This is a genomic window from Streptomyces sp. STAM6, from assembly GCF_054963715.1.
The window spans coordinates 1-114,682 of sequence record NZ_JBUEFZ010000015.1; the positions used below are offsets into that span (position 1 = coordinate 1).

96 protein-coding genes, 2 tRNA genes, 1 pseudogene and 1 riboswitch are annotated in these 114,682 nt (G+C 72.2%); of the genes and pseudogenes, 42 read left to right on the forward strand and 57 right to left on the reverse strand.

Features of this window, described 5'->3' with window-relative positions; all coding sequences use genetic code 11:
- The 7 genes from ACY34K_RS19140 to hutU all read right to left on the reverse strand — a co-directional run.
- The coding region (locus tag ACY34K_RS19140) for a GNAT family N-acetyltransferase (protein WP_462748593.1) at positions 1 to 1,063 on the reverse strand (1,063 nt) is incomplete at its 3' end.
- A gap of 193 nt (positions 1,064 to 1,256) precedes the next feature.
- Positions 1,257 to 2,399 carry a CapA family protein gene (locus ACY34K_RS19145; RefSeq protein WP_462748595.1) on the reverse strand — a complete coding sequence of 381 codons (1,143 nt, stop codon included), beginning with the start codon at positions 2,397 to 2,399 and terminating at the stop codon, positions 1,257 to 1,259.
- 179 nt (positions 2,400 to 2,578) lie between these two features.
- Entirely contained in the window at positions 2,579 to 2,917 is a 339-nt protein-coding gene (locus ACY34K_RS19150; RefSeq protein ID WP_462748597.1) for a hypothetical protein, read from the reverse strand.
- A gap of 79 nt (positions 2,918 to 2,996) precedes the next feature.
- Positions 2,997 to 4,166: an imidazolonepropionase gene (gene hutI, locus ACY34K_RS19155; RefSeq protein ID WP_462748600.1), complete on the reverse strand. Its 1,170-nt coding sequence runs from the start codon at positions 4,164 to 4,166 to the stop codon at positions 2,997 to 2,999.
- Positions 4,167 to 4,169: 3 nt separating this feature from the next.
- Entirely contained in the window at positions 4,170 to 5,507 is a 1,338-nt protein-coding gene (locus ACY34K_RS19160; RefSeq protein ID WP_462748602.1) for a formimidoylglutamate deiminase, read from the reverse strand.
- Positions 5,498 to 6,709 carry an allantoate amidohydrolase gene (locus ACY34K_RS19165; protein WP_462748604.1) on the reverse strand — a complete coding sequence of 404 codons (1,212 nt, stop codon included), beginning with the start codon at positions 6,707 to 6,709 and terminating at the stop codon, positions 5,498 to 5,500. Before ACY34K_RS19165 ends, ACY34K_RS19160 begins: the two co-directional genes overlap by 10 nt.
- Positions 6,706 to 8,370, reverse strand: a complete 1,665-nt coding sequence (gene hutU / locus ACY34K_RS19170) for a urocanate hydratase (RefSeq protein WP_462748606.1) — start codon at positions 8,368 to 8,370, stop codon at positions 6,706 to 6,708. The genes ACY34K_RS19165 and hutU overlap by 4 nt, the downstream gene beginning before the upstream one ends.
- Before the next feature lie 123 nt (positions 8,371 to 8,493).
- On the opposite strand from hutU, the gene ACY34K_RS19175 reads away from it, so the two are divergent.
- The 6 genes from ACY34K_RS19175 to ACY34K_RS19200 all read left to right on the forward strand — a co-directional run bounded on the left by ACY34K_RS19175 (position 8,494) and on the right by ACY34K_RS19200 (position 13,499).
- Positions 8,494 to 9,813, forward strand: a complete 1,320-nt coding sequence (locus tag ACY34K_RS19175) for a type III PLP-dependent enzyme domain-containing protein (protein WP_462748608.1) — start codon at positions 8,494 to 8,496, stop codon at positions 9,811 to 9,813.
- A gap of 67 nt (positions 9,814 to 9,880) precedes the next feature.
- Positions 9,881 to 11,239, forward strand: a complete 1,359-nt coding sequence (locus ACY34K_RS19180) for an APC family permease (protein ID WP_462748610.1) — start codon at positions 9,881 to 9,883, stop codon at positions 11,237 to 11,239.
- Positions 11,240 to 11,451: 212 nt separating this feature from the next.
- Positions 11,452 to 11,850: a roadblock/LC7 domain-containing protein gene (locus ACY34K_RS19185; RefSeq protein WP_462748611.1), complete on the forward strand. Its 399-nt coding sequence runs from the start codon at positions 11,452 to 11,454 to the stop codon at positions 11,848 to 11,850.
- Positions 11,847 to 12,566, forward strand: coding sequence for a transcriptional regulator (locus tag ACY34K_RS19190; protein WP_462748612.1), 720 nt, complete (start codon positions 11,847 to 11,849; stop codon positions 12,564 to 12,566). The genes ACY34K_RS19185 and ACY34K_RS19190 overlap by 4 nt, the downstream gene beginning before the upstream one ends.
- Before the next feature lie 79 nt (positions 12,567 to 12,645).
- On the forward strand, positions 12,646 to 13,119 hold the full coding sequence (locus tag ACY34K_RS19195) for a roadblock/LC7 domain-containing protein (RefSeq protein WP_462748614.1): 474 nt from the start codon (positions 12,646 to 12,648) through the stop codon (positions 13,117 to 13,119).
- A gap of 5 nt (positions 13,120 to 13,124) precedes the next feature.
- On the forward strand, positions 13,125 to 13,499 hold the full coding sequence (locus tag ACY34K_RS19200; protein ID WP_462748616.1) for a hypothetical protein: 375 nt from the start codon (positions 13,125 to 13,127) through the stop codon (positions 13,497 to 13,499).
- Between the two features lie 38 nt (positions 13,500 to 13,537).
- On the opposite strand, the gene ACY34K_RS19205 is transcribed toward ACY34K_RS19200, so the two are convergent.
- Positions 13,538 to 14,374: a MurR/RpiR family transcriptional regulator gene (locus tag ACY34K_RS19205; protein WP_462748619.1), complete on the reverse strand. Its 837-nt coding sequence runs from the start codon at positions 14,372 to 14,374 to the stop codon at positions 13,538 to 13,540.
- A gap of 88 nt (positions 14,375 to 14,462) precedes the next feature.
- On the opposite strand from ACY34K_RS19205, the gene ACY34K_RS19210 reads away from it, so the two are divergent.
- Together ACY34K_RS19210 and ACY34K_RS19215 are read left to right on the forward strand one after the other, a co-directional pair.
- Positions 14,463 to 14,990 carry an N-acetyltransferase family protein gene (locus ACY34K_RS19210; protein ID WP_462748620.1) on the forward strand — a complete coding sequence of 176 codons (528 nt, stop codon included), beginning with the start codon at positions 14,463 to 14,465 and terminating at the stop codon, positions 14,988 to 14,990.
- A gap of 41 nt (positions 14,991 to 15,031) precedes the next feature.
- Positions 15,032 to 15,442, forward strand: a complete 411-nt coding sequence (locus ACY34K_RS19215) for a hypothetical protein (RefSeq protein ID WP_462748622.1) — start codon at positions 15,032 to 15,034, stop codon at positions 15,440 to 15,442.
- A 517-nt stretch (positions 15,443 to 15,959) separates the two neighbouring features.
- On the opposite strand, the gene ACY34K_RS19220 is transcribed toward ACY34K_RS19215, so the two are convergent.
- Positions 15,960 to 17,345, reverse strand: a complete 1,386-nt coding sequence (locus ACY34K_RS19220) for a cystathionine beta-synthase (protein WP_462748624.1) — start codon at positions 17,343 to 17,345, stop codon at positions 15,960 to 15,962.
- A 116-nt stretch (positions 17,346 to 17,461) separates the two neighbouring features.
- Here ACY34K_RS19220 and ACY34K_RS19225 point away from each other — a divergent pair, with 116 nt between their 5' ends.
- The 3 genes from ACY34K_RS19225 (at position 17,462) to ACY34K_RS19235 (ending at position 21,130) form a co-directional block, all read left to right on the forward strand.
- Entirely contained in the window at positions 17,462 to 18,463 is a 1,002-nt protein-coding gene (locus ACY34K_RS19225) for an SGNH/GDSL hydrolase family protein (RefSeq protein ID WP_462748626.1), read from the forward strand.
- A gap of 227 nt (positions 18,464 to 18,690) precedes the next feature.
- On the forward strand, positions 18,691 to 19,911 hold the full coding sequence (locus tag ACY34K_RS19230) for an acetyl-CoA C-acetyltransferase (RefSeq protein WP_462748627.1): 1,221 nt from the start codon (positions 18,691 to 18,693) through the stop codon (positions 19,909 to 19,911).
- A gap of 346 nt (positions 19,912 to 20,257) precedes the next feature.
- The gene (locus tag ACY34K_RS19235) at positions 20,258 to 21,130 is read left to right on the forward strand and encodes a hypothetical protein (RefSeq protein WP_462748810.1); all 873 of its coding nucleotides are present in this window, start codon (positions 20,258 to 20,260) and stop codon (positions 21,128 to 21,130) included.
- Between the two features lie 71 nt (positions 21,131 to 21,201).
- On the opposite strand, the gene ACY34K_RS19240 is transcribed toward ACY34K_RS19235, so the two are convergent.
- The gene (locus tag ACY34K_RS19240; protein ID WP_462748629.1) at positions 21,202 to 21,537 is read right to left on the reverse strand and encodes a hypothetical protein; all 336 of its coding nucleotides are present in this window, start codon (positions 21,535 to 21,537) and stop codon (positions 21,202 to 21,204) included.
- A 99-nt stretch (positions 21,538 to 21,636) separates the two neighbouring features.
- On the opposite strand from ACY34K_RS19240, the gene ACY34K_RS19245 reads away from it, so the two are divergent.
- Entirely contained in the window at positions 21,637 to 21,867 is a 231-nt protein-coding gene (locus tag ACY34K_RS19245; protein WP_462748631.1) for a DUF4287 domain-containing protein, read from the forward strand.
- A gap of 94 nt (positions 21,868 to 21,961) precedes the next feature.
- Here the strand turns inward: ACY34K_RS19245 and ACY34K_RS19250 are convergent, their stop codons facing one another.
- Both ACY34K_RS19250 and ACY34K_RS19255 read right to left on the reverse strand, forming a co-directional pair.
- Complete coding sequence (locus ACY34K_RS19250) at positions 21,962 to 22,858, reverse strand: Bax inhibitor-1/YccA family protein (RefSeq protein ID WP_462748632.1); 897 nt, start codon at positions 22,856 to 22,858, stop codon at positions 21,962 to 21,964.
- 143 nt (positions 22,859 to 23,001) lie between these two features.
- A tRNA-Leu gene (locus ACY34K_RS19255) sits at positions 23,002 to 23,083 on the reverse strand.
- Positions 23,084 to 23,503: 420 nt separating this feature from the next.
- On the opposite strand from ACY34K_RS19255, the gene ACY34K_RS19260 reads away from it, so the two are divergent.
- Both ACY34K_RS19260 and ACY34K_RS19265 read left to right on the forward strand, forming a co-directional pair.
- Positions 23,504 to 24,274, forward strand: a complete 771-nt coding sequence (locus ACY34K_RS19260; RefSeq protein ID WP_462748633.1) for an ABC transporter ATP-binding protein — start codon at positions 23,504 to 23,506, stop codon at positions 24,272 to 24,274.
- A gap of 59 nt (positions 24,275 to 24,333) precedes the next feature.
- Positions 24,334 to 26,868, forward strand: a complete 2,535-nt coding sequence (locus ACY34K_RS19265; RefSeq protein ID WP_462748634.1) for an ABC transporter permease — start codon at positions 24,334 to 24,336, stop codon at positions 26,866 to 26,868.
- Positions 26,869 to 26,950: 82 nt separating this feature from the next.
- Here ACY34K_RS19265 and ACY34K_RS19270 read toward each other — a convergent pair whose 3' ends face one another.
- The 13 genes from ACY34K_RS19270 to ACY34K_RS19330 all read right to left on the reverse strand — a co-directional run bounded on the left by ACY34K_RS19270 (position 26,951) and on the right by ACY34K_RS19330 (position 40,536).
- Positions 26,951 to 28,255, reverse strand: a complete 1,305-nt coding sequence (locus tag ACY34K_RS19270) for a class I SAM-dependent methyltransferase (protein ID WP_462748636.1) — start codon at positions 28,253 to 28,255, stop codon at positions 26,951 to 26,953.
- Positions 28,256 to 28,497: 242 nt separating this feature from the next.
- Positions 28,498 to 29,877, reverse strand: coding sequence for an NAD(P)/FAD-dependent oxidoreductase (locus tag ACY34K_RS19275; RefSeq protein ID WP_462748638.1), 1,380 nt, complete (start codon positions 29,875 to 29,877; stop codon positions 28,498 to 28,500).
- Positions 29,878 to 30,211: 334 nt separating this feature from the next.
- Positions 30,212 to 31,177, reverse strand: a complete 966-nt coding sequence (locus ACY34K_RS19280) for a Ppx/GppA phosphatase family protein (RefSeq protein ID WP_462748641.1) — start codon at positions 31,175 to 31,177, stop codon at positions 30,212 to 30,214.
- Positions 31,174 to 31,713, reverse strand: a complete 540-nt coding sequence (locus ACY34K_RS19285; RefSeq protein WP_462748642.1) for a DUF501 domain-containing protein — start codon at positions 31,711 to 31,713, stop codon at positions 31,174 to 31,176. The genes ACY34K_RS19280 and ACY34K_RS19285 overlap by 4 nt, the downstream gene beginning before the upstream one ends.
- A gap of 13 nt (positions 31,714 to 31,726) precedes the next feature.
- Complete coding sequence (locus ACY34K_RS19290) at positions 31,727 to 32,194, reverse strand: FtsB family cell division protein (RefSeq protein WP_462748645.1); 468 nt, start codon at positions 32,192 to 32,194, stop codon at positions 31,727 to 31,729.
- Between the two features lie 181 nt (positions 32,195 to 32,375).
- Positions 32,376 to 33,665 carry a phosphopyruvate hydratase gene (gene eno / locus ACY34K_RS19295; protein WP_462748648.1) on the reverse strand — a complete coding sequence of 430 codons (1,290 nt, stop codon included), beginning with the start codon at positions 33,663 to 33,665 and terminating at the stop codon, positions 32,376 to 32,378.
- A 244-nt stretch (positions 33,666 to 33,909) separates the two neighbouring features.
- Positions 33,910 to 34,587, reverse strand: a complete 678-nt coding sequence (locus ACY34K_RS19300) for a transglycosylase family protein (RefSeq protein WP_462748650.1) — start codon at positions 34,585 to 34,587, stop codon at positions 33,910 to 33,912.
- Between the two features lie 3 nt (positions 34,588 to 34,590).
- Positions 34,591 to 34,759: riboswitch (cyclic di-AMP (ydaO/yuaA leader) on the reverse strand.
- Positions 34,760 to 35,019: 260 nt separating this feature from the next.
- Positions 35,020 to 35,994 (reverse strand): transglycosylase family protein, encoded by a 975-nt coding sequence (locus tag ACY34K_RS19305; RefSeq protein ID WP_462748652.1) that lies wholly within the window; start codon positions 35,992 to 35,994, stop codon positions 35,020 to 35,022.
- A gap of 123 nt (positions 35,995 to 36,117) precedes the next feature.
- A complete protein-coding gene (locus tag ACY34K_RS19310; protein WP_462748654.1) occupies positions 36,118 to 37,371 on the reverse strand; it encodes a cytochrome P450 family protein in 1,254 nt (417 codons plus the stop codon).
- A complete protein-coding gene (locus tag ACY34K_RS19315; RefSeq protein WP_462748656.1) occupies positions 37,368 to 38,360 on the reverse strand; it encodes a nucleoside triphosphate pyrophosphohydrolase in 993 nt (330 codons plus the stop codon). Before ACY34K_RS19315 ends, ACY34K_RS19310 begins: the two co-directional genes overlap by 4 nt.
- 61 nt (positions 38,361 to 38,421) lie before the next feature.
- Entirely contained in the window at positions 38,422 to 39,072 is a 651-nt protein-coding gene (locus tag ACY34K_RS19320) for a SurA N-terminal domain-containing protein (protein WP_462748658.1), read from the reverse strand.
- Positions 39,073 to 39,154: 82 nt separating this feature from the next.
- Positions 39,155 to 39,583: a GtrA family protein gene (locus ACY34K_RS19325; RefSeq protein ID WP_462748660.1), complete on the reverse strand. Its 429-nt coding sequence runs from the start codon at positions 39,581 to 39,583 to the stop codon at positions 39,155 to 39,157.
- A complete protein-coding gene (locus tag ACY34K_RS19330; RefSeq protein WP_462748663.1) occupies positions 39,580 to 40,536 on the reverse strand; it encodes a glycosyltransferase family 2 protein in 957 nt (318 codons plus the stop codon). Before ACY34K_RS19330 ends, ACY34K_RS19325 begins: the two co-directional genes overlap by 4 nt.
- Positions 40,537 to 40,662: 126 nt before the next feature.
- On the opposite strand from ACY34K_RS19330, the pseudogene ACY34K_RS19335 reads away from it, so the two are divergent.
- Together ACY34K_RS19335 and ACY34K_RS19340 are read left to right on the forward strand one after the other, a co-directional pair.
- Positions 40,663 to 43,231, forward strand: a pseudogene (locus ACY34K_RS19335) (YfhO family protein).
- 146 nt (positions 43,232 to 43,377) lie between these two features.
- Entirely contained in the window at positions 43,378 to 44,181 is an 804-nt protein-coding gene (locus ACY34K_RS19340; RefSeq protein WP_462748665.1) for a class I SAM-dependent methyltransferase, read from the forward strand.
- 33 nt (positions 44,182 to 44,214) lie between these two features.
- Here ACY34K_RS19340 and ACY34K_RS19345 read toward each other — a convergent pair whose 3' ends face one another.
- The 3 genes from ACY34K_RS19345 to ACY34K_RS19355 all read right to left on the reverse strand — a co-directional run bounded on the left by ACY34K_RS19345 (position 44,215) and on the right by ACY34K_RS19355 (position 48,569).
- Positions 44,215 to 45,741, reverse strand: coding sequence for a serine/threonine-protein kinase (locus tag ACY34K_RS19345; protein WP_462748666.1), 1,527 nt, complete (start codon positions 45,739 to 45,741; stop codon positions 44,215 to 44,217).
- On the reverse strand, positions 45,738 to 46,409 hold the full coding sequence (locus ACY34K_RS19350) for a hypothetical protein (RefSeq protein WP_462748668.1): 672 nt from the start codon (positions 46,407 to 46,409) through the stop codon (positions 45,738 to 45,740). The genes ACY34K_RS19345 and ACY34K_RS19350 overlap by 4 nt, the downstream gene beginning before the upstream one ends.
- A gap of 147 nt (positions 46,410 to 46,556) precedes the next feature.
- Entirely contained in the window at positions 46,557 to 48,569 is a 2,013-nt protein-coding gene (locus tag ACY34K_RS19355; protein WP_462748812.1) for an N-6 DNA methylase, read from the reverse strand.
- Positions 48,570 to 48,789: 220 nt separating this feature from the next.
- Here ACY34K_RS19355 and ACY34K_RS19360 point away from each other — a divergent pair, with 220 nt between their 5' ends.
- Together ACY34K_RS19360 and ACY34K_RS19365 are read left to right on the forward strand one after the other, a co-directional pair.
- Positions 48,790 to 49,635 (forward strand): DUF4352 domain-containing protein, encoded by an 846-nt coding sequence (locus ACY34K_RS19360; RefSeq protein WP_462748669.1) that lies wholly within the window; start codon positions 48,790 to 48,792, stop codon positions 49,633 to 49,635.
- A gap of 220 nt (positions 49,636 to 49,855) precedes the next feature.
- Complete coding sequence (locus ACY34K_RS19365; protein ID WP_462748670.1) at positions 49,856 to 50,626, forward strand: hypothetical protein; 771 nt, start codon at positions 49,856 to 49,858, stop codon at positions 50,624 to 50,626.
- 92 nt (positions 50,627 to 50,718) lie between these two features.
- Here ACY34K_RS19365 and ACY34K_RS19370 read toward each other — a convergent pair whose 3' ends face one another.
- From ACY34K_RS19370 to ACY34K_RS19385, 4 genes are all read right to left on the reverse strand, one after another.
- Positions 50,719 to 51,465 (reverse strand): N-acetyltransferase, encoded by a 747-nt coding sequence (locus ACY34K_RS19370; RefSeq protein ID WP_462748672.1) that lies wholly within the window; start codon positions 51,463 to 51,465, stop codon positions 50,719 to 50,721.
- 43 nt (positions 51,466 to 51,508) lie between these two features.
- Complete coding sequence (locus tag ACY34K_RS19375; protein ID WP_462748674.1) at positions 51,509 to 52,207, reverse strand: HNH endonuclease family protein; 699 nt, start codon at positions 52,205 to 52,207, stop codon at positions 51,509 to 51,511.
- 176 nt (positions 52,208 to 52,383) lie between these two features.
- Positions 52,384 to 52,875, reverse strand: a complete 492-nt coding sequence (locus ACY34K_RS19380) for a DUF2267 domain-containing protein (protein ID WP_462748676.1) — start codon at positions 52,873 to 52,875, stop codon at positions 52,384 to 52,386.
- 187 nt (positions 52,876 to 53,062) lie between these two features.
- Positions 53,063 to 53,494, reverse strand: coding sequence for an Hsp20/alpha crystallin family protein (locus ACY34K_RS19385; protein WP_462748814.1), 432 nt, complete (start codon positions 53,492 to 53,494; stop codon positions 53,063 to 53,065).
- 159 nt (positions 53,495 to 53,653) lie between these two features.
- Between ACY34K_RS19385 and ACY34K_RS19390 the strand changes: the two genes are divergently transcribed.
- Positions 53,654 to 54,343 (forward strand): type III effector protein, encoded by a 690-nt coding sequence (locus ACY34K_RS19390; RefSeq protein ID WP_462748678.1) that lies wholly within the window; start codon positions 53,654 to 53,656, stop codon positions 54,341 to 54,343.
- 775 nt (positions 54,344 to 55,118) lie between these two features.
- Here the strand turns inward: ACY34K_RS19390 and mfd are convergent.
- Positions 55,119 to 58,673, reverse strand: coding sequence for a transcription-repair coupling factor (mfd, locus tag ACY34K_RS19395; protein WP_462748680.1), 3,555 nt, complete (start codon positions 58,671 to 58,673; stop codon positions 55,119 to 55,121).
- 254 nt (positions 58,674 to 58,927) lie between these two features.
- Between mfd and ACY34K_RS19400 the strand changes: the two genes are divergently transcribed.
- From ACY34K_RS19400 to ACY34K_RS19410, 3 genes are all read left to right on the forward strand, one after another.
- Positions 58,928 to 59,440 (forward strand): SigE family RNA polymerase sigma factor, encoded by a 513-nt coding sequence (locus tag ACY34K_RS19400; protein WP_462748682.1) that lies wholly within the window; start codon positions 58,928 to 58,930, stop codon positions 59,438 to 59,440.
- A complete protein-coding gene (locus ACY34K_RS19405; protein ID WP_462748684.1) occupies positions 59,433 to 59,930 on the forward strand; it encodes a hypothetical protein in 498 nt (165 codons plus the stop codon). The genes ACY34K_RS19400 and ACY34K_RS19405 overlap by 8 nt, the downstream gene beginning before the upstream one ends.
- A 141-nt stretch (positions 59,931 to 60,071) precedes the next feature.
- Positions 60,072 to 61,490 (forward strand): DUF2079 domain-containing protein, encoded by a 1,419-nt coding sequence (locus ACY34K_RS19410; protein WP_462748685.1) that lies wholly within the window; start codon positions 60,072 to 60,074, stop codon positions 61,488 to 61,490.
- Positions 61,491 to 61,557: 67 nt separating this feature from the next.
- Here the strand turns inward: ACY34K_RS19410 and ACY34K_RS19415 are convergent, their stop codons facing one another.
- Together ACY34K_RS19415 and ACY34K_RS19420 are read right to left on the reverse strand one after the other, a co-directional pair.
- The gene (locus ACY34K_RS19415) at positions 61,558 to 64,131 is read right to left on the reverse strand and encodes an ABC transporter permease (protein ID WP_462748686.1); all 2,574 of its coding nucleotides are present in this window, start codon (positions 64,129 to 64,131) and stop codon (positions 61,558 to 61,560) included.
- Entirely contained in the window at positions 64,128 to 64,937 is an 810-nt protein-coding gene (locus ACY34K_RS19420; protein WP_462748688.1) for an ABC transporter ATP-binding protein, read from the reverse strand. Before ACY34K_RS19420 ends, ACY34K_RS19415 begins: the two co-directional genes overlap by 4 nt.
- Positions 64,938 to 65,296: 359 nt before the next feature.
- On the opposite strand from ACY34K_RS19420, the gene ACY34K_RS19425 reads away from it, so the two are divergent.
- Positions 65,297 to 66,886, forward strand: coding sequence for an MFS transporter (locus ACY34K_RS19425; RefSeq protein WP_462748690.1), 1,590 nt, complete (start codon positions 65,297 to 65,299; stop codon positions 66,884 to 66,886).
- Positions 66,887 to 66,889: 3 nt separating this feature from the next.
- Here the strand turns inward: ACY34K_RS19425 and ACY34K_RS19430 are convergent, their stop codons facing one another.
- From ACY34K_RS19430 to ACY34K_RS19440, 3 genes are all read right to left on the reverse strand, one after another.
- Positions 66,890 to 67,969 (reverse strand): cellulose-binding protein, encoded by a 1,080-nt coding sequence (locus ACY34K_RS19430; protein ID WP_462748692.1) that lies wholly within the window; start codon positions 67,967 to 67,969, stop codon positions 66,890 to 66,892.
- Between the two features lie 128 nt (positions 67,970 to 68,097).
- A complete protein-coding gene (locus ACY34K_RS19435; RefSeq protein WP_462748694.1) occupies positions 68,098 to 70,791 on the reverse strand; it encodes an SUKH-4 family immunity protein in 2,694 nt (897 codons plus the stop codon).
- 7 nt (positions 70,792 to 70,798) lie between these two features.
- Positions 70,799 to 71,791 (reverse strand): SMI1/KNR4 family protein, encoded by a 993-nt coding sequence (locus tag ACY34K_RS19440; RefSeq protein WP_462748697.1) that lies wholly within the window; start codon positions 71,789 to 71,791, stop codon positions 70,799 to 70,801.
- Between the two features lie 229 nt (positions 71,792 to 72,020).
- Between ACY34K_RS19440 and ACY34K_RS19445 the strand changes: the two genes are divergently transcribed.
- Together ACY34K_RS19445 and ACY34K_RS19450 are read left to right on the forward strand one after the other, a co-directional pair.
- On the forward strand, positions 72,021 to 72,533 hold the full coding sequence (locus ACY34K_RS19445; protein ID WP_462748698.1) for a YwqJ-related putative deaminase: 513 nt from the start codon (positions 72,021 to 72,023) through the stop codon (positions 72,531 to 72,533).
- Between the two features lie 10 nt (positions 72,534 to 72,543).
- Entirely contained in the window at positions 72,544 to 73,032 is a 489-nt protein-coding gene (locus ACY34K_RS19450) for an SUKH-3 domain-containing protein (protein WP_462748700.1), read from the forward strand.
- Positions 73,033 to 73,208: 176 nt separating this feature from the next.
- Here ACY34K_RS19450 and ACY34K_RS19455 read toward each other — a convergent pair whose 3' ends face one another.
- Entirely contained in the window at positions 73,209 to 74,615 is a 1,407-nt protein-coding gene (locus tag ACY34K_RS19455; protein WP_462748702.1) for a sensor histidine kinase, read from the reverse strand.
- 190 nt (positions 74,616 to 74,805) lie between these two features.
- Here ACY34K_RS19455 and ACY34K_RS19460 point away from each other — a divergent pair.
- The 7 genes from ACY34K_RS19460 to ACY34K_RS19490 all read left to right on the forward strand — a co-directional run bounded on the left by ACY34K_RS19460 (position 74,806) and on the right by ACY34K_RS19490 (position 80,479).
- Positions 74,806 to 74,876: transfer RNA gene (locus ACY34K_RS19460), tRNA-Gln, on the forward strand.
- A 107-nt stretch (positions 74,877 to 74,983) separates the two neighbouring features.
- Positions 74,984 to 76,435, forward strand: a complete 1,452-nt coding sequence (glmU, locus tag ACY34K_RS19465; protein WP_462748704.1) for a bifunctional UDP-N-acetylglucosamine diphosphorylase/glucosamine-1-phosphate N-acetyltransferase GlmU — start codon at positions 74,984 to 74,986, stop codon at positions 76,433 to 76,435.
- A 109-nt stretch (positions 76,436 to 76,544) separates the two neighbouring features.
- A complete protein-coding gene (locus tag ACY34K_RS19470) occupies positions 76,545 to 77,522 on the forward strand; it encodes a ribose-phosphate diphosphokinase (RefSeq protein WP_462748706.1) in 978 nt (325 codons plus the stop codon).
- A 211-nt stretch (positions 77,523 to 77,733) separates the two neighbouring features.
- Positions 77,734 to 78,327, forward strand: coding sequence for a 50S ribosomal protein L25/general stress protein Ctc (locus tag ACY34K_RS19475; protein ID WP_462748707.1), 594 nt, complete (start codon positions 77,734 to 77,736; stop codon positions 78,325 to 78,327).
- 96 nt (positions 78,328 to 78,423) lie between these two features.
- On the forward strand, positions 78,424 to 79,020 hold the full coding sequence (gene pth, locus ACY34K_RS19480; RefSeq protein WP_462748709.1) for an aminoacyl-tRNA hydrolase: 597 nt from the start codon (positions 78,424 to 78,426) through the stop codon (positions 79,018 to 79,020).
- A gap of 55 nt (positions 79,021 to 79,075) precedes the next feature.
- Positions 79,076 to 79,546, forward strand: a complete 471-nt coding sequence (locus ACY34K_RS19485; protein ID WP_462748711.1) for a hypothetical protein — start codon at positions 79,076 to 79,078, stop codon at positions 79,544 to 79,546.
- Between the two features lie 249 nt (positions 79,547 to 79,795).
- Positions 79,796 to 80,479, forward strand: a complete 684-nt coding sequence (locus ACY34K_RS19490; protein WP_462748713.1) for an LAETG motif-containing sortase-dependent surface protein — start codon at positions 79,796 to 79,798, stop codon at positions 80,477 to 80,479.
- A gap of 62 nt (positions 80,480 to 80,541) precedes the next feature.
- On the opposite strand, the gene ppc is transcribed toward ACY34K_RS19490, so the two are convergent.
- Entirely contained in the window at positions 80,542 to 83,283 is a 2,742-nt protein-coding gene (gene ppc, locus ACY34K_RS19495; RefSeq protein ID WP_462748715.1) for a phosphoenolpyruvate carboxylase, read from the reverse strand.
- 216 nt (positions 83,284 to 83,499) lie between these two features.
- On the opposite strand from ppc, the gene ACY34K_RS19500 reads away from it, so the two are divergent.
- Complete coding sequence (locus tag ACY34K_RS19500) at positions 83,500 to 84,465, forward strand: acyl-CoA desaturase (RefSeq protein ID WP_462748716.1); 966 nt, start codon at positions 83,500 to 83,502, stop codon at positions 84,463 to 84,465.
- Entirely contained in the window at positions 84,462 to 85,136 is a 675-nt protein-coding gene (locus ACY34K_RS19505) for a TetR/AcrR family transcriptional regulator (protein WP_462748717.1), read from the forward strand. Before ACY34K_RS19500 ends, ACY34K_RS19505 begins: the two co-directional genes overlap by 4 nt.
- Positions 85,137 to 85,328: 192 nt before the next feature.
- On the opposite strand, the gene ACY34K_RS19510 is transcribed toward ACY34K_RS19505, so the two are convergent.
- Entirely contained in the window at positions 85,329 to 86,156 is an 828-nt protein-coding gene (locus tag ACY34K_RS19510) for a trans-aconitate 2-methyltransferase (protein ID WP_462748720.1), read from the reverse strand.
- Positions 86,157 to 86,288: 132 nt separating this feature from the next.
- Between ACY34K_RS19510 and tamR the strand changes: the two genes are divergently transcribed.
- Positions 86,289 to 86,786, forward strand: a complete 498-nt coding sequence (tamR, locus tag ACY34K_RS19515) for a MarR family transcriptional regulator TamR (RefSeq protein ID WP_290109911.1) — start codon at positions 86,289 to 86,291, stop codon at positions 86,784 to 86,786.
- Here tamR and ACY34K_RS19520 read toward each other — a convergent pair.
- The 8 genes from ACY34K_RS19520 to ACY34K_RS19555 form a co-directional block, all read right to left on the reverse strand.
- The gene (locus tag ACY34K_RS19520) at positions 86,745 to 87,509 is read right to left on the reverse strand and encodes a LuxR C-terminal-related transcriptional regulator (RefSeq protein ID WP_462748815.1); all 765 of its coding nucleotides are present in this window, start codon (positions 87,507 to 87,509) and stop codon (positions 86,745 to 86,747) included. The genes tamR and ACY34K_RS19520 overlap by 42 nt on opposite strands.
- A 318-nt stretch (positions 87,510 to 87,827) precedes the next feature.
- Positions 87,828 to 88,970 carry a galactokinase gene (galK, locus tag ACY34K_RS19525; protein ID WP_462748722.1) on the reverse strand — a complete coding sequence of 381 codons (1,143 nt, stop codon included), beginning with the start codon at positions 88,968 to 88,970 and terminating at the stop codon, positions 87,828 to 87,830.
- The gene (gene galE / locus ACY34K_RS19530) at positions 88,967 to 89,944 is read right to left on the reverse strand and encodes a UDP-glucose 4-epimerase GalE (RefSeq protein ID WP_462748723.1); all 978 of its coding nucleotides are present in this window, start codon (positions 89,942 to 89,944) and stop codon (positions 88,967 to 88,969) included. Before galE ends, galK begins: the two co-directional genes overlap by 4 nt.
- Entirely contained in the window at positions 89,929 to 90,984 is a 1,056-nt protein-coding gene (galT, locus tag ACY34K_RS19535) for a galactose-1-phosphate uridylyltransferase (protein WP_462748725.1), read from the reverse strand. Before galT ends, galE begins: the two co-directional genes overlap by 16 nt.
- Before the next feature lie 154 nt (positions 90,985 to 91,138).
- Positions 91,139 to 91,828, reverse strand: a complete 690-nt coding sequence (locus ACY34K_RS19540; protein WP_462748726.1) for a helix-turn-helix transcriptional regulator — start codon at positions 91,826 to 91,828, stop codon at positions 91,139 to 91,141.
- Between the two features lie 230 nt (positions 91,829 to 92,058).
- On the reverse strand, positions 92,059 to 93,858 hold the full coding sequence (locus ACY34K_RS19545; protein WP_462748727.1) for an outer membrane protein assembly factor BamB family protein: 1,800 nt from the start codon (positions 93,856 to 93,858) through the stop codon (positions 92,059 to 92,061).
- An 85-nt stretch (positions 93,859 to 93,943) separates the two neighbouring features.
- On the reverse strand, positions 93,944 to 95,830 hold the full coding sequence (locus ACY34K_RS19550) for an outer membrane protein assembly factor BamB family protein (protein ID WP_462748730.1): 1,887 nt from the start codon (positions 95,828 to 95,830) through the stop codon (positions 93,944 to 93,946).
- Positions 95,831 to 96,074: 244 nt separating this feature from the next.
- Positions 96,075 to 97,877 carry an ABC-F family ATP-binding cassette domain-containing protein gene (locus ACY34K_RS19555; RefSeq protein WP_462748732.1) on the reverse strand — a complete coding sequence of 601 codons (1,803 nt, stop codon included), beginning with the start codon at positions 97,875 to 97,877 and terminating at the stop codon, positions 96,075 to 96,077.
- A 139-nt stretch (positions 97,878 to 98,016) separates the two neighbouring features.
- Here ACY34K_RS19555 and ACY34K_RS19560 point away from each other — a divergent pair, with 139 nt between their 5' ends.
- On the forward strand, positions 98,017 to 98,658 hold the full coding sequence (locus ACY34K_RS19560; RefSeq protein ID WP_462748734.1) for a lipoprotein: 642 nt from the start codon (positions 98,017 to 98,019) through the stop codon (positions 98,656 to 98,658).
- A 33-nt stretch (positions 98,659 to 98,691) separates the two neighbouring features.
- On the opposite strand, the gene ACY34K_RS19565 is transcribed toward ACY34K_RS19560, so the two are convergent.
- The 8 genes from ACY34K_RS19565 to rsmI form a co-directional block, all read right to left on the reverse strand.
- Entirely contained in the window at positions 98,692 to 100,098 is a 1,407-nt protein-coding gene (locus ACY34K_RS19565) for a hypothetical protein (RefSeq protein WP_462748736.1), read from the reverse strand.
- 142 nt (positions 100,099 to 100,240) lie between these two features.
- Positions 100,241 to 101,578, reverse strand: coding sequence for an acyltransferase family protein (locus tag ACY34K_RS19570; RefSeq protein ID WP_462748738.1), 1,338 nt, complete (start codon positions 101,576 to 101,578; stop codon positions 100,241 to 100,243).
- Between the two features lie 48 nt (positions 101,579 to 101,626).
- Positions 101,627 to 102,532: a 4-(cytidine 5'-diphospho)-2-C-methyl-D-erythritol kinase gene (locus ACY34K_RS19575; RefSeq protein WP_462748740.1), complete on the reverse strand. Its 906-nt coding sequence runs from the start codon at positions 102,530 to 102,532 to the stop codon at positions 101,627 to 101,629.
- On the reverse strand, positions 102,529 to 103,389 hold the full coding sequence (gene rsmA, locus ACY34K_RS19580) for a 16S rRNA (adenine(1518)-N(6)/adenine(1519)-N(6))-dimethyltransferase RsmA (RefSeq protein WP_462748742.1): 861 nt from the start codon (positions 103,387 to 103,389) through the stop codon (positions 102,529 to 102,531). The genes ACY34K_RS19575 and rsmA overlap by 4 nt, the downstream gene beginning before the upstream one ends.
- Positions 103,386 to 104,933, reverse strand: a complete 1,548-nt coding sequence (locus tag ACY34K_RS19585; protein ID WP_462748817.1) for a ubiquitin-like domain-containing protein — start codon at positions 104,931 to 104,933, stop codon at positions 103,386 to 103,388. Before ACY34K_RS19585 ends, rsmA begins: the two co-directional genes overlap by 4 nt.
- A gap of 279 nt (positions 104,934 to 105,212) precedes the next feature.
- Positions 105,213 to 106,082 carry a TatD family hydrolase gene (locus tag ACY34K_RS19590; RefSeq protein WP_462748745.1) on the reverse strand — a complete coding sequence of 290 codons (870 nt, stop codon included), beginning with the start codon at positions 106,080 to 106,082 and terminating at the stop codon, positions 105,213 to 105,215.
- 30 nt (positions 106,083 to 106,112) lie between these two features.
- Positions 106,113 to 106,583, reverse strand: coding sequence for a hypothetical protein (locus ACY34K_RS19595; RefSeq protein ID WP_462748747.1), 471 nt, complete (start codon positions 106,581 to 106,583; stop codon positions 106,113 to 106,115).
- A 163-nt stretch (positions 106,584 to 106,746) separates the two neighbouring features.
- On the reverse strand, positions 106,747 to 107,598 hold the full coding sequence (rsmI, locus tag ACY34K_RS19600) for a 16S rRNA (cytidine(1402)-2'-O)-methyltransferase (protein WP_462748819.1): 852 nt from the start codon (positions 107,596 to 107,598) through the stop codon (positions 106,747 to 106,749).
- A gap of 73 nt (positions 107,599 to 107,671) precedes the next feature.
- Here rsmI and ACY34K_RS19605 point away from each other — a divergent pair, with 73 nt between their 5' ends.
- The 6 genes from ACY34K_RS19605 (at position 107,672) to ACY34K_RS19630 (ending at position 114,454) form a co-directional block, all read left to right on the forward strand.
- On the forward strand, positions 107,672 to 109,405 hold the full coding sequence (locus ACY34K_RS19605; protein WP_462748749.1) for a dolichyl-phosphate-mannose--protein mannosyltransferase: 1,734 nt from the start codon (positions 107,672 to 107,674) through the stop codon (positions 109,403 to 109,405).
- Positions 109,406 to 109,717: 312 nt separating this feature from the next.
- A complete protein-coding gene (locus tag ACY34K_RS19610; RefSeq protein WP_462748752.1) occupies positions 109,718 to 111,148 on the forward strand; it encodes a S8 family serine peptidase in 1,431 nt (476 codons plus the stop codon).
- A gap of 38 nt (positions 111,149 to 111,186) precedes the next feature.
- Complete coding sequence (locus tag ACY34K_RS19615) at positions 111,187 to 111,408, forward strand: hypothetical protein (protein ID WP_462748753.1); 222 nt, start codon at positions 111,187 to 111,189, stop codon at positions 111,406 to 111,408.
- A 254-nt stretch (positions 111,409 to 111,662) separates the two neighbouring features.
- Positions 111,663 to 113,291 (forward strand): penicillin-binding transpeptidase domain-containing protein, encoded by a 1,629-nt coding sequence (locus ACY34K_RS19620; RefSeq protein WP_462748755.1) that lies wholly within the window; start codon positions 111,663 to 111,665, stop codon positions 113,289 to 113,291.
- A 42-nt stretch (positions 113,292 to 113,333) separates the two neighbouring features.
- Positions 113,334 to 113,591 (forward strand): hypothetical protein, encoded by a 258-nt coding sequence (locus tag ACY34K_RS19625; protein ID WP_462748757.1) that lies wholly within the window; start codon positions 113,334 to 113,336, stop codon positions 113,589 to 113,591.
- Positions 113,588 to 114,454: an EamA family transporter gene (locus tag ACY34K_RS19630; RefSeq protein WP_462748759.1), complete on the forward strand. Its 867-nt coding sequence runs from the start codon at positions 113,588 to 113,590 to the stop codon at positions 114,452 to 114,454. The genes ACY34K_RS19625 and ACY34K_RS19630 overlap by 4 nt, the downstream gene beginning before the upstream one ends.
- Positions 114,455 to 114,682 lie beyond the last annotated feature (228 nt).

Consider the following 114,682-nt stretch of genomic DNA (forward strand, 5'->3'; position numbering starts at 1 on the left):
GCAGGCGGCCGATCCCGCCCAGCGTGCGCTGGGCGTACCCCGCCAGGCGGGGGCGGTTGCGGACGTACGAGTGGGCGCGGCGGGCCGGCTCGCGACCGAGCCAGTACAGACCGGCGCGCACACCGGGCCGGACCGAGGAGCCTTCGTGCACGCGCAGTTCGCCGGTCTTGAGGGAGTCCTTGTACTCCGCCGCTCCACGCCCCAGGTCGAGCATGCCGATCCCCGCCCCCGCGGCCGCCTCGGCCATGCGCAGATGGAGGATCAGACCGGGCGAGTACTTGGCGTACCCGGGGTCGTAGGCCGGGAACCAGCAGGACAGGACGGTGCGGGAGCGCAGCCCGAAGTGGGCGGCCACCGGTTGCCCGCCGGTGTACAGCACGGACAGGAGGCCGGAGCAGCCCGGTTCGCGCAGTTCGTGCAGCCCGCGCACCAGGCCGCTGATCCAGTCCTGGGCGAACCGGTCCCGGCGGCCCGTCCTGCGGTACTGGGCGGACTTCCAGGCCATGAGCGTGCGCAGCGCGGCCGGGTCGCGCTCGTCGAAGACGAACCGCAGGGCGCCGCCGCAAGCGCGGTCGAGACGGCGTTCCTTGGCGAGGGTGGTCCGCAGGAACTTGGGCGACTGCGCGCGCAGCACCGCTTCGTACGCGGCGTATCCCTCGCCGACGTCGATGACGGGCACGGCGAACTCCTCCGCAGCGCCGGGGACGAATACGGCTTGTCCCGCTTCGAGGTTGTCGAACTCCCAGGCGGTGAGGCGGCAGGCCCGCAGCAGCTCTCCGGCACGGGTGGTCAGCCCGGGCCGGAGCACGATCCCCTGGCAGTCGGAGACGCCGAGCCCGATGGCCCGGCCGTGCCCCAACAGGCCCCTCTCGTAGGGGAAGAAGCCGACCGGGTCGCCGTCCTCCCGCAGCACGGCGACCCGCGCCCGGGGCCGTACACGGCCGACGGCGACGGTGAACTCCGGTTCCATGAACGGGTTGGCCGGGGCGCCGGACTTGGCGCGCCACTCCCGCCAGGCCTCGATCTCCCGCTGGTTGAGCTCGTCCGGCCTGACGACATGCATGCGTACAGCGCTCAACTCCGACCCCCCGGTCTCCCCCTGAGTCTTGCCGCTACAGGACGGTACCGGCCCAAATCCCGCCGGGACAGGGATACTCACCCATCTTGTGACCGATCCGTGAAGGAGTGTGAATGGTGATGATCATGTGATCAATGGGACAAGGCGGCCGTGATGGCGGCCTCGGCGTGCAGCCGCTTCATCGGCCCGGACTGTCACGGTCCCCGGCGCCCTCGTCCGACGCCACGAGCATGCCGTCGGGTGCCGGTACGATCCGTACGCCGAAGCCCCGGCTGACCCGGTCGAGCGTCGACCTCAGCCATTCCCGGTCCTCGCTCGGGGCGGGCCCGAGCCGCAGGCGCCGGGACCGCAGGGGCGCCATGCGCACCGCGGCGGGCCTGCGGGCCTCGGGGTCGACGGAGACGAGGAACAGCAGGCGCAGGTCGTCGCGGAAGTGCTCGTAGCCGGTGATGCCCTCGTAGTCGTCGATGAAGTCGCCGCAGCCGTAGAGGATCAGCCGGCCGCGATACCTCTCCAGGGGGCGGGGGTGGTGCGAGGAGTGCCCGTGGACCAGGTCGACGCCGGCGTCGACCAGCGCGTGCGCGAAGCGGATCTGGCCCCGGGGAACGCGGTAGCCCCAGTTGGAGCCCCAGTGGACGGACACGACCGCCACGTCGCCCGGCCGTTTCGCCTCGCGCACGCGGTCGGCGAGGGCCCTTGCCGCCTCGTACGTCGGCTCGGGGACGAAGGCGACGCCGGACAGGGCCTCGCGCGCGGCCCAGTCCGGCGGGATGCCGCTGGACTCCATGCCGAGGGCGAAGACGAGGACGCGTCCACCCCCGGACACGGGGACGGCGGCGGGCCGCCATGCCTCCTCGGCGTCGCGGCCGGCGCCCGCCGTCCGCAGCCCGGCGGCCGCCAGCGAGTCGAGGGTCTCGGTGAGGCCGCGGCGGCCGAAGTCCAGGACGTGGTTGTTGGCCAGGACACAGACGTCGGGGCGGGCGGCGGCCAGACAGGGCAGGTTGGCGGGGTGCATCCGGTAGTGCACCTCCTTGCCGGCCGCGAAGGAGTCGCAGCGGGTGACGCTGGTCTCCAGGTTGACCACCCGGGCGTCGGGGGCGGCCTCGTCGAGCAGCCGGAGTGCGTCGCCCCAGGGCCAGGTGAAGGGCACCGGGCGGGGGACGGGGCCGTTCACCGCCTCGGCCAGCTCCACATACGCGTGGGCGTCCCCGAGGTACTGCTCCCACAGGGCGGAATCACCGGGGTGGGGCAGGATCTGGTCCACCCCGCGGCCGAGCATCACATCGCCGCAGAGGGCCAGCGTCACCGCGTCCCGTGGCATGTCTCCACCCTAGGGCGTGTTTCGAACGGAGCGCCGCGAGCGTGCGTACGGGCACCCCCGGCCGGACGGGACCTTCGAAACACGCCCTGGGCCCGACGCGTGAGAACGCGGAACCGCCCCGGCCCTCCGCTGAGGGGGCCGGGGCGGCGCTGTGGGGGGAGTCGGTGGGTCTTGGGGGCTCAGTGGCCGAGCGGAACGCCCGCCGGCACGCCACCGAGCAGGCCGCCGAGCGGGCCGCCGGCGCCGAACACGCCGGCGACGGGGCCACCGCCGACCGGCAGCGGGGACGCCTGGCCGACGCGCTGGGGGGCCTTGCTGCCGCCGAGCGGGCTGCCCTGGGTGTTGAGGTCGGTCACCACGGGCGCGCCGACCGACGCGGGCCCGTCGGCGCCGCCCCCGACGGGCCCGAGGGGCGTGTCGATGGCGGCGGCCGGGACGGCCGCCGCCATGCTCGCGCCCGCGATGCCGGCGCAGACCGTGATCAGTCGGGTGGTGCGGGTGGTGGGTCGCATGCCCATGTGTCGCTCCTGGTGTGGGGGGATGTGCCCTGTGCAACGACGCCCGGCGCCCGACGACACGCCCCCCGACGACCGGGTTCTACAGCGCGCGCGCTCCCCCGCGCCAGACCGCCGCGACGAGCGGGACGCCCGGTCGGTAGGCCAGGTGGACGTGCGAGGGCGCGTTCAGGAGGGCGATGTCGGCGCGGGCGCCCGGGGAGAGCCGGCCGACGTCCGTGCGGCGCAGAGCCCGCGCGCCGCCTGCGGTGGCGGACCAGAGCGCCTCGTCCGGGGTCATACCCATGTCCCGGACCGCGAGGGCGATGCAGAAGGGCATGGACGAGGTGAAGGACGAGCCGGGGTTGCAGTCGGTGGACAGCGCGACCGTGACGCCCGCGTCGAGCAGGCGGCGGGCGTCGGGCCACTCGGCGCGGGTGGAGAACTCGGCGCCGGGGAGCAGGGTGGCGACCGTGTTGCCGCCGGCGAGCGCGTCGACGTCGGCCTGGGTGAGGTGGGTGCAGTGGTCGGCCGACGCGGCGTCGAGCTCGACGGCGAGCTGGACACCGGGCCCGTAGGACAGCTGATTGGCGTGGATGCGGGGGTGCAGGCCCCGCGCTTTGCCTGCGGTGAGGATCGCGCGGGCCTGGTCGCCGTCGAAGGCGCCCTTCTCGCAGAAGACGTCGATCCAGCGGGCGTGCGGGGCGCAGGCCTCCAGCATGGGGCCGGTGACGAGGTCGACGTATCCGGCGGGGTCGTCGGCGTAGTCCGGCGAGACGACGTGGGCGCCGAGGTAGGTCACCTCGTCGGTGTGACGGGCCGCGATGCGCAGGGCGCGGGCCTCGTCCTCGACGGTGAGGCCGTAGCCGGATTTGGTCTCGAAGGTGGTGGTGCCCTGGCCCAGGGCCTCGCGCAGGTAGTGCGTGAGGTTGGTCTCCAGCGTGGCGTCGTCGGCGGCGCGGGTCGCCGAGACGGTGGTGCGGATCCCACCGGCGGAGTAGGCGAGGCCGGACATGCGGGCGTTGAACTCGGCGGTGCGGTCGCCCGCGAAGACCAGATGGGAGTGCGAGTCCACGAACCCGGGGATCACGGCCCGGCCGCCGGCGTCGTACACCTCGTCGGCGGCGGGCGCGTCGGTCGCCGGACCGGCCCACGCCACGTGCTCGCCGTCGATGACGAGGGCGGCGTCGCGGATCAGGCCGAGGGGGCCGTCACCGAGCGCCGGGTCGTTGGTGACCAGGTTCGCGATGTTGGTGAGGACGGTGGTGGTCATGGGTCAGCTCCGGAGGGCGGCGATGGAGGCGGACAGGGCGGCCGGCACGTCCGGTATCGACACGTGGGCGCCGTCCCGGACCACCTCGCGTCCCCCGACCACGGTGTGGCGCACATCGGCCGCGGTGGCCGCGAAGACGGCCGTCTCGGCGGCGAGCCGCGGCAGCGGCCCCGCGGTGCGGACGGTGTCCAGGGCGATCGTCGCGAAGTCGGCGAGCGCCCCCTCCTCCAGGCGTCCCGCGTCGGGCCGGCCGAGGGCGGCGTGGCCGTCGGCGGTGGCGGCGCGCAGCAGCGCGGCAGCCGTCCAGTGGCCGCGGGTGCGGGAGCGGAGCCGCTCGTCGAGCTCCATGGCCCGGGCCTCTTCGAGCAGGTCGATGACGGCGTGGCTGTCGCTGCCGAGGGACAGCGGGGAGCCGGCGCGCTGGAGGGCGACGGCCGGGCCGATGCCGTCCGCGAGGTCGCGCTCGGTGGTGGGGCACATGCAGGTGCCGGTGGCCGAGGTGCCGAGGAGCGCGATGTCGTCGTCGGTGAGGTGGGTGTTGTGGACGCCCGTGGTGCGCGGGCCGAGGACGCCGTGGTCGGCGAGCAGCCGGGTCGGGGTGCGGCCGTGGGCGGCCAGGCAGGCGTCGTTCTCCGCGGTCTGCTCGGAGAGGTGGACGTGCAGGGGCGCCTCGCGGTCGGCGGCCCACTGGGCGACCGTGGCGAGCTGGTCGGCGGGGACGGCCCGGACGGAGTGGATGGCGGCGCCGATGCGGACGCCGTCGCTCTCCTTGAGCAGGGAGGCGCGCTCCGCCCAGGCTTCGGCCGTGCCGTCGGAGAAGCGCAGCTGGTGCCGGTCGGGCGCGGCGCCGAACCCGGAGGAGAGGTACGCCGTGTCGAGCAGGGTGATCCGGATGCCCGCCTCGCCGGCCGCGGCGATCAGCGCTTCGCCCATGGCGTTGGGGTCGGCGTAGGGGGCGCCGCCGGGCGCGTGGTGGAGGTAGTGGAACTCGCCGACCGCCGTGATGCCGGCCAGGGCCATCTCCGCGTACACGGCGCGGGCCAGCGCGAAGTAGCTGTCGGGGGTGAGCCGGGAGGCGACCTGGTACATCACCTCGCGCCAGGTCCAGAAGGTGCCGGAGCCGACCTGGACGGTGCCCCGCAGGGCCCGGTGGAAGGCGTGGCTGTGGGCGTTGGCGAGGCCGGGGACCGTCAGTCCGCGCAGGACGACGGCGCCCGGCGGAGGGGCGTCGGCCCCCTTGCGCACGGCGGTGATGCGGCCGTCGGTCACGTCGAGGGCGACGCCCGGTTCGACGACCGGGTCGAGCCAGGCGTGCTCCAGCCAGTACGTCGTCACCTGCACGCGAGGCCCTCCAGTACGTCGGCGAGTGCGCGGACCCCGGCCACGCAGTCGTCCTCGGCCGCGGACTCGGCCGGGGAGTGCGAGACGCCCGTGGGGTTGCGTACGAACAGCATGGCGGTCGGGACGGAGCCGGACAGGATGCCGGCGTCGTGTCCCGCGCCCGTGCCGAGGACCGGTACCTGGCCGCCGAGGATCTTGCCGAGCTCGTCGCGCAGGGCGTGCTCGAACTCCACGACCGGCGTGAAGGACTCGCGTACGACGGCGAGGTCGACGCCGTGCCGGGCGGCGGCCTCACGTGCGGCGGCCTCGACGGCGGCGATCACGGTGTCCAGGGTGCTCTGGTCGGCGGCGCGGGAGTCCAGCCAGCCGCGCACCAGCGACGGGATGGCGTTGACGCCGTTGGGCTCGACGGAGATCTTGCCGAAGGTGGCCACGGCGCCGGCCAGTTCGGCCTCGCGGCGGGCGGCCAGGACCGTCTCGGCGTAGCTGAGCATCGGGTCGCGCCGGTCGGCGAGCCGGGTGGTGCCGGCGTGGTTGGCCTCGCCGTGGAAGTCGTACCGCCAGCGGCCGTGCGGCCAGATGGCGGAGGCGATGCCGACCGCGTCGCCGGACAGGTCGAGGGCGCGGCCCTGCTCGACGTGGAGTTCGACGAACGCGCCGATGCGGGCGAGCCGCTCGGGGTCGGGGCCGATGGCGTCGGGGTCGTACCCGGCGGCCTCCATCGCCTGCGGCAGGCTGACGCCGTCGGCGTCGCGCAGCTCGAAGGCCTTCTCCTTCGTCAGCTGCCCGGCGGTGAGGCGGGAGCCGACGCAGGCGAGACCGAAGCGGGCTCCTTCCTCGTCGCCGAAGTTGACGATGGCGAGGGGCCGCCGGAACCGGACGCCGCGGGAACGGAGTTCGTCGAGGGCGGCGAACGCGGAGACGACGCCGAGGGGACCGTCGAAGGCCCCGCCGTCCGGGACGGAGTCCAGGTGCGAGCCGGTGACGACCGCGTCGCCGGCGGTGGGGTCGCCGAGCCAGGCCCACTGGTTGCCGTTCCGGTCGACCTCGTGGTTCAGCCGGCGGGCCTCGGCCTGCATCCGGAACCAGAGCCGGCAGTCGGCGTCCGCGCCGGTCCAGGCGTAGCGGCGGTAGCCGCCCGAGGCGTCGCTGTGGCCGATCGGCCGCAGCGACCGCCACATGGCGTGGAACGTCTCGCTCACGCGTCGTCACCCTCGCGCATCGGCACGCGGACGCCCTTGTCGTCGGCGACGTTCTCGGCGATGTCGTAGCCGGCGTCGACGTGGCGGATGACGCCCATGCCCGGGTCGTTGGTGAGCACGCGGCGGATCTTCTCGCCCGCCAGCGGGGTGCCGTCGGCGACCGTCACCTGTCCGGCGTGGAGGGAGCGGCCCATGCCGACGCCGCCGCCGTGGTGGAGGGAGACCCAGGAGGCACCGGAGGCGACGTTGACCATGGCGTTGAGGAGCGGCCAGTCGGCGATGGCGTCGGAGCCGTCGAGCATGGCCTCGGTCTCGCGGTACGGCGAGGCGACGGAGCCGCAGTCGAGGTGGTCGCGGCCGATGGCGAGCGGGGCGGCGAGCTCGCCGGAGGCGACCATGTCGTTGAAGCGCTCACCGGCGCGGTCGCGCTCGCCGTAGCCGAGCCAGCAGATGCGGGCGGGCAGGCCCTGGAAGTGGACGCGCTCGCCGGCCAGCTTGATCCAGCGGGCCAGGGACTCGTTCTCCGGGAAGAGGTCGAGGATCGCCCTGTCGGTCTTGGCGATGTCCTGCGGGTCGCCGGACAGGGCGGCCCAGCGGAAGGGGCCCTTGCCCTCGCAGAACAGCGGGCGGATGTAGGCGGGCACGAAGCCGGGGAAGGCGAAGGCCCGGTCGTACCCGGCCAGCTGCGCCTCGCCGCGGATGGAGTTGCCGTAGTCGAAGACCTCGGCGCCGGCGTCCATGAAGCCGACCATGGCCTCGACGTGACGGGCCATCGACTCGCGGGCGCGGGTGGTGAAACCGGCCGGGTCCTTGGCGGCGTAGGACGCCATGTCGTCGAAGTCGACGCCGACCGGCAGGTACGACAGCGGGTCGTGGGCGGAGGTCTGGTCGGTGACGATGTCGATCGGGGCGCCCTCGGCGAGCATCCGCGGGAGCAGCTCGGCGGCGTTGCCGAGGAGGCCGATGGACAGCGGCTTGCGGGCGTCGCGGGCCTCGGTGGCGAGCTGGAGGGCGTGGGCGAGGGAGTCGGCCTTCACGTCCAGGTACCGGTGCTCGATGCGGCGCTCGATGGCGCGCGGGTCGCAGTCGATGCAGATCGCGACGCCGTCGTTCATGGTCACGGCGAGCGGCTGGGCGCCGCCCATGCCGCCGAGTCCGGCGGTCAGGGTGATCGTCCCGGCGAGCGTGCCGTTGAACTTCTTGGCGGCGACGGCGGCGAAGGTCTCGTAGGTGCCCTGGAGGATGCCCTGGGTGCCGATGTAGATCCAGGAGCCGGCGGTCATTTGGCCGTACATGGTCAGGCCGAGCTGCTCCAGGCGCCGGAACTCCTCCCAGTTGGCCCAGTCGCCGACCAGGTTGGAGTTGGCGATCAGGACGCGCGGCGCCCACTCGTGGGTCTGCATGACGCCGACCGGGCGGCCGGACTGGACCAGCATGGTCTCGTCCTGCTTCAGGGTCCGCAGGGTACGGACCATCGCGTCGAAGGAGCGCCAGTCGCGGGCCGCCTTGCCGGTGCCGCCGTAGACGACGAGCTTGTCGGGGTGCTCGGCGACCTCGGGGTCGAGGTTGTTCTGCAGCATCCGCAGGGCGGCCTCCTGCTGCCATCCCAGGGCGCTCAGCTCGCTGCCGCGCGGGGCCCGTACGGGGCGGGGTCCTGACATGGGGGATGCCTCCTCGGATGCGATTGCAGATTCAGTTATTCACATCTTGGCGGGATGAATAGATGTAGTCAACGGCTGCGTCGCCGGACACCTGATGATTGGCTGACACACATGGCTTCCGTCATGACTTCGGACCGTCGCGATCACGCCGTACGAGCAGCAGTCGACCAAGCCCTCCTCACCGAGGCCCGGCCCGTGGCCGCCCTCCTGGACGTCGCGGGCATCCGCGCCTCGGCCGCCGCCCTGCGCGCCGCCTTCGCGGCCGTCACCGACGCCCCCGTCCTGCACGCCTTCGCCGTCAAGGCCTCCCCCCTGGTCCCCGTGCTGCGGCTGCTGCACGCGGAGGGGCTGGGCGCCGAGGTCGCGAGCCCCGGCGAGCTGGCCCTGGCCCGCGCCGCCGGCGTCGACCCCGGCGGCATCGTCCTCGACTCCCCCGCCAAGACCCCCGCCGAGCTGCGCGAGGCCCTCGCCCTCGGGATCGCCGTCAACGCCGACAACCCGCAGGAGCTCGACCGGATCGACGCACTCGTCCGGTCCGGGCCCCCCTCCTCGCCCCTCGGCCTGCGGGTGAACCCGCAGATCGGCGGCGGCACCATCGACGCCCTGTCCACCGCCACGCCCACGTCCAAGTTCGGCGTCGCCCTGCGCGACGAGGGCGCCCGCGCCCGGGTGATCCGCACCTTCCTCGACCGGCCCTGGCTGACCCGGCTGCACACCCACTCCGGATCACAGGGCGTCCCGCTCGCGCTGATGACCGCCGGGGTCCGGGCGGTGTACGAGCTCGCCGAGGAGATCAACGCCGCGGTCGGCCGACGGCAGATCGACACCATCGACATCGGCGGCGGCCTGGCGGTGAACTTCGCCTCCGACGAGGACACCCCGTCCTACGCCGCCTACGCCGAGGCGCTCGCCGCGGAGGTGCCCGGACTCTTCGACGGGCGGTACGGCCTGGTCACCGAGTTCGGCCGCTCGCTGCTGGCCCGGCACGGCACCGTCCTGGCCCGGGTGGAGTACACCAAGACCTCCGGCTCCCGGCCCATCGCGGTCACCCACGCGGGCGTCCAGGTCGCCACCCGCACCGTCTACGACCCCGCCTCCTGGCCGCTGCGGATCGCCGCGTACGACGCGAAGGGCCTGCCCAAACGAGGGCCGGCCGTCGACCAGGACGTGGCGGGACCGGCCTGCTTCGCCGGTGACCTGCTGGCCGTCAAACGCCCCCTGCCACTGCTCGAACCCGGCGACATCGTCGCCGCCCTCGACACCGGCGCCTACTACTTCGCCCACCACTACGCGTACAACTCTCTGGTCAGGCCGGGTGTGTACGGCTTCACCGGGCGGCCCGACGGCACGGTCCGGTTCGCCACCGTCCGGCCGCCGCAGACCGTCGCCGAGATCGTCAGCGAGGCAGGTGGCGGACACCCGGACGCGCTACTGGACGGCTGACGACGCATCACACCTGCCGCACCGGGCAGAACCTCCCCGTTACGTCCACGGACGGGGGAGGTTCCGCATGACCACCACCACCGAAGAACCCGCCCACGAACCGGCCGGGGAGCCCGCCCTCAAACGGGCCATCGGGCCGAAACTGCTGATCCTCTTCGTGATCGGCGACATCCTCGGCACCGGCATCTACGCCACCACCGGCAAGGTGGCCGGGAAGGTCGGCGGTGCCCTGTGGCTGCCGTTCGTGATCGGGTTCGTCGTCGCGATCCTGACGGCGGCGTCGTACGTCGAGCTCGTCGGTAAGTACCCCAAGGCGGCCGGCGCCGCCCTCTACACACAGAAGGCGTTCAAGGTCCCGTTCCTGACCTTCATCATCGCGTTCATGGTGATCTGCTCGGGCCTGTCGTCCGCCAGCGCCGCCGCGCGCGCCTTCAGCGGCGACTACTTCCAGGAGTTCACCGACGCCGTCCCGGCGACCCTCATCGCCATCCTCTTCGTCCTCGCCCTCGCCGCACTGGCGCTGCGCGGCGTGTCCGAGTCCGTGAAGACCAATGTCGTCCTCACCCTCGTGGAGCTCACCGGTCTGCTGGTCATCCTCTCGATCGGCGCCTGGGCGGTGATCACCGGCGAGGGGGAGCCGAGCCGGCTGGGCGAGTTCGAGGCGACCGGCGCCGGCTACGCCCTGATCACCAGCGTGCTGGGGGCCACGGCCCTCGGTTTCTTCGCGTTCGTCGGCTTCGAGGACTCGGTCAACATGGCCGAGGAGACCAAGGACCCGGTCCGCACCTTCCCGAAGGCGATCTTCACCGGTGTCGCCGTCACCGGCACGGTCTACGTCCTGGTCGCGCTCGTCTCCTCGCTGCTCGTCGAGTACACCGTGCTGGAGAAGTCCAGCGGTCCGCTGCTGGAGGTCGTCAAGGCCGGCGGGGTCGACTTCCCGCCGAAACTGTTCGCCGCGATCGCGCTCTTCGCGGTCACCAATTCGGCGCTGATCAACATCATGATGGCGTCCCGGCTCTGCTACGGCCTCGCCAACGAGAAGGTCCTGCCGCGCGCCATGGGCCGGGTCCTGCGCCGCCGCCGCACCCCCGTCAACGGGATCGTCTTCGCCACGCTGATCACCATCGGGCTGGTGTCCACCGGCGAGATCGAGGGGCTCGGCGACACCACCGCGTTCCTGCTGCTGTGCGTCTTCGCCGTGGTCAACATCGCCGTTCTGGTCCTGCGCCGCGACCGTGTCGCACACGAGCACTTCCGTACGCCGACGGTACTGCCGGTCCTCGGCGCCATCACGGCGATCATCCTGGCGAGCCCGCTCGCCGACCGTGCGGCGGACGTCTACATCCGCGCCGGGGTCCTGCTGGCCATCGGCATCGGACTGTGGGTGGTGAACAAACTCGTCCTGCGGGCCCGTCACGAGCAATGACCACCGCGGCGAACAGCCGCTCGCGGGCAGCCCACGAGCCCGGTCGTGCCTCTGCGCGGCCGGGCTTGTGCGTGGGGACCTTATCCGTGCGGAGGCATGTTCCACCGGAAAATGCCAGAACTCCCATCAGCGGAAGGAACGTTGAGTAACCTCCTCGTCACTGACGCGACTTGCGTAACGGGGAACGGGGAATTTTGGGGAGGGGAGCCCGCGTGCCCGGAATCGACGAGTGCCTGCTCGAAGTCATGGCCCTGCCGGGCGCGCGAGGGGCGGCCCTGGTCGACTGGACGAGCGGACTCGCACTCGGCACCGCCGGCCAGTCCCCGGTGGGCGATCATGAGACGACCGCCGCGGAGACGTCCGAACTGGCCCGCGCCGCCGCCGAGTACGAGTCGTTCGCCCATGACGAGGAGCCGGGCGACTTACCCAAGGGCCCTCCCGTCGAGGACGTCATCGTCACCACGCGTACGGGATATCACGTCCTGCGGTTCGTGGAGACCACGTTTGACAGCAGCGTCTTCCTCCACCTCTGGCTCGACCGCTCCACCGGCAATCTCGCCCTCGCCCGGCTCCGGCTGCGGGAGCTCGCCGAACGGCTGGTCCTGACATGAGCGCACCGACCGCAATCCGGGCGACCGGGTCCGTCGTCTCCCCCATGCTGCTGCGGCTCGCCGAGGAACGCGCCACCGGCGCCCTGCTGCGCGACCACGGCACGCTGTACCTGGTCGACGGCCGGATCGTGCACGCCGAGAGCCCCGTCGCCCCCGGCCTCGACGTACTGCTGACCGGCGGCGGCCGCCGGCCCCGCCGCCAGGTCGGCGACGGCGAGCTGGAGATCTGCCACCTGGGCGCGCTGTTCGACGCCGCGTTCTTCGCCCTCACCCCGGGCAGCCGCCCGGCCCGCTTCCGGTACGGCGTGATGCCGTGGAACGGCCCGGTCCGCCCGGTGACCGCGGTGGACGTCGAACGGGAGACCCTGCGCCGGCGCGAGCTGCTCGACAGCGTGTGGCCCTACCCGGCCGTCGACACCGCGCCCGTGGTCCCCCGCTCCGCCGCCCCCGGCCAGACCGTCACGGTCCGCCAGCGCGGGCTGCTCGCCCACGCCGACGGCCTGCGCACCCCGGCCGAACTGGCCTGGTCGCTGGGCCGCCCGGCCTTCCACACGCTCCTGGACATCCGGCGGCTGGCCGCGGCCGGGCTCGTCGAGACGCCGTACGAGCCGGTCCCGGTCGCGCCGCCACCGGTCCCGTCCTGGGTCGCCGACATCGCCGACCCCGACATCGCCCTTCTCCGCCGGCTCCGTGACGCTCTGGAGGCCCACCTGTGACCACCCGCCGTACGCCGTCGTTCCATACGACGCCGTCATGAGGCGCGCCCTGCGACAGCGCGCCGAAAGGAGACAGCTGATGACGGCCGAAGCCGAGGTGCTCGGCGAGCTGAGGCGGCTACGGGCCCGCGTCCCGCAGCTCACCGGGGCACTCGCGGCCAGTTCCGACGGCCTCGTCCTCGCCAGGGACACGGTCGACGACGGCGCGGAGGGCATCGCCGCGCTCACGGCGGCCGCCCTCGGAGTCGCTGTCCGGCTCACCGACGCCACCGGCCAGGGCGGCTTCCGCGAGCTGCTGGTCCGGGGCGAGCAGGGCTATGTCGCGACCTACGCGGCAGGCGGCTCGGCCGTCCTCACCCTGCTCGCGGAGTCCCGGATCAACGTCGGCCGGCTCCATCTGGAGGCCCGGCGGTCCAGCGCGCGGATCGGCGAGCTGGTCGACGGCGCCCTCGAACGGGCCCGGCGGGCCGACCCGGCGCCCTCGTCCGCGCCCCCTCTTCCGTCCCACCCCCCACTGCAACAGAGACAGCCCATCCACCAGAAGGAAGCGTGACTCTCATGGCGAACACCGAGATGGCCCTCAAGGAAGCGACGACCGTGGTCGACGGCGCCATCGGCGCCGCGCTGGTCGACTACACCAGCGGTATGGCCCTCGGCACCATCGGCGGCGGCAAGGACCTCGACCTGACGGTCGCCGCCGCGGGCAACACCGACGTCGTCCGCGCCAAGGTGCGCACGATGGAAATGCTCGGCATCAAGGAGGAGATCGAGGACATCCTGATCACCCTGGGCACGCAGTACCACCTGATCCGCCTGCTCAAAGGCCGGGGCACGAACGGCCTGTTCCTGTACCTGGCGCTCGACAAGGAGCGGGCGAACCTGGCGATGGCCCGTCACCAGCTGCGGAAGATCGAGGCCGAGCTGGAAGTCTGACAGACGCCCGGCGGGCGGCGGGCGCCGCCCGCCGGGCGTCACTCCACGAACAGCCCGCGCGCCGCCGCGGCCGCGTCGAACTCCTCCAGGCGGGCCTGGGCGTCGGGAAGGTCGTCGCACATGGCCTCCAGCAGCACCCGGCCCAGCAGCATCGGGGCGCAGGCCGTGTCGAAGGCGAGCCCCGTCCCCACGGCGGCCGGGATGAGCAGGTCGCTGTGTTTGGCGACGGGCGCGAACGCCGAGTCGGCGACCGTCACCACGGTCAGCCCCGCGTCCCCGGCGTACGCGAGCGCCTCGACGACCTCCCTGGGGTGCCGGGGCAGCGCGAAGCACAGCAGCACGGTGGCACCGGCCCGAACGGCGGCGTCGATCCGGTCGGTGAGCATGGTGCCGCCCTCGTCGAGCAGCCGCACGTCCGGGTGCACCTTGGCGGCGAAGTACGCGAAGCCGCGCGCCTGCGACGAGGCGGCCCGCAGTCCGAGGACGGGCAGCGGCCGGGACGAGGCGAGCAGTCGCCCCGCCTGTTCCACGGGCGCCGGGTCGGCGAGCAGTTCGGCGAGATGGCGCAGGTTCTCGATCTCGGCGTGGACGGCCTGCTGGTACTCGTTGAACTCCGAGGCACCCTCGGCCGGTTCGGCCGGTGCCACCTCGCGCAGATGCCGGCGCAGCGCCGGATAGCCGTCGAAGCCGAGCGCCACGGCGAACCGCGTCACGGACGGCTGGCTGACCCCGGCCAGCTCGGCGAGCTCCACACTGGACAGGAACGGCACGTCGGCGGCGCGGCGCACCATCGAATGGGCGATACGGCGCTGGGTCGGTGTCAGCCGGTGCCCCTCGAAGAGCGCCTGCAGGCGTGCGGCGGGGCTGTCGCTCATACCGTCCCCCTCCTCCTATTCAGTCATCCAGAACTCTGCATGACGATATGCAGGCCGGGCAAGCGGAACGGGCGACTAGGGTGCGGTGATGACCAGACTTCGTGAGATGCGCGAGTCCGACATCGACGCCGTGGCCGCCCTGCGGGTGAGGGGCTGGCGCGCGGCGTACGCCGGCGTCGTTCCGCAGGCGTACCTGGACGGGATGTCCCCCGAGCGGGACGCCGAGCGACGCAGGGAGGGCTTCACCGCGTCCCGCGGGGAGGTCACGGACCTGGTGGCCGTCGGCGAGGACGACGTCCCGGTCGGCTGGGGCTGCTTCGGCCCCTACCGCGGCGTGATCAACGCCCCCGCGCCGGGCGAGCTCTACGCCCTCTACGTCGAGCCCGCCCTGAGGGGCGGAGGAGTCGGCCGGGCTCTGCTCGACGCGGTCCACGGCCACCCCGCGGCGAGACGGTTCGCCACCCTCTACCTGTGGGTCCTGCGCGACAACGCCCGCGCCCGGCGGTTCTACGCGGCGGCCGGCTACACGGCGGACGGCGCGGTGGAGAGCGAGCTGTACGACGGGACGGCCGTCCCCGAGCTGCGCTACCGGCGCCCCACGGGGATGGGGGGTTAGCCCCACTGACACGCGCCCGCGCCCTTCGTACCGTGACGGTCATGGAAGACACGGAGCTGAAGAAGGACCTCGATGCCACCCTCCGGGCGCGGCAGGAGCTGGGCACGGAGTACGAGTCGGCCCTCATCGAGTCGTTCCTGGAGAAGCTCGACCAGCGTCTGGACGGCGCGGTCGACCGCCGCGTCCGCCGCCAGGTGGCCGAGCACCAACTGGTCGTCGCCCGGGGCGGCCGCCCGCCGGCCCGTCCGGGCGAGGAGCACTTCTTCGAGCGCTTCGGTTTCGCCCTGCTCACCCTGCTCCTCGCGATCCCCCTCTCCGCGATCGGCGTGGCCAACGCGGGCCTGGAGGGCCTGATCGTGACATGGCTCGGCATTGTCGGCGTGAACGCGGTCCACGCCCTGCACGCGACCCGCCGCGCCCGGCGGACGAAGCCCTCCGGCTGGGATTCCTGACCGCGCCGAGGGGTGCGCTCGGCCTCCCGGCCCAGGGCGATGCGCTGGGGTTCCCGGCCCAGGTCGGTGCGCTGGGGTTCCCCCAGGGGCGGTCCGTGAGAGAGCCGAAGGGGCGCGGGCGTGTCGAAAGGGAGAACGCGCACAGGTTCCGAGGAACGAGGAACCGAGCGGGGGCACCTCCCACGCCCGCAGGGCGTAGGGGGAGGTCGACCGTCGACACGGCCAACAGGCGCCCCGGTGGGGGTCCCCCGGCGGAGCCAGGGGGAGAACGAACGCAAAAAGAAGAGGCGGGGACCGCCGCACCCCCGTTGCCGGGGGGCGGGACGACGGCGGTCCCCGCGGGGGACACGGGCCCGGGTCAGGGCCGGTCTCCGCGTCCGTGGTGTCGGTGGAGGTCCGGGAGCCGCTCCGGATTCCTTGGCGCCGACACCTCATACGGTGCCTGATGCGTGTTAAGCGGGTGCTGCCGGTACATGACGTGCTCGTACCGATTGGGCGAAGCCCCGTTTCGCGACGGCTACTTGCCCTCCGCCGCGAGGAAGGCGAGCAGGTCCTGGCGGCTGACGACGCCGGTCGGCTTGCCTTCGACGAGGACGATGGCCGCGTCGGCGGAGCCGAGTACGGACATCAGGTCGGCGACGGGCTCGCCGGAGCCGACCTGCGGCAGCGGCGGGGACATGTGCTTCTCGAGCGGGTCGCCGAGCGAGGCGCGCTGGGTGAACAGCGCGTCGAGGAGCTCGCGTTCGACGACGGAGCCGACGACCTCCGCGGCCATGACGTCGGGGTGGCCGGCGCCGGGCTTGACGATGGGCATCTGCGAGACGCCGTACTCGCGCAGGACCTCGATGGCCTGGCCGACGGTCTCCTCGGGGTGCATGTGCACCAGGTTCGGGATGCCGCCCTCCTTGCGGTTGAGGACGTCTCCGACGCTGGCGGAGGGGCCCGCGTCCTCCAGGAAGCCGTAGTCGGCCATCCACTCGTCGTTGAAGATCTTGGAGAGGTAGCCGCGGCCGCTGTCGGGCAGCAGGACGACGACCACGTCGTCGGGGCCGAGGCCCTCGGCGACCTTCAGGGCGGCGACGACCGCCATGCCGCAGGAGCCGCCGACGAGGAGGCCTTCCTCCTTGGCGAGGCGCCGGGTCATCTGGAAGGAGTCCTTGTCGGACACCGCGACGATCTCGTCGGTGACATTCTGGTCGTAGGCGGTGGGCCAGAAGTCCTCGCCGACGCCCTCGACGAGGTAGGGCCGCCCGGAGCCGCCGGAGTAGACCGAGCCCTCGGGGTCGGCGCCGACGATGCGGACCTTCCCGTCGCTGATCTCCTTCAGGTACCGGCCGGTGCCGGAGATGGTGCCACCGGTGCCGACGCCGGCGACGAAGTGGGTGATCTTCCCCTCCGTCTGTTCCCACAGCTCGGGACCGGTCGTCTCGTAGTGCGAGCGCGGGTTGTTCGGGTTGGAGTACTGGTCGGGCTTCCAGGCACCCGGGGTCTCACGGACCAGCCGGTCGGAGACGTTGTAGTACGAGTCCGGGTGCTCGGGGTCCACCGCGGTGGGGCAGACGACGACCTCGGCCCCGTACGCCCGCAGGACGTTGATCTTGTCGGTCGACACCTTGTCGGGGCAGACGAAGATGCACTTGTAGCCCTTCTGCTGGGCGACGATCGCGAGGCCGACTCCGGTGTTGCCGGAAGTGGGCTCGACGATCGTGCCGCCGGGCTTGAGCGCACCGCTCTGCTCGGCCGCCTCGATCATGCGCAGGGCGATGCGGTCCTTGACCGAACCGCCGGGGTTGAAGTACTCGACCTTGGCCAGGACGGTGGCCTGAATGCCCGCGGTCACACTGTTGAGCTTCACCAGCGGGGTGTTGCCGACGAGGCTGATCATCGAGTCGTGGTATTGCACCGTATTCTCCGGGGTCTCCGTAATGGTGCCGCCAGCGTATGCGTAGTCGGAGGCGGTTATGGGGCAGTTAGCTCTTAGTACGGCTTCGGGACGGCTACGAGGAGGTGACTGCCCCCATGTCGAGGGCGAGGGTGGCACGGCGGATCGCCGCGGGTGCGGCGTACGGGGGCGGGAGCATCGGCCTGCTGGGAGCGGCGGCGGCCGGGGTGCTGCTCGCGGAGGTGCAGTTGGCGAAGCGGTCGGTGGGCGGCGGTGTCGCGCCCCTGCCACCGGCCGCGGACGGACTGTACGGCCGGGCCTTCGAGGGGGCGGAGCCGTTGCGACTCGTCCTGCTGGGTGATTCTACGGCGGCCGGACAGGGGGTGCGGCGCGCGGGCCAGACACCGGGGGCGCTCCTCGCGTCCGGCCTGGCGGCGGTCGCGGAGCGCCCCGTGGAACTGCGGAACGTGGCCCTTCCGGGGGCCCGCTCGGACGATCTGGAGCGGCAGGTCTCGCTGCTCCTGGCGCATCCGGGGCCGGTCCCGGACGTCTGCGTGATCATGATCGGGGCCAACGACGTGACGCACCGGATGTCGGCGACGCAGTCGGTGCGGTATCTGGCGACGGCGGTGCGCCGGCTCCGTACGGCAGGTTCAGAGATCGTGGTGGGCACGTGTCCGGACCTGGGCACGATCGAGCCGGTCTACCAGCCGTTGCGGTGGCTGGCGCGGCGGGCGTCGCGGCAGCTGGCGGCGGCGCAGACGATCGTGGTGGTGGAGCAGGGCGGCCGGACGGTGTCGCTGGGTGATCTGCTGGGCCCCGAGTTCGAGGCGAATCCGCGCGAGATGTTCGGCGCGGACAATTACCACCCGTCGGCCGAGGGGTACGCGACGGCGGCGATGGCGGTGCTGCCGACGGTGTGCGCGGTGCTGGGCGTGTGGCCGGAGGAGGAGCGCCTGGAGGCGGACCGCAGGGAGGGCATGCTGCCGGTGGCGAAGGCGGCCGCGGAGGCGGCGAACGAGGCGGGCACGGAGGTCACGGGCGCCCGTGCCCCGTGGGCGCTGCTGAAGCACCGCAGGCGCCGCCGTCTGCCGTCCCCCGCCCCCAGCCCGGCCCCGCTGCCGGACGCCCACTCCTAGGCCGCCCTGTGCGGTTCCGCGCCGCCCTGGCGGGTCTGTGCACGGCCTGGCCGGGGGGTAGCGGGCCCGATTCCGGGAAGGGGGCCGGTGGGAGAGGGCACCGTCAGGGCTGAGCGAGCGCTTAGAAATGCGGTCCGCATCACATGCCCCGGCCGGTGACCTCGGCGATACGTACGGGTAACTTCCCTCTCAGTTCTGCCTTTCACCCGCCTTCCCCTGGAGCCGTGATGCCCGAAGCCGTGATCGTCTCTGCCGCCCGATCCCCCATCGGCCGGGCCTTCAAGGGCTCGCTGAAGGACCTGCGCCCGGACGACCTGACCGCGACGATCGTCCAGGCCGCGCTCGCCAAGGTCCCCGAGCTCGACCCGCGCGACATCGACGACCTCATGCTGGGCTGTGGTCTGCCCGGCGGCGAGCAGGGGCACAACCTCGGCCGGATCGTCGCCGTGCAGATGGGCATGGACCACCTGCCCGGCTGCACCGTCACCCGGTACTGCTCCTCCTCGCTGCAGACCTCCCGCATGGCCCTGCACGCGATCAAGGCCGGCGAGGGCGACGTCTTCGTCTCCGCGGGCGTCGAGATGGTCTCCCGCAGCGTCAAGGGGACGAGCGACGGGCTGCCGGACACGCACAACCCGCTGTTCGCCGAGGCCGAGGCCCGTACCGCGGCCCGCGCGGAGCAGACCGGCACGGACTGGCACGACCCGCGCGAGGACGGCCTGGTCCCGGACGCGTACATCGCGATGGGCCAGACCGCCGAGAACCTGGCCCGCCTCAAGGGCGTCACCCGCCAGGACATGGACGAGTTCGGCGTGCGGTCCCAGAACCTCGCCGAGGAGGCCATCAAGAACGGCTTCTGGGAGCGCGAGATCACCCCGGTGACGCTGCCCGACGGCACGGTCGTCAGCAAGGACGACGGCCCCCGCGCGGGCGTCTCGCTGGAGGGCGTGCAGGGCCTCAAGCCGGTCTTCCGCCCCGACGGCCTGGTCACCGCGGGCAACTGCTGCCCGCTCAACGACGGTGCCGCCGCGCTCGTGATCATGTCCGACACCAAGGCGCGTGAGCTCGGCCTGACCCCGCTGGCGCGGATCGTCTCGACCGGGGTCTCCGGCCTGTCCCCCGAGATCATGGGCCTCGGCCCGGTCGAGGCCTCCAAGCAGGCGCTGCGCCGCGCCGGGCTGACCATCGACGACATCGACCTCGTGGAGATCAACGAGGCGTTCGCCGCGCAGGTCATCCCGTCCTACCGGGACCTGAACATCCCGCTGGAGAAGCTGAACGTCAACGGCGGCGCCATCGCCGTCGGCCACCCCTTCGGCATGACCGGCGCCCGCATCACCGGCACCCTGATCAACAGCCTCCAGTTCCACGACAAGCAGTTCGGCCTGGAGACCATGTGCGTCGGCGGCGGCCAGGGCATGGCCATGGTCATCGAGCGGCTGAGCTGAGCTGTAGCGGAGGGTAGGGGCCGCCCGAGGCACGAGGGCGGCACCTGCCCGCAGCGGTAGCGAGGCCAAACGCGACCAGAAGAGGCGAGCGGCTGAGCTGAGCCGCAGCGGAGGTGCGGTCTTCAACCCCGCCGCATCCCAGCCGTGACCGAATCTCCCCCAGGATGTGACCTATCTCCCGGGGGAGATTCGTTTTCGCAGGTCAGGCCCACAATGGGGGTAAACCCAGGGTTGAAAGAGCTGTCCAATTCGTGACGTAATGCACTGACACCGGGCACGACCGCCCCGCAAGCTGATGTAGGAAGTCGGGGGACCGATTGAATCCGGGAGTAAGTCAGTGAGCGCAATGTCTGTCGCCCTGCTGCTGACCACGGCCGCCGCCACGGCCGTGGGCGCCGCTGCCCTGCACGCCGCCCATGGGCTCCGCAAGCAGATCGTCGCCCTGCGCAACGAGCTCGCCGCCGACCGCGCGGCCGCCGTCGCCGCGTCCGGCGCCACCGTGCCGCACGCCCGCGGGGTCTCCTCGACCGAGGACATACGCGCCGCGGTCGCCGAGGCCCTGGCCGAGGAGCGGGAGCGCGAGCTGGCCGAGGCGCGCGCGTTCTGGGCGGCCCAGGAGGCTCGTGACGCGGCCGACGCGCCCAGCTCGCTGCTGGGCGGGCTGCCCGGGCTGGCCGGCCCCGGTGAGGACGGCCCCTTCTTCGTCCCGCGCCAGGCGGACCTGGTGGGTCTGGAGTCGATGGACCCGGACGCCGAACTCGGTGACTACGCCGACGATCTCGACGCCCTCGCCGAGCTGCCCGACCTGCCCGGATCCGGCGAGTTCGCCGAGGACTCCCCCGAGCTGGCCGCGGCCCGCCGCCGCCACCCCTCCCACCCGGACTTCGTGCCGGTGCAGACGCCGGTCGTCACCGACCACGAGCGCACGGTGGCCCGCCTGGAGGAGCTCGCGGCGACCCGCACGGCCCTCACCGACGTGCGCCCCGGTCCGCTCGGCACGCTCGACGTGTACGTCTTCGCCGACGGCACCACGCTCTGTATGACGCCCGGGCACCGCGAGACCGCGGAGCGCCTCGCGGCGGCGCTGCGGAACGGTGACACGCCGGTCCTGCTGGGCGGCTCCGGTGTCTCCGGCGCGTACGCCCTGACGTTCTCCTGCGGCGGCGCCGACGGCGAGAACGTCTACATCCTCGCCGACCGGGTCATTGCTTCGCTGTAGGGCGAGTTTCGAAAGTCCCGTCCGCCCGGGCCGGTCCGCCCGTCGACGCCCCGGGGGCGGACGACGCCCCTTCACGCTCGCGCCCTGGCCTCCGCCCGCCGTACCGCCTCCACGGCCTCGTCCAGCTCCCGCCGGTGACCGGCGGAGCCGGCCGGGGCCGTTCGCAGAACTTCGGCCAGATCGTTCCCGGCGACCACCAGTTGGTCGGCGACCGTGAAGACCCCCGCGTCGGGCATCGTCCGCGGCGGCTCCCCGGGGGTTTCCAGCCGCTGGGCGCGCAGCGCCAACTCCCTGGCCAGCGCCAGGCCTTCGGCCGCGGCACCGCGCTGCAGCCGGCTCTGCGGGGCGGCCCTGAGCCGGTCGGCGAAGCGCTCCACCGCGGTGGTCAGTTCAGTCGTATCGAGCACCCGGCGACCTTATGTGGCGCGACGGCACTGTTGCCAATACGCGAACACTCAGGCACGGTGACGTGAAGGAGCACACGCGCAAAGCGTCCGGAGGCGCCGATGTCCCAAGTCTTCTCCGAAGAGACCCATCGAAATCTGCTCTCCCGTATCCCCCATTGCACCGGTCGTGAAGTGGCCGACTGGCTTCGCACCGTCGAGGAAGGCCCCTCCCTCCTCCGCTTCGAGGAGAAGGTGAGCTGGCTCCGGGGCGAACACGACCTCGCGTACGGGCACGCCAAAGCGATCATCCATGAGTACGACCTGAGGCGAGCCGCGCGGAAGCTGCTCTGACGACGGACGTCACCCAACGGGGAAGGCCCCGCCCGGCGGAAGCCGGACGGGGCCTTCGTGCACGCGTGGTGCCTGGCGATCGGTCTGCCTGGCGTCAGTCGTCGCCCTGCAGGATCGAGATCAGCCGCAGGAACTCCAGGTAGATCCAGACGAGCGTCATGGTGAGGCCGAAGGCCGCCAGCCAGGATTCCTCGCGGGGAGCGCCGTAGGTGATGCCGTCCTCGACCTGCTTGAAGTCCAGGGCGAGGAAGCAGGCACCGAGGATGATGCCGATGATGCCGAACATGATGCCGAGGCCGCCGCTGCGGAAGCCGAGGCCGTCACCGCCGCCGAAGATCGCGAACAGCGCGTTCACGGCCATCAGCAGCACGAAGCCGATCGCGGCCGCCATCACGAAGCCGTAGAAGCGGCGGGTGACGCGGATCCAGCGCATCTTGTACGCGATGAGCACACCGGCGAAGACCGCCATGGTGCCGAGCACGGCCTGCGGGACGGCACCCGCGGCGACGTACGTCGACACGGCGCTGGAGATCACGCCGAGGAAGACGCCCTCGAAGGCCGCGTACCCCAGGATCAGGGCCGGCGAGGCCTTGCTCTTGAAGGCCTGGATCATCGCGAGGACGAAGGCGACCAGGGCCGCGCCGACGGCGATGCCGTACGACTTGTTGATGTTCGCCGGGTCGACCGGCAGCAGGAACCAGGCCAGCGTGGCGGTGACGAAGACCGTGCCGAGCGTGATCGCGGTGCGCGACACGACGTCGTCGATGGTCATCGCGCCGGCGCGGGCCGGCGCCTGCGGCGGGGCGCCCACCTGGGCGTCCTGCGCGGCGTACGGGTTGGTGGCGTACGGGTTCTGCTGCGCGTACGGGTTCTGCGCGTACGGGTTCGTTCCAGCGGCGGGGCCCCCGGCCTGCTGCTGCGCGTTGAAGCCCGCGTAGCCGTTGTCGCGGCTGAACCCCCGTCGCGAGAAGACCGGGTTGCTGCTCCTCATCTCACTCCTCCATGGCCGCCGTGCGCGGCCTTGAGGACAAGAGTAATGGGGGAGCAAAAGAAACACCCTAGTGCTCGGGGAGGATCTTTCCGCGGCCGTGCCGGCCGACGCGTGGGACCGCTCCCGGCGGAGCGGTCGGTGAGTGCCCGGAGCCGGACTCGAACCGGCACGGCCCGAAGGCCAGCGAGGTTTAAGCTCGCCGTGTCTGCATTCCACCATCCGGGCCTGTCGCGCGGCTCCGCGTTGGCACATGAGCCTATCCGGGCGCGTCCCCCGAACAGCGGAACGGTGTCGCGATGTTGTCTTATTTTATTGACGTCTGAGGGTGCGTCAGTGCAGGTAAGGGGCGGTGCGGGGCAGTCGCGCAAGGGTCGCGGCCGCAAAGACCTTCGCGAGGGAATGACGAAAACTCGTCGTGTCGCGGGCGCGCGCGAACGCCCCTCGCGCCCCCTCTTCCGCGCCGTTCCGCTCCCGGCCCGGCCCTCAGGGATGCCGTCATACCTCAGGAGGAGGGGCAGGCCCCCCGGTCCGACTCCAGGCTGCCCCCGGAACGGGCATGCGGACGGACGCCCGGGACCCCGGGCGGCGCCCACGATGGTGAGGTCCTCGCAACGACGCCCCCGAACGGCTGACAGGAGCCCCCTCGTGACCACCACTCCCACCGCTTACCGCGCCACCGCGGTGGCCGCCCGCGCCACGGATCTCTCCAAGGTCTACGGACACGGCGAGACCCAGGTGGTCGCCCTCGACCGCGTCACCGTGGACTTCCACCAGGGTGAGTTCACCGCGATCATGGGCCCGTCCGGTTCCGGGAAGTCGACCCTGATGCACTGCGTCGCCGGCCTCGACAGCTTCAGCGGTGGCTCCGTGCGCATCGGGGACACCGAGCTCGGCACCCTGAAGGACAAGCAGCTCACCCAGCTGCGCCGCGACAAGATCGGCTTCATCTTCCAGGCGTTCAACCTGCTCCCGACGCTGACCGCGCAGGAGAACATCACCCTCCCGATGGACATAGCGGGCCGCCGCCCCGACAAGGAGTGGGTGCGCAAGGTCATCGACATGGTGGGCCTGTCCGGCCGTCTCGGGCACCGCCCGAACCAGCTCTCCGGCGGCCAGCAGCAGCGCGTCGCCGTGGCCCGCGCCCTCGCCTCCCGCCCCGAGATCATCTTCGGCGACGAGCCCACCGGAAACCTGGACTCCCGCTCGGGCGCCGAGGTGCTCGGCTTCCTGCGCAATTCCGTACGCGAACTCGGACAGACCGTCGTGATGGTGACCCACGACCCGGTCGCCGCGTCCTACGCGGACCGTGTGATCTTCCTCGCGGACGGGCGGATCGTCGACGAGATGCTGCGCCCGACGGCGGACGGCGTGCTCGACCGGATGAAGGAGTTCGACGCCAAGGGCCGTACGAGCTGACCCGCGCCCCGGCCCTCCGACCTCCTTCCGGACCCCACCACCAGGACTGACACCTCACCATGTTCAAAACCGCCTTGCGCAATGTGCTCGCGCACAAGGCCAGGCTGCTGATGACCGTGCTCGCCGTGATGCTCGGCGTGGCGTTCGTCTCCGGCACCCTGGTCTTCTCCGACACCCTCTCCCAGGCCTTCCGCAAGCAGTCCGCCAAGGGATACGACGACATCGCCGTCGGCATCACCTCGTACGGCGTCCCGGGCGGCGACGGCAAGCAGGCCCCGGGCGTCCCGGCCGCGACCGTCGACAAGATCGGCAGGCTGGACGGCGTCGCCGACGCGGCCGGTCGCGTGGGCGGCTTCGCCGGGGTCGCCGACCCCAGCGGCAAGCTGATCGGCGACGGCTGGAGCAACAAGGGCACCAACTACTCCCCCGGCAAGGACGGCAAGGACGAGCGCTACTCGTTCGTCGACGGCGTCGGCCCGGCGAAGGCCGGGGACATCGCCCTCGACAAGGACACGGCCGCCGAGGGCAAGTACCGGGTCGGTGACACCGTGCGCGTCGCCACCAACGGCCCGGTGAAGGAGTACAGGCTCTCCGGCGTCTTCACCACCGACGACGGAGCCGTGAGCGCGGGCGGCAGCCTCGTCCTCTTCGACACCTCCGTCGCCCAGAAGCTCTACCTCCAGCCGGGCTTCTTCCAGGACGTCACGGTCACCGCGGTGCCCGGCGCCTCGGCCGACACGATCCTCGGCCAGGTCCGGCCGCTGCTCGCCGACGACGTCGAGGCCAAGACCGGCGCGGCACTGGCCGCTGAGGAGGCCGAGATGATCGACAGCGGTCTGAGCGGCCTGAAGCAGATGCTGCTCGCGTTCGCCGCGATCGCGCTCTTCGTCGGTGTCTTCCTGATCTCCAACACCTTCACCATGCTGGTCGCGCAGCGCACCAAGGAACTCGCCCTGATGCGTGCCGTGGGTGCCTCGCGCCGGCAGATCACCCGCTCCGTGCTGGTCGAGGCACTGGTGGTCGGCGCCGTGGCCTCGGCGGTCGGCCTGGCCCTCGGTCTCGGGCTGGCGGTGGGCCTGCGTTCCGGCATGAACGCCTTCGACCTGAAGGTCCCGGACGGCCCCCTGATCGTCTCGCCGACCGCGATCGTCTCCGCGATCGCCGTGGGCGTCCTGGTCACCGTCATCGCCGCCTACCTGCCCGGCCGCCGCGCCGCCAAGATCCCGCCGGTCGCCGCGATGGGCAGCGTCCACGCCGTGGCGACGACGAAGTCCCTGGTGGTGCGCAACACCATCGGCGCTGTCGTCACCCTGATCGGCGCGGCCGGCATCCTGGCCGGCGCCGCCATGGGCAAGGACGGCAAGTGGGTCATCGCCGGCGGCGCGTTCCTCGCGCTGATCGGTCTGATCATCCTGATCCCGCTGCTGTCGCGCCCGGTCATCGCGCTCGTGCGCCCGCTGCTGGTCAAGGTGTTCGGGGTGGCAGGCAAGCTGTCGGCGCAGAACGCGGTGCGCAACCCGCGCCGCACCGGTGCCACGGCCTCCGCGCTCGCCATCGGCCTCACCCTGGTCACCGGCCTGTCGGTGCTCGGCATCTCGATGGGCCAGGCGATCGAGAAGTCCACCACGGACAACGTCAGGGCCGACTACATGGTCCAGATGGCCGCCGAGGGCATGAACCTCGACAAGTCGGCGCTGGCCGCCGTGGCCAAGGCCAAGGGGGTCGAGGCGGTCTCGCCGCAGCAGGACTCGTACTTCGAACTGGGCGGTGTGGACCGCTCGGTGTCCGGTGTGACCCCGGGTGCCGTCGAGAAGGTCATGAACATCAAGGTCGTCGACGGCTCCCTGGCCTCGCTCGCCCAGGGCCGGATCGCCGTGGAGCGGGAGACGGCCAAGGGCAAGGGCTGGAAGACCGGCGACACCCTCCCGGTGAAGTACGCGGACGGCAAGACGGGCAAGCTGACCATTGGCGCCACGTACGAGAAGAACGACCTCCTCTCGACCGTCACGGCCCCGCTGTCGGTGCTCGAACCGCACGACACCCACGCGTACATGCCGCAGATCTTCGTGAAGATGACCGGCGGTGAGACCCCGGCCAACGAGCAGGCCCTGGTCGACGCCCTCGGTCAGAACCCGGCCATCAAGGTCATGGACAAGCAGGACATCAAGGATATGTACGGCGGCATGATCAACATGACGCTGAACATCATGTACGGCCTGCTGGCGATGGCACTGATCATCGCGGTGCTGGGTGTCGTCAACACCCTCGCGATGTCGGTCTTCGAGCGCCAGCAGGAGATCGGGATGCTGCGGGCGATCGGTCTGGACCGCCGCCGGGTCAAGCGCATGATCCGCCTGGAGGCCGTGGTGATCTCGGTCTTCGGCGCCCTCGTCGGCGTGGCCATGGGCATGTTCCTCGGCTGGGCCATCGGCCAGACCGTCAAGGGCTCCATTCCGAACTACGCGCTGGTGATCCCGTGGGACCGGATCGGGATCTTCCTGGTGCTGGCCGGTCTGGTGGGCGTGCTCGCGGCGATGTGGCCGGCGCGCAGCGCGGCGAAGCTGAACATGCTCAGCGCGATCAAGGCCGAGTAGGCCCCCACGGCGGAAGGGCCGGGCTCCCCGTTCGGGAGCCCGGCCCTTCCGTGTGCGAGCGGACCGGCCTCGCGGCAGCCGCTCAGCCGCCGCTCGCCTCGCTCCAGACCCGCGGGCGCAGCGGCATGCCCGAGCGGCCGGACTCCGGCGTCCGCACCGCGAGGATCTGGTTGACGCCGATCCTGTTGCGCTCGAACGACACCGCCGACGCGGCCATGTAGAGGCGCCAGACGCGCGCCCGGCCGGGCGAGGTGAGCCGCTTGGCCCGCCCCCAGTCGCCCTCCAGGTTCGCCACCCAGCGCCGCAGCGTGAGGGCGTAGTGCTCGCGGATGGCCTCGATGTCACGGACCTCGAAGCCGGCCTCCTCCAGGGTGGCGGTGGTACGGCCGACCGGCGCGAGTTCCCCGTCCGGGAAGACGTAGGCGTCGATGAACTCGTCCACCCGGTAGGCGCCCTCGTCCGGCTCCGGCCGCCGGGAGATCTGGTGGTTGAGGAGGCGCCCGCCCGGTTTCAGCAGCGCGAACAGGTCGTCGGCGTACTCTCGGTAGCGGACCCGGCCGACGTGCTCGGCCATGCCGATGGAGGAAATGGCGTCGTACGGGCCGTCCCTGACATCCCGGTAGTCCTGCACCCGGATCTCGATCCGGTCGGTGAGGCCCTCGTCCGCGATGCGCTTGCGGGCGAAGGAGGCCTGTTCGGCGGAGAGGGTGACGCCGACGACCCGGGCGCCGTACTCCCGGGCGGCGTGGATCGCCATGGAGCCCCAGCCGCAGCCGACGTCGAGCAGCCGGTCCCCCTCCTTCAGGCCCAACTTGCGGCAGATCAGGTCCAGCTTGTCGGTCTGCGCCTGTTCGAGGGTGGAGTCCTCGGACCAGTAGGCGCACGAGTACACCATGGACGGGCCGAGGACCAGACGGTAGAAGTCGTTGCCGACGTCGTAGTGGTGACTGATCGCCTGCCTGTCGCGGTTCTTGGTGTGCAGCGGCCCGCGCCGGCGCCTGACCTCCTCGGCGGGCGGCGGGGGCGGCGGCCAGGCGCCGGCGAGCTGGATCAGCGTCCGCGCCGCGGCGCGCAGTCTCGGATCGCGCAGGGCGCCCGGGCTCTCGTCCCGGTCCGGTTCCCGCTCCCAGACGAGTGTGGAGAGCCGGTCGAGGGCCTCGTAGAGATCACCCTCCACATCGATCTCGCCGGCCACCCAGGCCCGGGCGAGACCGAGCTCTCCCGGCTTCCACAACAGCCGCCGCAGGGCCCGCCGGTGCCGTACGACGAGGACGGGCGCGCCCGGGGGTCCTGCCTCGGTGCCGTCCCAGGCCCGGATCCGGACCGGGAGCGGCACGCCCAGCAGGTCCTCGGCGAGAGCGGTCAGCCGCGAGGCGGCGTCGGCCATGGTGCACACCTCCGTGATTGGGGTCTCCCCTGATCGCGGAGCCCGAGGCGGATCCCGGAGCTCCACACCACGTAAACACCCATGGCTACCGAATGCAGTCCCGAAACAACGCAATGCGACGGCAAAATGCGTGCTGCGTCCATGCAAGGCCCGGGACGGCGGCCGTGGCCCGGCCCGGGAAACGCGAAAGGGGCCGCCCGCACCACGGATGGCGGGCGGCCCCTTTCGAGGCTGCGACTGGGTCAGGAGGCCTTGGCCTTCTCCGGAGTCGACGCGGCCGGAGCCGGGGCCGGCTTGGCGGCCTCGTAGAACTCCTCGCGCGGCGACTCGATGGCGCCGAGCGAGACGACCTCACGCTTGAGGAACATCGCGAGCGTCCAGTCCGCGAAGACACGGATCTTGCGGTTCCAGGTCGGCATCGCCATGCCGTGGTAGCCACGGTGCATGTACCAGGCGAGACGGCCCTTGAGCTTGATCTTCATCTTGCCCATGACGATCATCGCGACGCCCTTGTGCAGGCCGAGACCGGCGACCGCACCCTTGTTGGCGTGGCTGTACTCCTTCTGCGGGAAGCCCCGCATACCGGAGATCACGTTGTCACCCAGAATCCTGGCCTGGCGCAGCGCGTGCTGGGCGTTCGGCGGGCACCAGGCGTTCTCGTTGCCGGCCTTGCGGCCGACGAGGTCCGGAACCTGGGCGTTGTCGCCGGCGGCCCAGATGTAGTCGGTGCCCTGCACCTGCAGCGTGGGGGCGCAGTCCACGTGACCACGCGGGCCCAGCGGGAGGCCGAAGCGGGCGAGCGCCGGGTTCGGCTTGACGCCGGCGGTCCACACGATGGTGTTGGAGTCGACCTCCAGACCGTTCTTCAGCACCACGTGGCCGTCGACGCAGGAGTCCATGGACGTCGAGAGGTAGACCTCGACCCCACGGCCCTCCAGGTGCTCCTTGCCGTACTTGCCGAGCTTGGGCCCGACCTCGGGAAGGATCTTGTCCGCGGCGTCGACCAGGATGAAGCGCATGTCCTCGCGCTTCACGTTCTTGTAGTACTTCGCGGCGTCACGAGCCAGGTCCTCGACCTCACCGATGGTCTCCGCGCCGGCGAAACCGCCGCCCACGAAGACGAAGGTCAGCGCCTTGCGGCGGACCTCCTCGTCGGTGGTCGAGTCGGCCTTGTCGAGCTGCTCGAGGACGTGGTTGCGCAGGCCGATGGCCTCCTCGATGCCCTTCATACCGATGCCCTGCTCGGCGAGGCCGGGGATCGGGAAGGTGCGGGAGACCGCGCCCAGCGCGATGACCAGGTAGTCGAAGGGCAGCTCGTACGCCTCGCCGACGAGCGGCGCGATCGTGGCGACCTTGCGGTCCTGGTCGATGGTGGTGACCCGGCCGGTGAGTACCTCGGCCTTGGGCAGCACGCGTCGCAGCGGGACGACGACGTGCCGGGGCGAGATGCTGCCGGCGGCGGCTTCGGGGAGGAAGGGCTGGTAGGTCATGTACGACCGGGGGTCGACGACCGTGACGGTCGCCTCTCCGTAGCGCATCTTCTTGAGAATGCGCCGAGCTGCGTACAGGCCTACGTACCCACCGCCTACTACGAGGATCCTGGGACGCTCCGTGGTGCTCATGCCATCGAGTATCCACCCGCCTCAGGGGGGCTGCTCGTGCGCCCCTTCACAAGGTCCGGGGAGACCTCTGCTACACTCCGCCGCCCACGTGACCGAGGTCATGGCACGGCAGGGGAACCACGGTGTACGGGAACGCGTTGTTCACCCCCCGTGAACTGGGCGAGCGAGGACTTTGTAACGGTGGACCACCACGCCCGTTCACGCCGCGGAAACAAGGCTGGGGGCGTGTTCCGCTGATGAATCAGGGCCCCGACCGCCGCCCGGAGGGCCCAAAACCCTCTCCGAGACGCCCGCTGGGGCCCTTTTCTTGTGAAGAACTTCACGAACTTTTTCGTCAGGCCACCGACCAGGCGATTCCATCGAGGATGTCGTGCTCGCTGACGACCACCTCACGGGCCCCGATCCGCTCCATGATCTCCAGCAGGACCAGCGCCCCGGAGACGATGACGTCGACCCGCCCGGGGTGCATCACCGGGATCGCGGACCGCTCGTCGTGCGTCGCCGAGCGCAGCCGCCGGGTGACCTCGGCGACCTGCTCGTAGGAGATGTGGGAGCGGTGGATGGCGGCCGACTCGTACCGCTCCAGCCCGAGCGCGATCGCGGCGACCGTGGTGACGGATCCGGCCAGGCCGACCAGTGTGCCGGCCTCACGCAGCGGCACGGTCTCCTCGGCCAGGTCCAGCGCCGCCCCGATGTCGGCGCGGATGGCCGCGATCTCCTCGTCGGTCGGCGGGTCGTGCCGCACATGACGTTCGGTCAGCCGTACGCAGCCGATGTCGACGGACCGGGCCGCCCGGACGTGCGCCTCACCGACCACGAACTCGGTGGAGCCGCCGCCGATGTCCACCACCAGGTACTCGCCCGCCCGTCGCGCACGACCCTTCGGAAGAAGGCGCTCCGCGCCCTTCTCCTCTTCACCGTCGAGTTCCTTGGTGGCCCCGGTGAAGGAGAACTCGGCCTCCTGGTCACCGGTGATGACTTCGGGTTCGACGCCCAGGATGTCGAGCACCCCCCGCACGAAGTCGTCGCGGTTCTCGGCGTCCCGGGAGGCGGAGGTGGCAACGAAGCGCACCCGCTCCGCGCCGTGCTCCTTGATCACCTCGGCGTACTCGCGGCAGGCCGCGAAGGTCCGCTCCAGCGCCTCGGGGGCGAGCCGGCCGGTGCGGTCGACCCCCTGGCCGAGCCGGACGATCGTCATCCGGCGGTCCAGCTCGACGAGTTCACCCGTGTCGGGGTGGACGTCCGCGACGAGGAGGCGAATGGAGTTCGTGCCGCAGTCGATCGCGGCGACCCGGGTCATTCGGCGGACTCCTTCTCGTCCGAGCAGGGCGTGACGCAGGGGCCCTTCGCCCACCACTCCGGCAGCATGGCGATCGCCTCGTCGCCCAGCGGGTTGACGCCGGGGCCGGCCGCGAGCGAGTGGCCCACCAGGACGTGCAGGCACTTGACCCGGTCCGGCATGCCGCCGGCGCTCGGGAACCCCTCCAGGACCTCGATGGCGTCGCGGCGCGCGATGTAGTCCTCGTGCGCGGCCCGGTAGGCGGCGGCCAGCTCCGGGTCGCTCTGGAGCCGCTCGGTCATCTCCTTCATGACGCCGTTCGCCTCCAGCGTGCCGATCGCGGAGGCCGCGCGCGGGCAGGTGAGGTAGTACGTCGTCGGGAACGGCGTGCCGTCCGGGAGCCGGGGCGCGGTCTCGACCACGTCCGGGTTGCCGCACGGGCAGCGGTGCGCGATGGCGCGCAGGCCACGGGGCGGTCGGCCGAGCTGTTCCTTGAACGCCGCGACGTCCGCCTCGGTCGGCTCGGTGCGTTCGGTCTGCGGAGGGGGCGTTTCCATGCCTGCCTTGCGTCTACTCGTCGGTGCGGTCGGCGCTGTCCACGCCGTCCCAGAGGTTGGAGTACCAGGGGCGGTCGGCCGCGCCCTGGTCGGTGCGGCGCTCGCGCACCGCGTCGGGGTCGATCACCGTGTACCCGGTCTCGCCCGGCATCACGTAGTGCAGGTGCTCGCGGGCGAGGCGCCGGATGTAGGCGTCGTCCTGGAGCCGGGCCTTCTCGTCGCGCAGCTGTTCGACGCGTCGGCTCGCCTCGTCGGCCAGCCGCTCCTGCTCGGCGATCTCGCTCTGCTGCGAGACGTACTGCCGCATCGGGTAGGCGAGGGCCACCACGAGCGAGCAGACCACCAGCGCGAGGAAGGCGGCGCGCCCGGTGAGCCGCGAGCGACGGGCCTGCCGCCGGCTCTGGGAGCGGTAGACGCGGGCGGCGGTCTGCTCGCCGAGCAGCCGCAGCCTGGTCGCGGTGGAGAACCGGTCCCGGGCCATCGCCTCCGCCTCCCCTTCTCTGCACGTGCGTACGTCCCCGCACACGGTACGGGACCGAGTGCGGGGACGTACGTAAGGAGCGGGTGCCAGCCGCGGGAGAGGAGCCGGGTCAGCCCTCGAACCGACTGTGCCTACTGGTCCGCGAAGCGGCTGTGCCTACTGGTCCGCGAAGCGGCTGTGCCTACTGGTCCGCGAAGCGGAACCGCGGGAAGGCGCTGCGGCCGGCGTACACCGCGGCGTCGTCGAGGATCTCCTCGATGCGCAGCAGCTGGTTGTACTTGGCGACGCGCTCGGAGCGGGCCGGGGCGCCGGTCTTGATCTGGCCGCAGTTGGTGGCGACGGCCAGGTCGGCGATGGTGACGTCCTCGGTCTCGCCGGAGCGGTGGGACATCATGCACTTGAAGCCGTTGCGCTGGGCCAGCTCGACGGCGTCCAGGGTCTCGGTCAGCGAGCCGATCTGGTTGACCTTGACGAGCAGTGCGTTGGCGGCGCCCTCCTCGATGCCGCGGGCGAGGCGCTCCGGGTTGGTGACGAACAGGTCGTCACCGACGAGCTGCACCTTGGAGCCCAGCTTCTCGGTGATGGTCTTCCAGCCGTCCCAGTCGTCCTCGAACAGCGGGTCCTCGATGGAGACCAGCGGGTAGGCGTCGACGAGCTCCGCGTAGTACTCGGTCATCTCGGCGGCCGAGCGGGACTTGCCCTCGAACTCGTACGAGCCGTCCTTGTAGAACTCGGAGGCGGCGACGTCGAGGGCGAGCGCGATGTCCTTGCCGGGCGTGTAGCCGGCCAGCTTGATGGCCTCGAGGATGAGGTCGAGGGCGTCGCGGTTGGAGTCCAGGTTCGGGGCGAAGCCGCCCTCGTCGCCCAGGCCGGTGGAGAGGCCCTTGTCCTTCAGGACCTTCTTCAGGGTGTGGTAGACCTCGGCGCCCCAGCGCAGGGCCTCGGAGAAGGACTCCGCCCCGATCGGGGCGATCATGAACTCCTGGATGTCCACGTTGGAGTCGGCGTGCGAGCCGCCGTTCAGGATGTTCATCATCGGCACCGGCAGCAGGTGCGCGTTCGGGCCGCCCAGGTAGCGGAAGAGCGGCAGGTCGGACGCCTCGGAGGCGGCGTGCGCGACGGCGAGGGAGACGCCGAGGATGGCGTTGGCGCCGAGCGAGGACTTGTCCGGGGTGGCGTCCAGGTCGAACATCGCCTGGTCGATCAGCCGCTGCTCGGTGGCGTCGTAGCCGACGAGCTCCGGGCCGATCTGCTCGATGACGGCGAGGACGGCCTTCTCGACACCCTTGCCGAGGTAGCGGTCCTTGTCACCGTCGCGGAGCTCGAGGGCCTCGAACGCACCGGTGGATGCACCGGAGGGGACGGCAGCACGGCCGGTGCTGCCGTCGTCGAGGCCGACCTCGACCTCGACCGTGGGGTTGCCTCGGGAGTCCAGGATTTCCCGGGCTACGACGACGTCGATGGACGGCACGAGCATCTCCTTCTGGGATGTGACGCGTGGAGTGCGAGGTCTCTTTGGCCTTGCGGCAAGAGCCTAACCGGCTCGGGGTCCCTGACCAGCCGACGCCCGCCTCCTGGGACGAAAAAGGGCTCACGAGTCTGCATTACGCACAAAACGCCACGAAACTTACTGGTCGGTAGCACTTTTGCGCGAGGAAACCCCGACCCGGAGCGCACGGGGGAAGGGCACTCCGGGCCGGGGTGGTGTGCGGGGGTCAGCCCAGGTGGAGCTGCTGGCCCGGGTAGATCAGGTCGGCGTCCTCGACGATGTCCTTGTTCAGCTCGAAGAGCTTCTTCCAGCCGCCCTTGACGTTCTTCTCCTCGGCGATGGTGGAGAGGGTGTCGCCGGCCTTCACCTTGTACTCGCCGTCACCCTTCTCGACCTTCTTGCCGGTCGGGGTGGTGACGGTCTTGGACTCGGCCTTCGGCGCGGTGCGCTGCTGGCTGCGCGTGGTCGGCTGCTCGGCCTTGCGCTCCTGCGGCTTCGGCTGGGCCTGCTGGGCGGCGGCGCCGTCGTACGAGGCGTTCGACAGGCCCACGCCGCAGCTCGGCCAGGCACCCTTGCCCTGGCCGGCCAGGACCTTCTCGGCTATCTCGATCTGCTGCGACTTGGACGCCTTGTCGGCGGTGGGGGCGTAGGCCGTGCCGCCGTACGCGGCCCAGGTGGAGGCGGAGAACTGCAGGCCGCCGTAGTAACCGTTGCCGGTGTTGATCGACCAGTCGCCGCCGGACTCGCACTGGGCGACCTTGTCCCACTCGGCGGCCGTGGCGGCCGAGGCGGACGTGGCGCCGATCAGGGGGGCGGCGACGGCGGCACCGGTGATGCCGGCGAACGCGGCGAACCGGGCGGCCTTGGACGGGCGACGGTGCTTGGCCTTGCCGGAGAACAGCATGGGACATCTCCTCACCGACGCCTACGAGGTGAGCTGTCGGGTTCGGGCGGTGACTGCCCGGCCGCGCGACTGGCGCGCGGCTTCACCCCAAGCCGGCTCCGGGCCATCTCTCAATGGCCGGGCCCGGCACAAACCTTGGGTCCCCCGCTCCTGCCTTCGGCGCATGACGCGACGACTGTTCCCGACGGCCGGCGGCAGGATTCGGCGTACCGGTCGTAGGGGCCCGCGGTGGCGAGCGGTCCTGACCGTAAGCGCACACCTGCCCGAAGTTCAAAGACGGACATCAGGGATGAACCGCCCTTACTTACCGACTCCGAGCAGGTGTTTGCGCAGGTGAGAAGTGAAGCGACAGGAGTTTGCGGTCGTGACGCACCAGTTGGGACAAAGAGACTCTTGTCTCACTTGCACAGAACCGGACATACGGCCGCGAACTCACTCCTGCGCGGCAGGCTCCCCGGCAGGCTGACCGGCCGTCAGATCCAGGCTCTGACCGGGGCGAATGAGGTCCGGGTCGGTCCCCACGGTCTCCTTGTTGCCCTGGTAGAGCGCAGCCCATCCCCCGGGCAGCTCGTGCGCGACCGCGATGGCGGAAAGACTGTCGCCGGGGCGGACGGTGTACTCGCCGGACTCGACGCTCTCCGGAGCGCGGGCCGACCCGTCACCACGAGAGGGGTGTTCGCCCGCTTCACGCCCGTTGTCCGGATTGCCGGTCTCCGTGGCGCCGGCGCCGGGAACGGCCGGCTCGGTCGGGGTCGCCGAGGTGCCGGGGGCCGCCGGGGTGCCCTCCGGGGCCTCCGCCGGGTCGGGCTCGCCGCGGTGCTTGCCGGTGCCGGGCGTACCGTCGGCGGCGCCGCCGGCCGGAGCGGCGGGCGGCTCGGTGGACGGCGCCGGGTCGGGCGTCGCGATCGGGTCCAGCGGGTCCGCCGGGGTCGTCTCGGCGGGCTTGTCCTCCCCGGCCGGGTCGGTGGGCTTCGCCGGATCCGGCTTGGCGGGGGCCTCCTCGGTGGGCGTGGCGCCCGGCGCGGGGGTGTCCTCGCTCACGAGTCCCGCGATGGGGGCGCAGGTCTCCCAGGCGGCCGACCCCTGCGCCGCGTGCACCTTCTCCGCGACGGCGATCTGCTGGGCCCGGCTCGCGAGGTCGGCCCGCGGGGCGTAGGCGAGGCCGCCGTACGTCTCCCAGGTCTCCTGCGACATCTGCAGGCCGCCGTAGTAGCCGTTGTCGAGGTCCGCACTCCACATGCCGCCGGACTCGCACTCGGCGACCCGGTCCCAGGTGGTGGCGTCCACGGCCGACGCGGAACCCGCGCCGAGCAGTGGAATGGCGATGGCGGATCCGGTCACCCCTGCCGCGACGATGATGGCGGGGGCTTGACGGGGTCGTCGGTGCCGGCCGTTCCCGGAGCGCATGCGGTGAGCCTTTCGCGTGACTGCTGAGGTGACGGTGAAAGTAGCGGCTCTCGAACGTCAGTCACAAGTCGATGCACTGGAGATTACGCGAAGATCACAGATATGACGGAGCGTCAGTTGACATCACTCCCCAAAGGGGGCGAACTCGACCGGGAGCGTGCGCAGTCCACGCATAATGAGCCCACCACGCCACCGCAAATCGGCCGGATCGCCCGCAAGTCGCAGATCGGGCAGACGGGTCAGCAGGGTAGCCAGGGCGGTCTGCCCCTCCAGCCGGGCGAGCGGCGCGCCGAGGCAATAGTGGATGCCGTGCCCGTACCCGAGGTGCTGGTTGTCCCGCCGCGCCAGATCGAGGGTGTCCGGACGGTCGAACCGCGCCGGGTCACGGTCGGCCGCGGCGAGCACGACGAGCACCGGGTCGCCGGCCGCGATCCGCTCGCCGCCGATGGTGAGCGGCTCGGTCGCGAAGCGCCAGGTCGCGAGCTCCACCGGCCCGTCGTAGCGCAGGAGTTCCTCGATTCCGGTCTCCAGCAACTCCCGCTCCCCCGCCGCGATCGACGCCTGCAGCCGCGCCCGCTGGTCCGGGTTGCGCAGCAGCGCGTACACCCCGTTCCCGATCAGATTGACGGTGGTCTCGAAGCCGGCGAAGAGCAGGATGAACGCCATGGCCGCGGCCTCGTTCTCGGTGAGGTGCTCACCGTGGTCGCTCGCCCGGATCAGCCCGGAGATCAGATCGTCCCCCGGCTCCTCGCGCTTGCGGTGGATGAGCTCCGCGAGGTAGCCGCGCATCTTCTTCACCGACCGGGCGACGCCGCCGCGCGGTCCGCCGCCGTGCCGGATCATCATCCCGGCCCAGTCGCGGAAGTCGTCCTGGTCCTCGCGCGGGACGCCGAGCATGTCGCAAATGGCATAGATCGGGAGCGGAAACGCGAACTCGTGGATGAGATCGGCGCTGCCTTTTGTAGCGAAGTTGTCGATGAGCCGGTCCGTCAGCTCCTGAACACGGGGCGCGAACTCCGCCACGCGCCGCGGGGTGAACGCCTTCGAGACGAGCCTGCGCAGCCGGGTGTGGTCCGGCGGGTCGATGTTCAGCAGATGCGTCATCAGCTCGGCCTTGCGCTCGCCGGGGATGCCGGTCTTGCCCTTGGCGTGCGCGGGCTCGTCGTGGTGCGCGGGGTTCTTGCTGAGCCGCTGGTCGGCGAGGGCCTGGCGGGCGTCGGCGTACCGGGTCACGAGCCACGCCTCGACTCCGCTCGGCAGCTTGGTGCGGTGCACGGGGGCGTGCTCGCGCAGCCAGGCGTAGGCGGGGTACGGGTCGGTGGCGAACTCCCAGGTGAAGAGTTCGGGCGCGACGTTCGGAGCGGGCTGGTCGTTCACTCCTCGACGTTAACGCCGGGTCCGCCGGCCCCGTGCCCCTCGGCGGCCCGGATCGCGTCCCGGTAGGCGCGGCCGGCCGCGCGCAGCGCGGCCTCCGGGTCGACGCCCTCGGCCTCCGCGCGGACCGCGAGGGCCAGCAGTTCGTAGCCGACGCCGGCGCCGGACGGCAGCGGCACCTCCAGGCCCGCGGTGCGGACCCGGCCGGCGAGCTTCGCGGCGAGGGCGAGGCCCGGCTGGCCCAGGGGAACGCCGTCCGTCACGGAGGCGCGCTGCTTCTCGATGGCCTTCGTGCGGAGCCAGTGCTCCTTGACCTCCTCCGGCGTCTCGGCGCGTTCCTCACCGAAGACGTGCGGGTGCCGGTGGATCAGCTTCTCGACGATCGTGCCCGCGACGTCGTCGACGGAGAACGGCTCGTCCTCGTGCTCCTGGGCGATCCGGGAGTGGAAGACGACCTGGAGGAGTACGTCCCCGAGCTCCTCGCGCAGCTCGTCCCGGTCGCCGTCCTCGATGGCCTCGACGAGCTCGTACGCCTCCTCGATGCCGTACTTGGCGAGCCCCTCGTGCGTCTGCCGGGACGACCAGGGGCACTCGCGCCGGATGCGGTCCATGACCTCGACCAGGTCGAGCAGCCGGGCGCCCGGCAGGTCGTAGGAGCCGGGCAGCAGCTCCAGGTCGGGCATGGCGACCCGGCCGGAGCCGGCCATCCGCGCAAGGCCGTCGGTCAGCGCGCGGTCGCCCTCGCCGGAGGGGACGACCACCACCGTGGCGCCTCCGGCGCAGGCGTCGACCAGCTCCTGTGCGGTCGGTGCGGCGATCTCCACCCGGACCCCGGCCTCCCGCACATAGGGCAGCTGGGGATGGTTCTCGTCCGCGCAGAGCACCCGGTCGGCGGCGTGCAGCGTCTGCCAGGCGGGCCAGGACAGCAGTCCGGGGGCGACGCGGTGGCTGGCGGTGAGCAGGACGATGCGGCCGGGGGTGTCAGCGTTCACCCCTCGAACCTACCTCTCCCGGTCCGCGTCCCGGACGGGCCCGGACCGGGGGCGGCTGTCGTCACAGCCCGGCGGGGCCGGCCTCGGGCGTCCTGGTCAGCTGCCTGATCCATGGGGCGCTGTACTCGCCGAGCTGGATCTTGTCGTTGTCCCAGGAGCCGTAGCGCGGGTTCACATCGATGTCGAGCGCCTTGGACGCGGCGGCGAAGACCTGCGTGAGCTTCTGCTGGCCCACGGGGGTGTTGGCCGCACCCAGCTTCGCGGCGATCTTGTTCATGAGGACATTGCGGCGAATGACGTCGTCGATCTCGTCGGGGGCCACGCCCTGCTGCTGGAGCAGCATGGCGGCCAGCTGCTCCTCGCCGCCGCTCTGCCCGGCCGCCTCGCGCCGGGTCTCCTGGATCTCCTTGCGGCTGGCGGTGATCCCGTGGTCGGCGGCGACCTTGTCGACGACCCGATCGAAGATCATTCCGTTCAGCTTCTCGCGGTTCAGGTCGCCGGTGGCCTTGATCAGCTGGTCCGCCTGGGCGGACGCCTGCTGGGCGGTGCGCACGTCCTTCACCTGCGCCTGGAGCGCGGCCACCTCGATCCGGTTCCCGCCGACGACGGCCGCGGCACCCGGGTGGGCGTCGCTGCCGCAGGCCGTGAGCAGCGGGGCCGCGGCGAGGAGCGCGACGGAGACGGAGAGCGCAGTGCGACGGCGGCGGTGCAAAGGAGCCTCCCGGCGTGGGTCGTGCGTCAGTTTGAACGACCTTGCGGTGATCGATGTTAGGCAGTGGACGTGGCCCAGGCCACTACTTCGGGCTCACTGTTCCGACTGTTTCGGACAACGAGTCACGCCGGGCGGGGGTCTCGGGGCGCAGCATGATCGTCCGGGAGACGGCGAACGTGATGGGGATGGCGGCCGCCGCGGCGAGCAGCGGGGCGTACCGGCTGGACAGCCCGGCCACCCCGACCAGCAGCCAGACGCCGCTGGTGGTGATCACGAAGTTCGCCGCGTTGGTCAGCGGGAAGAGCAGGAACTTCCGCCAGGTCGGGCGGGTGCGGTAGGTGAAGAAGCAGTTCAGGAAGAACGATCCGGTCATGGCCAGGAGGAAGGCGACGACGTGCGCGGCCACATAGGGCAGCCCGACGGCCAGCAGAAGCAGGTAGAGACCGTAGTACGTGGCGGTGTTCACCACGCCCACCAGGGCGAACCTGATGATCTGGCCGCGGACGGTCATCTGCGTACGAGCTCCTGGGGCGAGCGGTCGGGTACGGCGGTGTTGGTCGCCTTCACCAGGAAGTGCGGGCGCCGCTTCACCTCGTAGTAGATACGTCCCACATACTCCCCGACGACTCCCAGCATGACCATCTGGACCCCCGCGACGGCCGTGACGGTGACGAGGAGAGTGACATAGCCGGGAGTGTCGACCCCGTTCAGCAGCGCGTCACCCACGATCCACGCGGCATACCCGGCCGCGACGGAAACCAGTAGCAGGCCGAGGTAGAGGGCGGCCCGCAGGGGTTTGTCGTTGAAGGAGAGAAGTCCGTCCAGGCCGTAGTTCAGGAGTTTCCCGAAGCTCCATTTGGAGCGGCCCTTCTCGCGGACCGCGTTTCGGTACTCGAATGTGGTGGTGCGGAATCCGACCCAGGCGAAGAGGCCTTTGGAGAAACGGTTGTACTCGGTGAGTTCCAGGAGCGCGTCGACGGTGCGGCGGGACAGCAGCCGGAAGTCCCCGACGCCGTCCACGAGCTCGACCTCCACCAGCCGGTTGATCAGCCGGTAGTAGGCGCGGGCGGCGAGGGTACGGGTGACCCGGTCGCCCTCCCGGGTGCGGCGCGCCACGACCTGGTCGAATCCCTCGCCGTGCAGCCGCAGCATGGGGTGGATGAGCTCCGGCGGGTGCTGGAGGTCGGCGTCCATGATGATCACGGCGTCCCCGGCGGCGTGCCGGAGCCCGGCCAGCATGGCCGCCTCCTTGCCGAAATTGCGGCTGAAGGAGACGTAGCGGGTCCGGGAATCGGCTGCCGCCGTCTCCGTCAGCAGCGGGAGCGTACGGTCATGGCTTCCGTCGTCCACGTAGACCAGCTCGTATTCCACCCCGAGCAGGGCGAGTTCCGCGGTCACGCGAGCGTGGAAGCGGCCGATGATCTCCTCTTCGTTGAAACACGGCACAACAATCGAGATCAGCACGGAAGAACCACAACGGATGCGCGTGTCACCGGCGGTCGCATCACATGGCGGGCAGAAGACCATTGAATGAACTGGCGCCCGGGCCCGTCCTCTTCGCATTCCGGCGCCGGCATATTGCGGCACACCATGCCGAAACGCGTCCCGCTCACGTCCCCTCCGCTCCGCGCCGGGGCGCTCGCCGCGCTGCTCACCGCACTCGCCGTGTGCGGCGGTGACGCCGCAGCCCGCACCTTCCCCTTCGGACCGCACACGCGCGGCGTCAGCGACCTGGGCAATCAGTTCGTGCCGCGGACGGGCCGCGGGCGGGCTGCTGCTGAACTGGCGCTCCGGCTTCGGAACCAGCTTCCTGCCGGATCTCGGCACCTATCTGACCAGCCCGTTCTCAGTACTCGTCGGGCTCTTCCCGCGCGACGGGATCGACACCGCGGTGTATGTGATCACGGTTCTGAAGATGGCCGTGGCCGCCGCGGCGATGGCGTGCCTGCTGCTCGCCCTGCGGGCGGGGAGCCGGTGGGCGGCAGCCGTGCTGGGCGCCTCGTACGGACTGTGCGGCTGGTCGGTCGTGGAGGCGTCGTACAACCCGATGTGGCTCGACGGGCTCATCGCGTTCCCGCTGCTGTGCCTGGTCGGCGAATGGGTCCGGGCGGGCCGCCACCGGGTGCTCGGGCCGGTCGTCGTCGCCCTGGCCTGGACCGCCAACTTCTACACCGCCTACATGGCCACGATCGGCGCCGCACTGGTGCTGCTGTGCCGCGGGCTGCCCGGGTGGCGGGTGCTGGGGCGCGCGGCCGGAACACTGGCGCTGGGGGCCGGGCTCGCCGCGCCCGTCCTGGTGCCGGTGTTCCTCGGTTCCCGCCACGCCCACCCGGGCTGGACCCGGGAGTTCGCACCGGCCGGCTGGGCCGACGTGGCGGCGCGGACGCTGCCGGCGACGTACAGCTTCTTCACCCCGGCCGTCTTCGTCGGCACGGGGGCGCTGCTGCTGGCGGCGGCGCTGCCGTTCCGGCGGGACGTGCCCCGGCGCGAACGGTGGGTGTGGACGGGGCTGGCGGCGGGAGTGCTGCTGTCGTCGCAGTGGGGGCCGACCCATCTGGTGTGGCATGTGTTCGCCACGCCCAACGGCAGCCCGTACCGGCAGACCTTCGTGTTCGCCGGGGTCGTGGTCCTCGCCGCGTGGACGGCGGTGTCGCACGGGTGGCCGGAGCGGCGGGCGCTGCTCGCCGGCGCGGGGGTCCTGGGGGTGGTCGCGGCGGTCGCGGCGACCGGGGATCTGGCGTCGCACTGGACGTTTCCGCTGTTCGCGGCCGGTCTGGCGGCATCGGCGGGCGGGGTCGTGCTGGCCCGGCGCGGGCGGTACGAGCCGGTGGCGGCCGTCCTGCTGGCGGGCGTCCTGGTCGGGCAGGCAGCGGCCACGACGGCGTACGCCGACCGGGAGAAGCTCGGCCGGCTGGACGACTACCCGGCATGGGGTGCGGCCCACGAGGCCCGGGCGGCCGCGGTGGCCGGGGCGGACGGCTGGCCGCGCCACCGGACCGATCCCGGTACGCCCCGGCTGACGGGAAACGATCCCCTCCTGGTGGGCGGGCAGGGCGCCGCGTACTACAGCAGCCACACGCCGGCGGTGTGGACGCGGACGCTGACGGCGCTGGGCGGCGGGTGGACGTCGAACGGGCGCGCGCTGCAGTCGCTGGACAACCCGGTGACGGACGCCCTGTTCGCGGTGGGCGCGCGCGTGCGCGACGGGCGAGTGGTACGGGCCGCGGCAGTACTGCCGCTGGTGACGGTGCGGCCCGGCCCGGCGCCGGGCGCGGGGAGCCGCGCCGCACCGGGCACGGCCGAGCCGCGGACGGGGCAACTCCACTACGGTGCCTCACCGTTCCGCAACCAGGAGCTGCTGCTCGGGTCGCGTGTCTATGACCTCCCCGCCGACGGCGTGTGCCCGGTCGGCAGCGACGTCTTCCTGTGGGCACCGGACTTCACCGGCACGGCACGCCTGGGCCCGGACGGCCGGGCCGCGGAGCTGCGTGGCGGAGTGCCCGAGCGGCGTGCGCCGATGACCCCGCTCGGAACCCAGCGCACCGCGGGCACGACGGTCGTGCTGGACGGGCACGGCGATGTCCCGGGCGGGGGCGGTGCGGCGGACCGGGGCGGGACGAAGGACCGGAGGACGACGACGGCCGGCCGGGGGGCGGTCGGCTGCCTGGACCGTGACCGGCTGGCGGCCGCGGTCGCCGGTCTGAGGGCGTCCGCGGCGGTCGCGGTGCACGTCACCGCCGACGGCGTCCGTGCCGAACTGCCGCCGGGGGCCCGGGGCACGGCCGTGCTCGCGGCCCCCAGGATCGCCGGCTGGTCGTGCTCCGGCCGCCCGGCGCGGGCCTACCTGGGGCTGGTGGCGGTCGGCCTCGACGGTGGTCGCTCGACCGTGGAGTGTTCGTTCCGCCCGCCCGGACTGCGCGCGGGCGCGGCTGTGGCGGCCGTGTCGCTGGTGGTCCTGGCGGGGTGGGTGCTTCGTGGGCGAGTGAGCCGAAGTGGGGGTCCTCCCGGCCGAAGGCGGGGGCCGCGGTGTCGAAAGGAGACTGCGATCGATATGTGTCTACCGCCGCGTGGGCGCAGGTTCCGAGGCACGGGGAACCGAGCGGGGGCACCTCCCACGCCCGCAGGGCGTCGGGGGAGATCGACTGTCGACACCGAGTGAGGCGCGCACCGGTGGGGTCCCCCTGCCTGAGCCAGGGGGAGCACCGAGCCCAAGAAGAGCACTTCGTTCACGCGCCACCAAGACTTCACCCGGACAGCACCGTGCCGTGGCCCGCGAGGCGGCCGGTGCGGCGTAGCTTGCCCCGCATGCCCTCTCTTCTGAGCAACCGGCTGGCGAAACGGGTTCTGCGCCCCGCGTTCACCCTGGTCGAACAGCGCATGGAGCGCGTCACCACCGCGTTCCAGAACGACCTCGACGCCCTGCACCACGAAGTGGCCGATCTGCGGCGGCAGAGCTACGGCCTCGGGCTGCTGCTCGACCAGGCCGGCCGGGACGGGCACCGCATGCCCACCGCCACCCAGGTCGACCGGCTCGTCCGCGAGGTGCGCGCCGTCACGGGCGCCGACGGCGAGCGCGTCCGGCACGACATCACCGTCGCCTACCGGCATCTGGTGGCCCTGGAGGCGCTCGGGGTCGGCGGTCTGGCCGGGTCGGTCTCCGACGTGTGCGGGCGGCTCGCGACCCTGCCGCTGCTCGCCCCGCCGAACGGCGAGGTGCTGGAGCTCGGTACGGTCGACGGCCTGTTCGCGGCGGCGCTCCGGCGGATGCTGCGGCGCGGCGGGACCGAGGCACGGCTGACGATCGTCGACCCGCTGGACGGCTCCGCGACCCGCGAGGACGTGGTGGCGGGCAACGTGGCGCTCGGCGGCGGCCGTCCCGGGGCCGGGGCCCGGATCGTCCGGGGCGCCTTCGACGACCCGGAGGTTCAGGAGCGGATCGGCGACCGGGACTACGGGGTGGTGGTGGTGAACGGGGACCACGATCCCGCGCTGGTCCGGAAGCTCGCCGTGCCGGAGGCGGTCGTCGTCCTGGCCGCCGGTCTCGCCCCGGGCGCCGGGTTCACGGCGGTCGGGCGGGTCGCCGACTCGGAGTACTTCCGGGCGGGCTGACCCGGCTCCCTTCCCCACCCGTCGGACGGCCCGCTACATGCCCCGCATCCGCTGCTGGCGCTCCAGCGAACGACGCAGCTCCGCCGGCAGCGGGTGGTAGGGACCGTAGGTCCGCTCCGTGTCGTACAGCAGGTTCTGCAACTGCTGCTGGGCCGCGGTGTGGTCGCCCATCGCGAGCAGCAGGTGCCCGATGCGGTGCCGGATGTCGAAGGCGCGGCCCTGGTCGGCGCCGGTCGACTGGGTGTTCTCGTAGTACGGCAGGACCGCGCGGTACTCGGCGAGGGCGGCGGCCGCCTCGCCCAGGTGTTCCAGGCACAGCGCGGCGTCGTACCGGAACTGGAGCGTCTGCGGGTCGGCCTGGCCTGCCTCGGCCGCCCGGTCGTCCGCCAGCCGGCGCAGCTCGGGCAGCGCGCGGCGGTACTGCCCGTCGTCCATCAGCGTCGTCGCGTACTGCTTGCGCAGGATCCTGACGACCGGGGAGTGCTCGCCGTGCTCGGCGGCCGCGGCCGGGAGGATGCCGCCGAGGATGTCGACGGCCTGGGTGATGCTGCCCTCGCCGAGCAGGCGCTTGACCTCGTCGACGGCGGCCGCGACGTCGGGGCGGTCCGCGACGGGCGCGACGGCGGGCTGGGGCGCGGGCGCCGGGGTGGTGACGCGGTCGGGCCACGGGGCGTGCGGGCGCAGGAACGGGCGGGTCGGGTCGAGGGGGCCGGCCGGGGCCCCGCGCGCGGGCAGCATCGGGGCGAGCGCCTCGTACACCTCCTGCGCCCCGGACGGCCGGTGCTGGGGGTCCTTGGCGAGCAGCCGCAGGACCAGGGCCTGGAGCGCCTCGGGGATCTCGGGGCGCAGCTGCCGGACGGGCAGCGGCGGCTCGTAGAGGTGGCGGTGGAGCACACCGAGCGCGGTGGAACCGGCGAACGGCACGTTGCCGCTGAGCAGTTCGTGCAGCAGCACCCCGAGTGCGTACAGGTCCGTGTACGGGCCGACCGCGCCGCCCATGGCCTGCTCGGGCGCCATGTAGGCGGGGCTGCCGATCGGGGAACCGGTGTGGGTGAGGCGGGTGGTGTCGGTGTCGATGACCGAGGCGACGCCGAGGTCGAGGACGGTGACGGTGCCGTCGGGCTTCACCATCACATTGCGGGGCTTGAGGTCACGGTGGACGATCGGCACGGCGTGCACGGCGGCGAGCACCGCGCACAGCTGGGCGGCCACCGACACGGCCCACTGCCAGGGGTAGGGATCGTGCTCGGCGAGGTGGTCGGCGAGGTCGGCTCCCTCGACGTACTGCATGACCAGGTACAGGTCGTCGCCGTCACTGCCCGCGTCGTGGACGGTGACCAGACCGGGGTGGGCGACCTGGGCGGTGACGCGGCACTCGCGGACGAACCGGCGGCGCATCTCCGCCGCGGCCGTCGCGTTGGCCATGTGGTCGGGCCGGAGGAGCTTGACGGCGACGCGCCGGTCGAGCCGGCCGTCGTAGGCCGTCCAGACCTGGCCCATGCCGCCCTGACCGATGACGGTGGACAGTTCGTACCGGCCGGCGATGACCCGTCCGTTCACCGGCCCTGGCCCTCCTGTCCCTTGCTGTGTCGAAGAATGTCGCTGAGCTCGTCGAGCTCGGCGCGCACCTGGTCGATGCGGGGCTTCTGCTCGGCCGGGGCCTGGGGGTGCACGACCGGCGGCGGCTCGGGGGCGGCGGGCCGGGGGTAGCCGTGCGGCGGCGGGGTGGGCGCCTGGGCCACCGTCGGCGGCTGGGCGATCGTCGGCGGGCGGCCGGCCGTCGGCGGGTGGACGGCCGTGGGCGCCTGGGGCGGGTAGCCGTACCCCATGGTGCCGCCCATCGGCGGTACGGGCGGCACCGGCCGGTGCACGGGGCCGAGCCGCTCGTAGTGCCGGATCTCGGCGAAGAGGTAATAGCTGATGACGCCGGCGATCGTGCCGACGACCCCGAAGAAGATGATCATCGCGTCGCCGTCGCCGATCTCGCCCTTCGCGTCCACCGGGGCCATGGCGGCGAAGACGAGGAGCCAGACGTTCAGCCCGAGGACGAGGACGAACAGCACCCAGTCCAGCGCCTTACGGGTCAGGAGCGCGACCCGGAGCATGGGCGCCGAGGCGAGGAAGCCGCAGCTCAGGAGGGTCACCGCCACGAAGACGGCGCGCAGTACGGCAAGCGTGCTGCCGGCGGGGCGCCCGGGCTGGGGCGGTGCGTAGCCGTGGCCCTGCATTCCTGCTCCTGAGGGGTACGGAAATCTGACAAGGAGTCGAGCGTATACACCGACACCGACAACGTCCTCAGGGTTGTGCGGAACCGTTGTTGAACTGATCACGCCGGCCCCGCGCTCAGGAGCGGGACCGGCGCGGACCCCGGGCGCTCACGCCTCCACGGTGCCGTCCGTCAGCCCGTCGTACAGGCCCCGCACGAGCTGCTCGCCGAGCCGGCCCGCGAGCCGCAGCGCGTCCTCGAACTCGGCGAGGGCCCGGAACCGTTCGCCGTACCGCTGCTGCTCGGCGAGCGGGAGCCGGGGCAGCTGCAGGCGCCGCACGTCGAGCCGGGTCGCGGTCGACGCGTAGCTGCTGGCCTGCCGGTTGTTGGCGCTGCCGCGCAGGAACCCGGCCAGGAACCAGGGGTCGAGGGCGGCGGGGTCGGGGCGCAGGAGCTGGAGGTTGCGCCCGAGGGCGGCGCCGGCCGTGGCCTCGTCGACGACCCGTGCGACGGCCCCGCCACCGAGGACGGGGACGACGACGTCACCGGCCCGGACGAGCACGGGCTCCTCGCCGGGGCCTTCGGGGAGGCTTCCGGACGGTGCCTGGCTGCTGAGGACGTCCTGTTCGGTGAGCACGCGCGCGGTGCCGGTGCCGCCGCCCCCGGCGTGCAGTTCCAGGGCCCCGGTGCGGGCGAGTTCGCCGACGGTGGCGCCGGGCAGCCGCGCGGGCTGCGCCTGGGCCGGTTTGCCGGCGGGCGGGGTGAGTTCGCCGGTGCGGCGCAGGACAGTGGTCAGGCGGTCGCGCACGGCCGCGAGTTCGGCCGCGCCTCCGCCCGCGGCCGGGGGCGGCAGATGGCGCGCGGGCGCGAGGTCGACGTCGTCGTCGAGAAGCTCGATGACGGGGACGGACCGGCTGGCACCGGGCCGTTCGGTGACGGTGCCGTGCTTGTCGAAGGGCAGCCAGGCGTCGAGCACCGCGCTGTGGACGGCCTGCCAGTCGAGTTTGTCGCGGCCGGTGCCGGTCTGGTCGGCGGTGTCGACGAGGAGCAGCTCGGGCGAGGTGGTGACGCCGGCGGCGGGCTTGCGCAGTACCCACAGGTGGAGCGGGATGCCGTACGGGGGCGCGGCGCCGGCCGGGAGGGCGACGACGGCGCGCAGGGCGCCGCGGCGCAGGAGGTCGGCGCGGATGCGGCGGCCGGAGCGGCGGGACGCGGCGGCGGGCGGCATGAGCAGGACCGCTGTGCCGCCGGGGCGCAGCCGGGCCAGGGCGTGCTGGACCCAGGCCAGCTCCGACTCGGTGCGGGCCGGGAAGCCGTACTCCCAGCGCGGGTCGTAGGCCAGTTCGTCGTGGCCCCAGTTGCGCTCGTTGAACGGCGGGTGGCAGAGCACCGCGTCGGCGGTGAGCTGTGGGAAGGCGTCGGCGCGCAGTGAGTCGCCGGCTTCGGCGCGGATGTCGGCGCCGGTGTGCAGGGCGAGCCGCAGGGCGGTCAGCGCGGCGAGGTCCGGGTCGGCGTCCTGGGCGTGGAGGGCGGCGGGCTTCTCGACCGCGCGCAGGAGTGTGCCCGTCCCGGAGGCGGGGTCGAGGACCGTGGTGCCGGTGGCGGTGCCCAGGGCCACTGCGGCCATGAGGGCGGCCGGGCCGGGCGGGGTGAGCGTGTACTGGCGCGGGTTGGCGTCGAGGTGGCGGCCTAGGAGGAATTCGAAGGCCTGGCGGGCGCCGGTCTCGGCGGCGAGTTCGGCGACGGCCCGCAGCAGGGGTACGGACGGGGAGAGCGCCTGGACGTGCGGGGTGTGCACGGCCCGGCGGGTGCCGAAGCGCAGGGTGAGCACCTCCTCCAGGGCGGTCGGCAGAAGCTCGGCCATCCGCTCGTCGGAGACGGCGGTCAGCTCCAGCCAGCCGCTGGACCTGTCCCGTACGAGCAGCAGGGCGCAGCCCGCGTGGACGAGGGCGGTGACGGCGCCGGCGGGGTGGCCCGCGATCTGCTGCCAGACCCGTTCGCGCAGCGGGACCTCGGCGAGCTTGCCCTGGGCCCGCAGCCAGCGCTCGACGTCCTGGAGCGCGAACGAGGGGCTGGTCTCGGTGCCGCCGACGGGGCGCGGGAAGTCGGCGTGGCGGCGGCGCCAGTTGCTGACGGCGGCCCGTCCCACTCCGGCGAGCCGGGCGATCCCGGCGGCGGTCACCTCTGCTGCGTTGTCCGTCACCCGGCTGGCTCCCCTCGTGCGCTGTTGTGGCGCCGATCCTAGCGGCATGCGCAAGACCGAGCGCTTCACAGTGTGAGTCGGCCCGACTTCTGTGAATCGTGTTGACTCGGTTCACAGCCTCTGGTCTTATTGACCCGTCGCCACACGGGGCTCACGGTGAGTCCCGGTCACACCCCAGTCCTGTCCGGGAGGCCAACCCATGTCCCACTCCATGCAGCAGCCCCAGTACGACGCCCCGCACCCGCAGTCCGGCCCGGGGGGATACGGCGCGCCGGCGCCGCGGATCCGCAACGGTCTCGGTACCGCCGCCCTGATCCTGGGCATCATCGGCGCCCTCTCCGGGGTGATCCCGCTGCTGTTCTGGCTGGCCGGCATCCTCGGTCTGATCGCCCTGATCCTGGGCCTCGTCGGCCGCGGCAGAGTCAAGCGCGGTGAGGCCACCAACAAGGGCGTCACCACCACGGGCGCCGTGCTCGGCCTCCTCGCGCTGATCCTCTCGGTCGTCGGCGCGGTCATCACCCTGAAGGCCGTGGACGACGCGGTGGACGAGCTCAACAAGGAACTGAACAGCACCGCGCCCAAGGAGCCCGCCTCCGGCAGCGGCTCCGCGGCCCCGGCCGGCAAGGGCGACGCCGGCAAGGGAGCCAAGGGCAAGGGCCTCGCCGCGGGTGACACCTCGATCTACGACGACGAGCTGCAGGTCACCGTCTCCGAGCCGAAGGCCGTCAAGCCCGGCGAGTTCGCGGTCGGCCACACCGAGGGCAACAAGGCCTACGAGGTCACGATCGTCATCAACAACGCCGGCAAGGAGAAGTTCGACGCCAACCTGGTCACCGTCCAGGCCCGCGCGGGTGCCGACGGCGTCAACGCCGAGGAGATCTTCGACGGCGACACGTACGGCAAGGGCTTCAGCGGCACGATCCTGCCCGGCAAGAAGGCCACGGTGAAGTTCGCCTTCGACGCCCCGGCCGCCGCGAAGAACCTGTCCGTCGAGGTCTCCCCCGGCCTCGACCACGACGCCTCGCAGTGGGAGCTGAAGCTCTGACTCCCTGAGCTCGGCCCGGGCCGCGCGCCCGGGCTCAGCCGCGTCTCGCCGCGCCTCGCCCCGGGCCCCCTCCACGGCTCCCCCACCCGGCTCTTCCCCGCCCCCCTCCCTCTCCCTCTCTCCCCCTCTGCTCTGCCCCTGTTCCCCGCCACCCGGCCGTCCTCCCACGGGCTCCCCACCCCGCTCCCCCGTCTGCTCCCACCCCCGGAGAACACAGCCCATGACTGCCACCGCCCCCACCCGGCTTCGGCACCCCGCCCTGGTCGCCCTGTGCACGGTCGCCGCCCTCGGCCTCGCGGCGTGCGGGCCCCTCGACCCGGTCGCCTCCGAGCCGAAGAAGACCGGCCCGTTCGCGGGCCTCTCCGGCCCCCAGATAGCCAACCGGGCCATCAACGCGACCAAGACGGCCTCGTCCCTGAACCTCGACACGAACTTCCTGACGGCCGACGGCCCGACGAAGGCGTACGTGGCCATGGACTCACAGGGCCGCTGCGCCGGCACCCTGTCCGTGGGCGCCACCGGTACCGCGGAGCTGATCCGTACGGGGAAGAACGCCAAGGACGTCTACATGCGCTTCGACGAGGCGTTCCTGCGCGACCAGAGCAAGGGCGACTCGCCCGAGGAGACCGCGGCCGTACTGAAGGAACTCAGGGGCCGCTGGGTGAAGACGTCGGTCACCGACCAGGAGTCCCGGGAAAGCCTGGAAGTCTGCGACCTCGACGGGATGCTGTCCGACTTCCGTACCGGCGTCAATTTCGCCCGCATAGGCGAGCCGGCCGAGGTGGGCGGCCGGCAGGCACTCACACTCACCGAGTCGGACGGCGAGACGACGATCAAGGTGTACGTCGCCACGGAGGGCGAGCCGTACATCCTCAGGATCGAGATCAAGGGCGGCAAGGAACCGGGGACGATGACCTTCTCCGCGTACAACAAGCCCGTCCGGGCGCAGAAGCCCGCCGCCAAGGACATCGTCGACCTGGACGAGTCCTAGGGCGTTTCCCCGGGTCCTGCCGGGCTCGGCCCGATCCGAGGGAAACGCCCTGGCCGCCGCACGCCCGGTGACGGGCCGGGGGGGGCGCACGCTCAGAGCCGGTGCCGCACCCACACATTGGGCTCCACATAGACGGCGTAGCCGCGCGAGGCCTCGCAGTGGACCGGCACCAGCGCCCCCTCGACCCGCACCGGGCCGTCCGTGTCGAACGGCAGGCCCGTCCACTCCCGCCACCGCTCCACCGAATGGGCGACCGTCATGGAGGCGGGGGCCACCGACTCGATGACCCCGCCCATCCGGACGTGGACCCGCAGCCACGGGTCGTGCGGCAGGCCGTCCGACGCGCGTGTGCGGTGGGCGTACTCCTCGATGGACGCGTCGGGCTCCAAGTGCTTGCCGTTCGGCCGGACGGGGGCGACGACCTCGCGGAAACCGAGCCGCGCGGCGTTCTCCCGCATCGCGGTGAGCATCCGCCCCGACAGCCCCCTGCCCTGCGCCCCGGCGGCGACGGCGACCTCGATCGCGCTCACCGTGTCCGGTATGCGGTGGTGCCTGCGGTCCGAGAACGCCCACAGCAGCACCTGGTCCCAGCCGGTCGCGGGCAGTTCGCCGCGCCCCTGGGCGCGCAGCTGGAAGGGCACGCTGAACGCCCGTGCCACCAGCGTCCCCCCGGTGTCCGTCGCCACCAGGACGTACTCCGGCAGCTCGGAGACGATCCGGCCGAAGTTGGCCCAGCCGATCGGGTCGTTCAGCGTGAACTCCGGCCAGGAGGCGGGCATCCCCCACAGCGGGCCCTCGAGTTCGGGACGCTCGGCCAGGGTGGTGATCTTCAGTTCCATCCGCGCAGGCTAAGCAGACGCTCACGGCCACTCCAACCCGTTTTCAGGGCAGTGCCACTTCGGGACAGCCGCCCAGGACGCGCCGCATCGCGTCCCGCTCGCTCGTCGTCACCCAGACCCCGTACTTGCGCTTCACGGCCACCTGGCGGGCGACGTACTCGCAGCGGTAGGTCCGGTCGGGCGGCAGCCACGTCGCGGTGTCGCCGTCGCCCTTGCGGCGGTTGGCGGCGGAGTCGACGGCCAGCAGGTTCAGCGGGTCGTTGGCGAACCGGCGCCGCTTGTCGGCGTCCCACTGCTGGGCGCCCTTCTGCCAGGCGTCGGAGAGCGCCACCAGATGGTCTATGTCGACCTTGCTGTTCCCTCGTACGTAGGTAATCCGCTTGCCGGTGTAGGGATCGTCGATGAGCGTACCGCGGGCGACCTCGCAGCGCCGTTCGTCCTTGAAGGTCACGCCCGTCAGATCGCGCCCGAGGATGTCGTCCCGGGTCCCGCAGCCGTTGCCGTCGGTGTCGTACCAGGCGCGGCCGAACTTCTCCCGCTCGTAACCGGTTCTGGGCGCGCGCCCTTTGACGGTGAGTCCGTCGACGGCGGCCAGTGCCGAGCCGCGCGGCCCGCCACCGCCCCCGCTGCCACCGGTGGCGCCGGGGCCGTCACCGTCCGGTCCGGACGGCTGCGTACAGCCGGAAACCGCGAGCGCGGCGGCGAGGGCCGTGGCGGGCAGGGCGGTGCGCAGTGCGGGCATTCCCGCATCGTAAGCAACGGTCCGGGGCTCCCGGCAGATGGCCTGTCAGCGGATCCCGGCCTCCTGCCCGGACGGCCCCCCTCGGACGGCCCCTCGGACGGACGGCCCGCTCAGGAGGGCCGTTCAGGAGGGGTAATCGGGCGGCGGCTCACGGGTGGCCTGCTCGGACCGCGTGCTCACGCTGCCCGGGCGGGCACCGCAGCGGCGGGGACGACCGGGGTGGCCGGGGTGGCCGGGGTGGTCGAGGCAGCCGGGGCGGTCGACGCAGCCGGGGCGGCGGGTGCGAGTTCCGCCAGGCCGAACAGGAGCGCGTACCCACGGGGCAGTTCGGCCAGGATACGGCGGGTGAGGTGGTCGCCCGCGAGGTCGCGGACGGCGGTGAGGACGGTGCCCGAGGCCCAGCGGGCGGCCGGCGCGGGCACGGAGGCGAGTCGGGCGGCCACGGCGTCGACGAACCCGGGCGCCGTCAGCGGCTGGGTGCGGGGTATCTCCCGCGCGAGGAGCTCCCCGGCCTCGGTGGGCAGGAGGCGCGCCAACTCGCAGCGCTCCTCGCCGGTGACGTGGCGGCCCAGCTCGCCGAGGACCGCGCGCAGGACCCGCTCGGCCTCCGTGTCGCTCTCGTACCGGCCGGAGGTACGGATGTGCTGGACGAGTTCGTGCCACCGCATGGCTGTGGTCGTTCCTTCCTCGGCCTACGTCCTCCCCGCCGCGGCGAGGGGGGCGCGGGCCTGCGCGAGTCGTTCGGTGTCGTACACGCGGGGTCGTACACGCGGGGGTGGGGGAGCGTGGCGGAGGACGGGACCGGAGGGGCCGCGAAACCCACGTCCTCCGCCGCTCGGGTCGGCGGGACGCCGGTCAGCCGCTGATCTGCTTGCGCCCGGAGTCGCCGATGGCGATCTTGCGGGGCTTCGCACGCTCGGCGATCGGGATGCGCAGCGTCAGCACGCCGGCTTCGTAGTCCGCCTTGATGTTCTCCGTGTCGAGGGTGTCGGCCAGCATGACCTGGCGGGAGAAGACACCCAGCGGCCGCTCGGAGAGCTCCATCTGCACATGGTCCGCCTTCTGCGGCGGACGCCGCTCGGCCTTGACCGTCAGCATGTTCCGTTCGACGTCGATGTCGATCGCGTCGGTGGAGACACCGGGGAGATCCAGGGCGATCACGTACTCCTCGCCCTCGCGATAGGCGTCCATCGGCATGAGGGACGGCTTCGACCAGGTCCCCGACGTGCCCAGGAGCTGCTGGGTGAGCCGGTCGAGCTCGCGGAACGGATCGGTGCGCATCAACATCATCAACACCTCCAGTCGGCTCTGCGGTAGTGCCAATGCGCTTCACCTGCCTCCCGTTGTAACATGTCATCGGAACGATGACAACCACTGAAGTCATCGACAGGATGACAGGCGGTGGGGGGAATCCCTGCTCGCAGGATCGGAGGACAGGAGAGCCCCGTGCCCACGGACGACCGGCCCGCCTCCGGGCCGAAACCCAACCCCGCCCCCGCTTCCTTCCTCGCCGCCGCGGCGGCACTGAGCGCCATAGACGAGGCGGTGCATTCCGCGCACACCACGGACTCCGGCGTGCGGCGGCCCGCGGCGGAGGCGCCCGGTCCCGAGCAGGCCCTGGCGGCACTGCTGCTGCTGCGGGAGGTTCGTCACCAGCTGGCCGGCTGGGAGCACGGCCTGATCGAGGCGGCCCGCCAGGCGGGCGCCAGCTGGGCCGATCTCGCCGAGCCGCTGGGCGTCACCAGCCGCCAGGCGGCCGAGCGCCGCTATCTGCGACTGCGGCCGGGGGCCGCCGGCAGCACCGGCGAGGAGCGGATCAAGGCCACCCGCGACCGTCGGGCCGCCGACCGCACGGTCACCGCGTGGGCCCGCCGCAACGCGGCCGACCTGCGCGGGCTCGCCGGCCAGATCGCCGCCCTCCCCGACCTGCCCAGCGGTGCGGGCACCCCCGTCCAGGACCTCGTGCGCGCCCTCGCCCACGACGACGCCGCCCGTCTCATCGGCCCGCTCGCCGAGGCCGGACCACATCTGAGGGACGGACACCCCGAGCTGGCGGCGCGTGTCGACACCGTCACCCGGCAGACCGACCGGCTGCGCCAGGACAGCGACACCCAGCGCCGCACCGGCGGCGCCTGACAGCGGCCGAGCCGGCCGAGGGCCCGGCGGGTTCACCGACTGGGCCGGAACATACAGACGAGCCGGCGCCACGGGGCGGACCGTGGCCCGCGCACCGGGCCGTGAACCACCGGACGGGCCGGCGCCACGGACGAGGTCGTGCCCCGCGAACCGGCCCTTGGATCGCCGATGGGCCGTGGACCCACGGACCGGGCCGTGGACTGCGCACGGTGCCGTGGGTTGGGGACGGGCCGTGAGCGCGCAGGGGCCAGGGGCCCGGACCGGACCGTGCACCGTGGACCGTGAATGGTGCCGTGGACCGTGGATGGTGCCGTGGACCGGTGGTCAGGGCCATGGACTTGGCCCTGGACCCGCGGACGGGGCCGTGAACCGCGGACCGGATCCTGAGCCACGGACCGGACGGTGCACCCGCGGACCGGGCCGCGGACCGCGCGAGGCCGTGCACCCGCGGACCGGACCCTCGACCCGACCGTGCACCCACGGGCCGGACCCCTCGACCACGGACGGGGACCTGACGACCCGACCGTGCACCCACGGGCCGGACCCCTCGACCACGGACGGGGACCTGACGACCCGACCGTGAACCGCGGCCCTGGCCGTGAACCGCGGCCCTGGCCGTGAACCACGGCCCTGGCCGTGAACCACGGCCCTGGCCGTGAACCACGGCCCTGGCCGTGAACCACGGCTCTGGCCCCGGGCCCCGGGCCCCGGGAATACCGGGGATCACCGACAGGACGCGCGCCGGCGTCGGCGCCGGGCGGTAGGGCGGAGCAGCTTACGACCCGAGGATCGTCGTCAGGAACTCGCCGGTCCACGCCAGCAGTTCGCGTCCCACCACCGGCTTGCCACCGATCTTGCCCGTCGTCGGGCGCGGGACCAGGATCTGGTGGGTCGGCGCCTTGATGACCGTGCGGGGGTAGAGCCGCTTGAGTCGCAGCTCCTGCGACTCGCGCAGCTCCACCGGGGCGAACCGGATGTTCGGCCCCTGCAGGACGATCTCGCCGACGCCGCAGGCCCGTGCGAGCATCCGCAGACCCGCGACGAGGAGGAGGTTCTCGACCGGCTCGGGCAGCTTGCCGTAGCGGTCGGTCAGCTCCTCGCGGACGGCCTTGATGTCCTCCTCCGAGTTGGCCGAGGCGATCGCGCGGTACGCCTGGAGGCGCAGACGCTCGCCCGGCGCGTAGTCGTGGGGGACGTGTGCGTCGACCGGGAGCTCGATCTTGACCTCCAGCGGCGGCTCCTCCTCGACACCGCCCTCCAGGGAGGCGCGGTAGTCCGCGACCGCCTCGCCGACCATACGGACGTACAGGTCGAAACCGACGCCCGCGATGTGGCCGGACTGCTCGCCGCCGAGCAGATTGCCGGCGCCGCGGATCTCCAGGTCCTTCATGGCGACGTACATGCCGGCGCCCATCTCGGTGTGCTGGGCGATCGTCGCGAGGCGCTCGTGGGCGGTCTCGGTGAGCGGCTTCTCCGGCGGGTAGAGGAAGTAGGCGTACCCGCGCTCGCGGCCACGACCGACACGGCCGCGCAGCTGGTGGAGCTGCGACAGGCCGAAGTTGTCGCCGCGCTCCACGATCAGGGTGTTGGCGTTGGAGATGTCGATGCCGGACTCGACGATGGTCGTCGAGACGAGGACGTCGAACTTCTTCTCCCAGAAGTCGACGACGACCTGCTCCAGCGCGGACTCGGACATCTGGCCGTGGGCCGTCGCGATCCGGGCCTCGGGAACGATGTCGCGCAGGCGCGCGGCAGCCCGGTCGATGGACTCGACCCGGTTGTGGATGTAGAAGACCTGACCCTCGCGGAGCAGTTCACGGCGGATCGCGGCGCCGATCTGCTTCTCCTCGTACGGCCCGACGAACGTGAGGACCGGGTGCCGCTCCTCCGGGGGCGTGGTGATGGTCGACATCTCGCGGATGCCGGTCACGGCCATTTCGAGCGTACGGGGAATCGGGGTCGCCGACATGGTCAGCACGTCGACATTGGCGCGCAGCTTCTTCAGCTGCTCCTTGTGCTCGACGCCGAAGCGCTGCTCCTCGTCGACGATGACCAGGCCGAGGTCCTTGAACTTGGTCTCGGAGGAGAACAGGCGGTGGGTACCGATGACGATGTCGACCGAACCGTCCTTCAGTCCGTCCAGCGTCGCCTTCGCCTCGGCGTCGGTCTGGAAGCGCGACAGCGCGCGCGTGACGACCGGGAATTGCGAGTAGCGCTCGGAGAACGTGCCGAAGTGCTGCTGCACGAGCAGCGTGGTGGGGACGAGGACCGCGACCTGCTTGCCGTCCTGGACCGCCTTGAAGGCCGCGCGGACGGCGATCTCCGTCTTGCCGTAGCCGACGTCGCCGCAGATGAGACGGTCCATGGGGACCGTCTTCTCCATGTCCTCCTTCACCTCGGCGATCGTGGACAGCTGATCGGGCGTCTCCGCGTACGGGAAGGCGTCCTCCAGCTCGCGCTGCCAGGGGGTGTCCGCGCCGAAGGCGTGGCCGGGCGCGGCCATCCGGGCCGAGTACAGCTTGATCAGGTCGGCGGCGATCTCCTTGACCGCCTTCTTGGCCCGGGCCTTGGTCTTCGTCCAGTCCGCGCCGCCGAGCCGGTGCAGGGTCGGGGCCTCGCCACCGACGTACTTGGTGACCTGCTCCAGCTGGTCGGTCGGAATGTAGAGCCGGTCGCCGGGCTGGCCGCGCTTGGCGGGGGCGTACTCGACGAGAAGGTACTCGCGGGTGGCGCCCTGCACGGTGCGCTGCACCATCTCGATATACCGGCCGACGCCGTGCTGCTCGTGCACGATGTAGTCGCCGACCTCCAGGGTCAGCGGGTCGATCTGCTTGCGGCGACGCGTCGGCATCCGCTGGCCGTCCTTGCCGGCGGCCTTCTGGCCCGACAGGTCGGTCTCGGTGAGGACGGCGAGCTTCAGCCCCGGGTCGATGAAGCCGTAGTCGATCGAGCCGCAGGCCACATGGACGACAGACGGCGAGATGTCCCGCAGGTCGGAGTCCAGGCGGGCCGCGATGCCCTCGCCGCCGAGCACCTCGACGGTGCGGGTGGCGGGGCCGTGCGCCTCCGTGACGTACACCGTGCGCCAGCCGTCGGCCAGCCAGCCCTTGGTGTCGGCGAGCGCCCTGGCCGTGTCGCCGCGGTACGTCTCCGGGGCGTGCATGCCCAGCTTGAGCGTGTCCGTGTCGCCCGCCGCGTCGGCGGCGAGGGTGAACGTCTCGTCCGCCGCGAACGGCGAGACCGACCACCACATCATGCCGAGCTCCCGCGCGCGGTCCCGGACGTCCGCGATCCCCCACAGCGAGGCGGCGCCGACGTCGATCGGGGCCTCGCCCCCGCCGGCCGTGGCCGCCCACGACGCCTGCAGGAACTCCTGGCTCGTGGCCACGAGGTCCGCGGCCCGGGTGCGCACCCGCTCCGGGTCGCACACCACGGCCATGGAGCCCTTGGGCAGCACGTCGAGGAGCAGTTCCATCTCGTCCACCAGCACCGGGGCGAGGGATTCCATGCCCTCGACGGCGATGCCCTCGGCGATCTTGCCGAGCAGCTCGCCCAGCTCGGGGTGGGCCTCGGCGAGTGCGGCGGCCCGCTCCCGGACGGTGTCCGTGAGCAGCAGCTCGCGGCAGGGCGGCGCCCACAGGCCGTGCTCGGCGACCTCCAGGGACCGCTGGTCGGCCACCTTGAAGTACCGGACCTCCTCGACGTCGTCGCCCCAGAACTCGATCCGGAGCGGATGCTCCTCGGTCGGCGGGAACACATCGAGGATGCCGCCGCGCACGGCGAACTCGCCGCGCTTCTCGACCAGCTCCACCCGGGAGTAGGCGGCGGCCGCGAGACCGTCGACGACCTCGTTCAGGTCCGCCTGCTGTCCGGTGCGCAGGGACACCGGCTCCAGGTCGCCGAGCCCCTTGACCTGCGGCTGGAGCACTGAGCGCACCGGGGCCACGACGACGGAGACCGGCCCGGTCGCCGGGTCGTCGGGCGTGGGGTGGGCGAGGCGCCGCAGCACCGCCAGGCGCCGGCCCACGGTGTCCGACCGGGGCGACAGCCGCTCGTGCGGGAGGGTCTCCCACGACGGGTACTCCACGACGGAGTCCGGGTCCAGCAGCGTGCGCAGCGCGGCTGCCAGGTCCTCGGCCTCCCGCCCGGTCGCGGTCACGGCCAGCACCGGCCGGCCGGCGTCCCGGGCCAGCGCGGCCACCGCGAAGGGGCGCGCCGCGGGCGGACCGACCAGGTCGACATGGGTCCGGTGACCGTCGGACGCGGCGCTCACCGCTTCGGCGAGGGCGGGGTCCTTGACGACGACGTCGAGCAGACCGTGCAGGCTCATGGGGGGCTTCCATCCCTGGAGTGGGGCAACGCGAACCGCCCGACACGTCACACGGGCCGGGGGTTCCCACATTACGACGTCGGTCCGACAGCCGCCCCCGAAACCTCCCGCGCCCCAGGGGCACCGCGAGGGGTGTGGCGGAAACCAGCGGCACCGCGACGGGTGTGGCGAAAATTCGTGCGGTCCGGTGTCAACCGGATCGGTGGCCCCGGACGTATACGCCATGAGAACTGTCCGATCCGCTGGGAGCCGCATTGACCGAAGAGGAGTTCCAGGAGCTCTACGCTCACTGCGTCTCACGGCTCGTCGGCCAGCTCTATCTGATGACCGGCGATCTCCACGAGGCGCAGGACGTGGTGCAGGAGGCGTTCGTCAGGGCCTGGGGGCGCCGCGCCCGGCTGTCCCGGGACGCCGGGCCCGAGGCGTGGATCCGTACCGTGGCCTGGCGGCTGGCCGTGAGCCGGTGGCGGCGGCGTGGGCGCGCGGCCGAGGCGTGGCGCCGGCACGGGAGCGGCCTGCCGGCCGCCGCGCCGGCCCCCGATCCCGGCTCGGTCGCCCTGGTCGCGGCGCTGCGCCGGCTGTCCGGCCGACAGCGGCGCGTCGCCGTCCTGCACTACGTGTGCGATCTGACCGTCGAGCAGGTGGCCGCCGAGACCGGCATCGCGGTGGGCACGGTCAAGACGCATCTGTACCGGGCCCGGGCCGCGCTCGCCCCCCATCTCGCGGCCGACCTCGATGTGACCGAGGAGGAGCACCACGGTGTCTGAACACGCACGTCTCCCACGACAGGACCGGTGGGACGAGCGCCCGGCGGCGGCCCCGGCGGGGGCTGTCCCGGCCGGGCCGGCCCGGGGGGAGGAGGCCCTGGCGGAGGCGCTCAAGCGGGCCGCGGCGGTTGCCGGGCGGCAGGCCGTACCGGCGCCCGCCGCCCAGGTGACGGCGCGGGGCATGCGTCGGCGACGCCGTACGCTGACCGCCGCGGCCGCTTCCGCCGTGTGCGCGCTGGCCGTGACCGGCGCACTCGCCTCGATGGCGCTGCGGCCCGATCCGCCGTCCCTGCCCGCCACGCCCCCCGCCCCGTCCCCCTCCCCCTCGGCCACCGTCCCGCCGTCGTCCTCGCCGTCCGTACCTCCCCCGTCGTCACCGTCCTCGTCGTTCCCGTCCTCGCTCACGCCCTCCACCGGTGAGCCACCGGCCGTGACCGCCACGTCCACCGCCATCACCACGGCGCCCCCGACCGGGTCGGCCGCCCCCTGACCCGAACACCGAGCAACGAGCCCCCGGCCCGGGCAAGGAACGCCGAGCGCCCGGCCCGGGCAACGCACACCGAGCACCCGGCCCCGGCCCCAGCACCGAGCACCGAGCACCGAGCACCGAGATCCAAGGAGTCCGTCACCCATGCGTGGAGTTGTCCTCGCCCTGCCGTCCCCCGGCACCGAGGCGATACCCGGGGCGCGGCCGCCCGCACCCAAGGCCGACCGCGCCCCGTACCTCCTCGCACTCACGCTCTTCCTCGCGTACACGACGCTCTCCGTGCTGCGGTACCGCCGCATGGAGACCCGCTCCTGGGACCTGGGCATCTTCGAGCAGGCGATCCGCGCCTACGCCCACCTCCAGGCGCCGGTCGCCGATCTGAAGGGGCCGGGCACGAACATCCTCGGCGACCACTTCAGCCCGGTCACCGCGCTCCTCGCCCCCGCCTACCGTCTCTTCCCGACACCGGTCACGCTGCTGGTCGCCCAGGCCGCGCTGTTCGCGCTCGCCGCGATCCCCGTCACCCGGGCCGCCACCCGTCTCCTCGGCCGGGTCTCGGGCCTCGCGATCGGCATCGCCTACGGACTGTCGTGGGGCATACAGCGGGCCGCCGACTTCGACTTCCACGAGATCTGCTTCGCCGTCCCCCTCATCGCGTTCTCCCTGGAGGCCCTGCTGCGCGGCCGGTGGCGGGCCGCGCTGCTGTGGGCCGCCCCGCTCGTGCTGGTCAAGGAGGACCTGGGCCTCACGCTCTCCGCGATCGCCCTGGTGGTCGCCTGGCGGGCGCGCTCGACCGCTCCCCGGGCCGCGGCGTACGCGCTCGGTGCCGCCCTCCTCGGCGCGGCCGCCACCCTCCTGACGCTGACCGCCGTCATCCCGGCGTTCAACCACGCCGGCGACTACGACTACTGGTCCAAGGTCGGAGACGGGCCCACCCCCTTGGCGGGTGCCGACACCAAGATCCGCACCCTGCTGTGGCTGCTGCTGCCCACCACCGGCCTGCTCGCCCTGCGCTCCCCCCTCCTGCTGGTCGCCGCCCCCACCCTCGGCTGGCGCTTCCTCTCCGCCGACGATCACTACTGGTCCACCGACTGGCACTACAGCGCCGTCCTGATGCCCGTCCTGCTGCTGGCCCTCGCCGACGCCGCCGACATCCTCCGCCGCAGCCCGCGCCCCTGGCTGCGCACTTACGCGGACCGCGTCCCCGCCTGCGCCGCGGCGGCCGCGCTCGCCCTGACGACGACGCTGCCGCTCTCCGCGCTCACCGAGACGCCCGCCTACCGCAAACCGCCCCGGGTCGTCGCGGCGGAGCGCCTGCTCGAACGCATCCCGGACGGCGCGACCGTCGAGGCGAACGTCGGGCCGATCAGCCGGCTGGCCGGGCGCTGCCGCGTCCTGTGGGTGGGCGACGCCCGGGGCGTGACACCGGACTTCATCGCGCTGAACAACAACTCGGGGTGGTTGCGCGATCCGTTCGCCTACGCCAAGCGGCTCCATCCGGACGCCCGGTTCCGGATGGCTGACGCCCGGGGCGGCTACATCCTGCTGGAGCGCCGGAAGTGAGGCCGGCCCCGGTGAAGCATGGAGGATGCTCACCGGGGCCGGTCCCCCACGGTACCGGCGGACCGGGCTACTCCGAGGCGATCGCGTTCAGGACGTTCATCCGTCCCGCCCGGAACGCCGGGACCAGCGCCGCGAAGAGGCCCACGAACGCCGACCCGACGAACACCGTCAGAATTGTCGGCCACGGGATCTCCAGGACCCCCAGGCCCTCCAGCGCCAGCAGCTTCTGCGCCGAGGTGCCCCAGCCCATGCCCAGACCGAGCCCCAGAAGGGCGCCGAACAGGGCGATGACCACCGACTCCAGCCGGATCATGCGGCGCAGCTGACGGCGCGAGAGGCCGATGGCACGCATCAGTCCGATCTCCCGGGTCCGCTCGACCACCGACAGGGCCAGGGTGTTCACCACACCGAGCACCGCCACGATGATGGCCAGCGCCAGCAGGCCGTAGACGATGTTCAGCAACTGACCGACCTGGTCCTTGAGGTCCTGCTTGAAGTCGGTCTGGTTCTGCACCTTGTACTGCGGATAGGCGGCCAGCGCCTTCTTGAGCGCGGCGTACGCCTCGGTCTCCTTACCTTCCTCGGCCTCGGCGAACATGATGAGGTTCTTGGGCAGCCGGTCGGCGGGCAGGTGGCGCTGCGCCGTCGCGATGCTGGTGTACATCGCCCCCTTGTCGACGTTGGTGTCGTCCGAGGTGATCGCGGCGACCTTCAGCCGGGCGCTCTGCCCGCCCTTGAAGGCGACGGCGATCGTGTCGCCGACCTTCACGCCGTGCTCGGAGGCGTATTCGCTGCCCACCGACATCGCGTCGGTGCCGTACGCCGCCGCGAGGTCACCGGCGACGGTCTCGCGCCGCAGATCGGTGGCGTACGTCGGGTCGGCGGCGATGAGCTCCACCTCCTCGGTCGCCTTGTCGGGGGCGGTCAGTCTGGCGGCGACCTCCTTGAACTCGGTGACATGGGCGAGGCCGGGGGTCTTCTCCACGGCGGCCTGGGCCTGCGGCACGATCGGCTGGCCGCCCGGGCTCTGGACGATGTAGTCGGCGCCGACGGACCGGTCGAGCTCCTCGGTCGCGGAGGCCACCATCGAGGAGCCGACCACCGAGAGGCACGCCACCAGCGCGAGCCCGATCATCAGGGCGGCGCCGGTCGCTCCCGTACGGCGCGGGTTGCGCAGCGCGTTGCGCTCCGCCATCCGCCCGACGGGGCCGAAGACCCGCAGCACCACCGCGCTGAGGACCCGGACCACCCCTCCCGCGAGCAGCGGCCCGACGACCACGAAGCCGATGAGGGAGAGAACGACACCGACGCCGAGGTACACCGAACCCTCGCCTGCCTCATCGGCCCGGGCCGCGGCGAACAGCGCAGCGCCGCCGGCGGCGGTCAGCAGCAGGCCCGCGATGCCGCGTACGCGGCCTGCCTTGCCGTCGGCGGGGGTGCCGGCGTCGCGCAGTGCGGCCATCGGGGAGACCTTGCCGGCCCGGCGGGCCGGTATGCAGGCGGCGAGGACGGTGACGACGACGCCGAGGAGCAGGCCGACGGCCGGGGTCGTCCACTTCACGGTCAGGTCCTGGGTGGACAGCTCCATGCCCATGGAGGACATGAGTTCCATCAGGCCGACGGCGAGACCCACTCCGGCGCCGACGCCGAGCACCGATCCGAACGTCCCCAGGATCACGGCCTCGATCAGGACGGAGCGGTTGATCTGCTCGCGGCTCGATCCGATGGCGCGCATCAGACCGATCTCCCGGGTCCGCTGGGCGACCAGCATGGAGAAGGTGTTGACGATGAGGAAGATGCCGACGAGGAAGGCGATTCCGGCGAAGCCGAGCATCGCGTACTTCATGACGTCGAGGAAGCCGCCGACGTCCTCACGGCCCGCGTCCGCCGCTTCCTTCTGCGTCTGGAACGTGTACGGCCCCTCCACGGCGGCCATGACGTTCTTCTTCAGCTGCTCATGGGTGACGCCGGGCTCGGCGGTGACGGCGACATGGGTGAAGACACCGGTCCGGCCGAGGAGCCGGCTCTGGGCGGTGGGCGTGTCGAAGTAGACGACGGCGGCGCCGGGGTTGGTGACCTTGAAGGTGGCGATACCGCTGATCCGTGCCTTGAAGTCGCCGGTGACGGCGATGGTGCGCAGCTCGTCCCCCGGCTTCAGCCCGTGCTTCTCGGCGGTGTCGGCGTCGACCATGACCTCGGTGGGGCCGCGCGGGGCGTGTCCGGAGGTGATCTCCATCGAACGCAGGTCGTTGTGCGTCCAGTTGCCGGCGATGGTGGGGGCACCGCTGGTGGAGCCCATGTTCTCGTTGTCGGCGTCGACCACGGTCACGCTCATCGACACGACGGCGCCCTCGGCGGACTCGACGCCCTCGGCCTTCGCCACCCGGCCGAGCACGGACGCGGGCAGCGACTCGGGCCTGCCCGTCTGCGGCATCTCGTCGTTCCCGGCCGCGGACTTCGGGCTGACGGTGACATCGGCCGCCGTCGCCGCGAAGAGCTTGTCGAAGGTCGTGTTCATGGTGTCCGTGAACACCAGGGTGCCGCTGACGAAGGCCACCGACAGCAGCACAGCCACCGCCGAGAGCGCCATCCGGCCCTTGTGCGCCAAGAAGTTGCGCAGGGATGTCCTGACCACGGTCACGATGTCCGCCCCCGCGTGTCGAACTCGGAGGTCTGGGGACGTCCACCAGGAAATTGCCGCATGCGGTCGAGGACGGCGTCGGCGGTGGGGCGGAACATCTCGTCGACGATGCGCCCGTCCGCGAGGTACAGCACCCGGTCCGCGTAGCCCGCCGCCACCGGGTCGTGGGTGACCATCACGATGGTCTGTCCCAGCTCGTCGACCGAGGTGCGCAGGAAACCGAGCACTTCGGCACCGGCGCGGGAGTCCAGGTTGCCCGTCGGCTCGTCACCGAAGATGATCTCGGGCCGGGCGGCGAGCGCCCGGGCCACCGCGACCCGCTGCTGCTGACCGCCGGAGAGCTGCGTCGGCCGGTGCTTGAGCCGCTGCCCCAGGCCCACGGTCTCCACCACGCGGTTCAGCCAGGCCGTGTCCGGCTTGCGGCCCGCGATGTCCATCGGCAGCGTGATGTTCTCCATCGCGTTCAGCGTCGGCAGCAGGTTGAACGCCTGGAATATGAACCCGATCCGGTCGCGGCGCAGCTGGGTGAGCTTCTTGTCGCGAAGCTTGGTGATCTCGGTCTCGTCGAGGTAGATCTCACCGCTCGTCACCGAGTCCAGCCCGGCCAGACAGTGCATGAGCGTCGACTTGCCGGACCCCGACGGGCCCATGATCGCGGTGAACTGTCCACGGGCGATGTCCACGTCGACGTGGTCCAGCGCCACGACTCGGGTCTCCCCCGCGCCGTACGCCTTCACGACCTGCCGCGCCCGCGCCGCGACGGCCGTACGCCCTCCGGTTTTGGGGATGGTCACAGCCGTTGTCACGGTAAGTCTCCTATGTCGGTATGCGTTGCGTGCTGATGGCGAGTCTTCCGAACCGAGGGGTACGAGCGCGCTGGTGCACGGCGCAGTCTTCACCCGGGGGTTTTCCCCACCCCCCACCGCGAAGCGCCCTTGAGAACACGCTAAGGAACGGGCCCGCGCCCTCTCGTCCTCCAGGGGGACGAACCCTCCCTGGCCGGAAATGGGGACATCCCCTTAGGGGCTCTCCGCCCCCAGGCGGAGACGCACCGCGCCCAGGCTCCCCCCTCCCGCAACGTGAGGCGCAAGTGAGAAGGTGGCGGGACGAAATACATGCATGGGGAAGACAAAAGGGCGGCGACAGGAACAGGAAAGGGATCCCGGTGACCGAAGCGACATCCCAGGCCGCCCCCGAAGCCGCCGGCCGGCACCGGCGCGGCCCCGTGGTCGCGGCACTGATGCTCGGCATGGCGCTCGCCGCGCTCGACGGCACCGTCGTCTCCACCGCCGTACCGCAGATCGTCGGCGACCTCGGCGGGCTGTCCGTGTTCTCCTGGCTCTTCTCCGGCTATCTGCTCGCCGTGACGGTCACCCTCCCGGTGTACGGGAAGCTCTCCGACACCTTCGGCCGCAAGCCGGTCCTGATCGCCGGGATCGTCCTCTTCCTCATCGGCTCACTGCTCTGCGCCGCCGCGTGGAACATGCCGTCCCTGATCGCCTTCCGCGTGGTCCAGGGCCTCGGCGGCGGCGCGCTCCAGGGCACCGTGCAGACGATCGCCGCCGATCTGTATCCCCTCAGCGAGCGGCCCAGGATCCAGTCGAGGCTCTCCAGCGTGTGGGCCACCTCGTCGGTGGCGGGCCCGGCCCTCGGCGGGCTCTTGGCCGGGTACGCCGACTGGCGCTGGATCTTCCTGGTGAATCTCCCGGTCGGGCTGGTCGCCCTCTGGCTGATCTCCCGTCACCTGACGGAACCGGCCGCCGCGAAAAGCCCCGCCCGCGCCGCCAAGAGCCTCGCCGGCACGCCAAGCCCCACCCGCGCCGAAAGCACCGCCGGCACAAGAAGTACCGGCGACACGAAGAGCGCCGCCGGCGCCGCGGCCCGTCCCGTGGGGGGCACCACCCGCGCCTCCGTCGACTGGCCCGGCGCGCTGGCCGTCTTCGCCACCGGCACCCTGCTGCTCACCGCCCTCGTCCAGGGCGGTGTCGCCTGGCCGTGGCTGTCCGCGCCGTCCCTCGGACTACTGGCGGGCGCGGCCGTGCTCGTCGTGGTCACCGTGCTGATCGAACGGCGGGCCGCGGAGCCGATCATTCCTGGCTGGGTCTGGCGGCGCCGCACCATCGCGGCGGTCAACCTCTCGCTGGGCGCGCTGGGCCTGCTCATGGTGGCCCCGACGGTGTTCCTCCCCACCTACGCCCAGTCGGTCCTCGGACTCGGCCCGACAGCCGCAGGGTTCGTCCTGTCGGCCATGACCCTGTCCTGGCCGGTCAGCGCGGCCTTCTCCAACCGGATCTACACCCGGATCGGCTTCCGGCTCACGGCCGTCATCGGCATGTCGCTCGCCACCCTGGTCCTGCTGGCCTTCCCGCTGCTGCCCCACCCCGGCGAACCGTGGCAGCCCGCCCTGCTCATGCTGCTGCTCGGCGCGGCCCTCGGCCTGTTCCAGCTGCCGCTGATCGTGGGCGTCCAGTCCACCGTCCCGTGGTCCGAGCGGGGCACCACGACCGCGTCCGTGCTGTTCTGCCGCCAGGTCGGCCAGAGCGTCGGCGCCGCGCTGTTCGGGGCGGTCGCGAACGCCGTACTGGGCTCCCACCTGCCCGAGGGGGGCCTCGACGACACCACCGCGCTCACCCCGCGAGCGGTGGACGCGGCGGTGGAGTACGTCTACATCGGCGCGGCAGCGGCGGGTGTCCTGGCACTCGTGACGCTCCTGACCCTCGCGCCCCGCCGCTTCCCGGTACTTCCTGAGGACTGAGCGTCAACCGCCCTCCGGACCGGCCTCACTCCGGCCGTCGCCCGGGCTGTCACCCCGGCCGTCACGCGGCCCCTCCAGCAGGTCGCCGCCCACGTCGCGCTCGCCCGCCGCACCGCCTCCGTCCGCGCCCGCGCCGCCGCCCGCGCCACCGTCCGCGCGTCCGGCGTCCGCCCGGCTCTCGCGGCCGGTCTCCTCGTCGTCCATCGGCGGACGGCCCGTCAGCGTGAGGAGGCTGCTGCGGACATGGGTCATATGGGCCTGGAGTTCCTCCCGGGCGTCCCCGTGCTGCCGCAGGACGTGCTCGGTCTCGCGCATCACGCGCTCCTCCTCGACCCGGGCGGCCGCCAGGAGTTCCTGGGCCCGCTCGTCCGCGACCTCCTGCCCCTGACGGGCTCTCTTCTCGGCCTCCGCATAAAATCGTTCGGCTTCCGCCAAACGGGTCTCCGCGTCGGCGATCAGTTGCGCCAAACGGGCCTTCGCCTTCTCCCGCTCCTCGGCGAGTTCCAGCTCGGCCGCCTCCCGTTTGTCGGCGTGCACCTTCTGCTGGGCGGCGAGCAGCCCCGCGGTGCGCTCGCGCACCTGCCGCAGTTCGGCCTGCGCCTCCCCGCGCGCCTTCTCGGCCTCGCCCCGCGCCTCCGCGAGCAGCCGGTGGGCCTCCTCGCGCGCGGCGTCCAGGGTCTGTGCGGCGTGCTCCTCCGCCGCGGAGCGAATGCCTTCCGCGTCCTCGCACGCGGCGTCGCGGGCGCGCCGGGCCGCCGCGTCCGCCGCGTCGGCCAAGGCCTTGGCATGGGCCACCGCGTCCGTCCGTACGGCGGCGGCCTCCTCCTCGGCGAGTACGAGGATCTGCTGGGCGCGCAGGCCCAACGACTCGTACCGCTGGGGCTTCAGCTCGGCGACGACCTCCCGTAGTCGCGTGGCCTCCCTGTCCATGTCCTTGGCGAGTACGGTCAACCGCGCCGCCCGCTCCCACGCGCTGTCGCGGTCCGTCGAGAGCTCGGTGACGTGGCGGTCGACCTCTTTGGTCCGGTAACCCCGGCCTCGTGCGACGACGACGAAGCCATGCGGTGATGCTTCTGCGCTCATATGCCAAGCATGCGTCAATCACCACAAAAAGGGACGGAGCACCCGGCGTGTGCTCGGCACTCCGAGTGCTCCGATCCGCTGCTCAGCCCTGCGGCCGGATCACCGGCCTCCCGGCCGGCGCCACGTGCTCAGAGCAGTCCGTCCCACATCTGCTCCAGCAGCACGGACCACCAGCTCTCCGGCGACGACAGCGCCGCCGGGTCCAGCATCGCCAACTGCGCCTGGAAGTCGACCGTCCAGCGCCCGGCCTGTTCGGGGGTCAGCCCGAACCGCAGCCGCCACATCCGGCCCAGCAGCGCCATGCACCGGGTGAACTCCGGCAGCCCGCTGTTCACGAACTGCGGCGCCTGCGGCTGACCGCCCGGACCCGCCTCCACGGGTACGGCCACGATGTGCGCCGTCCCGTACTGCACACAGATCGCCCGCCCGAAGTCGGACCCGATCACCAGGTACGAGCCCGCGTCGCTGGCCGGCTGCACCTGCCGCTGCGCGGCCAGTTCGGCGAGCGTCGGCACCACCGGCTGCGGCGGCTGCGCCCAGAAGAACGGCCCGAAGTCGGCCGGCAGGCCCGCCCACACGAGCGTGCGCGCGACCATCTCCGGCACGCCCTGCCTCGACACGGCCCGCTGGTCGAACCGGCAGATGCCCTGCGGCCCGAACGCACCGGCCAGTTCCTGCGCGATGCCCTCCGGCGGGATCGGCGGCGCCGGCTGCACCGGCGGCAGCGGCGCGCGCACCGGCGCCGGCCGCGCCGGACCGTCCGCCACCTGGTGCAGCTCACCCTGATGGGCGATCAGCTGCTGCATGCCCTGCTGACGGCTCGCGTGGTCACGCCCGTACGGCGCGATCGACGTGATCCGCGCCTGCGGCCAGGTCTCCCGGATCATCCGGGCGCAGTAACCACCGGGCAGCTCGCACGACTCCAGCTCGGTGTGCAGCTCCAGCACCTGCTGCGGCGGCACGTTCATCGCGCGCAGCTCGTGCAGGATCTGCCACTCGGGGTGCGGCGTACCGGGCGCCGAGCGGCGGATCAGCTGCGCCTCCGACCCGTCGGGCGCGCGGTAGCGCAGCACGGCCTGGTAGCCGGGGCCGACGGTCGGCTGACCGGTCGGCTGCTGCGGATAGCCGTACGCGGGCGGCGCACCGTGCGGCGGGGTGGCACCGTGCGGCGGCTGGGCGCCGTGCGGGGCCTGAGGTGCGCGCGGGGGCTGCGGGGCCTGCGGCGGGCCGACCTGGCCGGGCTGCGCCAGCATCGTCGCCGCGTGGTGCACCCCGCCACCGGGCGCGCCCGGGGCACCGGGGGCGCCGGGAGGACCGGGAGGCGCGGGCGGACCGGGCGGCTGCGGCGAGACGGGGCCACCGGGGCCGGGCTGCGCCAGCATCGTCTGCGCGTAGTGCGGATCACCCGCACCCGGCGGAGGCGTGGAACCGGGCGGCGCCGGAGGGGCGGGCGGCGGAGGCGTGCCCGGCGCACCGGGGCCGCCCGGGCCGGGCTGCGCCAGCATGGTCGCCGCGTGGTGCACACCACCGCCGGGCGGAGGCGTGGAGCCGGGCGGCGCCGGAGGACCGGGAGGCGGCGGCGTACCCGGCGCACCGGGACGACCGGGAGCACCCGGGCCGGGCTGCGCCAGCATCGTCTGCGCGTAGTGCGGATCGCCCGCACCCGGCGGAGGCGTGGAACCGGGGGGCGCCGGAGGAGTCGGCTGCTGCGGCCCCCCGGGCCCCAGCTGGGACACGAGCTGCGTCGGCACGTAGCCGCCGGCCGGCGCGCCGGGGGCACCCGGGCCGGTGGCGGGCGGCCGCGCGCCCGGGGTGCCCGGCGCACCGGGCGGCGGCGGAGTCGTCGGACCGGTCCCCCGCGTGGGCCGCGCTCCGCGCGGCGGCAGGGCGGCCTTGCTGGTCGCGGCGTCCGCGATGTCGTCCGCCGGCGCCCCGGCCTGCGGGTCGAGCACGGGCGCGATCGCCGTACGCGGCAGCTGGCTGCCGCCCGACATCAGCGCGGTCGGGGCGTCGGCGCCGACGGACGGCGGCGGCGTGTCGTCGTCGTCCGACCCCGACAGGGGCGGAGCGAACACGGTGGCGGGCAGCGGCACGGAGCCGTCGTCGCCGGCACCACCGGACGTGTTGGCGTCGTTCCAGGACGGGGCCGACGGGGGCACACCCTCCGGGGCGGTCGGCTCGTAGTCGGCGCCGCCCCCGGCGCTCGGCCAGGAGGTACCGCCCATCGAACCTCCGCCGGCGACCGGACCCGCGCCGGCGGCAGGAGCGGCGGGAGCCGCGTCCGCCGGAGCGGGCGCGTCGGCGGGAGCGCCGGGAACGGCGAAAGCGGGCGCCGCAGCCGCGGCAGGCGCGGGCCCGCCCGAGGACGCCTCGCCTCCGGTACCCGCGGCGGCACCGGAGCCCGCACCGGCGCCGGCACCCGCGCCCCCGCTCCGCTGGTCCGGGATGCCCAGTCTGTCCGCCGCGTCCTGCAGCCACTCCGGCGGACTCAGCAGGAACGACGTCTGATTCAGATCGATCCGCTCCGGCTGCGCGGGCGCCGCGTCGGCGGGAGCGGACTCCGTCACCCCGTACTCCTCCTCGTAACGGCGGATCACCTCACCCACCGGCAGACCCGGCCACAGCGTGGCCTCCCCACTGTCCCGGGCGATGACCAGACGCTGACGGCCACCGTCCGACGTCGGACCGTCCTCACGGTCCTCCGCCCACACCACGAAACCCAGATCGAACTCCCGCACCCGCACCTCACGGTGCTGGTACGCGGGCACATCGCCGTTGATCCACTCTTCCGCGCGCTCCTGCGCCTGCGCGAAGGTCACCATCGGACCGTCACCCCTCGTCCGAAACCGGGACGGCACGCGCGAAGCCGCCGTCCACCATCAGGTTCGCCACCGTCTCCAGCTCGGGCGGATTGCCCGCCAGCCGCTGCAGGAACTCGTCGAAGTCCGCGCCGCACGGCAGCAGCAGCCGCTCCATCCGGTCCTGCACCGTCCACCCGGCCGTCTCGCTGACATCACGCGCGTCGTCATAGGCGCAGAACCACACCGACCCGGTGCCCGCGCCCCGCACCTTGACGGCGAGGATGCCGCCCTGGACGAACGCGACGCCCAGGTAATCCTTCGTCAGGTGGTCCCGCAGACACTTGTTGACGTAGACGAGGTCGTTGACCGCGGCCTCGTCGCGCACCGTGAAGAACGGCTGGTCGACCAGGAGCCCCAGCTCCGCGTCGAGCGCGGCGCCGACCGGCGCGCAGCCACCGGCCGCCTTCAGGAAGGAGCGGTACGCGCCCGGCAGGCGGTACCCCAGGTCCTCCTCCACGCCCTGCAGCTGCGTCTCGGACACCGACACCGCGCTCTTCGGCAGCCCGAAGTGCGCGGGCCGCGTCTCCTGCAACGGCCGTGTGCCCCGCTTGTCCTGGTCCACGGCGGTCGTGGCCAGCCCGCCGTGGTGCCGGAGCAGCGCCTTGACCTCGACCGGCACGAGTTCCATGCGGCGGGTGTTCGCCACGTGGTGCCAGGTCCAGCCGTGCGGCGTCGCGACCGAGGGAATCGTGTCCCACAGCTCGTGCCCGGTCGCGGCCAGCGCGGCGTTCGCCGACACGTAGTCCGTCAGCCGCAGCTCGTCGACCCCGAAACCCTCCGGCGGGTCGGCGATCTCCGCGGCCGCGCGCGCGTACGCCGAGAAGTCCGGGTGACCGTGCTCGTCCACCCGCACACCTCTGGGATGCCGGGAGGCGCGTACCGGGTCCGGGAAGTGCACGACCTGTCCGGCGTAGGCCGCGTTCGGTGGCGCGGCTGGCTGCCCGAGCCGACCTGTCGTCATGGCGGATGCCCCCTGCTGCTGCTGGCTGGTTCCGCACAGCCTATGCGGTGGGGCGACGGGGGGAACCTGCCCTCCGTTTCAGTGACCAACCGTCACCCGCAGGTGACCCATCGACCATCGGGCGACACACCGGTCACACGTTTCAGCGCCCCCGCTTCCCCATCCGCTCACCCATTTGGCAGGCTGTGGACCGCAACTCGGGGGATTGCAGAGGGGACGACGAACTTCCATGCACACAGCGCAACCAGGCACGACACCCACGGCAGGCGATCCACGCCTCAGCTGGAGCAGCACCACCCCCAACCGTGCCCCCGCGCTCCGCCACCGCCGCGACGGCATCCTGCCCACGGTCGGCGCGGCCCTGTCCGTCCGCGGCGAGACCCTCACCTGCACCGCGGGCCGGGGTCATCAGCCGCCCGTCCTGCACCCCCTCGTGCAGGACTTCCTCGACACCCTCACCAGCGGGCAGCGCGAACGCTTCACCGGCCGGTGCCCGGAGGCGATCCTCCTCTCCCGCCATCTGACGGCCACCGAGACGAACCGGTCCAAACGCGCCCAGAAGAAACCCCTCAGCCAAGGCGAGGCCCGGCGCTCACTCAAGAACGCGAAACTGACCGCACGCCGCATCCGCGAGGACGGGGACCCCCTCCACGGCAGCTACGCCGCCCCCTGCCGCTCCTGCGCCGCACTCCTCGCCCACTTCGGCGTACGCTCCGTCGACCCGACCGCCCAGAACGGCTGACCGCACGCACATGCCCGACCTGAACACCACCCGCTTCCCCGTCGCCGTGGACGCCGCCCTCCGGGATGCGGGGTGGCAACCCGGCCGCTGGGACATCAAGCAGGCCGAACAGTGGGCCGACACCCTCCGCGCGCACATCTCCCCCGCGGGACACCGGCACTCCGTGTTCCCCGCGGCCGTGGAGGCCTGGGCGGAGTTCGGCGGCCTGCACGTCGCCGCACCCGGCCCCGGTCGGCAGATCGCCCCCGCCTCCGTCCGCTTCGACCCCCTCGCGGGACTCCACCTCGCCCGCAGCCTGGCCGACCTCGGCCGCGCCCTGGAGACCGAGATGGCCCCCCTCGGCGAGGAGTCCGACGGCCAGGCGATCCTCGCCATCGACGCCGAGGGCCGCGTCTACAGCCTCGACCACGCGGGCGACTGGTACCTGGGACCCGACATCGACCAGGCGCTCGGCACACTCGTCACCGGCACCCGGCCCGAACGCCTCAGTTCCCCCTGACCCGCCGACGGCCACGACCCGGCCCGGCGCCCCTGGGCCTGGGCGGCGCTCACCGTCGCCCCCCGAGTCCCGCCCCAGCACCCGGCCGGGCGGCCGACGACGCCTCGGGCGACCACGGCTCGGACCAGCGACGGCAGAGACAGCGACAGGCAGGGACAGCGACAGGCGGTGACAGCTCAGGCGGCGGCCGCGGCCACCGGCAGCACCGCGGAGACCTTGAACCCACCGTCGTCCGTCGGGCCGGACACGAACACCCCGCCGAGGGCCGTGACCCGCTCCCGCATACCGACCAGGCCGTTGCCTCCGCTCGGCAGTCCGGCATCCGCCGCCGCACCGTCCGACGGACCGTTCTCCACCTGCATGGCGACCTCCTCCGCCCGGTGCGCCAACCGCACGACCACCTTCGCGCCCGCCGCATGCTTGTGGACGTTCGTGAGGGCCTCCTGCACCACGCGGTACGCGGTCCGCTCGACGTCCGGCCCGTACGTCCGGGCCTCACCCATGACCAGCAGTTCCACGACCGTCCCGGTCTGACGCGACTGCTCGACGAGGTCCTCCAGCGCGTCCAGACAGCACCCGTCGTCGGCCGCCCGGCCGGCCTGACCGCCACCCGCACCAGCCGCACCGCCGGCACCCTCCGCACCGCCCGCCGCCGACGCGGCGGCCGCGGCGGCCCGGCCCACCGCCGCCAGCGGCACCGGCTCCCGCGCGGGAGCGGACGCCGACACGGGCGCCACGGACCCCGGGGCGTCACCCTCTCCCGCGCGCAGCACCCCCAGCATCTCCCGCAGCTCCGTCAGCGCCTGCCGGCCCATGTCGCCGACCAGGGCCGCGTTCCTGACCGCCTTCTGCGGGTCCTTCAGCGCGACCGCCTGCAGCGCGGCCGCGTGCACCACCATCAGGCTCACCCGGTGCGCCACCACGTCGTGCATCTCACGAGCGATACGCGTGCGCTCCTCGGTACGCGCCATCCGCGCCCGCTGCTCCGCACGGTCGGCCAGCAGCGACAGCTCCTGCTCCAGGCTGTCCGCCCGCTCCCGCAGACTCTCCATCAGCCGCCGCCTGGCCCCTATGTACAACCCGAACAGCACCGGGGGCGCGGTCAGCCCGAGCGACAGGAACACCGACATCAACGGCACGTACCAAGGACCCGGGTCGAAGTCGGCGGAGGCGATGTCCTGGCTGACCCGGAGACAGGTCACGATCCCCGTGGCGGCCAGCGACATCCCCGCGAGCGCGGTGATGATCCTCCGGGGGACCTCCGAGGCGGCGAGCGTGTACAGCCCGACGACCCCCATCAGAAAGCCCATCTCGGCGGGTGTCACCGCGATCCCCACCAGGACCACCGCGATCGGCCACCGGCGCCGCACCACCAGCACGGACCCGACGACCAGGCCGAAGAGCACCCCGGCAGGCACCGGCAACCCGGCGTTGTCCGCGAACCCGATCCCCTCGGCCGCACACTCCAGGGCCGACAGAACCCCGAGCGTCACGTCCAGCACGGCACTGCGCCGCCGTTCCCACCACCACCAGCCGCGAGCGGTCGTGCCCACAGCGTCCTGGTGTGCCCCCGTTGTGGTCATGTCTCCCAGCGTACGGGCGGGGGCCACTCATTTTCCGGTCGCCAGATCCAGTACGGGGCGAACCTGATGACTCCGGCGGAAGCAGTCCTGTGGGGCGCTGATTTGTACCGTCGCATCGAAGGCTCTTGGTACGGCATAGTAGGGGCTGCGCTTGCGGCCGATCCAAGAATCGGACATAGGCGATAAACAATCCCGGATCGTCTAAAGGTAGGACAAACGGTTTTGGTCCGTTGAATGAGGGTTCGAGTCCTTCTCCGGGAGCTCCACATTCGGGTCCCGACCTCACGGTCGGGACCCGCGCTTATTTCACCCCGGAAACCCCCCGGTATCCTGCGAATGTCCACCACCCGAAGCCGAAGGGCATTCCCGTGAGCGCCAACCGCCCGGCAGCCGTCGTCGTCCTCGCAGCGGGTGAGGGCACCCGCATGAAGTCGAAGACCCCCAAGGTCCTGCATGAAATCTGCGGGCGTTCGCTCGTCGGACACGTCGTCTCCGCCGCGCGCGAGCTGACCCCCGAGCACCTGTGCGTCGTGGTCGGGCACGCCCGTGAGCAGGTCACCGCGCATCTCGACGAGCACTACGCCGGTACCCGGATCGCCGTGCAGCACGAGCAGAACGGCACCGGTCACGCCGTGCGGATGGCTCTGGAGGAGCTGGGCCCCCAGGCGCTCGACGGAACCGTGGTCGTCGTCTGCGGGGACACCCCGCTGCTGTCCGGCGAGACGCTGGCCGCCCTGGCCGGGACGCACGCCGCCGACGGCAACGCCGTCACCGTGCTGACCGCCGAGGTCCCGGACTCGACCGGGTACGGCCGGATCGTCCGCGACCCGGAGACCGGTGCCGTCACCGCGATCGTCGAGCACAAGGACGCCACCCCGGCGCAGCGCGCGATCCGTGAGATCAACTCGGGAGTGTTCGCGTTCGACGGCCAGCTGCTGTCCGACGCGCTCGGCAAGGTCCGCACCGACAACAGCCAGGGTGAGGAGTACCTCACCGATGTGCTCGGCATCCTGCGTGAGGCGGGGCACCGCGTGGGGGCCTCGGTCGCCTCCGACCACCGCGAGATCCTCGGCATCAACAACCGGGTGCAGCTCTCCGAGGCCCGCACGCTGCTGAACCAGCGGCTGCTGGAGCGGGCGATGATGGCGGGCGTGACCGTGGTCGACCCGTCCTCGGTGCTGGTGGACGTGACGGTGACCTTCGAGCGGGACGCCGTGGTGCACCCGAACACGCAGCTGCTGGGTGCCACGCACCTGGCGGAGGACGCCGAGGTCGGCCCGAACAGCCGGCTGAAGGACACCAAGGTCGGCAAGGGCGCCCGGGTGGACAACACCGTGGCGGACGGCGCCGAGGTGGGCGAGGCGGCTACGGTCGGCCCGTACGCGTACCTGCGTCCCGGCACCCGTCTCGGGCTGAAGGCCAAGGCCGGTACGTACGTGGAGATGAAGAACGCCACGATCGGCGAGGGCACGAAGGTGCCGCACCTGTCGTACGTCGGCGACGCCACGATCGGCGAGTACAGCAACATCGGCGCGGCGAGCGTGTTCGTGAACTACGACGGCGAGAGCAAGCACCACACGACGATCGGTTCGCACTGCAAGACGGGCTCGGACAACATGTTTGTGGCTCCCGTCACGATCGGGGACGGTGCCTATACGGCGGCCGGCTCCGTGATCACCAAGGACGTGCCCGCGGGTTCGCTGGCCGTGGCCCGTGGTCAGCAGCGGAATATCGAGGGTTGGGTGGCCCGTAAGCGGCCCGGCAGCGCCGCCGCGCAGGCCGCTGCCGTGGCGTCCGAACAGGCCGACGGCGAAAGCTGACCGGAAACAGGTGCGCCGAACTCGGCGTACCGTGATACGTGCACACAAATTCGGCTGGTTCGCGCGACAGTGGCTCGCGGCCAGAGAACACGTCTGAGGAGACAGTGCTGTGACCGGGATCAAGACGACCGGCGAGAAGAAGCTGATGCTCTTCTCCGGCCGCGCCCACCCCGAGCTGGCCGAGGAGGTCGCGCACCAGCTGGGTGTCGGTCTCGTGCCGACGAAGGCTTTCGACTTCGCCAACGGTGAGATCTACGTCCGGTTCCAGGAGTCGGCGCGTGGTGCGGACTGCTTCCTGATGCAGAGCCACACAGCTCCCATCAACAAGTGGATCATGGAGCAGCTGATCATGATCGATGCTCTGAAGCGGGCCTCGGCCCGGAGCATCACCGTGATCATCCCGTCGTACGGCTATGCCCGGCAGGACAAGAAGCACCGCGGCCGTGAGCCGATCTCGGCCCGTCTCATCGCCGATCTGCTGAAGTGCTCGGGAGCGGACCGCATCCTCACGGTCGACCTGCACACGGACCAGATCCAGGGCTTCTTCGACGGTCCGGTGGACCACCTGTCGGCGCTGCCGGTGCTGGCGGACTACGTCGGCGCGAAGGTGGACCGGAACAAGCTGACGGTCGTCTCTCCCGACGCGGGCCGTGTGCGGGTCGCCGACCGGTGGTGCGACCGTCTGGACGCGCCGCTGGCGATCGTCCACAAGCGCCGCGACAAGGACGTCGCCAACCAGGTGACCGTGCACGAGGTCGTGGGTGAGGTCGAGGGCCGCGTCTGCGTCCTGGTCGACGACATGATCGACACGGGTGGCACGATCTGCGCCGCCGCCGAGGCGCTGTTCGCGCACGGCGCGGAGGACGTCATCGTCACCGCGACGCACGGCATTCTGTCCGGCCCGGCGGCCGACCGTCTGAAGAACTCGAAGGTCAGCGAGTTCGTGCTGACGAACACCCTGCCGACGCCCGGCGAGCTGGAGCTCGACAAGATCACGGTGCTGTCGATCGCGCCGACGATCGCGCGGGCCGTGCGCGAGGTCTTCGAGGACGGTTCGGTGACGAGCCTCTTCGAGGAGCAGGGCTGATCGGCCACTGAGCAACCGGTCGACAAGGCCGCCCCGACCGTGTGTCGGGGCGGCCTTTCGCTTTCGGTTAAGCTGGTGTAGTTGCTCGGCGAGGGAGGCCGCATCGATCAGGTGCGGCGGTCCGTTATCGACGCGCTCTTCGTAGCAGGCCAAGTCCAGTCGTGGCCGAGTGACCACGACCGCTTTCCGTTACTGCATACGAGGAGTGCACATGTCCGAGGTGAAGATCACCGCCGAGACCCGCACCGAGTTCGGCAAGGGTGCGGCCCGCCGCATCCGTCGTGACCACAAGGTTCCGGGTGTTCTGTACGGCCACGGTTCCGACCCGCTGCACCTGACGCTGCCGGGCCACGACCTGCTGATGGCGCTGCGTACGCCGAACGTCCTGATCGCCCTGGACATCGACGGCAAGACCAACGAGCTGGCGATCCCGAAGGCCGTGCAGCGCGACCCGCTGAAGGGCTTCCTGGAGCACGTCGACCTGCTCCTGGTGAAGCGCGGCGAGAAGGTCACCGTCGAGATCCCGGTCGCCACCGAGGGCGAGCTGGCCCCGGGCGGCAACCTGATCGAGCACGTGCTGAACGCGCTGCCGGTCGAGGCCGAGGCCACCCACATCCCCGAGTCCCTCTCGGTCTCCATCGAGGGCCTCGAGGCCGGTGCCTCCGTCCTCGCCAAGGACATCACCCTGCCGTCGGGCGTCACGCTCGCCGTCGAGGAGGACACCGTGGTGCTGCAGGTCCTCGCCGCGCAGGCCGAGGAGCCGGCCGCCGAGGGCGCCGAGGGCGAAGAGGCCGCCGAGGCCTGAGCCGTAGGCTCTGCTTGACGGGGTGGCGGGCTGTGCCCGCCACCCCGTTTCCCTGTGTTCTCCGCCGGATGGCGAGCAAGCGAGGAGACTGACCGTATGACGACGGACGCCAGCGCCCCCTGGCTCATCGTGGGCCTGGGCAATCCGGGGCCCGAGTACGCCGCCAACCGGCACAACGTCGGCTTCATGGTGGCCGATCTCCTCGCCGAGCGGATCGGCGGGAAGTTCAAGCGCGCGCAGAAGGCGCAGGCGCAGGTGGTCGAGGGCCGGATCGGGCCGGCGGGGCCCGCGAGCCGCCGGGTGATCCTGGTCAAACCGATGTCGTACATGAACCTTTCGGGTGGCCCCGTGACGGCGCTGCGCGATTTCTACAAGGTGACGACGGCGAACATCGTCGCCGTCCACGACGAGCTGGACATCGACTACGGGACGCTGCGGCTGAAGCTGGGCGGGGGGGACAACGGGCACAACGGTCTGAAGTCGATGACGAAGGCGATGGGCCCGGACTACCACCGGCTGCGGTTCGGTATCGGCCGGCCGCCGGGCCGGATGCAGGTCGCGGACTTCGTGCTGAAGGACTTCTCCTCGGCCGAGCGCAAGGAGCTCGACTACTTCGTCGACCGGTCCGCCGACGCGGTGGAGTGCCTGGTGACGGAGGGTCTGGAGCGGGCGCAGTCGGCGTACAACAGCTGACCTCCGGCGGACCGAAATTGACCGCGGCCGGTCATATCCCTGAGGATCGCGCCCCATGAGCACCAAGCGGACTTCCATGCTCCCGTACGCCCGGAACGTGGCCATGGCCCTGGTGGCGCTGCTTCTGGTGGTGGCCGGGGCCTGGGCGTCGTGGGGTACGGCGCAGCACATACTGCTGTCGAAGGGCCGCGAGCACGGCACCCTGACGGTCACGGGCTGTTCGTCGGACACCTGTACGGGCCGGTACGTGCCGGAGGGGCCTCGGGGTGCCCCCCGTACGGACATGACCATCGAGCATTCGGTCGCCGTGGAGAAGGGCGGGCGGTATCCGGTGGTGGTGAAGCCGGACACGACCGAGCTGGTGCGCACGGGCTGGCCGGGCGGCCTGCACGCGTGGCTGCCGCTGGGTGGCGCGCTGCTCCTGGCCGCGCTGGTGATCGGGGGTGGCCTGCGGCTGCCGCGGCTGGCGTGGATGTCGGCGGCGGCGGGCGGGGCGCTGCTATTGGGGACGTTCTTCGCGCTCTGAGGGTTTTCGGGCGAATCTCCTCCGCGGACCGTGTCCCGGGCCGATGCCGGGGATCGACTGCGGGGCTCGCCGCGGGATTGGTGCCGACCGGGCCGGAACGACGCATTCACTGAATCGTTATCCGGATCATTGGGGCATGTGGCGGTGGTCGGTACGGAAGCCGTAATAGGTGTCTTGACCACGCCGACGCAGCCACAGGAAGCTGAGCCGCCCCCCACGGCATCCCTCTTCTCTCACGTTGGACTGCCCATGCGCACCTTCATTCCCGCCGGCGCACTGATGGCCGCCGCATCCTGCTCGCTGCTGTTCGCCCCTTCCGCGCTGGCGACTCCGCCCGGTGACAACGGCACGGTGAAGATTCACGACGCCACCACGGGCGAGGAACTCCGCAAGAACGAACCGCACGTCTGCACCTTCTACCTGGACGCCTTCGGTTTCGACGCGGGCCAGAAAGTCGACTGGCACATCGAGGCCTGGGCGCCCACCGCCGACGTCAAGGGCGAGACGGTGAAGTCCGGCCTGCTGACGCTGGACGCCGACGGTCACGGCCGCACCGCCGACCTGTCGCTGCCCGACGGTCACTACAAGCTGTTCTGGAACTTCGACGGCGAGAACGGCCGGGCCAAGCACAAGGTGTTCTGGACCGACTGCGACGACACCAAGCCCGGCGACGAGCCGGACAAGCCGGCGGAGGAGCCGGGCGGCAAGCCGTCGGACACCCCGTCCACGCCGGCCGGTGAGGAGCCGGCCGGCTCCCCGGCCCCCGCGGACTCGACACCGGCCCCGGCTCCGTCGGCGAAGGACTCGTCCGGCGACCTCGCCGAGACGGGCAGCTCCGCGCCGGTGGGCGTGCTCGCGGGCGTCGCGGCCGCGCTCGTCGCGGGCGGCGGCTACCTGGTGGCGCGCCGTCGCAAGGGTCAGCAGGAGCACTGATACCGCGCATGCGTGAGGGGGCGCCCGGATGAATCCGGGCGCCCCCTCTTCGCGTGCGCGCGTCAGCCGGTGTTGCGCAGACCGGCGGCCACACCGTTGACCGTCAGCAGCAGCGCCCGGGCGAGCAGCGGATCGGGCTCCTCACCGCGCTCGACGGCCGACCGCTGGCGGGCGAGCAGCGCGACCTGGAGGTAGGAGATCGGGTCCAGGTAGGCGTCGCGGATGGCGAAGGTCTGCTGGAGGACCGGGTTGGAGTCCAGCAGCCGCTCGCCGCCCGTGACGCGCAGCACCTCGCTGACCGTGAGCGCGTGCTCGGCCTCGATGTCGTCGAAGACGTGCCGCAGGTTCTCGGGGACGAGGGTCTCGACGTAGTGGCGGGCGATCCGCAGGTCCGTCTTGGCGAGGGTCATCTCGACGTTGGACAGGAAGTTGCGGAAGAAGTGCCACTGCTCGTACATCTCGTCGAGCACGGCGTCACCCTCCTGCCGCAGGCCCCCCTCGCGCAGCGCCTTGAGGCCCGAGCCGACCCCGAACCAGCCGGGGACGATCTGCCGCGACTGGGTCCAGCCGAAGACCCACGGGATGGCGCGCAGTCCGTCGAGCGAGACGCCCGAGCCGGGGCGGCGGGAGGGCCGCGAGCCCAGGTGCAGGTCGGCGAGCTGGTCGACGGGTGTGGAGGCCAGGAAGTACGTCGGCAGGTCGGGGTCCTCGACCAGCTTGCGGTACGCGGTGTGGGCAGCGTCCGAGATGGTGTCCATGGCCGCGTCCCAGCGGGCGAGGGCCTCGTCGGACTGGCGGGGCGCCGTGTGCAGTGCCGAGGCCTGCAGGGTGGCGGCGACCGTCAGCTCCAGGTTCTCGCGGGCCAGCGACGGGATGAGGTACTTGTCGGAGATGACCTCACCCTGCTCGGTGACCTTGATCTCGCCCTCCAGGGTGCCCCAGGGCTGGGCGAGGATCGCGTCGTGCGAGGGACCGCCGCCGCGGCCGACGGTGCCGCCGCGGCCGTGGAACAGCCTCAGGCGGACGCCGTAGCGGTGGGCGACGTCGCGCAGGCGGCGCTGGGCCCGGTGGATCTCCCACTGGCTGGTGGTGATGCCGCCGAACTTGGAGGAGTCGGAGTAGCCGAGCATGACCTCCTGGACGTCGCCGCGCAGGGAGACGAGGCGCCGGTAGGAGGGGTCGGCGAGCATGCCGTCGAGGATGACGTCGGCGGCCTTGAGCTCGTCGGTGGTCTCCAGCAGCGGCACGATGCCGATCTTGGCCCAGCCGCCGTGCAGGTCGATGAGCCCGGCCTCGCGGGCGAGGACCGCGGCGGCGAAGACGTCGTCGGCGCCCTGACACATCGAGATGATGTAGGACTCGATGACCTCGGGCCCGAACCGCTCGAAGGCCTCCTTGACCGCGTGGAACACGCCCAGGGTCTTCTGGCCGGCCGCGTCGAGCGGGGCGGGCGTCGGGGCGAGCGGGCGCCGCGAGCGGAGTTCCTTGGCGAGGAGCTTCTGCCGGTAGTCGCGCGGCATGTCCGCGTACCGCCAGGACTCCTCGCCGAGGCGGTCGAAGAGCTGGCCGAGGGCGTGGTGGTGGGCGTCGGCGTGCTCGCGGACGTCCATGGTGGCGAGCTGGAGGCCGAACGCGGCCAGGGTGCGGATGGTGCGGTCCAGCCTGCCGTCGGCGAAGAGGCCGCCGCGGTGCTCGCGCAGCGAGGTCTGGATGAGGGTGAGGTCGGCGAGCAGCTCGGCGGTGCCGAGGTAGTCGCGGCCCTCCTCGTGGGGGGTCCCCTTGGCCAGGCGCTCGCGGGTGTTGACCAGCTTCTGGCGGATGCAGGTGGCCTTGAGCCGGTAGGGCTCCTCGGCGTTGAGCCGCTTGTAGCGGGGGCTGATCTCGGGCAGCCGTTCGAGGTCGAGCTGGAGCGAGTCCAGCAGTTCCTCGGTGGCACCGGCGTACCGGATGGAGTTCGAGAGCAGGGCGCGCAGCGAGTCGACGGCTTCGAGGGCGTCGGTGATGCCGTGCTCGTGCTGGAGGATCAGCACCTCGCGGGTGACATCGGGGGTGACGTTGGGGTTGCCGTCGCGGTCGCCGCCGATCCAGGTGCCGAAGGTCAGCGGACGGGTGCCGGGCGGCAGCTCGATGCCGACCCGCTCCAGCTCCGCGGCGAGGTCCTCCAGGACGTCACCGACGGCGTTGGCGTGCAGCTCGTCGAGGTAGTAGATCGCGTTGCGGGCCTCGTCCGTCGGCTCGGGCCGTACGACCCGCAGCTCGTCGGTCTGCCAGATCAGGTCGATGGATTCGGCCAGGCGCAGGTCGTGGCGGCGCCGGTCGGAGGCGATGACCGGGGTCTCCAGCAGCTCGGCGACACGGCGGAGCTTGTTGAGGACGGAGCGCCGGGCGGCCTCGGTGGGGTGGGCGGTGAAGACGGGCCGCACGTTGAGGTTGCGGACCGTGTCACGGACGTGCTGGGGGTCGCCGTCCTTGAGCATGTCGGCGGTACGGGCCAGCAGGCCGCCCTCGGCGGCGCGCTTCTCGCGCATCTCCCGGCCGCGGTGGACCTGCTCGGTGACGTTCGCGAGGTGGAAGTAGGTGGAGAACGCCCGTACGAGCCGGGCGGCTGTCTCCAGGTCGGTGTCGCCGAGCAGCGCTGCTGCGGCCTCGCCGTCCTCGCGCGTAAGGCGGCGGACCTTCTCGACGAGTTCCAGAAGCTCTGGTCCCTCCTGCCGCACGAGCGTCTCTCCGAGGAGATCGCCCAGTCGGCGGATGTCGGAGCGCAGTTCTGCGCTGGCGGAAGTGGTCTGGTCGGCACTGCTCACAGGTGCGGCTCCTTGCAGTGTTTGAGCACGTCTGGAGGGGTACTGAAAGCTTGCGGACCGCGCTGTCCGACGACACCCAGGATAGGTGTCCATTTCCGTGGCGCTGTCCTCAGCCCTCTTGCCGCGCGCTTCCGCACTGCCATACTTACGTCGCCGTAGGTTACGGAACCGTAGCCAGGCCTTCCCGTTGTAACCCTCACCCCCCAGGGGACACCTATGACCACAAGTCCCGAGGTGCTCGAAACCGCCCCGGACCTGCCCTCCGCCACGCTTGGCGGGGACAACAAGCGCTCGATCGAGCAGATCACGCTGCTTCTGTTCATCACGGTGCCCTTCCTCGCCCTGGTCGCGGCCGTGCCGCTGGCGTGGGGCTGGGGGGTGAGCTGGCTGGATCTGGGCCTGCTGGTGGCGATGTACTACATCGGCTGTCACGGCATCACGATCGGCTTCCACCGGTACTTCACCCACGGCGCCTTCAAGGCCAAACGGCCGCTGCGCGTCGCCCTGGCGATCATGGGGTCGCTGGCCGTGGAGGGCCCGCTGGTCCGGTGGGTGGCCGACCACCGCAAGCACCACAAGTTCTCGGACGCCGAGGGCGACCCGCACTCCCCGTGGCGGTTCGGCGAGACGGTGCCGGCGCTGATGAAGGGCCTGTGGTGGGCCCACATCGGCTGGATGTTCGACGAGGAGCAGACCCCGCAGCACAAGTACGCCCCGGATCTGATCAAGGACCCGATGATCCGCCGGATCTCGCGGCAGTTCGTGCTCTGGACGGTGCTGTCGCTGGCGATCCCGCCGCTGGTCGGCGGCCTGGTGACAATGTCGTGGTGGGGCGCGTTCACGGCGTTCTTCTGGGGCTCGCTGGTGCGTGTCGCGCTGCTGCACCACGTCACGTGGTCGATCAATTCGATCTGCCACGCGGTCGGCAAGCGTCCGTTCAAGTCGCGTGACCGCTCGGGCAACGTGTGGTGGCTGGCGGTGCTGTCGTGCGGCGAGTCGTGGCACAACCTGCACCACGCCGACCCGACGTGCGCACGTCACGGCGTGATGCGCGGGCAGATCGACTCCAGCGCCCGGCTGATCCGCTGGTTCGAGATGCTGGGCTGGGCGTACGACGTGCGCTGGCCCACCGCCGCCCGTATCGAAGCCCGGCGCAAGGACCAGGCCGCGGAAGCGGCATGATTGAGGACGTGGCGATCGACGGCAGTAGCACCAGCAGCGACAAGCCCCGCCGGGGGCGCAGGGTTCGGATGACGGGCGCGGAGCGCCGTCAGCAACTGCTCGACGTCGGTCGCACGCTTTTCGCCGAACGAGGGTTCGAGGGCACGTCGGTGGAGGAGATCGCGGCGAAGGCCGGGGTCTCCAAGCCGGTGGTGTACGAACACTTCGGCGGCAAGGAGGGGCTGTACGCGGTCGTGGTGGACCGCGAGATGCGCCAGCTCCTCGACATGGTGACCGGGGCCCTGACCGCGGGCCATCCGCGTGAGCTGCTGGAGCAGGCGGCGTTCGCCCTGCTGGACTACATCGAGACGTACACCGACGGCTTCCGGATCCTGGTCCGCGACTCGCCGGTCGCCCAGTCGACGGGCACGTTCGCCTCGCTGATCTCCGACATCGCCACGCAGGTCGAGGACATCCTGGGGCTGGAGTTCAAGGCGCGCGGCTTCGACCCGAAGCTGGCGCCGCTATACGCGCAGGCGCTGGTCGGCATGGTGGCGCTGACCGGCCAGTGGTGGCTGGACGCCCGCAAGCCCAAGAAGGCGGAGGTCGCGGCGCACCTGGTCAATCTCGCCTGGCACGGCCTGGACGGCCTGGAGCCGAAGCCGCGGCTGATAGGGCACCGCAAGAGCTAGGCGCTTCTTCCCGCTCGCGAGCCCGGCAGGATGCGAAAGAAGCGCCCACGGGCATCCCCCAGGGGTTCCCGGCGGATCGGGGGCCGCGGTCAGGGTGACGCGGGCCCGGCGTGATCCGCCGGACACCCCGTGAGGGCTCCGGGCCGGCTCGCCCGGCCGTCGGCTCGCGGGCGGCGCGGATCACCGCCGGCGTCAATCCCTGCGGTGGGCGACGGCGAAGATCCGCCGGAAGGGGAAGACGGTGCCGTGCGGGCCGGGTGGATAGGCCTTGCGCAGCAGGTCCCGGTATTGGGCGAGGAATTCGGCCACGGCCTCGTCGTCGCCGTCGAGCGCGGTGATGACGGGGCGCAGGGCCGTGCCCTTCACCCAGTCGAGCACCGGGTCCTCACCCTGGAGGAGCTGTGAGTAGACGGTCTCCCAGACGTCCACCGCGCAGCCCAGGTCGGTGAGCCGGCCCAGATAGTCGGCGGGGTCCAGGACGTGGACGAACCGGCGGCCGTGATCCCGCAGGCGGGACCGCCATTGCGGGGTGTCGCAGAGCTCGCCGAGCAGCGCGTGGCTGGGCGAGTTGAAGTTGCCCGGGACCTGGAAGGCGAGGGTGCCGCCAGGAGCGAGCCCGTCGAGCCAGACGGGGAAGGACTCCGGGTGGTTGGGAACCCATTGCAGAGCGGCATTGGAGATGATCAGGTCGTACCGCTCGTCGGGCGTCCAGTGCGCGGCGTCCGCGGGGCGGAAGTCCAGCCAGCCGCCGCCGGGCGTGGTGCCCGCGTAGTGCTTCTCGGCCTGTTCCAGCATGTCGGGTGAGAGATCCAAGCCGGTGATCCGCGCATCGGGCCAGCGTTCGGCGAGGAGGGCGGTCACATTGCCGGGACCGCACCCGATGTCGGCGATTCGGGCGGTCCGGCCGTCCGCGGTGGCCGGCAGTTCGGGAACCCGTGCGAGCAGATCCAGAAATGGACGGGTCCGGTGACTTGAGTGACGCAGATACTGATGTGGATCCCATGTTGGTGCGGAATGCATTTTTCTTACCCCCTTGCTGGAACGAAAGTCCGAAGCGGAGCGGTCTCCCGGGCGCGTCATGCCCAATAGTCCAGCGAAATATATCTTGACATCAAGAGACTTCACATCGACAGATCCCCTACACTGATCGCCATGGAGGACGAGGTCGACCGACTGGTCGCAGCATGGCGCCGCGAGCGCCCCGACCTCGACGTGGAACCGCTCGAGGTGCTCAGCCGCGTCTCCAGGCTGGCCCGGCACCTCGACCGCGCCCGGCGCCTCGCCTTCTCCGAGCACAACCTGGAGCCCTGGGAGTTCGACGTACTGACGTCGCTTCGCCGGGCCGGGGCGCCCTACCAGCTCTCCCCGGGCCAGCTGCTCACCCAGACGCTGGTCACCTCGGGGACGATGACCAACCGGATCGACCGCCTCGCCAAGAAGGGCCTCGTCGAGCGGCTGCCCGACCCCAGCGACCGGCGCGGTGTCCTGGTGCGGCTCACCGCCGAGGGACGGGACCGGGCGGACCAGGCACTCGCCGGGCTGCTCGCCCAGGAGCGGGCGATCCTGGCCGAGCTGTCCCGCGCCCAGCGGGCCGAACTGGCGGCGCTGCTACGCCAGCTGACCGCCCCGTTCGACAACATCCCCGGCTAAATCGGCCGGCCCCACTCCCGCCCTGCGGGCCAGCGCCACCGCCGCGAGCGTGGAGTGCACACCGAGCTTCCCCAGCACGTTCTGCATGTGTGTCCGCACGGTGTGGGGGGAGAGGAACAGCCGCTCGGCGACCGCCTTGCGGCCCAGGCCGGCGACCATGCAGCGCAGCACCTCGCGCTCCCGCGGGGTCAGCGACTCCACCAGCCGCTCGCTCTCCGTGCGGTGCTTGCGGGCCGCCGTCAGCTCGCGCAGCACGCCGGTGAGCAGCGCGGGCGGGAGATGCGTCTCGTCGCGCAGTACGCCGCGGATCACCGCGAGCAGCCGCTGCAGCGAACAGTCCTTGGCCACCCAGCCGGAGGCGCCGGCCTGGAGCGCCAGAGCGGCCCGCCGGGGGTCGTCCTTCTCCGCCAGCACGACCGTGCGTACGCCGGACTGGGCCGAACGGACCCCCGTCACCAGTGAGATGCCGTCGACGATGCCCTCCGCGCCGCCGTCCGGGACGACCCGGGCCACCGCCGGCGCGGCCGCCGTGCCCAGGTCGGCGTCGACCAGCAGCACGTCGAACCTGCGGCCCTCGGCCGTCGCCCGTTCCAGGCAGCGCAGAGCGGCGGGGCCGCTTCCGGCCGCCGCGACGTCCACGTCGGGCTCGGCCGCCAGTGCGGCGGCGAGTGATTCGGCGAAGATGCGGTGATCGTCCACCACCAGAACCCGGATACGGACCACTGACACCCCCATGCGTCGAGAAGCGGACCAGCTGCGGGTACGGCGCCCGGAGATGAAGTCCCAGTGGTCGTCGCACGGCCGCCGCCGTGCAGTGACTGTTACCCCGCCCCGAGCGTCGTACCCGACTGTCTCGCCCCCTGATCAGCACCGGCCCCCACCGGCGCTGTGCATCAGAGTACGGGCGGGCGGCCGTCCCGGAAGGTGATTTGCGGAACTGACCGGCGGAGGTGTTTTCGATGTGCCGTCTGTGCGGTAACGGGACGAAAGCACACGGCGGTTGGTCGGCAGCAGGTGCGTGAAGCCCCGGTCCGGCGCCCCTCAGGCGAGCCGGCGCGCCCCCGCCGAGGGGACCGCCGGGAAGACGCGCGGGGCCGTCAGGCCCTCGGCCGCGAAGGCCGCCACGACCGCGTCGGACACCGTGTCCGCGGCCGTGGCCTCGGCGAGCACGATCGCCGAGCCGCCGAAACCGCCGCCCGTCATACGGGCTCCGAGCGCCCCGGCGGCGTTCGCGACGGAGACGACCAGGTCGAGTTCCGGGCAGGAGACCCGCAGATCGTCGCGGAGCGAGGCATGGCCCTCGGTCAGCACGGGGCCCACCGCGCGGAGGTCCCCCGCGTCCAGGAGCGCGATCGTCCGCCGCACCCGGTAATTGTCGGAGACGACGTGCCGGACGCAGGAGCGAACCGTTTCGTCGGTCAACCGGGAGAGCGCCTCGGACAGGTGCGCATACTCGATTTCACGCAGCGTGCGGACCCCGAGCGCCCGCGCGCCCGCCTCGCATCCGGCGCGTCGCTCGGCGTACGCGCCGTCACCGAGCGCGTGCTTCACCCGGGTGTCGACGACCAGGAGCCGAAGGCCCCGCGCGGCGAGGTCGAAGGGGACCTGGCGCTGCGACAGGTCCCGGGTGTCCAGGTACAGGGCGTGCCCCTCCGTGCAGCAGGCCGACGCGGTCTGGTCCATCACGCCGCACGGGACGCCCACGAACGCGTTCTCCGCGCGCTGGGCGAGCAGGGCCAGCTCCGGGCGGGACAGCCCGAGCCCGAACAGGTCGTTCAGCGCGAGCGCGGTGACCACCTCCAGCGCGGCGGACGAGGACAGCCCGGCGCCGGTGGGGACGGCCGAGGAGAGATGGATGTCGGCGCCGGTCACGGCGTGTCCCGCGTCGCGCAGTGCCCAGACGACGCCCGCCGGGTAGGCCGCCCAGCCGGTGTCGCCGAGCGGCCGCAGCTCGTCGGCGGCGAGCCGGACCACGCCCTCGCCGACGTCGGCCGAGTGGACCCGAAGCTCTCCGTCGTCCCGGCGGGAGACCGCGGCGACCGCGGTGTGCGGCAGGGCGAGCGGCATCACGAAGCCGTCGTTGAAGTCGGTGTACTCGCCGATGAGGTTGACCCGGCCGGGGGCCGCCCAGACGCCCTCGGGCGCGGCCCCGTACAGCTCCCGGAAGCCGTCCGCGACGTTCATCGGCCCGCCTCCCGGTGCCGGGCGAACTCCCAGGCGTCCGCCACGATGGCCGCCAGGTCGGGGCGGGACGGTTTCCAGCCGAGCCGGTCGCGGGCGGTGGCGGCCGAGGCGACCAGGACCGCGGGGTCGCCGGGGCGGCGCGCGGCCATGACCTCCGGGACGGGATGGCCGGTCACCCGGCGCACGGTCTCGACGACCTCGCGGACCGAGAAGCCGTTGCCGTTGCCGAGGTTGCAGATCAGGTGCTCGCCCGGACGGACCTCGCCCGTGGTCATCGCCTCCATCGCGAGGAGGTGCGCCTCGGCGAGGTCGGCGACATGGATGTAGTCGCGTACGCAGGTGCCGTCCGCCGTCGGGTAGTCGTCGCCGTGGACGGAGATGGCGGGGCGCCTGCCGAGGGCGACCTGGAGGAGCAGGGGGATCAGATGCGACTCGGGGTCGTGGCGTTCGCCGCAGGTTCCGTACGCGCCCGCCACGTTGAAGTACCGCAGCGACGTGGCGGCCAGGCCGTGGGCGGCGGCCTCGCCGGTGATCATGTGGTCGACGGCGAGCTTGGAGGCCCCGTAGGGGCTCGTGGGGGCCGTGGCATCGGTCTCGGTGAGGGGAGTGGAGACCGGCTCGCCGTAGGTCGCGGCGGTGGACGAGAAGACCAGCCTGCGCACACCCGCCGCGCGCATCGCGGCGAGCAGCGCCATCGTGCCGCCCACATTGTTCGACCAGTACTTCTCGGGGTGCACCATCGACTCGCCGACCTGGGAGAACGCGGCGAAGTGCAGCACCCCGTCGTAGCCCGCGTCCAGGTGGAGCGCGGCGTCCTGGACGCGCCCCTCGACGAAGCGCGCACCGGCCGGGACGCCCTCGCGGAAGCCCGTCGACAGGTCGTCGAGCACGGTCACCGCATGTCCGGCCTCCAGCAGGTGCGCGGCCACCACACCGCCGACGTAGCCGGCCCCGCCCGTCACCAGATATCGCATCCGCTCGCCACCTCTCGCAGTCGCCGGGCCGCCGTCTCGGGCGGCACGTCGTTGATGAACACACTCATGCCGGATTCCGAGCCCGCGAGGAACTTCAGCTTGCCGGAGGTCCGTCGGACGGTGAAAAGCTCGAGATGCAGCGCGAACTCCTCGCGCCGCGTGTCGCGCAACGGCGCCTGGTGCCAGGCGGCGATGTACGGCGTCGGTGGCTCGCCCGGGCCGAAGATCCGGTCGAAACGTCTCAACAGTTCCAGATAGACCTGTGGGAACTCTGTGCGCGCCGCGTCGTCCAGGGCTCGCAGGTCGGGCACCCGGCGCGTCGGGTAGAGGTGCACTTCGTACGGCCAGTGCGCGGCGTAGGGGACGAAGGCGATCCAGTGGTCGCCCTGGAGGACCACCCGTTCGGCCTCGTCGCGTTCCCGCCGGACGAGGTCGTCGAAGAGGTTGCGGCCGGTCTTCTCGCGGTGTGCGGCGGCGGAGCGCTGCATCAGCGCGGTGCGCGGGGTGGTGAAGGGATAGGCGTAGATCTGGCCGTGCGGGTGGCCGAGGGTGACGCCGATCTCGGCACCGCGGTTCTCGAAGCAGAAGACCTGTTCGACGTGCGGGAGTCCGGCGAGTTCGGCGGTGCGGTCGGTCCAGGCCGCCAGGACCAGGGCGGCGTGCTCCTCGGTGAGGTCGGCGAACGAGGCGTCGTGGTCGGGGGTGAAGCAGACGACCTCGCAGCGGCCGGACCCGCCGGCGAGCGAGGGGAAGCGGTTCTCGAAGACCACGACGTCGTAGTCGCTGTCGGGGATCTCGCTGTGCCTGCCGTCGCGGGATGGGCACAGCGGGCATGCGTCGGCGGGCGGGTGGTACGTGCGGCCCTGGCGGTGCGAGGCGATGGCGACCGCGTCGCCGAGCAGGGGGTCGTGGCGGATCTCGGAGGTGGTGGAGATCGGGTCGAGGGGCCGCCGGTCGACGGCCTCGCGGAGGGTCCCGTCCCGGGAGTCGTAGTAGACCAGCTCACGTCCGTCGGCGAGCCGGGTCGACGTCTTCTTCACTCCGGGCTCCTCACGGCCGCTCCAACATAACCACACACAAGAAACCACAATCAAACATCGCCGGTCAACAGGTGCCACCGAGCCCACTCACGGAGGCGGAAACGACAAAAGGGCGGCGGAAGATCCGCCGCCCACAGGCACTCGACCGGGAAGCTCAGAGGAAGTCGGGACTCTTCGGCAGGTCCGCGGCACGGTCCAGCAGACCCGTGCGGGCCGCGAGCGCGGCCGCCTCCAGCCGGGACCCGACGCCCAGCTTCATCAGCACCCGCTGCACATGCGTCCGCGCGGTGCTCGGCGCGATGCCCATGCCGGCCGCGATCAGTCGGGTGTCCTCGCCCTCGGCGACCCGGACCAGGACCTCCACCTCGCGCGGGGTGAGCAGCTGCAGGAGCCGCTGCCCCTCGTCGTCGGGCTGCGCGGCCGGGTTGAGCAGCTCGGTGAACGCCCCCTGGAGCAGTTGCGGCGCCACGGCCGCCTCTCCCGCCCTGGCCTTGATCATGGCGCGCTCGACGCCCTCGATGCGCTCGTCGTGGCGTACGTACCCCGAGGCGCCGGCCGCGAAGGCCGCGGCGATCCCCCGCGGGCTGGGCACCGGCCCGAGCACCACCACGGCCACCTGCGGCCGCTCCCGCTTGATCCGCACGATCGGATCGAAGACGCCCGGCTCGGCAGGGGTGGCCGTGCCCATCAGGCACACCTCGGGCGCCCGGTTCACCACGAGCTCCGCCGAGCCCGCCGTGGGCGCGGCCGCCGCGAGCACCCGGTGCCCGCGCAGCTTCAGCGCCGAGGCGAGCGCCTCGGCGAGTAGTCGGTGGTCATCGACCACCATGAGCCGCACGCCCATCGAGCATCCCCCCACTCCCCCGGGACCGGCCCCCCGCCGCCCCCAGCCCTGTTGCCCCGGCAAGCTACACGCTTGTTCGACATTGCGCGCCCCTTACTTGTCAGAAGCCCCCCAGAATGTCGAATTCTTCGTCAAACAGGGCTACTTGCGGCTCACGAAGTGGACGGCCCGGCACATCGCGGGTGCGATGTGCCGGGCCGTCCGGAGCGTGTCGACCAGCCGTCGGCGGGTCAGTTGGTGGTGTACGACAGCACCAGGTACTTCTTGTCGCCGCCGGTCGTGGTCTGCTTCGACACCAGGTCGTCGGCGATGAACAGCCGGCCCGAGGCGTAGCGGATCTCGGAGGACTCCAGCGAGAAGCTGCGCTCCGCGTCACGGACCGCCTCGTCCGCCGGATTCTCCATCAGCACCGTCTGCTTGAAGCTGCCGCCGTCGATGCTGACGATCTGTCCGCCCTTGTCGTACGGCGGGATCTTGTAGGCGATGATGTTGCCGCCGTCCATGCGGATCGGGAACAGCGTCGAGCGTTCGCCCGCGTCGGCCTTGTCGCTCGTGGCCTTTCCGGTGGCGAGGTCGAAGGAGACGATCTCGTTGGTGTCGCCGTACTCGCCGCTGCCCTCGTGGGCCTCGGTGGGCAGGTAGAGCCGGCCGTTGCCGACGACGACCCGGATGCAGGACTCCACTTCCTGGTCGCACTCGGCCGAGAACCGGTCGCCGGGCGCGGTGATCTTGGACTTCAGCTTGCCGGTCTTCTCGTCGATCACGAAGAAGTCGGAGATGCCCGAACCGTCACCGGCGGTACGGCCGACGTCGGCGGAGACGACCAGCGGCTTGGTGGAGACGATGCCGACGTACTCCACACCGGCCGGCATCTTGTACGAGGAGAGCGGCGCGCCCGTGGCCGGGTTGAGGTTCTGCATGAGGACGTACTGGCTCTCGTACGGGCCGCACTTGCGGGCCGCGACGAGGGCGTCACCGCCGCCGTAGCCCATGTCGTAGCAGTTCTCGGCGTTGTTCTCCGGCTGCCAGAGCTGCTTGCCGGTGGCGAGGTCCCAGGCCGCGCCGCCGTCGGTGCCGCCCGCGGCGACCGTGCCGGCGCCGATGGTGATCTCGTTGAACTTCACCTTGTCGTCACCGGCGGCGCTGCCGGAGACGGACTTGCGCCACAGCAGCTTGCCGGTGTTGAGGTCGACGGCGCCGACCTCGGTGCACGGCTGGAAGTACCGGGGCGCGACGGCCTTGGCGGGCTCGAAGGCGATCGCCGTCTTGTTGTCCTTGGTGGTGTGCTTCGACGCGGCGCAGATCTGGCCCGGGAGCGGGAGCGTCCAGACCGGGGTGCCCTTGTCGAGGTCGTAGCCGACGAGCGAGTTGAACGCCGGCTTGACGTACACCTTGTCGGTGACCCAGGAGCCGCCGAAGTCCGTGATGTCGGGGACCTTGGGCTGCGGGTGCTGGAAGGCCACCCTGCTCTTGACGTTGGCGGGCGCCTTCTCCTTGCCTCCGCCGCCGGCCGGGTTCTTGTCGCCGCCACCGCCCTGCGTGGCGCCGGAGCTGGTGCCCTTGGCGTCGTCCGTCTTGTCGTCGCCGCTGCTGGAGGCGTACCAGACGCCACCGGCGATGATCAGGACCACCGCGACGGCCGCGGCGATGATGATCTGCATCTGCGTGGACAGCTTCTTGCCGCCGGAGCCGCCGGGCTGCGGGGGCATCGGCTGCTGCATGGGCGCCGTCGGGTAGCCGTAGCCGTACTGCGGCGGCTGCCCCGGGACCTGGGCCGGCTGCTGCATGGGCGCCGTCGGGTAGCCGTAGCCGGGGGGCTGGCCGGGCGGGGGCGTCTGCGGGTATCCGTACGCCGGGTTCTGCGGCGGCGGGGTGGGCGCGCCGAAGCCGCCCGGGGCGGGGGCCCCGGGGGGAACGTCCTGCGGGGCGCCGAAGCCTCCCCCCTGCGGGGGCGGGCCCTGCGGCGGGCCGGGCGGCTGGTTCGGCGGCGGCCCGGGGGGCTGGTTGGGCGGCGGCGGTGGCTGCGTCATCGTGTGCGTACCTCTGGGACTCTGCGGAGGGGACGGAGGGAAGGGGGGACGTCGGGGCCCGGGGCGGTGCGTCGGCGGGACGCGGTCACTTGCCGAAGCCCATCATCGTCTTCGTCTCCTTCTCCTCCTGGTCGTTGCGCGCGCTGACCCGGCCGCCGGCGATGACGAACCGGCCGTTGTCGTAGGCGTACGACGGGTCGTAGAAGTCGCGCTCGATCTCGGCCGTCGACGCCGGGTGCTGCAGCAGCACCTTGGGGCTGCCGCCGGTGGGGGCGAGCGTGGCGACCGCGCCGCCGCGCTCCCGCGAGGCCTCCATGTAGACCAGGACGTTGCCGGCCTCCATGCGCAGCGGGGTCATGGTCTTCCCCTCGCCCGCGGGCGCGCGCCACTTGGGCTTGCCGGTACCGAGGTCGAACGCCACGACCTCGTTGGTGCCGTCGACGAGCTGGGTGGGCTCCGTCGACATGTAGAAGGTGTTGGCGTCGGCGGCGACGCCGGTGCAGCCTTCCAGGTTCTGGCCGAAGACGATGAAGGTGCCGCCGCACTTGGGGCGGAACTTGTCCTTCTTGTCGCTCACGAGCGCCGAGCGGAACTTGCCGGTGTCCGTGAGGGCGACGATGTTCCAGCTCTTCTTCGCCTCGTTGGTCAGGGAGATGACCAGCGGGCTGACCGAGTAGACCTTGTCGACCTCCCAGCCGCGGTTGACCTTGTAGGTCCACTTCGGCTTGCCGGTCTTGGGGTCGACCTCGCTGACCTCGTGCTGCGGGTTGTTGTAGTCGTCGACGGGGCAGCTGGAGGCGGCGATGAGCTTCGCACCGCCCGCGAACGCGAACGGCTTGCAGCCGTCGGCCGGCCGGCCGAAGAGCTGCTTGCCGGTCGTCATCGAGAAGCCGTACGAGTTGCCGGTGCCGGCGGCGGTCACCGTGTCGCCGCTGATGGCGAGGGTGATGTCGGACAGAGCGCTGAAGCCGGTGCCCTTCGGCACGGGCGTCTTCCAGCCCGCCTTGCCGGTCTTGAGGTCGATCTGCTGCAGGACGGCGCAGTCGGCCTTGTCGGTGGTGCCGTCCTTGACGCCGATGACGAGCGCACCGGCCGGCGTGGCCGAGACGGGCGCGGCGCAGACCTCGGCGCTGAACGGCACTTCCCACTTCTTCGCGCCGTCGGACATGGAGTAGCCCGCGACGCTCTTGTACATGGCCTTGACGACGGTGTCGCCGACGATCCACGGGCCGAACACGTCCGAGCCGTTGCGCGGCAGGTCCACGTCGTTCTTGACGAGGAACTGCACCTTCGCCTCGCCCGGCTTGCGCCCGGCGTTGAGGTCGTCGTCGGCATCGCGGCCGTCGCCGCTGCCGTCGCCCTGGTCGACGGACTCGGAGCCGTTGGGCTTCGGCGGCGCGGAGTGGGAGCCCTTGGCGTCGGGCTTCCCCTCGTCGCTGTCACTGCCCACGGCGAACCAGACGCCGCCGCCGACGACCAGCAGGCCGGCGACCGCCGCGCCGATGATGAGGCCGGGCTTGCCCTTGAAGAAGCCACCGCCGCCGTTGCCGGGCGGGGTGGGGGCGCCGGGGTACTGCGGCTGGGTCGGGAACCCGCCGTAGGGGCCCGGCTGCTGGCCGTACGGTCCCGGCTGCGGGGCGTACGGGCCCGGCTGGCCGTACGGGCCGGGCTGCTGCTGGCCGGGAGCCTGCGGGTAGCCGTAACCGGGCTGCCCGGGAGGAGTCTGCGGATAGCCGTATCCCGGCGCGCCGGGCGGCTGGGCGCCGGGCAGCGGGCTCTGCGGCGGAGGGCCGGCCGGGGCCGACGGCGCGCCCTGCGGCGGCGCGGGCGACTGCGGCGCGGCCGGCGGGACCGGCGGCATCTGCGGCGGGACCGGAGGCTGGGCGGGCTGCTGCGGGAACCCCTGCTGCGGGTCCTGCGGGGACCCGAAGCCGCCCCCCTGCGGCGGTTGCTGGCTGGGCGGCTGACTCATCAGCGCTTCCCCCTTCGTGCGGTCCGCTGGCCGACCGGTCTCCCCCGCGATTCCGGCGCGCACGTACCGCCGGAAAGGAGCGAATCGGACATGGATTCCGCAGTGTTACGTGAGTCGAGCGGGGCTTCTTTCTATCACTCGGGCCCCTCGCACAAGGGGCCGGTCCGCCCCTGTTCCCAAGGGAGGACCGGCCTGTGATGCCCTTGTTATCGGCTCTCCACGCCTTCTCTACGGGTGCGCCCGGCTAGGCGTCCTCGGCGAGTTCCAGCCACCGCATCTCCAACTCCTCACGCTGCGTGGCCAGTTCCCGGAGCTCGGCGTCCAGTTTCGCCACCTTTTCGAAGTCCGTTGCGTTTTCGGCGATTTGAGCGTGCAGTTTGCCCTCCTTGTCGGAGACCTTGTCGAGCTGGCGCTCGATCTTCTGCAGCTCCTTCTTCGCCGCACGGGCGTCACCGGCGGACTTCTCCTTGGCGGGCGCGGCCGCGGCCGCCGGGGCGGGTACCGCCGCCTCGATCATCCGCCGACGGCGCTCCAGGTACTCGTCGATGCCGCGGGGCAGCATGCGCAGGGTCTGGTCGCCGAGCAGCGCGAAGGTGCGGTCGGTGGTGCGCTCGACGAAGAAGCGGTCGTGGGAGATGACGACCATCGAACCGGGCCAGCCGTCGAGCAGGTCCTCCAGCTGCGTCAGCGTCTCGATGTCGAGGTCGTTGGTCGGCTCGTCGAGGAACAGGACGTTCGGCTCGTCCATCAGGAGCCGCAGCAGCTGCAGCCGGCGCCGCTCGCCGCCGGAGAGGTCGCCGACCGGCGTCCACTGCTTCTCCTTGGCGAAGCCGAACTGCTCGCAGAGCTGTCCGGCCGTCATCTCCCGGCCCTTGCCGAGGTCGACGCGGTCGCGGATCTGCTGGACGGCCTCCAGCACCCGCAGCTGCGCGGGGAGTTCGGTGACGTCCTGCGAGAGGTAGGCGAGGCGCACGGTCTTGCCGACGACGATCCGGCCGGCCGCCGGCTGGACCTCCCCCTGGGTGCGGGCGGCCTCGGCCAGCGCCCGCAGCAGTGAGGTCTTGCCCGCGCCGTTGACGCCGACCAGGCCGATGCGGTCGCCCGGACCGAGCTGCCAGGTCAGATGCTTCAGCAGCTGCTTGGGCCCCGCCGTCACGGTCACGTCCTCGAGGTCGAAGACGGTCTTGCCGAGCCGGGCGCCCGCGAACCGCATCAGCTCAGAGGTGTCGCGGGGCGGCGGCACGTCCGCGATGAGGGCGTTCGCCGCCTCGATCCGGAAGCGGGGCTTGGAGGTGCGGGCGGGCGCCCCGCGGCGCAGCCAGGCGAGCTCCTTGCGTACCAGGTTCTGCCGCTTGACCTCTTCGGTCGCGGCGATGCGCTCGCGCTCGGCGCGCGCGAAGACGTAGTCCGAGTAGCCGCCCTCGTACTCGTGGACCGTGCCGCGCTGCACGTCCCACATGCGGGTGCAGACCTGGTCGAGGAACCAGCGGTCGTGGGTCACGCACACCAGCGCGGACCTGCGGGCCTGGAGGTGCCCCGCGAGCCAGGCGATGCCCTCCACGTCCAGGTGGTTGGTCGGCTCGTCGAGGACGATGAGGTCCTGCTCGGCGATGAGGAGCTTGGCGAGGGCGATACGGCGCCGCTCGCCGCCGGAGAGCGGCCCGATGACGGTGTCGAGACCCTTCTCGAACCCGGGCAGGTGCAGATCGCCGAAGAGGCCGGTGAGCACGTCGCGGATCTTGGCGTTGCCGGCCCACTCGTGGTCGGCGAGGTCACCGATGACCTCGTGGCGGACGGTCGCCCCGGGGTCGAGCGAATCGTGCTGGGTGAGCACCCCGAGCCGCAGTCCGCCGCTGTGCGTGACGCGTCCGCCGTCCGCCTCCTCCAGCTTGGCGATCATCCGGATGAGGGTGGTCTTGCCGTCGCCGTTGCGCCCGACGACACCGATCCGGTCCCCCTCGGAGACGCCGAGGGAGACTCCGTCGAGCAGGGCACGGGTGCCGTACACCTTGCTGACTGCCTCGACATTGACCAGATTGACGGCCATTTCACTCCTGTAACGGGGACGGGGGACGGGCACCTCCCCTCGGCGGACCGGGAGCGGCGGAGGGTCGACCTACCAGGGTAGTCGCCGGGCGGGGTGCGGTAGCGTGCGCCGTTCGTCCGAGCTCGGGGGTGGGTCTGCAATGGCGCGGCACAGGGTGCGCGGAATCGTTTCGGTGGTGGCGGCCGGGATGGCTCTGGCGGGCTGCTCCCAGGCCCCGGACGAGGGCGGGAAGGGAGACGGGCGCACGGCCGCGAAGTCCTCCGCCCCGGCCGCTCCGGCGGCTTCCCGGGGCGTCCCGCTCGGTGGCCCGGGAACGCCGTGCGCGCTGCCCGTCACCTTCGAGGCGGCCACCGGGTGGACGGCGGAGAAGGTGACGGCCGCCGCCGATCCCGAGTGGGGCGATCTGGCCAGGCAGGGCTCGGTCGAGCTGGTCTGCGAGGTCGACGCCAAGCCGGCCGGTCACATCGGCTTCCTGCGTGTCTGGACCGGCAAGGACGCGGCCGCCGAGCCGCGCACGGTGCTGGAGGACTTCGTGGCGGCCGAGAAGAAGGCCGGCGGGGTCCGGTACCGCGAGACGACGGCGGGTGACCTCCCGGCCACGGAGGTCACCTACACGATCACCAGCGAGTTCCTGGACGAGCCGAAGGAGGAACGGGCCTTCGCCGTGGTCACCCCGCGCGGCGCGGTGGTGGTGCACCTGGGGGGCCTGGACTCGGGGGAGCACCGGGCGATGCTGCCCGCGTACGACCTCGCCAGGCGCACCCTCGCCCAGGCCCGCTGACCCCCGGCGCGGCGGGGAGCCGCCGACGGGGTCTCAGGGCCGGGCGAGGATGTCGCCGACCCGGTGCGCGTAGACGACCCGTCCGCAGGGCGAGCCGGCGTCGGTGCAGGTCGGGTCCGCGCTGTTCATACGGTGCTCACTCAGCGACCAGAGCAGTTGCACCCCGTCCGGCCGGCTCGTGCCGTGCTCGAAGTAGAGGTCCTCCGGGCCCACCGCGGTGGTGATGTTGCTGCCGTAGTCCACCATGCGGCCGCCGGAGATCTGGGCGCGGCGCAGGCTGCCGCTGTTGTGCAGCCAGCTGCGGTTGAAGTAGTACATGCCGTCGTAGCGGGCCGCGCCCTGGGTGAGGTCGCGAGGCAGGTAGTACGCCTCCGACGCCTTGACCACGCCGTCGGTCGTCCGCAGCAGTCCGGTGCTGTCGTCGATGGGCAGCGCGCCGACCCGGCCCTTCTCGGTCAGGGTGTCGGTGGAGTCGCAGTACTCGCCCATGACCAGCGCGGGGGCGGCGGCGTCACTGCGGTCGATCGAGATGTAGGAGGCCTTGGGGGCGCCGGTCGCGACGCAGGTCGTCGTGGAGGAGGAGTTGCCCTGCGGGGCGACGAACTTGTACGAGGCCACCTGCGGCATCACATAGCGGTAGGTGTGGCTGTAGTAGACGTTGTTCTGGCGGCCGATCTTCGCCTCGTCCGTGACGTTGCTCTTCAGGCCGTCGAGGGTGGTGTCGTCCACCGAGGCGTTCTGGTCCGGGTTGAGGTCCAGGACGGAGCGCATGTCGAAGACGCGCAGACCGTTGATCGTGTCGGCGATGTACAGGTAGTACCTGTACCAGGCGATGCCGCCGGCGTGGACGTTGACCGCCTTGTACGAGATGTGGTTGTACGCGTTGTAGTACGGCTCGACCAGGAGGACGTGACGGTACCGGCGGCCGTCGGGGTCGCCCGGCACCTGGGTCTCCGGGTCGAGGAACGACAGCCGGACGCCCCTGCCTCCCGCCTTGTCGTACCAGGAGGTGATCACCGGCCTGCTGTCGCCCCACAGTTCGTCGGCCTGGGCGTCCGAGACACCGGTGATGCCCTGCGGAACCCATTCCTCGGTGTCGGCGTCGCCGGCGGCCCAGCAGAACTTCTTGACCGGGGCCAGGGGCGTGGTGCTGTCGCCGGTGCCGAACGGGTCCGTGGTGCAGGACCCGCCCGTCTTGGCGACCCGGTTGCCCTGTGCGAGCAGGTTCTGGACGCCCTGCGTCGGGAGGGCGGCCTTCAGGTCCGCGACCCGGCCGCTCAGATCCGGCCCGGGCCTGAGGTCGAAGGAGGACGCGGTCGCCGGGTCGCCGGGGGTGGCGGCCTGCGCGGGGGTACCGGAGAGGGGCACCGAGAGGATCGCCGCGGCGAGTGCGGCCACCCGGCCGGCCCGCCGGAGGAAGGACGTGCGAGACGCCGTCATGTTCTGCCTTTGCTCGGGGGGAGGAGGCCGTAGATCATCCCAACCCCTCGGCTGTCGTGTCCAGGACACAACCGGCGCGCGCCCGCACGCGTCCGGGTTGCGAGGATCGCGCGCGGCGGTGATGACGGGACGTCAGGATGCCTCAGTGCGAGACCGGTTGGCTTCGGCCTTCGCGCCTCCGCACGGCAGCCCGCTCCACCAGGACCCAGCCCGCGAGCGCCATGGCCACCGCCACCGGCGCGGTGACGTGGACGGCTATCAGCAGCGCCGAGCGGCCTTCGAGGAGCCCGCCGAAGCCGACCATCGACAGGCCGAGGACGCCGAACAGGCACAGGGTGACGCCGAGTGCCGCCAGCGGGCCGGAGGCCGGGGAGGCGACCGGGGGAGCCGCGCCTGCCGCGGGCCGGGCAGCCGGGCGTTCGAAGCGGCGGAAGGCCGCGACGAGCAGGGCCGTCAGGGCGGCCGCCACGGCGATCCGGACCGGCACCTGCGCCCACCACGCCGGGGAGGCCGGAGCGGGCATCGGGACGTCCAGGGCGAGCATGGCGCCGTACACACCGAGCATCGCGCTCAGGTGCCACAGGAAGGCCGTCATGGCGATGCCGTTCGCCGCGACGACCGCGCGCCAGACCGCCGCGCGGCGCGCGAACCGGGTGCCGGGGCCCTTGGCCAGTTCGACCGCCCCGACCAGCCAGATGCCGTGGCACAGCAGCGCCAGCGTCGGCGGGGCCATGTTGGAGACCTTCTCGCCCGGCATGCCGACCATGGACAGCGGGTACGGGCCGAACGCGACCAGGGCCGCCGCGGCCGCCAGACCACCCAGGGCCAGCGCGGACGGTACGCGGATGCGGCCGTCGGCCCGCAGGAAGCCCAGTTGGTGGACGGCCAGCCAGACGAAGGCGAAGTTCAGGAACTCCACATGGGGAACGCCCGCCGCGAAGCGCAGGGCGTCGACGGTGGCGGCCGCCGCCACCAGGGCGCCGAACGCGCCCCAGCCGTACCGTTCGTGCAGCTTCAGCAGCGGCGGGGTGAACGCCACCATGGCCAGGTAGATGCCGATGAACCACAGTGGCTGGGCCACCAGGCGCAGCGCCACGCCCGTCAGGCCGGAGCCGCCACCCGCGAGCTGGACGACCAGCGCCGCGGCCGCCCAGATCAGGATGAACGCCATGGTGGGCCGCAGCAGCCGCTGCAGCCGTCCGCGCAGGAACGCCGAGTAGACCGGCCGGGACCGGTAGGACAGGGCGTGCGAGAAGCCGCCGACGAAGAAGAACACCGGCATGATCTGCAGCACCCAGGTCAGCGGCTGCAGGGCGGGCACGACCGCGAGGAGGTTGCCCACGCCGCCGTCGGCGGTGACGGCGGCCATCAGCCAGTGGCCGAGGACCACGGTCCCGAGGGACGCGACCCGCAGGAGGTCGATGTAACGGTCCCGGCTGTCAGGGGTGTTGGCGGCGAGCTCGGAGACGCTGGTTCCCATGCGGGTACGGTGCCGTGCGGTACCGCACCCGCGTCAGCGCGTTCGTACTCAGTTACGGATCTGAGTAGCCCCCGGCGCCGGGGACGTCGCCACGCGGGCCGCCCGGCAGGTGCCCGAGCCGAGCAGTGCCCCGGCGACCGCGGCCGCCGCGTCCTCGTCCTTCACCAGGAACGCCGTCGTGGGCCCCGAGCCCGAGACCAGGCCCGCGAGTGCACCCGCCGCCGTGCCCACCGCGAGGGTGTCGGCGAGCGAGGGGCGCAGCGAGAGAGCGGCGGGCTGGAGATCGTTGGTGAGGGCGCCGGCCAGCGCGCCGGTGTCGCCGGTGCGCAGCGCGTCCAGGAGGGCGGGCGAGGCGGCCGGGGGCGGGACCTCCCGGTCCGCCGCGAGCCGGTCGAACTCGCCGTACACGGCCGGGGTCGACAGTCCGCCGTCGGCGACCGCGAACACCCAGTGGAACGTCCCGCCGACCTCCAGCGGGGTCAACCGCTCACCGCGGCCGGTGCCCAGCGCGGCCCCGCCGACGAGGCTGAACGGCACATCGCTGCCGAGCTCGGCGCAGATGTCCAGCAGTTCGTCCCGCGCGGCGCCCGTCCCCCACAGCGCGTCGCAGGCGAGCAGGGCGCCCGCGCCGTCGGCGCTGCCGCCGGCCATGCCGCCGGCCACCGGGATGTCCTTGTCGATGTGGATGTGCACGTCCGGGGAGAGGCCGTGCCGGGCGGCGAGCGCGACGGCGGCCCGGGCGGCGAGGTTCGAGGCGTCCAGCGGCACCTGGCCGGCGTCCGGCCCCGAGCAGGTGACGCGCAGCCCGTCGGCGGGGGCGACCGTCACCTCGTCGTACAGCGAGACGGCGAGGAAGACGTTCGCCAGGTCGTGGAAGCCGTCGGGGCGCGCGGCGCCGACCGCGAGCTGGACGTTGACCTTCGCCGGGACTCGTACGGTGATGCTGCGGTTCACGCCTTGGCCTCCGCGATGCGTGCGAACTCTTCGACGGTGAGGGACTCGCCCCGCGCCTGGGGGGAGATGCCGGCGGCGACCAGCGCGGCCTCGGCGGCGGCGGGCGAACCGGCCCAGCCGGCCAGTGCGGCGCGCAGGGTCTTGCGGCGCTGGGCGAAGGCGGCGTCGACGACCGCGAAGACGTCCTTCTTGGACGCGGTCGTCCTGATCGGCTCCGAGCGGCGCACCAGCGAGACCAGCCCCGAGTCGACGTTGGGGGCGGGCCAGAAGACGTTGCGGCCGATGGCCCCGGCCCGCTTCACCTCGGCGTACCAGTTCGCCTTGACCGACGGCACGCCGTAGACCTTGTTGCCGGGCTGGGCGGCGAGCCGGTCGGCGACCTCGGCCTGGACCATGACGAGGGTCCGCTCGATGGTCGGGAAACGGTCGAGCATGTGGAGCAGGACCGGCACGGCGACGTTGTACGGCAGGTTCGCGACGAGCGCGGTCGGCGGCGGGCCGGGCAGTTCCTCGACGAGCATCGCGTCGGAGTGGACGAGTGAGAACCGGGGTGCCCGGGCGGGCATACGGGCCGTGATGGTGCCGGGCAGGGCCGCGGCGAGGACGTCGTCGATCTCGACGGCGGTCACCCGGTCCGCGGCCTCCAGCAGCGCCAGGGTCAGCGATCCGAGGCCGGGCCCGACCTCCACGACGACATCGTCGGGACGCACCTCGGCCGTGCGGACGATGCGCCGCACGGTGTTGGCGTCGATGACGAAGTTCTGGCCGCGCTGCTTGGTGGGGCGTACGCCCAGCGCTGCGGCCAGTTCACGGATGTCGGCGGGGCCGAGGAGTGCGTCGGGCTCAGTGGTGCTCACCGATACAGCCTACGGCCGCAGTGCGGCCACGGGCTCGGCCCCCGCTGCACGTAGAGCTTCTTCGCCCGGTATGTCTGCTCGGAGGCGGGGGCGCCCTGGGCGGTGCCGGTGCCTCCCAGTGAGCGCCAGGTGGTGGGGTCGAACTGGTAGAGCCCGCCGTAGGTGCCGGAGGAGTCGACGGCGTTCGGGCGGCCACCGGACTCGCACTGGGCGAGCGCGTCCCAGTCCAGGTCGTCGGCCCCGGCGACGGAGGTGGGCATGGGCTTGGTGCCGACCTTCACCAGCTGGGTGACGGGCTCGCGCACCGTCTCCTCGCCGATCCTGCGCGGCTTCTGCCGGACGCCGTTGACCGTGCGCACGGAGTAGGTGACGCGGCGCGAGCCCTGCCGGCCCTGGCGCTCGACGACCTCGGTGCCGGTGAAGAGGTCGGGGTCGCTGACCCGCTCCACGTCGTAGGGGATGGGCTCCTCGCGGACTTCCCGGGTGCCGGTGATCCGCATGACGGTGACGGTCTGGCCGTCGCGGGGGAAGCTGCCGGGCGGTACGGAGGTGGTGTCCTGGCCGGCGAGGGCGATGCCGGCATGTTCGAGGGCCTCGCGGACGGTGGCGGCGTTGGTGCGGACGGTGCGCTCACGGCCGTCGGCCATGAACGTCACGGTCCGCTCGGTGCGCACGTCGAGGGTGAGTCCCTTGCGGGAGATCGCGGACGAGCGCGCCACCGACAGATAGGCCCCCTCGGCGCGCACCCCGAGCAGGCGCAGTGCCTCGTCGACGGTGCGGGCCGTGGTCCATACCTGGCGGCGCTGCCCGTCGAGGGTGAGGAGGACGGGCCTGCCGTAGCGCACGACCACCTCGTCGCCACTGGCCAGGGCCTCGCCGGGGGCGGGGGCGACGACGTCGTGGGCGCCGACGGCGAGGCCTTCGTCGTCGAGGAGCTCGGAGACGTCGTCGGCGAAGGTGTGCATGGTGCGCGGCACACCGTCGACGCTGAGCCGCACGGCCTTGTCGTTGGCGATGAACGCGCTGGTGCCGCCGGCGAGGAAGGCGACGACGAGGGCCTGCGGGACCAGTCGCCGCAGCCCCGGGCCGCCGCCGGGCCCGGCTGCCCGGCGCCGCCGGGCAGCCCGCCGGGCCCCGGCCCGCGGCCCGGGGACGGCCGCGGCGCGCCGAGCGCCCGGACCGGGGCCGGGGCCGGCTCCGACCGGGCTGGTGAGGGGCTGGACGCCGTGACCGAAGCTGGTGGCGGAGGTGGTGGGCAGGGTGGCCGTCAGCGGTCCGGCACCCGCGTGGGAGGCGGCACCGGCGTGGGAGGCGGAAGCCGCGTCGGGGGCGGCACTGGCATGGGAGGCGGCACCGGCGTGGGAGGCGGCAGCGGCGTACGGGCCGCCGCCGGCATACGGGGCGGCGGCCGTCTGTGCGGCGAAGGCGTCGAAGCCGTGCGCGGAGCCGTGGGTCGGACCCGCGGTGTCCACGCCGGGAGCGGGATACGGGGCGGGCCCGGGCGGGGGCGGCGGCGACGGGGCCGGCACCTGGAGGGCGAGCAGCGTCGCCGCGTCGGGGTCGACGGGAGGCCCCGGAGGGAAGGCGAGCGGGTCGTAGGCGTAGCCGTAGCCGTAGCCGTAGGACTGCGCCGGGGGCGCGGGGGCCGGTGGCGCGTCGACCCCGTGTGCGGCGGCTCGCGCGGCGGCTCGGTGACTGCCCGGTGAGTTGCTCACGAGGCCGGGACCCTAGCGGAGGGGCGGTCACCGTCCAAAGCGACTCGACTACACTGTGTTGTCGACGCTACCCTGTGACGCCCCACCCGGGGGCTCCGCTGTTATCGGTCAGTAATCAAAGGCGCGCGCCGTGTTGACGGCGATCGCCGCCGACATGGTGTCCTCGTCGACGCCCTTGACCGCCGCCATGGCGCGGACCGTGATCGGAACGAGATACGGGGCGTTGGGCCGTCCGCGGTACGGCACGGGCGTCAGGAACGGCGCGTCCGTCTCGACCAGCACGAGGCCGAGGGGGGCGACGGCGAGCGCGTCGCGCAGCGGCTGGGCGTTCTTGAAGGTCACGTTGCCGGCGAAGGACATGTAGTAGCCGTTGGCCGCACAGATCGCGGCCATCTCGGCGTCGCCGGAGTAGCAGTGGAAGACGGTGCGCTCGGGGGCTCCGGCGTCCGCGAGGATGCGCAGCACATCGGCGTGGGCGTCGCGGTCGTGGATGACGAGGGCCTTGCCGTGCCGCTTGGCGATCTCGATGTGGGCGCGGAAGGAGCGCTCCTGGGCGGCCATGCCCTCGGGGCCGGTGCGGAAGTGGTCGAGCCCGGTCTCGCCGACCGCCTTGACGTGGTCCAGGGCGGCCAGCCGGTCGATCTCGGCGAGGGCGTCGTCGAGCGCCGTGTCGCCGCCCGCCTCGCGGGCGCCCTGCCTGGACCATCCGTCGGGGTCGCCCAGCACGATGCGCGGGGCCTCGTTGGGGTGGAGCGCGACGGCGGCATGCACGTTGTCGTACGCGGCGGCGGTCTCGGCCGCCCACTGGGAGCCCTTGATGTCGCAGCCCACCTGGACCACGGTGTCGACACCCACGGCGGCGGCCCGCGTCAGGGCCTCCTCCACGGTGCCGGACTGCATGTCCAGGTGGGTGTGGGAGTCGGCGACCGGGACCCCGAGGGGTTCCGGCAGCGGCGGCGGGGCGTCCTTGGAACTCATGCCCCGATCGTACGAGGGTTCAGCGACGGCTCACTTGCGGTGGAAGGGGTGCAGCAGATCCGAGAGGTGCCAGTGGTGCGGCTCCGGCGCGGCGCCCTCCTCCGGGCTTTCCTCCGCGGTCACCCGGTGGGGTCGCTGGCCGGTCGGACCGGCCGGGGCCACGGGCTCGGCGGTGTCGGTGGTTTCGGCGGTCCCGGGCGGCTTCTTGGTGTGCGGGACACCCTTCTCCGCCTGGGTGGCCAGCAGGTCGAGCACCGAACGGACCGAGGAGACCTGACCGGCGCGCATGATGCGGACGACGTGGGAACCGCAATTGGTGCAGGTGGGTTGGGAGAGCGGGGACGGGACGCGGGCCCCATTCGATTTGTACACCACGAATTCGTGGCCTGATGCATCCGTGTGGTGCTCTATGTCGTACGCCTGTTCCCAGCCGTATCCGCACCTCATGCAGGCGAAGGCATATTCCTCATGGGCGACCGGAGTGCTCGTGGTCTCGCTCATGCCAGCTCCTTTCCACTGAACCAGTGGACGCCTTCAGCGGCGGGAGTGCACCAGCATCTGTCAAACATTGAACCGGTTTTTGGACTTCCCATGCCGAGAGGCCAGCCGCGCGGTCGGAGGCTTTGCCTTTCACGATAGACCTTTACCGTGCGAAGGGCTGCCTTCAGGGCGTCGGGGCGTTCTTCGCCGCCACGACCGCGTCGAAGACCTCGCGCTTCGGCAGGCCCGCCTCGGCGGCGACCGCCGCGATGGCCTCCTTGCGCCGCTCCCCCGCCTCCTCGCGCACCCGCACCCGGCGCACCAGCTCCGCCGCGTCGAGCTCCTCGGGTCCGGTCTCCGGGGCGCCCTCGACCACGATCGTGATCTCGCCCCGCACCCCCTCGGCCGCCCACGCCGCCAGCTCCCCCAGGCCGCCGCGCCTCACTTCCTCGTACGTCTTGGTCAGCTCGCGGCAGACGGCGGCCCGCCGGTCCGCGCCGAACACCTCGGCCATGGCGGCGAGCGTGTCGTCGAGCCGGTGCGGGGCCTCGAAGTAGACGAGCGTGCGCCGCTCGTCCCCGACCTCGCGCAGCCGGCCGAGCCGCTCGCCGGCCTTGCGCGGCAGGAACCCCTCGAAGCAGAACCGGTCCACGGGCAGTCCCGAGAGCGCGAGCGCCGTCAGCACGGCCGACGGGCCGGGGACGGCCGTGACCCTGATGTCCTGCTCGACGGCGGCGGCGACCAGCCGGTAGCCCGGGTCGGAGACGGACGGCATGCCGGCGTCGGTGACCAGCAGCACCCGCGCGCCGCCCGCCAGCGCCTCGACCAGCTCCGGCGTACGGGCGGACTCGTTGCCCTCGAAGTACGACACGACCCGGCCCCGGGTGTGCACCCCGAGCGCCTGGGTGAGCCGCCGCAGCCGCCGGGTGTCCTCCGCGGCGACGATGTCGGCGGACTCCAGTTCGGCGGCGAGCCGCGGCGGCGCGTCCGCCACGTCACCGATCGGGGTTCCTGCGAGTACGAGCGTTCCGGTCACCGTTCCTGTCACAGGTGTCATCCTCGCAGCCCGGTCGAGCGACGCGCACAGGCGCGTTCCCTACGATGGCGCGGTGACCAGTACTGCGCCCAGGGCCCTGCACGAGCCGGACGCCGGGAAGGAGCCGCCCTCCTGGCAGCGGCGCCTGCGCCGGTTCGGCCATGCGCCGCGGCCGGTGATCGGGCTGCGTGAGCGGCTCGTGCCGTCGTACACACGCCCCTCGGAGCGGCTGTGGACGGTGCTCGGTGTGCCGCCGGCGCGGGCGGACCGGCTGTGGCGGCTGATGGCGTGGGGCGGGCCGCTGCTGGTGGCGCTGGTGGCCGGATGCCTGCGGTTCTGGAAACTGGGCGAGCCGAAGGCGGTGATATTCGACGAGACCTACTACGCCAAGGACGCCTGGGCCCTGATCAACCAGGGCTACGAGGGCAGCTGGCCCAAGGACGTCGACAAGGCGATCCTGCAGAACCCGGACGCGGTGGCGGTGCCGACCGATCCCGGGTACGTGGTGCATCCGCCCGTCGGCAAGTGGGTCATCGGTCTGGGCGAGTACCTCTTCGGGTTCGATCCGTTCGGCTGGCGGTTCATGGTCGCGCTGCTCGGCACCCTGTCGGTGCTGATGCTGTGCCGGATCGGCCGGCGGCTGCTGCGCTCCACGTTCCTCGGCTGCCTGGCGGGCGCCCTGATGGCGGTGGACGGGCTGCACTTCGTGATGAGCCGCACCGCGCTGCTCGACCAGGTGCTGATGTTCTTCGTGCTGGGGTCGTTCGGCTGTCTGCTGATCGATCGCGACTGGGCGCGGCGCGGACTCGCGGCGGCGCTGCCCGAGGACGACGACGGGGTGCTGCGGCCGGACAGGCACGTGGCGGAGACCCTGCGCCTGGGCCTGCGGCCGTGGCGGATCGCCGCCGGGCTGATGCTCGGCCTGGCGTTCGCGACGAAGTGGAACGGCCTGTACATCCTGGCGGCGTTCGGGGTCATGGCGGTGCTGTGGGACGCGGGCGCGCGCCGCACCGCCGGTGCCGTGCAGCCGTACCAGGCGGTGCTGAAGCGCGATCTGCTGCCGGCCTTCGTGTCGACCGTGCCGGTCGCGATCGGCACGTACCTGGCGTCCTGGACGGGCTGGATCGTCACCGACAAGGGGTACTTCCGGGACTGGGCGAGCACGTCGGGCAGGGACAGTTCCTGGTCGTGGCTGTTCCCGGACTGGCTGCGGAGCCTGTGGCACTACGAGAACGAGGTCTACAGCTTCCACGTCAGCCTGACGTCGGGTCACACCTACCAGTCGAACCCGTGGAGCTGGATCGTCCTCGGCAGGCCCGTCTCGTACTTCTACGAGGACCCGGCCGCCGGCCGGGACGGCTGCCCGGCCGACGCCACGGAGAAGTGCGCCCGCGAGGTGCTGGCGATCGGCACCCCGCTGCTGTGGTGGGCCGCGGCCTTCGCGGTCCTCTACGTCCTGTGGCGCTGGTTCTTCCGGCGGGACTGGCGGGCCGGGGCGATCGCCTGTGCGGTCGCGGCCGGGTGGGTGCCGTGGTTCCTGTACCAGGAGCGCACGATCTTCCTGTTCTACGCGGTGGTGTTCCTCCCCTTCCTGTGTCTCGCGGTGGCCATGATGATCGGCGCGATCCTCGGCCCCGGCGGGCCCCACGGCTCGGCCGAGCGGCGGCGGACGATCGGCGCGGTCGCCGCGGGCGTGCTGGTGCTGCTCATCGTCTGGAACTTCATCTACTTCTGGCCGCTGTACACGGGGCAGGCGATTCCGCTGGACGACTGGCGCAACCGGATGTGGCTGGACACCTGGGTCTAGGGCCGCGAACAGGGTGCGGCCGTCGGCCGCGCGCCCCGGGGGGGGCGGCGCCGGCGGCTGACACCGTGCAACTGTCAACTACCCCAACGCGGTTGCGCGCAATGGGCGAAATCCATAGATTTGTGGTAGCTACCGATTCTCCGGTGCGCTTTCACGTGTCCTGCCGTGCCCCGGCCCCCGGCCCGATGTCCGGCCGGCGGAGCATGACACCGCGCGACTCCGGTCCGTGCCGACCAGGAGTCGTACGCCACAGCCGCGCCCGAGGCGCCATGCCACGGCGTGGTACCCGGCGGACGGAGAGAGAGGCCGATCATGGCCAAGATCAACGTGCTCCTTGAAATCGAACCGTCGCATGCCGAACAGCGCGAGGGATTCGGTGCCTTCCGGGCCGCCGTAGCCTCCGAGACATCGGCGTTCGAGCAGGCCCGCTCCGAGCTCGACCTGGTGGCCGGGCTCGGTGTCGAGCCGAGCGAGAACTTCGTGCCCGTCCCCATGTTCAGCACACGCCTGGAGCAGGAGGGCCCGGGCCCCGAGCCGCTGCGCGACCTGCGGGAGTTCGCGGTCCCGGAGAGCAACCCCGACATGGCCCCCACCTCGGTGGTGCTGCCGGTGGAAGTCACCCCCACCAATCTGGAGGAGCTGGGCCGGCGTGACAACGTCCGGGTGTGGCCGAACTCTCCGCTGCACCTCTACGACGACGAGCAGAACCCGGCCGAACCCGGCACGGACGTCGAGGCGAACGCGTTCGACCTCGCCCGTTCCCGGACCGGCCTCGACTGCCGGCCGTTCCGCCCCGGAGCCACCATGGACACCGTCCGGGCCCTGCTGGGCGTCGCCAGGCCCTGGCAGGACGGCTTCCGCGGGCAGAACATCGTGGTCGGCATCATCGACGAAGGCGTGAACGGGCAGGTCTACCCGGTCGTCGGCGGCTTCACCCGCCCGGGAGCGGCCCTCCAGCCCGGGGCCGCGCCGATCACCAGCCACGGCTCGATGTGCGCCGCGGACGTCCTCGTCGCGGCACCCGCGGCCAGGCTGTACGACTACCCCTTCCTGGGGCGGCCCGACTCGGGCGGCGCCCTGACGATGTTCCAGGCGGTGCTCGAGCACCGCAGACTCGACGGCACACCACAGCTGACGAACAACAGCTACGGATTCACCGGCGTCCCACGACGTGAGCTGGCCCCCACGCACGAGATCTGGGATCTGAACCACCCGCTCCACCGCAAGGTGCGCGAGGTCGTGGCCTCCGGGGCAGCGGCCTTCTTCGCGGCCGGCAACTGCGGTGCCCAGTGCCCGAGCGGCGCCTGCGACCGCAGCGGCATCGGGCCCGGACGCTCCGTCCACGCCTCCAACAGCCTCGCGGAGGTCATCACCGTCGCGGCGGTCAACAGCCGCCAGGAGCGTGTCGGTTACTCGTCGCAGGGACCCGGCATGTTCGAGTCGCAGAAGCCGGACCTCGCGTCCTACACCCACCTCTTCGGTAACTTCGGCCCCGGCCGCCCCGGCGGAGTGCCGGCGCCCCCGAGGTCGCCCTTCGACAACGGGACGTCGGCGGCCACGCCGGTCGCGGCGGGCGTCGCGGCACTGCTGCTGTCCGCGTTCCCCGGGCTGACCCCCGCTCAGCTGCGGGAGGCCCTGCTGGCCGGGCTGATCAACACGACGGGCAAGGTCTGGGACCCCGGTTACGGGCGTGGGATCGTCAACGCCGCGGCCTCCTACTCGTTCCTGCTGCGCAAGCCCTGAGCGGACGGGTTCCGCACGGAAAGGACGGACCCCACTACGTGAAGTGGCTCCTGACGGTGCCGGTCGGCACCGACCTCGGCGACCTGGCGGCCAGGCTGTCCACCGTCGGCGCCCGCCTGCTGGACGTCGACCCGGTACCGCTCGGCGACGAGGAGCTGGTGGTGCAGGCCGAAGGGCCGCCCGACCTGCCCGCGCGGGTGGCCCGCCTCGGCCTCCCGGTCAAGGTGTACCCCAGCTCCGAGTTCGATCTCGGCGGTTAGGGCGGGTTTCGAAAGTGGCGTCGTCCGCCCGGAGGGCGGGGCCCCGGACAGACGGGACTTCCGAACACGCCCCAGGGCGTTCCTCCCGGACCTTGCCGGGCTCGCGAGCTCCGGCCCGGCGCCGGCCGGCCGTCCACCGGCCGGACGTTCCGGTCGGATAACAACCAACTCCCTTGCCACTCCTGTCCCGTAGAGTGCCTCCAGTCATGCCTTGAACGCGTTCAAGGAGGCTCAGGGGAGGGGGAATCGCAGCAATGCGCAGCGGAGCGAAGGTGGCGGTCGTCGGCGGTGTGTTCGCCGTCGTCGCCGGCGGCGTGGGGTACGGCGCCTACAACGTGTGGGACGGACTGACGGCGACGCCGGCGCCGACGTCCGCCTCGGCGCCGAAGGCCGGCAGCGGGCCGGTGACCACGGCCGAGGCCGAGGAGACCGCGAAGAACTTCCTCGCCGCCTGGGCCGCCGGCAAGGACCACGAGGCCGGGCAGCTCACCAACAGCGCGGGCACCGCGGCTCCCGCCGTACAGAACTTCCGCGAGGTGGCACACGTCTCCAGGGCTGTCATCACCCCTGGTCCGGCCGTCGGCACCAAGGTGCCGTTCACGGTCGACGCGACGGTGACGTACGAGGGCGCCTCCAAGCGGTGGACGTACTCCTCCGAGCTCACCGTGGTACGCGGCCTGACCACCGGCAGACCACTGGTCGACTGGCGGCCGACGGTGATCCACCCGAAGCTGACCGGCGACGCGACGCTCCGCACGGGCGAGGCGAAGACCGCGCCCATCAAGGCCGTCGACCACGAGGGCGCCGAACTGACCAAGGAGAAGTACCCCTCGCTGGGGCCGATCCTGGACCAGCTGCGCGAGAAGTACGGCGCCGAGGCCGGCGGCAAGGCGGGCATCGAGACCTGGGTCGAACGGACCGGCGAGGGCGGCGCCAACGAGACGCTGCTCACCCTCGCCGCGGGTGAACCGGGCGTCCTGCGGACCACGCTCGACGCCGGCGTGCAGGCGGCCGCCGAGAAGGCGGTGAAGCGGTTCGCCGGGTCGTCGGTCGTCGCCGTCAGGCCCAGCACGGGAGAGATACGGGCGGTGGCCAACCACCGCGAGGACGGCTTCAACGCGGCTTTCCTGGGCAAGCAGGCACCCGGCTCGACGATGAAGATCGTCACAGCGGCCATGCTGCTGGAGAAGGGCCTGGCGGGCGCGGACCGTAAGGCCGAGTGCCCCAAGGACGTGATGTACCAGGGCCGTTCCTTCCACAATCTGGACAACTTCGCCATCGCGGGCGGCACGTTCACCGACAGCTTCAAGCGCTCCTGCAACACCGCCTTCATCAAGCTGATCGACGACACCAAGGACGACACGGCGCTGGCCCAGGAGGCCCGGGACGTGTTCGGTATCGGGCTGGACTGGCAGACCGGCATCCCGTCCTTCGACGGCTCGGTGCCCGAGGCGTCGGGCGGCGAGGCGGCCGCCCAGTACATCGGGCAGGGCACCGTCCAGATGAACGCGCTGACCGTGGCCTCCATCACCGCGACCGCCAAGAACGGCTCCTTCAAGCAGCCCGTCATCGTGGACCGCGGACTCGACGGCCGGGACATCGCCACCGCCTCGCGCGGCCTGGACGGCTCCGCCGCCCGGCAGCTGCGCGAGATGATGCGGGCCACCGCGCGCGGCAACGGCACCGGCGCTCAGGCCATGGCCGCGGTCGGCGGTGACAAGGGCGCCAAGACCGGCTCGGCGGAGGTCGACAACCAGGGGCGGTCCAACAGCTGGTTCGCCGGTTACGCCGACGATCTCGCCGCCGGGGCGGTCGTCGAGTCCGGCGGTCACGGCGGTGACGCCGCGGGCCCGCTGGTGGCGGCGGTGCTCGCCGCCCGGTGAAGTACTCGCTTGGCCCGTACAACTACCGCTAGCGTGCGGGTCATGAGCGCTTCCCCTGCCCACCTCCGGTCCGCCGGGGCCCCGCGTACGCCGGGCCCGGACGGCGATGTCCGCCGGTTCCGGCACGCCGCCCCCATGGCCACCCCCGCCGCCGCCCGGGCCTCTGCCGCGATCGGGCGCCGGCCGAGCGGGATCGGCACGTCGCCGGGCCTCGCGGCGGACGGGGTGCCCGTGCCGGCGCTGATGGCGGCCGGGGCCTCGCCGGCCGACACGGACCTCGTGCGCGAGCGGACGGCATGACGCCGCTGGTCGCCGCCGCGGTGCTGACGGCCGCGGTGACGCACGCGAGCTGGAACGCGATAGCCCATCACATCAAGGACCAGCTGCTGTCCTTCACGCTGATAGCCGGCGGCGGCGCGGCCATCGGCGTCGCCCTGGCGTTCTTCGCGCCACTGCCGGCGGCCGCGGCGTGGCCCTGGCTGCTGTTCTCCGCCGCGCTCCACGTCGGGTACATGGCGCTGCTGATGCGCTCCTTCACCCTCGGCGACTTCGGGCAGACGTATCCGATCGCCCGGGGCACGGCGCCGCTCGTGGTGACCGTGCTGGCGGCGGTGTTCGTGAACGAGGTCCCGGACGGGCGGCAGCTCACGGGCGTCGCGGTCGCCTGCGCGGGCCTGGTGGCCCTCGCGCTGTGGGGGTTGCTCCCGCTGGGCGGGAAAGGCCGGCGCCACCACCCCGAGTGGCCGGCCGTCCTGGCCGCCCTCGCCACGGGCCTGGCGATCGCCGGTTACACCGTCGTGGACGGCGTCGGCGTCCGCGCCGCGGGCACCACGCCCGGCTACATCGCCTGGCTGATGATCCTGGAGGGTCTGCCGATCCCCCTCTACGCCCTGTACCGCCGCCGCGCCCCGCTGGCCGCCCAGCTCCGCCCGTACGCGGTGCGGGGGCTCCTCGGGGCGGCCATGTCGGTGGCGGCCTACGGCCTGGTCCTGTGGGCGCAGACGCGCGCCCCGCTGGCCCCGGTGGCGGCGCTGCGGGAGTCGTCGATCATCGTCGGCGCCGCGATCGGCACGCTGTTCTTCAAGGAACGCTTCGGCGGCCCCAGGATCGCGGCGGCGGGGCTGATGGTGGTGGGCATCGGCCTGATGCTGCACTCGGGCTGAGCCGTGTTGCGAAAGTGGAGTCGTCCGCCCGGAGGGCGGGGCCGGGGGCGTCCGGTGCGTGCGATCGCAAGGCGGAGGCGGGTACCTCCCGCGCCGCCAGGCGCAGGGGGAGAGAGCGCGGCGGGCTGCGCCGACGACCGACAACGCCGCGAGCGTGCGTGCCGGGCGTTCCCGGCCGGACGGGACCTTCGAAACACGCCCGAGGGCCTGGTCCGGGCGCCGGCCCGC

Bases quoted from the DNA above. Each gene is read 5' to 3' on its own strand.
- ACY34K_RS19145 (WP_462748595.1), bottom strand. From the start codon at position 2,399: ATGCCACGGGACGCGGTGACGCTGGCCCTCTGCGGCGATGTGATGCTC.
- ACY34K_RS19150 (WP_462748597.1), bottom strand. From the start codon at position 2,917: ATGGGCATGCGACCCACCACCCGCACCACCCGACTGATCACGGTCTGC.
- hutI (WP_462748600.1), bottom strand. From the start codon at position 4,166: ATGACCACCACCGTCCTCACCAACATCGCGAACCTGGTCACCAACGAC.
- hutU (WP_462748606.1), bottom strand. From the start codon at position 8,370: ATGTCAGGACCCCGCCCCGTACGGGCCCCGCGCGGCAGCGAGCTGAGC.
- ACY34K_RS19175 (WP_462748608.1), top strand. From the start codon at position 8,494: ATGACTTCGGACCGTCGCGATCACGCCGTACGAGCAGCAGTCGACCAA.
- ACY34K_RS19180 (WP_462748610.1), top strand. From the start codon at position 9,881: ATGACCACCACCACCGAAGAACCCGCCCACGAACCGGCCGGGGAGCCC.
- ACY34K_RS19190 (WP_462748612.1), top strand. From the start codon at position 11,847: ATGAGCGCACCGACCGCAATCCGGGCGACCGGGTCCGTCGTCTCCCCC.
- ACY34K_RS19195 (WP_462748614.1), top strand. From the start codon at position 12,646: ATGACGGCCGAAGCCGAGGTGCTCGGCGAGCTGAGGCGGCTACGGGCC.
- ACY34K_RS19200 (WP_462748616.1), top strand. From the start codon at position 13,125: ATGGCGAACACCGAGATGGCCCTCAAGGAAGCGACGACCGTGGTCGAC.
- ACY34K_RS19205 (WP_462748619.1), bottom strand. From the start codon at position 14,374: ATGAGCGACAGCCCCGCCGCACGCCTGCAGGCGCTCTTCGAGGGGCAC.
- ACY34K_RS19210 (WP_462748620.1), top strand. From the start codon at position 14,463: ATGACCAGACTTCGTGAGATGCGCGAGTCCGACATCGACGCCGTGGCC.
- ACY34K_RS19215 (WP_462748622.1), top strand. From the start codon at position 15,032: ATGGAAGACACGGAGCTGAAGAAGGACCTCGATGCCACCCTCCGGGCG.
- ACY34K_RS19225 (WP_462748626.1), top strand. From the start codon at position 17,462: ATGTCGAGGGCGAGGGTGGCACGGCGGATCGCCGCGGGTGCGGCGTAC.
- ACY34K_RS19230 (WP_462748627.1), top strand. From the start codon at position 18,691: ATGCCCGAAGCCGTGATCGTCTCTGCCGCCCGATCCCCCATCGGCCGG.
- ACY34K_RS19235 (WP_462748810.1), top strand. From the start codon at position 20,258: ATGTCTGTCGCCCTGCTGCTGACCACGGCCGCCGCCACGGCCGTGGGC.
- ACY34K_RS19245 (WP_462748631.1), top strand. From the start codon at position 21,637: ATGTCCCAAGTCTTCTCCGAAGAGACCCATCGAAATCTGCTCTCCCGT.
- ACY34K_RS19250 (WP_462748632.1), bottom strand. From the start codon at position 22,858: ATGAGGAGCAGCAACCCGGTCTTCTCGCGACGGGGGTTCAGCCGCGAC.
- ACY34K_RS19265 (WP_462748634.1), top strand. From the start codon at position 24,334: ATGTTCAAAACCGCCTTGCGCAATGTGCTCGCGCACAAGGCCAGGCTG.
- ACY34K_RS19270 (WP_462748636.1), bottom strand. From the start codon at position 28,255: ATGGCCGACGCCGCCTCGCGGCTGACCGCTCTCGCCGAGGACCTGCTG.
- ACY34K_RS19275 (WP_462748638.1), bottom strand. From the start codon at position 29,877: ATGAGCACCACGGAGCGTCCCAGGATCCTCGTAGTAGGCGGTGGGTAC.
- ACY34K_RS19280 (WP_462748641.1), bottom strand. From the start codon at position 31,177: ATGACCCGGGTCGCCGCGATCGACTGCGGCACGAACTCCATTCGCCTC.
- ACY34K_RS19285 (WP_462748642.1), bottom strand. From the start codon at position 31,713: ATGGAAACGCCCCCTCCGCAGACCGAACGCACCGAGCCGACCGAGGCG.
- ACY34K_RS19290 (WP_462748645.1), bottom strand. From the start codon at position 32,194: ATGGCCCGGGACCGGTTCTCCACCGCGACCAGGCTGCGGCTGCTCGGC.
- ACY34K_RS19300 (WP_462748650.1), bottom strand. From the start codon at position 34,587: ATGCTGTTCTCCGGCAAGGCCAAGCACCGTCGCCCGTCCAAGGCCGCC.
- ACY34K_RS19305 (WP_462748652.1), bottom strand. From the start codon at position 35,994: ATGCGCTCCGGGAACGGCCGGCACCGACGACCCCGTCAAGCCCCCGCC.
- ACY34K_RS19325 (WP_462748660.1), bottom strand. From the start codon at position 39,583: ATGACCGTCCGCGGCCAGATCATCAGGTTCGCCCTGGTGGGCGTGGTG.
- ACY34K_RS19340 (WP_462748665.1), top strand. From the start codon at position 43,378: ATGCCCTCTCTTCTGAGCAACCGGCTGGCGAAACGGGTTCTGCGCCCC.
- ACY34K_RS19350 (WP_462748668.1), bottom strand. From the start codon at position 46,409: ATGCAGGGCCACGGCTACGCACCGCCCCAGCCCGGGCGCCCCGCCGGC.
- ACY34K_RS19360 (WP_462748669.1), top strand. From the start codon at position 48,790: ATGTCCCACTCCATGCAGCAGCCCCAGTACGACGCCCCGCACCCGCAG.
- ACY34K_RS19365 (WP_462748670.1), top strand. From the start codon at position 49,856: ATGACTGCCACCGCCCCCACCCGGCTTCGGCACCCCGCCCTGGTCGCC.
- ACY34K_RS19370 (WP_462748672.1), bottom strand. From the start codon at position 51,465: ATGGAACTGAAGATCACCACCCTGGCCGAGCGTCCCGAACTCGAGGGC.
- ACY34K_RS19375 (WP_462748674.1), bottom strand. From the start codon at position 52,207: ATGCCCGCACTGCGCACCGCCCTGCCCGCCACGGCCCTCGCCGCCGCG.
- ACY34K_RS19380 (WP_462748676.1), bottom strand. From the start codon at position 52,875: ATGCGGTGGCACGAACTCGTCCAGCACATCCGTACCTCCGGCCGGTAC.
- ACY34K_RS19385 (WP_462748814.1), bottom strand. From the start codon at position 53,494: ATGTTGATGCGCACCGATCCGTTCCGCGAGCTCGACCGGCTCACCCAG.
- mfd (WP_462748680.1), bottom strand. From the start codon at position 58,673: ATGAGCCTGCACGGTCTGCTCGACGTCGTCGTCAAGGACCCCGCCCTC.
- ACY34K_RS19410 (WP_462748685.1), top strand. From the start codon at position 60,072: ATGCGTGGAGTTGTCCTCGCCCTGCCGTCCCCCGGCACCGAGGCGATA.
- ACY34K_RS19430 (WP_462748692.1), bottom strand. From the start codon at position 67,969: ATGAGCGCAGAAGCATCACCGCATGGCTTCGTCGTCGTCGCACGAGGC.
- ACY34K_RS19435 (WP_462748694.1), bottom strand. From the start codon at position 70,791: ATGGTGACCTTCGCGCAGGCGCAGGAGCGCGCGGAAGAGTGGATCAAC.
- ACY34K_RS19440 (WP_462748697.1), bottom strand. From the start codon at position 71,791: ATGACGACAGGTCGGCTCGGGCAGCCAGCCGCGCCACCGAACGCGGCC.
- ACY34K_RS19445 (WP_462748698.1), top strand. From the start codon at position 72,021: ATGCACACAGCGCAACCAGGCACGACACCCACGGCAGGCGATCCACGC.
- ACY34K_RS19450 (WP_462748700.1), top strand. From the start codon at position 72,544: ATGCCCGACCTGAACACCACCCGCTTCCCCGTCGCCGTGGACGCCGCC.
- ACY34K_RS19455 (WP_462748702.1), bottom strand. From the start codon at position 74,615: ATGACCACAACGGGGGCACACCAGGACGCTGTGGGCACGACCGCTCGC.
- ACY34K_RS19475 (WP_462748707.1), top strand. From the start codon at position 77,734: ATGTCCGAGGTGAAGATCACCGCCGAGACCCGCACCGAGTTCGGCAAG.
- pth (WP_462748709.1), top strand. From the start codon at position 78,424: ATGACGACGGACGCCAGCGCCCCCTGGCTCATCGTGGGCCTGGGCAAT.
- ACY34K_RS19485 (WP_462748711.1), top strand. From the start codon at position 79,076: ATGAGCACCAAGCGGACTTCCATGCTCCCGTACGCCCGGAACGTGGCC.
- ACY34K_RS19490 (WP_462748713.1), top strand. From the start codon at position 79,796: ATGCGCACCTTCATTCCCGCCGGCGCACTGATGGCCGCCGCATCCTGC.
- ACY34K_RS19500 (WP_462748716.1), top strand. From the start codon at position 83,500: ATGACCACAAGTCCCGAGGTGCTCGAAACCGCCCCGGACCTGCCCTCC.
- ACY34K_RS19505 (WP_462748717.1), top strand. From the start codon at position 84,462: ATGATTGAGGACGTGGCGATCGACGGCAGTAGCACCAGCAGCGACAAG.
- ACY34K_RS19510 (WP_462748720.1), bottom strand. From the start codon at position 86,156: ATGCATTCCGCACCAACATGGGATCCACATCAGTATCTGCGTCACTCA.
- tamR (WP_290109911.1), top strand. From the start codon at position 86,289: ATGGAGGACGAGGTCGACCGACTGGTCGCAGCATGGCGCCGCGAGCGC.
- galK (WP_462748722.1), bottom strand. From the start codon at position 88,970: ATGAACGTCGCGGACGGCTTCCGGGAGCTGTACGGGGCCGCGCCCGAG.
- galE (WP_462748723.1), bottom strand. From the start codon at position 89,944: ATGCGATATCTGGTGACGGGCGGGGCCGGCTACGTCGGCGGTGTGGTG.
- ACY34K_RS19540 (WP_462748726.1), bottom strand. From the start codon at position 91,828: ATGGGCGTGCGGCTCATGGTGGTCGATGACCACCGACTACTCGCCGAG.
- ACY34K_RS19545 (WP_462748727.1), bottom strand. From the start codon at position 93,858: ATGACGCAGCCACCGCCGCCGCCCAACCAGCCCCCCGGGCCGCCGCCG.
- ACY34K_RS19550 (WP_462748730.1), bottom strand. From the start codon at position 95,830: ATGAGTCAGCCGCCCAGCCAGCAACCGCCGCAGGGGGGCGGCTTCGGG.
- ACY34K_RS19555 (WP_462748732.1), bottom strand. From the start codon at position 97,877: ATGGCCGTCAATCTGGTCAATGTCGAGGCAGTCAGCAAGGTGTACGGC.
- ACY34K_RS19560 (WP_462748734.1), top strand. From the start codon at position 98,017: ATGGCGCGGCACAGGGTGCGCGGAATCGTTTCGGTGGTGGCGGCCGGG.
- ACY34K_RS19565 (WP_462748736.1), bottom strand. From the start codon at position 100,098: ATGACGGCGTCTCGCACGTCCTTCCTCCGGCGGGCCGGCCGGGTGGCC.
- ACY34K_RS19570 (WP_462748738.1), bottom strand. From the start codon at position 101,578: ATGGGAACCAGCGTCTCCGAGCTCGCCGCCAACACCCCTGACAGCCGG.
- ACY34K_RS19590 (WP_462748745.1), bottom strand. From the start codon at position 106,082: ATGAGTTCCAAGGACGCCCCGCCGCCGCTGCCGGAACCCCTCGGGGTC.
- ACY34K_RS19595 (WP_462748747.1), bottom strand. From the start codon at position 106,583: ATGAGCGAGACCACGAGCACTCCGGTCGCCCATGAGGAATATGCCTTC.
- ACY34K_RS19610 (WP_462748752.1), top strand. From the start codon at position 109,718: ATGGCCAAGATCAACGTGCTCCTTGAAATCGAACCGTCGCATGCCGAA.
- ACY34K_RS19620 (WP_462748755.1), top strand. From the start codon at position 111,663: ATGCGCAGCGGAGCGAAGGTGGCGGTCGTCGGCGGTGTGTTCGCCGTC.
- ACY34K_RS19625 (WP_462748757.1), top strand. From the start codon at position 113,334: ATGAGCGCTTCCCCTGCCCACCTCCGGTCCGCCGGGGCCCCGCGTACG.
- ACY34K_RS19630 (WP_462748759.1), top strand. From the start codon at position 113,588: ATGACGCCGCTGGTCGCCGCCGCGGTGCTGACGGCCGCGGTGACGCAC.